Consider the following 113,875-nt stretch of genomic DNA (forward strand, 5'->3'; position numbering starts at 1 on the left):
GCGGCCTTTTCGCAGGAGCTGGTCCTGCCGGCCAATACCGTGACCATCTCGAAAGCCGACCAGCCCGACAGCGACGCCTATTCCGCCTTCAACGGCACCGCGCTGGCCGAGCACCTGCGCCAGCATGGCGTCACGCGGGTCTTCGTCTGCGGCCTGGCCACCGATTATTGCGTGCTCAATACGGTGATCGATGCGCGCGCGGAGGGATTCGAGGCCGTCGTGCTGCCGGAGGCGATGCGCGCCGTCGATGTCGCCGCCGGCGACGGCGACCGGGCGATCGCGCGCATGGCCGGGCTCGGGGCCCAGGTGGCCGAACTGGCGGCATTCGAGGACTTGATGCCGGCCCCGTCGGCGCAGGGCGCGCCCATGCAGGCGTAAAAAAAACCGGCCGCGGCAACGCCGGCAGCCGGTTTCGCGCTCCATGCCGGCCAGCGCCGGCACGGAGCGGTGTCATTCCATCCGGATCAGTTCGGCTTCAGTTCGGCTTGTTCAGCAGCGAGCGCGAACGTGCATAGCCGAAGTACACCACCAGGCCCAGCACCAGCCAGATGGCGAAGGCGACCCAGGTATGCCAGCTCAGGAAGGACATCAGCACCAGGCAGAAGATGATGGCCAGCGCCGGCACGATCGGGACGCCCGGGCAACGGAAGGCGCGCGGCAGGTCCGGACGGGTCTTGCGCAGCACGATGACGGCGACCGAGACCAGCGAGAACGCGGCCAGCGTGCCGATGTTGACCAGCTCGGCGAGCACGCCCAGCGGGACCACGGCGGCGATCAGGCCGAAGATGATGCCGACCATCCAGGTGGCGAAGTACGGGGTGCCGTATTTCGGGTGCACGGTCGAGAACTTCTTCGGCAGCAGGCCGTCGCGCGACATGGCGAACAGGATGCGGGTCTGGCCATAGGCCATGACCAGGATCACGGTGCTCATGCCCAGGATGGCAGCCAGGTCGACGAAGCCGGCGACCCAGTCCTGGCCGGCGTATTGCAGCGCCAGCGACACCGGGTGGTCGACGCCCTCGAATTTCGGGAACGGGACGATGCCGGTCATGATGCCGGACACCAGGACGTACAGGATGGTGCAGACGATCAGCGAGCCGATGATGCCGATCGGCAGGTCGCGGGTCGGATTCTTCACTTCCTCCGCCGCGGAGGTCACGGCGTCGAAACCGATGAAGGCGAAGAACACCAGGGCGGCGGCGCTCATCACGCTACCCATGCCGAACGGCATGAACGGGGTCCAGTTGTCCGGCTTGACGTAGAACACGCCGACACAGATGAACAGGATCACCACGCCGGTCTTGATCGCCACCATGATGTTGTTGACCCGCGCCGACTCGCGCACGCCGAGCGAGAGCATGAAGGTCAGGACCATCATGATCAGGAAGGCCGGCAGGTTGAACAGGGTGTTGACGCCCGGGATCGCGCCAGGGGCGGCGCGCAAGGCTTCGGGCAGCACGATGCCGATCCCCTTCAGGAGCGACTGGAAGTAACCGGACCAGCCCACCGCGACCGTCGAGGTGGCCAGGCCGTATTCCAGCAACAGGTCCCAGCCGATCATCCAGGCCACGATTTCGCCCAGGGTCACATAGGAATAGGTGTAGATCGAGCCGGCCACCGGCACGCTGGAGGCGAATTCGGCATAGCACAGGGCTGCGAAGCCGCAGGCGACGGCGGCGATGATGAAGGAAACCGTCAGCGCCGGGCCGGCCGTGACCGCGCCGGTGCCGGTCAGCACGAAGATGCCCGTGCCGACAATCGCCCCGATACCCATCATGATCAGGTCCATCGGTCCGAGGACCTTCTTCAATCCGCCCGCGGTGCGGCTGCCCGCCACCATGGCATCGAGGTTTTTCGTCCTAAAAATACTCACTACACATTCTCCTGTTTTGCATTGTCGTCTCCCGTCGGAAGGCTGCCGGCTCGTGACCGGCCCACCTTTCCCGCTTTCCTGCAGCCTTGCCTTTTGTATTGCCGGCCCCATATCGGTGCGGGTGTCCTCCTCCGCCCGCGGCTTGCGCCAGCGGCACCGCCTGCGTTATCGCCGGATAAAAAGAAAGCGCCTGCGATGCCGCCAGGCGCCTATCGATTCACCACGCTCGCCGCCGTGTCCTTACAGGCACGCGCCGGCGGTCACATTCGGCGTTAACTTTCAGCGATAACAATAAGCCAGCACATCCGCATTATTGCTCCGTCAACCCCTGTTGAGCAAGCGCCCGCCGAACCGCATCGGCCTCCGGCTCGCCTTTTTCGATGGCTTCATAGTATTGCTTCGCCTGGGAACGGGTGATATGGGGCGGCAGAGGCGGAATATTCGCTTCGCTGACCACATCGAGGACGAAGGGTTTGTTGGCCGAGAATGCGGCATCCAGCGCCGGCCCGATCTCCTCAGGCCGCTCGACGCGGACCCCGTCCAGGCCGAGCAGGCGGGCATAATCGGCATAGGCCACGTCCGGCAACTCCTGGGACGCTTCGAATTTCGGTTCGCCGGCCATGCCGCGCATCTCCCAGGTCACGAAGTTCAGGTCGCGGTTGTTCAGCACCAGCACGACCAGGCGCGGATCGCTCCATTCCTGCCAGTGGCGCGCGATCGTGATCAGGCAGTTCATGCCGTTCATCTGCATCGCGCCATCGCCCACCAGGGCCACCACCAGCCGCCCCGGATGCGCCATCTTGGCCGCGAATGCATACGGCATGGCCGAACCCATGGTCGCCAGCCCGCCCGAGAGCGAGCCCATCATGCGCGAGCGCGCCCGGATGTCGAGCGCATACCAGGCGGTGGTCGAGCCCGAGTCGCCGGCCAGGATCGCGTCCTCGGGCAGGCGCTGCGACAGTTCCCAGAACGCGCGCTGGGGATTCAGTTCGGGCGTCTCCAGCATCGCCTGGCGTTCGAGCACCTGCCAGCTGTCGCGCACCTTCTGTTCGATCCGCTCGCGCCAGCCGCGGTCCTGCTTGCGCTCGAGCAGCGGAATCAGCGCCCGCAGCGTGGACCTGGCGTCGCCGATCAGGTTGGTCTCCATCGGATAGCGCAGGCTGACCATCTTCGGGTCGATGTCGATCTGGACCCCGCGCGCCTGGTCTTCCTCGGGCAGGAACTCGGAGTACGGAAAGCTCGATCCGACCATCAGCAGGGTGTCGCACTCGTTCATCATGTCGAAGCTGGCGCGGGTGCCGATGATGCCGATCGATCCGGTCACGAAGGGCAGCTCGTCGGGCACCGTCATCTTGCCCAGCAGGGCCTTGGCGATGCCGGCGCCCAGTAATTCGGCGACCTCGACCAGTTCGGCCGCCGCCCCGTGCGCGCCGGCGCCGGCTAGGATCGCGACGCGTTTGCCCCCGTTCAGGATGTCGGCCGCCTCGCGCAGCGCCGATGGTGGCGGCACTTCGGCGAAGGACAAGGTGCCGATGCCCGACAGGACATTGCCGTGCTGGCGGGGCGGCGTCGCCACCGCCTCTTCGTCCTGCAGGTCGGCGGGCACGATGATGCAGCAGACGGTGCGCTCGCTGCGCGCGGTGCGCATGGCGCGGTCGACCAGGTGGCGGATCTGTCCGGCGGTGGTGGCCATCTGCACGAAGGCGCCGGCGACGTCCTTGAACAGGGTGACCAGGTCGACCTCCTGCTGGTAGCTGCCGCCGAGCGAGGCGCGCTTCTGCTGGCCGACGATCGCCACCACCGGCTGGTGGTCGAGCTTGGCGTCGTAGAGGCCGTTGAGCAGGTGGATGGCGCCGGGCCCCGAGGTGGCCATGCAGACCCCGACCTCGCCGGTGTACTTGGCGTGGGCGCAGGCCATGAAGGCGGCCAGTTCCTCGTGGCGGGTCTGGACGAAGCGGATGCGGTCCTGGCGCCGCATGGCGGCCAGGATGCCGTTGATGCCGTCGCCGGGATAGCCATAGATGCGCCCCACCCGCCATTCGTCGAGCCGTTGCAGAAGAAAATCGCCTACCGTCATTGTCATTCGTGTCTCCCGGAGAATGGGCCGATCCCCATGCGGCGAGCATAACACCGGTCCCATGCGACGACCACACCTTACCCGGGAACTACGGACGTCGCCCGCTCCGGGCACGGGACCGCAGGAAGACCCAGCCATACAGGAGCAGGTTGACGATCACGACCGCGGCCGCCAGCGCCAATTGCAGCTCGCGCGTCAGCCCGGCCGGATACAGCAGGCGCAGCACATGGTGTTCGATGAAGCCGCCCTCGTAGCCGGCCAGTCCGGCACGCACGCGCAGCAGGTTTTCCCAGGCCGTCAACGGGCAACCGCGGCCGCTGAACTCCACGAAGAAGCCCCAGGCCGCGGCCGGCAAGTGCAGCCAGGCCAGCACGGGCCGGCGCGCCACCAGCAGCGCGCCGAACACGACGAACAGCACAAAGGCCAGGTGCAGCAACAGGACCGCGGTGGCAGCCAGCGCGTCGCTCATACCGGCCCGTCATGCCCACGCCGCCCTGCCCCGGCATGGGGCTGCAGCCGCTCAACGCGGCACGGCCTCGTCCAATGCGGGAGCGGCGGCGGCCGCACCGTCCTGCGCGGCGCGCGTCGCGGACCCGACGCAATCGCCGGCGAACCCGGCCAGGCGCGCGATCGCCTCGCGCGCCGAGCGCAAGTAAAAGGCCTGCAGGTGAAAGACATGCCAACGCCCCTCGTATTCCTCGAGCAGGCATGATACGCCACAGTGCGCGGCATGCGCGGCCAGGCGCAGCACGTCGCCATGCAGGATTTCCTGGTCGCCGACCTGGACCAGCATCGGCGGCAGGCCATGCAGCGAGCATGCCAGCGGCGCGTGCACACCCGCGTCCGGCGGGCAGCCGTACCAGGCCAGGCCCTGGGCCACCCAGGCCTTCCTTACCATCGGATCGACGCGGGCGCGGCTGGCAACCGTCGCGCCATCGAGCCGCGGGTCGGCCACCGGGGATACCAGCGCCAGCCCGGCCGGCAGCGGCCGGCCCAGGTCGCGCAGGCGCAGCGCCAGCGCCAACGCCAGCGAGGCGCCGGCCGAGTCGCCCGCGAACACGATGTCGCCGGGGGCGGCCCCGCTGTCGAGCAAAGCCTGGTAGCAGGTTTCCGCATCGTCGAGCGCGGCCGGATACGGGTGCTCGGGAGCGAGGCGGTACTCGGGCGCCCAGACCGTCATGCCCGCGTCGCGCGCCAGCCGCGTGGTGATGCTGCGGTGGGTCGCCGGGCTGCCCAGGCAGAAGGCGCCGCCGTGCAGATACAGGATCACGCCGCGCCGCGCCGGCCGGCGCGCGTCCTCGCGCGGCGCATGGATTTCCACCGGCACGCCATGGTAGCGCCGGCGCTGACAATGCACGCCTCCCACCCCCGGCATCAGCGGCGCGAGCAGGCCCACCAGCGCACGCTGCGTGCCGGCGCCCAGGGGCGGCCCGATCAAGGGCTTGAAGCAGGTGCGCAGGAACGCACGCTGGAATGCCGCCTGCAGGCGCTCGCCGGTGGCGGACGGCGCCTTGATGCGTAGCGCGCCGGGGTGTCCGGGCAGCGCTGCGGCGAAGCGGTAGGCGGCCAGGCTGGCACGGCGCGCGAGCCAGCTGTAGCTGAAGCTGAATCCGGGCCAGTTCGCGCTGTTGCGTCCGTGCCGGTCCAGGTACCAGCTGCTGCAGCCGTTCCAGACGGCGGCGTCGAGCCGCGCGTGCAGCCTGGCGTTGAAATCCCGGTGCGTGGCGGCGCCGACCTCGACGGTCGTGGCGCCGGCCTTCCGCATCGCGCGCAGGCAGCGCATGATGTGTGCGACCTGGCTTTCGAGCATGTAGACGATCGAGTTGTGGCCGAGATTGGTATTTGGCCCATACAACATGAAAAAGTTCGGGAAGCCCGGCACCGTGATGCCGAGGTAGGCCGTGGCGCCGTTGCGCCACGCCGTGTTCAGGTCGAGCCCGCCGCGGCCGGCGACGCGCATCGGCGCCAGGAAGTCGCTCGCCGCAAAGCCGGTGCCGTAGATGATCGCATCGACCCGGTGCAGCGTGCCGTCGGCGGTCTCGACGCCTTCCGGGACGATGCGCCGGACCGCATCGTCGACCAGCCTGACGTTTGGCCGGGCGAAGGTCGCCAGGTAGTCGTCGGACAGCAGGACGCGCTTGCAGCCGATCGGGTAGTCCGGCGCCAGGCGCGCGCGCAGCGCCGGATCCGGGACGTCGCGCGCCAGCATGCGCCGGAAGGGTTGGCCGACGGCGAAATGCATGATGCCCTTCAGGCGGGTGAAAGCCAGCGCCCGCGACTCGTATTTTGCATAGATGAGCGCGCGATGCAGGCGCATGGCCGGCGGCAGGTGGCGGAACAGGCGTTTGCGCCAGGCCGGGTAGGCCCGGTCGCCGCGCGCGATCAGGTAGGCAGGCGAACGCTGGAAGACCAGCAGGTCGGCGACCTGGCCCGCGATCGCCGGCACGAACTGGGTGGCCGAGGCCCCGGTGCCGATCACGGCGACCCGCTTGCCTTGCAGTGGAAAGGCATGATCCCAGTTGGCCGAATGAAAGCTGCGCCCACGGAAGGCGCCGATGCCTTCGATGCGCGGCATGGCCGGCCGGCTGAGCAGGCCGGTGGCGGTCACCACGGTCCGGGCGTGCAGGCAGGCGCCCGCCTCGGTGCGCAGCTCCCAGAGAGCGCGCGCCTCGTCGAAGCAGGCATCCGCGACCGCATGCCCGAAGTGGATGTACGGCATCAGGCCGAAGTGCTGGGCGCAGTCGCGCAGGTAGGCGTGGATCTCGGGTTGCGTTGCAAAGCGATGCGACCAGTCCGGATTCGGCGCAAACGAAAACGAATACAGGTGCGATGGCACATCGCAGGCGGCGCCGGGATAGCTGTTGTCGCGCCACACGCCGCCGACCTCGCTCGCTTTCTCGAGGATCAGGAAACGCCGGTTTCCGGCACGCAGCAAGGCAATGCCCATGCAGATGCCGCCAAAGCCGGCGCCGATGACGAGGGTGTCGAGCGGCGCCTCGAGCGTCGTCGCGGGCAGGCCGCACGGGCCGGACGCGCCGGCGGCCCACGTGGCGCGCGCGGGAGGGTGCGTTGTCATGGTCTGTCTCCAGGTCGAGCGAACTGCGCCGCTTTCTTGTGGTTTCCGTAAAGATACTACGAATGCGGCGGCATCGGCTTGATTCGGCTGCTGGCGCGGCTAGTGTAGGATCTCGATGTTGCGGCCGGCCCAAGGCTTGCCGCGGGTCCCTCATGCAGCTTGTATCCTGTACCCCGTATCATGCACCTTGTACCATGCACCATGGATGGTGGAGAAAGATGATGTTGTTTAAAAACGCTTTGTACGCGCTGGCCCCGGCATTGGTCGCCCTGCCCCTGGCAGCGGGCGCCGCCCAACCGGTCATCGAGGTCTACAAGACCGCCACCTGCGGCTGCTGCAAGCAGTGGGTGAAGCACCTGGAACAGAACGGTTTCACGGTCAAGGCCCAGGACGTCGCGAACCCGGGCGACTACCGCGCCAAATTCGGCATCGCGGACCAGCATGCGTCCTGCCATACCGCCCGGGTCCAGGGGTACGCCGTCGAAGGCCATGTACCGGCTTCGGACATCAAGCGCATGCTGGGGACCAGGCCGCAAGCGGTGGGCCTTGCCGTTCCCGGCATGCCGATGGGCTCGCCCGGCATGGAAGGCGCCCACAGCGATCCGTACGAAGTGCTGCTGGTGAAGAAGGACGGCTCGACCAGCGTCTACAAGCGTTACCGCTGAACGCTTGCGGCGTGCTCCTACACGGTCTTGCTGAAGTCGCCGATGGCGCGCATCGATCCAAGGCGCATAATCGACAGTATTCGCTTAACTGGAGGAATACGATGAATGCACAGGCTACAGGTAACGGCGGCCGGGAAGGCGACGCCGCGTCCACCACGATCGGCGTCGGCGGCGTCACCAGCGGCCAGAGCGGCGCCACGCCCAGCCACGAAACCCAGGCCGAGACCGGCGGCAGCGGCGGCGAGCAGCTGACCGGCAACCAGGAGCAGGGTCAGGAGCAGAAGCAGGCCCGCGGTCCGGCTTCGGCTGCGCCTGCCGGGAAGGCGGCGAAGCCGGGTGAGGATCCGGCGCCGCCGCGGTCCGCCGGATCGGTGCCGGACGCATCGGAGAGCAGCATGCAGAGCGGCGCCCGCGGCGCCTTCGATACCCGCTCGGCCCAGGGCGGCGGCACCGGCACCGGGCTGGGCTCGCCGGAAAGCGGCGCCAACCAGTCCGAGCGGGACCTGCCGCCGCCATCGTCGAGCCAGGGCGACGCCCTCTGAGGACGCCTCCCGGATCCAGCGGCCGCGCTCAGTAGGTTAGACGCGGCCGGACTGGCCTTCCTCGAGCTTGATGGTGCCGTGTTCGCCCGGATCGACGTCCGGGGTGCTGCCGGTCACGGCCGCCTTCGCCATCTGGAACAGGCGCACCATCTTGCTGTCGTTCGAATCCCAGTACTCGGCGCTGTGCGGCGCCACGCGCACCAGCACCACGTGCTCGTCGTCGGGTCCGTGCGGGAACCAGGCCTGGACCATCGGATTCCACAGTGCGCGGATGCGTTCGCGGTCGACCACGCGCTCGGCGGTACCGCTGATCGAGACGTACAGGCTGTCGTCCGGCTGGGCGAAGCTGACGTTCACCTCGGGCTGCAGCACGATGTTCTGCCACAGCGGCGTGTGGATCGAGGTATAGAACCACAGGCCGCCCTGCTCGTCGGTGTCCTGGTTGGTCATCGGGTGGCTGATCAGGTGCCCGTGCGCGTCGACGGTGGTGAACATCGCGAAGCGCATGGTGCGGATCTTGTCGGCCAGCGCGGCGGCCTGGGCGGAAGCGTTCGTTGTGGACATGGCATTCCCTTGTAAGTTGGCGAAAGCACCATCCTAGTCCGCCACGGATGGAATATCGGTGCGGCGGCGAACGCAAGCGCACAGCAGCGAGCTGCGGTGCGTTCTCGCGGCGGCGGTCCCGAACGACCGGTTCCGACCGGTTCCGAACGGTCCTGCGCGCGGACCACCGAAGCCCCTGCCTGTTACGCCCCTGTTAGGCCAGCCTGCGCATGCAAGGTTCGGTCGCGCACGTTGATGCGCCTCATTTACGTCCAGCCCTGCCCACCGATACTGTGGCTTCGCGCGGCCTGGCCAGGCCGCTTCTTCGCGCCGCTTGATGAAATGGAGGAAACGTGACGCTACCAGGCGACGACGCGCGTCCGGCGCATGCCGACGGGCACGACAACTTCCTGCACAGCCTGGACCTCTTCACCCGGGAGCACCGGGCCGGACACTGGGCCGGGCCGTTCTCCGAGTTCATGGCCGACATCCTGCCCGAGCAGCCGCAGCGCATCGCGCGCACCTCCCATCAATACATCTGGGACATGATCCGCGCCACCTGCGTCGACGACGGCGCCGGCAGCGAGTCCGGCAACCTGCGCTGCCGTCTGTTCGCCGACGACCTGTTCGGCATCGACGAGGCGCTCGAGCGCGTCCTCGACTACTTCAAGGCGGCCGCCAGCGGTTCCGAGGTCGGCCGGCGCCTGCTGCTCCTGCTCGGTCCGCCTTCCGGCGGCAAGTCGACCCTGGTGATCCTGCTCAAGCGCGGGCTGGAGGAATACAGCCGCAGCGACGAGGGCGCGCTGTACGCCATCGCCGGCTGCCCGGTGCGCGAGTCGCCGCTGCACCTGATTCCGCATACCATGCGCGCCGCCTTCCGCAACACCTACGGCATCGACATCGCCGGCGAAGCCTGCCCGCACTGCCGCGCACGGCTGGAAGAGCATTTCGACGGCGACTTCATGCGCATGCCGGTCGAGCGCGTCTTCATCTCCGAAGCCGGGCGCAGCGGCATCGGCACCTATGCGCCGCACGACCCGACGACGGCCGACCTGGCCGACCTGGTCGGGTCGGTCGACCTGTCGAAGGTCGCGCAGTACGGCGACGAGGGCGACCCGCGCGCCTGGTCCTGGTCCGGCGCGGTATACGCCGCCAGCCGCGGCGTGCTCGAGATGATCGAGATCCTGAAGGTCAAGCGCGAGTTCCTCTACCTGCTGCTGACCCTGACCCAGGAGAAGAACGTCAAGGTGGCGCGCTTCCCCCTCATCTACCTCGACGAGACCATCCTGGCCCACACCAATCTCGCGGAATTTCGCAAGTTTCTGCAGGAAAGCGAAAACGAGGCCCTGCTCGACCGGATGGTGATCATCCAGGTGCCCTACACCCTGAACTACCGCGAGGAGGCGCGCATCTACCGCAAACTGATCTCCTCGGCGGCGCCGGCCTTCCGCGACGTCCACCTCGATCCGCACGTGCTGCACGCGGCGGCCGTGTTCGCCATCCTCTCGCGCATCCAGGACGGCGAAGAAAAGGAGGTCGAACTGGTCAGGAAGGTCCGCATCCATGCCGACGAGGAGGTCGATGGCGTGAACCGGGCCGATATCCGCCGTGTCAAAGAAAAGGACAAGGCGCCCGACGAGGGCCTGGCCGGGGTATCGCCGCGCTTCGTCATCAACGCGCTGTCGAACGCCATCATCGGCTCGAACCGGAACAGCCTGTCCACGATGGACGTGCTGCTGGCGCTGAAGGACGCGATCGAGAACGACGCGCGCATCGAACCGCGGCGCAAGCGCAAGTGGGTCGATTATCTCGTGCTGACCCGGAAGGACTTCTACAACCGCTGGGTGAAGCAGGACGTGCACAAGGCCTTGTTCGTGTCGTTCGAGCAGGAAGCGCTCGATCTCCTGAACAAATACCTCGACGAGGTGGAAGCCATGCTCGACAACCGCACCATCAAGGACCCGATCACCAACGAAGAGCGCCGGCCCGACGAACGTTTCCTGCGCGCGGTCGAGGAAAAGATCCACATCTCCGACTCCGGCAAGGGATCGTTTCGCCAGGAAGTCGTGCGCAAGGCGATGGGCGCCTACAAACGCGGCGTCAAGTTCGGGCTGGACAGTCATATTCAGCTCAACGACGCGGTGCAGCAATACCTGTTCGAGCAGCGGCGCGACGTGCTGCGCCTGGTCAGCTCGGCAAAGCGGCCGGACGACGAGGTGCGCACCAAGATCTCGGCCGTCGAAAAGCGGCTGGTCGACGAGTACGGCTACGATGCGCACAGCGCGCGCGAGGCGCTGAACTATGTCACCACCCTGCTGGCGCAGGAATGAGGCCGGCCGTGGCGTTCACCATCAGCACCGAGTGGTACGAGCTGTTCTCGCGCGGGGCGCGCGACTGGCTGCGCCACAACGACAAGGTGCGCGAGGCGGTTCGCGACCACCTCCCGGACCTGATCGCCGGACCGGATTTCATCTCCGGGCCGCAGGAGCGCACCGTCCAGGTACCCGTGCGAATGCTCGAGCACGCGCGCTTTCGCCTGGCCGAGGGCCGGGTCGAGACCGGCGCCGGCCAGGGCCCAGGCGAGCCGGGCGACGTGTTGCGCCGGGCCAGCGACGACGAGGACGACGACGAGGCCCAGGGCGGGAACGAAGAAGGCGAAGTGCGGATGCTGCTCGAATTCTCGATCGACGAGGTCATGGACTGGCTGTGGCAAGACCTGCGCCTGCCCGACCTGAAACCCAAGCCCAGTCCCGGCATCGACGACACCGAACTGGTGCGCGAAGGCTGGGACAAGCGCGGCGCCCGTTCGCGCCTCGACCGCCGCCGCACGCTCAAGGAAGCGATCAAGCGCCGCGCCGTGCAGGCCGATCCCCTGCCCTTCACCGACGAGGATTTGCGTTTCCGCCAGCTGGTGAACCGCCCGCGCCCCGCCACCGCGGCGCTGATCTTTTTCGTGGTCGACGTCTCGGCCAGCATGACCCAGCTCGAGCGCAGGCTCGCCAAGTCGTTTTTCTTCTTCGCCCTGCAAGGCCTGCGCCGCCAGTACGCCAAGGTGGCGGCGCGTTTCGTGGCCCATACCACCCAGGCGTGGGAGTTCCGTGAGGCCGACTTCTTCCAGGTGAGCGGCATCGGCGGCACGATCGCCTCGAGCGCCTTCCGGCTGGTGCTCGATGTCGTCCGACGGGAGCACCTGGCCGGCCAAACCAACCTCTACCTGTTTTACGCCTCCGACGGCGAGAATTTCACCGAGGACCGCGCCGCCACCCTGCAAGGCCTGAACGAGCTGGCCGGCATGTTCAACTACCTCGGCTTCGTCGAGACCCTGCCGGGCGTCACGCGGTCGCTCGATACCGAGATGCGGCGCCTCTTCGCCGACCTGGAAGCGCACGGCCGACCGGTGGGAGCCAGCGTCCTGTCGAACGGCGACGACGTGTGGCTCGCCCTGCAACACTTCTTCGGCGAACGCGCCGGCGCGCAGGCCGCACCATGAATCAGCCCATGAATCAGACCATGAATCAGCCCACGGGCCAGCCCATAACCGAGCCCATAACCAGGTCCACGACCGGGTCCACGACCGGGCCGATGAGCGACCGCATGAATGAACGCATGAATGAACGCGATCGCCGCCTGGCCGACTATGCCGCGCGCCTGGAAGCGCTGGCGATCGAGCTCGGTCTCGACTTCGCACCCGTGCACTTCGACATGGTGCCGAACAATTTCATGCTCGAGATCGCCGTCTACGGCTTGCCGGTACGGATGCGCCACTGGTCCTTCGGCGTCCGCTACATCCACCAGCTGGTGCGCCAGCACATGGGCAATTCGCGCATCTTCGAAGTCATGTTCCCGGGCGATCCCTGCCGCGCCTTCATGCTCGAACATAATTCGCTGGCCGAGAACACGCTGGTCACGGCCCATGTGCTCGGCCATGCCGACTTCGCCAGGAACAACGTGCTGTTCAAGCGCTTCATCGACATGGCCGGCAGCCACATCCTCGAGCAGAGCGCGGGACGCGCGCACCGGCTCGAAGCCGCGCTGGCCGCGCACGGCCAGGAGCGGGTCGAGGCCGTGCTCGATGCCGCGCTCGCGCTCGAGGCCCATGTCGACGTCGACCAGCCGCTGCACCGCCCCCGCTATCCCGAATTCCTGGCGCCGCCAGGCGACGCGGCGCCGGACGCGTTCCACGACCGCTATGCCCAGCTGCCCGGCGAAGGCATTCCGCCCGAGCGCGACACCCGCCAGCGCCGGGCGCCGCTGCCGCCCCGGCCCGAGCGCGACCTGCTCTGGTTTATCGCCCACTACGCGCCCGAGCTGGCCGACTGGGAGCGCGACATCTTCCTGGCGGTACGCGAGGAAGCCTTCTACTTCCACCCGATCTTCGCCTGCCAGATCATGAACGAGGGCTGGGCCTCGTACTGGCACGCCCGCCTGCTGCGCGAAGCCGGTTTCCTGCCGCACGAACTCTACCTGGCCGCGGTCAAGTCGCATTCCGACGTGGTCCGGCCCTACGCCGGCGGCCAGCAGCTGGCGCTCGCGCTCAATCCGTATCACCTGGGCTTTTCGATGTGGGAGCACATCATCGAGCGCCGGGGACTGGCGGCGGCGCGCGAGATCATGCGCGAGGAGGACGACTTCGGCTTCATCCGCAACTACCTCGACGAGGAACTGGCCGAGCGCCTCGACCTGTTCGTCCACGAGACCCGCCGCGACGGCGAAACCCGCATCGCCAACCGCGACATCTACGCCATCCGCGAAGCGATCCTGGCGCCCAAATACAATTACGGTGCGCCGTCGATCGCCGTCGCCGAACTGGCGCCGGACGGGAGCCTGGAGCTGCGCCACGATTTCCAGAACGACGGACGCGGGCTCGACCTGCAACAGGCCGAGCGCGTCATGGAATACATCGAACGCGTCTGGCGCCGTCCGGTCAGCCTCAACACCGTGGACTTCCGCGGCGTGGTGCGCACGCTGCCGGCGCGCCGGGCCGGCTTTTGACGGATGCCCAGGTGCGGCGCGGGTCCGTCGCAGCCCTCGCTTGCGATCGCGAGCGCCCGGGCACAGCGCGACGAGCGCCGGGCCCGGGCCCGGGCCTGCACACCCCGATCCGCCCGGACTCACCCGAGGCGCGCGGCCACGCCGGGATCGTAGCGCCCGGGCGCCAGGATACCGTGCGGATCGAGCGCCGCCTTCAGGGCGGCGACGGTGCGCCAGTAGCTGTCGCCGACGGGGTCGAGCGCCGCCATCGAGTGGTTGCCGACGCGGTAAGGGATGTAGCCGGCCTCGAACATCTCGCGGAACACGGCATCGTGGCAAGCGCGGGCGCGCGCGGCTTCCTCCGGGTCGTCCTTGTCGTAGACCACCGTCAGCACGCCGCCCAGGCTGCGCTCGTTGATCATGCTGAAAGTCGCGAACAGGTCGAAGCCGTGACGTTCGAACTGCGCCTCGGCCAACGCATGCACGGCCAGCAGGTCGGCGCCGCGCAGCGGCAGCACCGGCGACACCCAGAGCAGGCCGCAGTTGTCGCGCGCCGGATCGGCCGCTTCGGGGAAGCTGCCCGGCAAGCCGCCGCGGCGGCGCCAGTAGGCGCCGGCCAGGAAGCGTCCGTTCGGCACGCCCCGGTTCATTTCGAATAGCGATTCGCCGAGCGCGACCCGGGCCCGCAGCTGGCGCCCGATCGGCGTCGGGCCCAGCAGGCGGCCGGCCAGGGCGCCCAGGCGCAGGCTGCGCGCGCTGACGAATCGGGCCCGCGCCGGCGTCGGGCGCAAGGCGCGTTTCAGCGCGCTGCGGGCGGCAGCGACCTGGGCATCGCTGCCGTACAGCGCGCCTGAAACGGTCCAGGGCTGGATGCCCCCCGCTTCGCACAGCGTGGCCCGCAACGCGGGCGACAGGCGCGCGCCCTCGGGGACGTCGGCGCGCGGGAATACCCGGCCGCCCGACAGTACGCGCATGTCGTTTCCGATATGCAGGATACTGCGCAGGGTCCCGTCCAGCCGGAGCGGCCGCAAGGCATCGACGACCTGGGCGATGTCGGCGTGCGTCGGCACGTTGCACAGGAAATGGTTCACGCACTCGGCCTGGGGCATGAGCCAGATGCCCAGGCGCGTGACGATGCCCATGTTCGATTGGGTGAACAAGCCGTCCAGGAAGGGACCCACACCATACGGGAACAGGTGGGCGGCGCGGGCCTGGCGATAGTGGCCGAAGCCGGTCTCGAGCACTTCGCCGTTGGCCAGCACCACCTGCATGCCGGCCGCGTGCTGCAGCCGGTTGCCATAGGGCGAGTGCCCGAATCCGCGTTCCATGATGTTGCCGATGTAGCTGGTATCCGGGCCGGCGCCGGTGCAGTCGGCCCACAGCGCATGGCCTTGCTCGCGCAGGAAGTCCGACAGCTGGCGCTGGGTCACGCCGGGCTCGATCACGGCATAGGCCAGTTCCGGGTCCACCTGGACGATGCGGTTCATGCGCGACAGCTCGAGGATCAGTTGCCCGGCGCCGACGGCGCAGGCGTCGCCATAGCCCCAGTTCTTGCCGGTGCTGACCGGGTAGACCGCGAGCCGGTGTGCGCCGGCGATGCGCACCAGTTCGGCCACCTCGGCCGCATTCGCCGGGCGCGCCACCGCCAGCGGGCGCACCGGGCGCGCCGCCGTGCTGCGCGCATAGGTGGCGAGGGTAGCTTCGTCGGCCAGCAGGTGGGCCGCGCCGACCACCGCCGCCATTGCCTCCAGCGCAGCGCCGTGCTCCAGCGCGCCATGCAGTTCGCTCAGGTTGGTCATGCCCGCTCCTCCCCGTCGCACAGCGCGGCCAGGCGCGCCGTGATGTCGGCTTCCTCCCGCACCGGGAGGAAATACGGATAGAAAGAACGCTCGGTGTCCGGTTCGGCGAAGCGTCCGCCCCATTCGCGGATACTGGCGCCCATCCGCGACAACGGCAGGCGCAGCAGCACGGCCGGCGCACCGACGCGGCTGCAGGCGCGTTCGCCGCCGAAGTCGGCGAAGCCCAGCATGCGCTGGTAGAAGGCGACATGGCGCGGATTGACTTCGATCACGTAGTCGGTGTAGCCGTGCAGCTTGTGGGCATACAGGTAGGAGATGTGGATCAGGGCCGCGAAGACGCGCTTCGACATGCCCTTGTCGATCGCCAGGCGCGAGGGTTCGCACAGGCGCCTGCCGGCATGCCGCAGGGGCGCCAGGCGGTCGCCGAAGTTCTCGTCGGCCGGCAGGCTGCCGTCGAGGTCCAGCCACAGGCTCATCGTTCCGACCACCTCGCCGGCGGTTTCCGCATAAAAGGTGACGCGCCGCCGGTCTCGCGTTTCGCCCGGCTCGAGCGCGTAGCCGCGCCACGCATACATGCGGCGCAGCAGTACCCCGGCATCGTCGCGCCGCCCGCTCGAGGTGGCCAGGCGGACGTTGAACAACTGGGGCCGCGGCGGGTTCGTGACGCGCGGCGCGGCGCGGGGGCACGGTTCCCGGCGCGGCGCGGCGGCCGCGGTTTCGAATGTTGCGATGGGCATTTCATCGACCAGCATGCTTGCTCCTCCAAAGTGGCGTCTCGCCGTTATTGGCGAAAACCTTTGCTGCCGAGTCAGACAAGCCCTGCCTCAGGCAGGTTCCCGGCCGCGAGCCATGAAATTTGCTATCTGAACATGGATCAAGGCCAAGAGAAATTTTCTACAAGCATTGATCGATTTCCCGGCCACCTGGCGCCCCGATGCGCGCCCCGACAGCCGTTTCTTGACCGGCATCAACCGGAAAAAGGGTAACGAAATGCATCGTTTTCCCAGCCATATAATGATCGAACGGCGTCATGAAACGGCCGTCATCAGGCGGCGCCATCCTGCGCCGCGCAGCCAGGCTTTCACTGGAGATTACGCGATGAAGCCCGATCAGCGCCGTCATTTGCCCCGGCCCTGCACCGCCATGACGCAGCGGGTGCGGCCATGACCTCGCCCAGCCCGCACCAGCCGCCCACGCGCGACCTCCTGATGCTCGCACCTTGCCTGCCGCGGCCCGACGGGAGCGCGCACAGCCTGCGCTGGTTCCACATGCTGCGCTACCTGGCGCGCCACTTCCGCGTCCATCTGGGCTGCGTGGCCGACCCGGCGCGCGACGGCAGCCACTTCGGGCGCGTGCGTGCCCTGTGCTACGAAACCTGCTTCGTCGCACCGGCCGGGCTCCGCCAGCGGGTGCGCGGCGCCGGCGCGCACCCGGATCCGGCGCTCGCGTCCTGGGCGGCACGACTGTGCGCCCGTCGGCCGGTGGCGGCGGTGCTGGCTGGCGGCGCCGCCAGCGGGCGCTACCTCGAGGAACTGCCGGCAGGGCCGCTGCGGGTCGTGGATTTCGTCGAGCTCGAATCCGACCAGCGCCGCCGCCACGGCGCCTCGCGCCGCTGGCCGAGCACGGTCTTGTGGCGGCGCCAGTCGCGCCAGCTGCTCGCGCGCGAGCGCGCCGCCGGCGTCGCCTGCGACCACGCCCTGTTTGCCACCACCGCCGACGTCGCCCGCTTCCGCCTGTTCGCGCCCGAGTCGGCGCACAAGGCCCGGCACCTGGCCAGCGGCGTCGATGCCGACTATTATTCGCCGTACATCCTGCACCGCTCGCCGTATCGTCCGGGCCTGCGCGCGCTGGTGCTGGCCGGCGCCATGGACGAGCGCCCCAACATCGAGGCCGCGCGCTGGTTCGCGAACGAGGTCTTCGCGCCGCTGCGCGCGTCCGACCCCGCGCTTGCCCTGTACCTGGTCGGTTCCCGTCCGGATGCTCGGGTGCGCGCGCTGGCGCGCCAGGCCGGCGTCGTCGTCACCGGCAGCGTCGCCGATACCCGGCCCTATCTCGCCCATGCGGCGCTGGTGCTGGCGCCGCCTGGCAGCGCGCACGCGGGCGCCCTGCAGGTATTGGCCGCGATGTCGCTGCAGAAAGCCGTGCTGGCCGCGCCGCGCACGCTCGCCGGACTGGCCTGCCCGGAGCTGCCCGAGGCTTATGCCGCTGCAGATGCCGCCGCCTTCCGCGCGCGCATCGGGGCCCTCCTCGCCGGCGCAGCGACCGCACCTGTCCCGGGCGCCGACGGCGGGGACCCGCTGGCGGTCGGGCGCGCCGCGCGCGCACGCGTCATGCGCGAGCACGACTGGCAGCTGCGCCTGGCGGAGCTGCCGGCCCTGCTGGATCCCGCGAACACGCCTGCCGCCCGTGCCGGCTGACGCTGTCATGGGCAAGCATGCGCCAGCCCCGGTTCCGCCCGCCGTCGAGGCGCCGCGGCTGGTCGCGCACGTGGTGCCGCAACTGGACGCCGCCGGCGCCGCGCTGCTCGACCTGATCGCCCACATGCCGGCGGACCGCTACCGCCACGCGGTCCTGTGCCTGGGCGAGCACAGCGCCTTCCACGCCGACCTGCGCGAGCGCGGCGTCGAAGTGGTCGACCTGAAGCGCCGCACCCGGCTCGACCCTGCCTACTACCTGCGCATGTACCGCGTCTTGCGTTCGCTGCGTCCCGACCTGGTGCATACCCGCAGCCCGGGCAGCCTCGATGGGCAGCTGGTGGCCGCCCTGGCCGGCATCCGGCTGCGCGTACACGGCGAATATTCCGGCGATCATGCGGGCGAACATGCACGGCAGGCGGCCGCGCCGCCGCGCCGCAAGCCGCCGGGACTGCTGGGACGCGCGCTGCGTCCGCTGGTCAAGCACTTCATCGCGGCCGGCGCCGAACAGGAACGCTGGCTGATCGAGCAGGCGGGGGCGACGCCGGCGCGCGTCACGCAGATCTCGGCCGGCGTCGACAGCGTCGAATTCCACCCGCGCCTGGGTCCGCACGCGGCCGTCGGACCGGCCGGCTTCATGCAGGACGACGCCTTTGTCGTCGGCAGCGTGGGCCGCATGGACGCGGTCAGCAACGACATCGCCCTGGTCGAGGCCTTCCTGGGCCTGCTGTCGTCGCCGCACCCGGCGCACCGGCGGCTGCGGCTGCTGATCGTCGGCGACGGGCCGATGCGCGCCGAATGCCGGGCGATGCTGGAACGGGCCGGAGCCGGCGAACTGGCCTGGTTGCCGGGCATGCGCCACGACATCGCCCAACTGATGCGCGCGATGGACCTGATGGTCTTGCCGGCCGTGGCCGCGAACCGCCCCGAGACGCTGCTCGCGGCGATGGCCAGCGGCCTGCCGGTGGTCGCCAGCGCAGTGGGCGTGCACCGGGAGCTGGTGCAGCCCGGCCTGACCGGCATCCTGGTGCCGCCCAGGTCGCCCGAGGTGATGGCCGCCGCGATCGCCGATTATTGCCGCATTCCCGAGATGGCGCGGCGCCACGGGGCGCGCGCCCGCGGCCAGGTGATCGCCCACCACAGCCTGCCGGCGATGGCGCGCAGCTACATCGCCGTCTACGACGCGCTCGCGCAGCAGGAGACGCCTGCGCGGCGCTAGTCACGCAGGCGGCAAGCGCGAGGCGACTGCAGGCCGCCGCGCGCGGCGGCGCGGCACTGTCTACGGCACGCCAGCCAGCGGCACGGCGGCATCCTGGCGGTGACCGTGCGCACAGCCATCGTGGCGCTGGCGCGCAAACCACTGTTCGAGCATCATCAGGACCCATACCGTCCGGCCATGCGCCGCCGGGTCCTCCGCCAGCCGGCGCGACAGCAGCAGGTCGATGAAGTCGCGCCGCACGATGCGGCGCCGGGCCAGGTCCGACAGGCTGTCGCAGGCCAGCGCGCGCAGGCTGGCATCGGTCTGCAGCCAGCGGCCGAGCGGCAGTTGCGGCGCGCCGGGGCTGCGCCAGGATTGGCCAGGCACCAGGGTGCCGAGCGCCGCGCCGAACAGCTTGCGGGCGCCGTCGTCGCACTTGTAGCGCGGCGCCAGCCGTGCCGACATCGCGACCACGGCGTCGCCCAGGAAGGGATGGACCGCTTCGATGCCGGCCGCGGCGCAGGCGCCGGCGAATGCCGGCAGCACCCGGCATGGGAGGTCGATGCGCAGCTCCAGTTCGACCAGCCGGTTGACGGCGCTGCGCCCCTGCGCGCCCCACCAGGCCGCCGCTTCCAGGGCCGCGGGCGCCTCCGGATCGACCAGTTCCAGGAAGGTCGGCTCGAACACGTCGGGCCCGTAGCCGAGCAGGACGTTGGCGCGGCGCAGCCGGGCCGGGACCGGCGCCAGCGACAGCTCGATGCGCTCGCGCAGGCGCGCGAACAGGCCGGGCACGCGCGCCGCGAGGCGGAACAGGATGGGCTCGATGGCGAGCTGGCGCAGCGCGCCCGGCAGGCGCTCGTAGCGTCCGGGGCGGGCCAGCTGCGCATGGCGGCGGCCGCGCCCGAACAGCTGTGCGCCACCCTGGGCGCCGACCAGCCGGGTGGCGCCGTCCGCGCGCGCCATGCGCGCCGCCGCCAGCAGCGCCACGGCCGCCGGATCGCCGCACGGCCCGTCGCAGGCCGAAGCCAGGACCGGCACCGCGGCGGTCACGTCGCATGGCCCGACCACGATCTCGGCATGACGGCTGCCCAGCCTGCGCGCACTGGCACGCGCCGGTTCGAGCGCACCATGGCTGCCGCCGGCAAAGCCGACGGCGTAGGTGCGGACCGGATCGCCGCCGGCGCGCTGCAGCAGGCCGGCCAGCGCGGTACTGCCGGCGCCGCCGCCCAGCAGCACGGCGTCGCCGGCCGGGTCGCGGTCGCCGTCGACCGCGCAGCTCAAGGCATCGGCCAGCTCGGTGCAAGGCGCCGCATCGAGGGCGTGTTCGGTATAACGCATGCGCCAGTAATGCACGCGCTCGGCGCGGCCGTCGCGCAGGTGCAGGCACTCGCCCGGCGCGAGCCGGCGCTGTCCTTGCAGCATGGCGCGCGGCCCGGGCACCGCATGCAGGTAGAGATAGTCGTAGATGGCCTGGGGATCGATTTCGCGCCCGGCGCCGGGATGGCGCGCGAGCGCCGCGCCGCTGCTGGCGAACAGCAGGGTCCGGCCCACCATCTGGTAGTACAGCGGTCGCGTCGCGCAGCGGTCGACCGCCAGCAGCGCCTCGGCGCGCCGCTCGTCCAGGATGGCGAAGGCGAAATGCCCGGACAGCGCGGCGCATGCCTTGGCGCCATGGGTGCGCCACAGCCGGGCCAGTGCTTCGGGACGTTCGCCCCAGTGCGCGACCAGGAGGCCGTCCTCGTGCCAGAGCCGGGCCCCTGCCAGGGCCACCGCCCCCATGGCGTGCACCGCGCAGTGCGCCGGCGGGCCGCCCGCGCGCTGCAGCGGCGCTGCCATGTCGGCGATCGGCAGGGCCGCCGGCTCGCGCGAGAACCAACCGCACAGGCCGCTCATGGTGCGGCCTCCGCGAACAGCGGCGCCAGTTCGCCGGCCAGCAGCGCGCGGTCGATCTGCCCGTCGCTCGCGCGCGGCAAGGGCGCGCGCCGCACGTCGACCATGGCCGGCAGCATGTGCAGGGGCAGCCGCGCGCGGCAGGCGCCGAACAGGATCGTGGAATCCAGGCGCGCCCCCGGCCGTGCCGTGGCCAGCACTGCGATCACCTGGCCGAGCACGGGATGGGCCACGCCGACCGCCGCCGCCTCGGCCACCAGCCCGGTGCCGACGACGATCTTTTCGACTTCGCGCGGACTGACGCGATAGCCGCCGGTGGTGATGGTGTCGCTGCGCGCATCGACCAGGTACAGGTAGCCGTCCATGTCCTTACGCGCGACGACGCCCGGCCAGCGCCCGTTCTCGCGCGGCGCCAGGCCGGGCAGCGGCGGCAGCGTGCGGAACTGGGCCGCGTTGCGCTGTGGGTCGCTCCAGTAGCCGAGCGTGACCAGCGGACCGCGCTGCACCAGTTCGCCCGCTTCGCCGGGCGCGCATTCGCGTCCGTCCGCGCGCAACACCAGCCAGTCGGAGTACGGCATCGGGCGCCCGATCGAGCCGGGCCGCTCCTCCAGCTGGGAAGGCATCAGGCAGGTCGAGCGGCAGGCGTCGCCGACGTCGTACATCAGGTACACGCGGGTGCGCGGCAGCGCCCGCCGCAATGCGTCGAGCGCAGGACGCCCGGGACTGCCGCCGGCGCTGGCGATATAGCGCAGGCAGTCGCCCGCCCGCCCCAGCGGGATCTCCGCCAGCGCTTCCCAGGTGGCGGGCGAAGCGCTCAGACCGGTGATCTCGCCGCGTTCCAGGACCCGGGCCAGCGCCGGCGCGGCGGTCGCCTCCGGGAGGACGGCGGTGGCGCCGAGCGAGAGCGTGGCCAGCAGCGCGTTCAGGCCGTCATCGACATGCAACGGCAAGGCCACCAGGATCCGGTCGCCCGCGCCGATGCCCAGGCAGCGCGCGCTGGAGGCCGCGCCCGCGACCAGGTTCAGGTGCGACAAGGCACTGGCGACCTGCTCTCCCGCCTCGCCGTCGCGGTAGAGCAGCGCGCCCAGGGCCGGCAGCGCGGGGTACGCGGGGCCTTTGGCGGCGCCGGCCAGCCAGGCGTCCCAGCCGAGGGCGCGCTGGGCCAGCTCGCGCGGCCCGCTGCCGCCGAGGACCACCACCGTGCGCAAGGCCGGGCAGCCGGCGAGGAGCGGCGCCAGCGCCGCGAGGCGCCGGGCGTCGGCCACCAGCAGCCGCGCCCCGCTGTGGCGCAGGCGGGCGGCGCAGCGCGGTGCGGACAGGTCCGGATCGAGCCCGACGAAGGCGCAGCCGGCGCTGGAGGCGCCGAGCAGCGCCGCCACCGCCTCCGGACAGGGCGGCAGGCAGACCGCTACCCGCTCGTTCGGCTCGGCGCCGCCCTGGAGCAGCGCGCCGCCGACCGCCGCCGCCGCTGCCGCCAGTCCGGCGTAGCTGACGCGCGCCGCGCCGTGCCGCAATGCGGTGGCCGAGGGCGTGCGCTGCGCCGCCTGCTCGACCAGTTCGTGAATCTGCTGGGCCATGTCTCCTCCAAAGATGCTAGCCGTAAAGATTCATCATTCAGAAAATCTGCCACTGGTCCATTGACCGGTATCAACAGATATTGCTGGAAGCTATCTGTCGTCAGTCAACACCACACGCCGACCTAGGTGTCAAATTGACATAAATGCATGATCGTTACATGGACAACCCGTGATAACTCGTGATAACCCGTGACAACGCGGCTTCGGCCCGCCGGCAGCATTGCCACCGGCCGCAGCAGTGCAGGAGAAGCCAGCCTCATGAATGCTCCGCTCTTGACCACGCCGCGCGTGGAACCGTTCTTCTTCGACGCCGAGCCGGGAACCCGTTTCAGCCTGTACCACGCGCCCAATCCCCAGGTCGCGCCGCGCGGCGCCATCCTCTACGTCCACCCTTTCGCCGAGGAGCTGAGCCGCACCCGGCGCATGGCGGCCCAGCAATCGCGCGCCTTCGCCGAGCTCGGCTACGCGGTACTGCAGATCGACCTGTTCGGCTGCGGCGACAGCTGCGGCGAATTCAACGCCGGCCGCTGGGAGATCTGGCGCGCCGACCTGGCCCTGGCCGCTGGCTGGCTGGCCGAACGCGACAGCGGCCCCCTGACCCTGTGGGGCCTGCGCCTCGGCGGCCTGCTGGCACTGGACGCGGCCGCCGTGCTCAAGCCGCGCCGCCTGCTGCTCTGGCAGCCCTATCTGAGCGGGCGCACCTGCATCAACCAGTTCCTGCGCCTGTCGGAGCAGCTCCGGGACCCGGCGCCGGGCGCGCCGCGCAGCACCTCGGCCCTGCGCGCCCAGCTCGCGGTGCACGGCATGATCGAGGTCGCGGGCTACGAGGTGGCGGTGCCGCTGGTCAAGGCGATCGACGCCTGCGACGCCGCCAGCATTGCGCTGCCGCCCTGTAGCGTCCACTGGCTCGGCTACGGTGGACCGGCGCCGGCGCGCGCCGAGGCCGGCGCGATGCGCATGAAGGAACGCTGGGCCGACGCCGGGGTCGCACTGCACTACCGCCAGCTCGAGGGCAGCCCGGCCTGGAGCGGCGCCGGCCACCTCGACTGCCGCGCGCTGCGCGACGCCACCAGCACGCTGTTCGCAGGAGATCCGGCATGAAACTCGAACAGCGCGCCCTGCGCTTCCAGTGCGGCGGCAATGCCCTGATCGGCATCGTCGATGTCCCCGAACGGGCTTTGATGCGCGGCCTGCTGATGCTGGCCGACAGCGGCCAGTACCGCACCGGCAGCTACCGCCAGTTCACCCTGCTCGCGCGCCTGCTGGCCGGCCGCGGTGTCGCCGTGATGCGCTTCGACCGCGCCGGCGCCGGCGACAGCGAGGGCCGGACGGGCGACCAGGCCGGCGGCGGCGACATCGCCGGGGCGATGAACGAATTTTTCACGCACGTGCCCGAGATGAAGGAATCGGTCATCCTCGCCGCCGGCGATGCGGCCGGCGCGGCGGCCACCTATGCCGCCGGCGACGCGCGCGTGGCCGGGCTGGCCCTGTTCAATCCGGCGCTGGCGCAGGCCGCACCGTCGGCCCGAAGCCTGGCGCTGCGCGCACTCGGCAGCTATGCGCCGCCGCTACTGCGCCGCCACCTGCCGGCCCTGCGCCGCGGCCTCGGCATGCGCGCGCCGGCGCTGGCGCCCGAGCTGGCCAGCGCCTTCGACCGCTACGAGGGCCAGGTGCTGCTGGTGCTTGCCGGTGGCGCCGCCGGCAGCGAGCACGGCGCACGCCTGCTCGAAGCCCGGCGCACGCGCTGCCGGCGGGTCGAGATCCCCGGCGCCGACGGCGATTTCAGCCGCAGCGCCTGGCGCGAAGCGGTGGCGGCGGCCAGCGCGAGCTGGCTGACCTCCTGGTGAGGCTTGGTGCAAGCCTCCTGGAGACCGCGCGAAATGCGTCCAAATCGTCTATAGTGATGCCTCTGTACAAATAGTAGAGTTGTCATGAAATTTGACGTCGCAATCGTCGGCAGCGGTCTGGCCGGCTTGTCGGTCGCCCTGCACCTCGCGCAAAGCCGCAAGGTGGCGATCATCTCGAAACGCGAACTGCTGGACGGCGCGAGCAACTGGGCCCAGGGCGGCATCGCCGCGGTGCTCGATTCCGGCGACAGCCACGACCAGCACATCGCCGATACCCTGGTCGCCGGCGCCGGCCTGTGCGACGAGGCGGCCACCCGCTACATCGTCGAGCACGGCCGCGAAGCGATCGAATGGCTGATCGAGCAAGGCGTCCCCTTCACGCGCGACGCCAGCGCCGAGCTGGGCTTTCACCTGACGCGCGAGGGCGGCCACAGCCAGCGCCGCATCATCCACGCCGCCGACGCCACCGGCCACGCGGTCCAGGTCACGCTGGAACAGAAAGTGCGCGCGCACCCGAACATCACCCTGTTCGAACACCACTGCGCGATCGATGTCATCACCTCGGACAAACTGACCGGCAAGGGCGTGCACGGCGGCGCGCCCAGCCTGGTCGGCCAGCCGCGCTGCCACGGGCTCTACGTCCAGGACGAACAGAGCGGCAAGGTGCTCACCTTCGAAGCCGAGCATACCGTGCTGGCCACCGGCGGCGCCGGCAAGGTCTACCTGTACACCACCAATCCCGACACCGCCACCGGCGACGGCATCGCCATGGCCTGGCGCGCCGGCTGCCGCGTGTCGAACATGGAATTCATCCAGTTCCACCCGACCTGCCTCTACCACCCCTACGCGAAGTCCTTCCTGATCACCGAGGCGATCCGCGGCGAAGGCGGCCTGTTGAAGCTGCCGCCGGAAGCGGGCGTGGCGGCGGGCACCCGCTTCATGCCGGCCCACGACGAGCGCGGCGAACTGGCCCCGCGCGACGTGGTCGCGCGCGCGATCGACTTCGAGATGAAGAAGCGCGGCCTGGACTACGTCCACCTCGACATCAGCCACCAGAGCCCGGCGTTCCTGAAGGAGCACTTCCCGACGATTTACGCGCGCTGCCTGGAGCTGGGCATCGACATCACCAAAGAACCGATTCCCGTGGTGCCGGCGGTGCACTTCACCTGCGGCGGCGTGGTCACCGACCTGGCCGGACGCACCGACATCCCCGGCCTGTACGCGGTCGGCGAGACCGCCTGTACCGGCCTGCACGGCGCGAATCGCCTGGCCAGCAATTCGCTGCTCGAATGCGTGGTGGTGGGCCGCGCCTGCGCCAGCCAGATCGCGGCCGCGCCGCAGGTCGAACACCCGGTGCTGCCGCCGTGGGACGAGAGCCGCGTCACCAACGCCGACGAGGAGGTGGTGATCGCCCACAACTGGGACGAGCTGCGCCGCTTCATGTGGAACTACGTCGGCATCGTGCGCACCACCAAGCGCCTGGAGCGCGCCCAGCACCGCATCGCCCTGCTCAAGGAAGAGATCGACGAGTACTACCGCAACTTCCGCATCACCCACGACCTGCTGGAACTGCGCAACCTGGTCGACGTCGCCTCGCTGATCGTCAACAGCGCGCTGTCGCGCCACGAAAGCCGTGGCCTGCACTACTCGCGCGACTATCCGGACACCCTGCCCAAGGCGCTGCCGAGCGTCGTGACGCCGCCGCGCCGCTGAACGCGGCTTTTCCGCAATCGTGCCAGGATCGGCCCGCCCCGCGCGCGGGCCCCCCCCATCCATGAACCGTCAACTCACCGCCTCCACCGCCCTGCTGCTCACCGTGCCGCCCGTGCTCTGGGCCGGGAATGCCATCGTCGGCCGCCTGGTGCGAGACGCCGTGCCGCCGATGACCCTGAACCTGCTGCGCTGGACGATCGCACTGGCGCTGCTGCTGCCGCTCGGACGCGCCGCCCTGCGCGCCGGCAGCGGCGCGCTGGCGAACTGGCGCCGCTACAGCATGCTGGGCCTGTTCGGCATCGGCCTCTACAACTCGCTGCAATACCTGGCGCTGCAGAGCTCGAGCCCGATCAACGTCACCCTGGTCGCTTCGGGCATGCCGGTCTGGATGCTGCTGGTCGGCCGCCTGTTCTTCAAGGCACAGGTACGCCCGCGCCAGGTCGGCGGCGCGCTGCTGTCGATCGTCGGGGTGCTGGTGGTGCTGTGCCGCGGCGACATCCACCAGCTGGCGGCGCTGCGCCTGGTGCCCGGCGACCTGTACATGATCCTGGCGACCATCGCCTGGTCGTTCTACAGCTGGCTGCTGATGCAGCAGCGCGACGTGCCGGCGGTGCGCGCGGACTGGGCGGCCTTCCTGCTGATCCAGGTCGGCTACGGCGTGCTGTGGTCCGGCGCGCTGTCCGGCATCGAAGCGGCGGCCGGCGGCATCGAGATCGCCTGGAGCTGGCCAGTCGCGGCCGCCCTGCTGTACGTGGCGGTCGGCCCGGCGATCATCGCGATGCGCTGCTGGAGCGCCGGCGTGCAGCGCGCCGGCCCGACCCTGGGCGCGTTCTTCATCAACCTGACGCCGCTGTTCACGGCCCTGCTTTCTTCCGCCTTCCTCGGCGAAGCGCCGCACCTCTACCACGCGCTGGCCTTTCTCCTCATCGTCGGCGGAATCGCCGTGTCGGCGCGCTAGCACGGCATTCCCCCTATTCCCTGGCGCGTTTTCGCCTGCAGGAAACGTGTGTTAGCCGACCCGGCAAGAATGCTACGATCCCAGCGAACGGGCGGATGAGGGCAAGATGGCTGAAGGTTTCATGGTACGGGACAGGGATGCGGCAGCCGAGCAGTTGGCTGAATTCCTGGCGCGCAATCCAAAAACGCTGGTCCTGACAGGCGCCGGCTTGTCGACCGCCTCGGGCATTCCCGACTACCGCGACCGCGACGGCGTGCGCCGCGGTCGCCTGCCGATCCAGGGTCCGGAATTCCGGCGCTCGGAACTGCTGCGGCGCCGCTACTGGGCGCGCAGCATGATCGGCTGGCCGGTGCTGGCCAAGGCCGCTCCGAACGCCGGCCACGAGGCCCTGGCCGCGTTGGAAAACGCCGGGCGGCTCGGATCGCTGCTGACCCAGAACGTCGACGGCCTGCACCAGCGCGCCGGCAGCCACGCGGTGCTGGAGCTGCACGGGAACATCCATTCGGTGCTCTGCCTCGACTGTGGCGCACGGATGCCGCGCGCCTTCGTCCAGCAGCAGCTGGTGGATGCCAACCCGCACTTGGCCGGCGCGCTGGCCACGCCGCTGCCCGACGGCGACGCCCAGCTGGAACCGGACGCGCTCGAGGATTTCCGGCTGCCCTGGTGCCCGCACTGCAACGGCACCCTGATGCCCGACGTGGTCTTCTTCGGGGATAACGTACCGCCGCCGCGCACCGCCTGCGCGCTGGCGCAGATGGAGGCGGCCGACGCCCTGCTGGTGGTGGGCTCCTCGCTGATGGTGTATTCGGGCTTCCGCTTCTGCCGCCTGGCGGCCGAAGGCGCCAAGCCGATCGCCGCCGTCAACCTGGGACGCACCCGTGCCGATCACCTGATAGGCTTGAAGCTCGAGGCATCGGCCGAGACGCTGCTGCCGCGTGTGGCCCGGCTGCTGGGCGCCGACAACCCGCCGCTACCGATTAGCGACATCAAGGAAAAGGGGGAACTGTGAGGACAAGCTACAACCCGACGCGCACGACGACACGCAACACCAGCGCCGCCGCACGGGGCGGATGGCAGGCCAAGGCCCTGGTCGGCGGCCTGGCCCTGGCGGCATCGTACTTCTACGTGCGCGCCAAGACGGCCCAGGCCGAACGCGAAAACCCGCCGCGCGGGCGCTTCATCGAGGTCGACGGCGTGCGCCTGCACTACCTCGAACGCGGCGAGGGGCCGGTGGTGGTGCTCCTGCACGGCAACGGCATCGTCGCGAACGACTTCGAAACCAGCGGCGTGCTCGACGCACTGAGCGAACGTTACCGCGTGATCGCCTTCGACCGCCCCGGCTACGGCTACAGCGAGCGCCCGCGCACCACGCTGTGGACACCCGACGCCCAGGCGCGCCTGCTGCACCACGCGCTGCAGGAGCTGAAGGTCGATTCGAGCATCGTGGTCGGCCACTCCTGGGGCACGATGGTCGCCATGGCGATGGGCCTGCAGGTGCCTGACTTCGTCCGCGGGCTGGTGCTGCTGTCGGGCTACTACTACCCGACGCTGCGCATGGACGCGCCGGTCGCGGCCCAGCCGGCGATACCGATCCTCGGCGACATCCTGCGCCATACGCTCACGCCGCTGCTCGCGCGCCTGATCTGGCCGCTGATGGAGAAACGCGTGTTCTCGCCGCGGAAGGTGTCCGAACGCTTCCGCCAGCTGCCGGTCTGGATGATGCTGCGGCCGGGACAGCTGCGCGCGGCAGGCGCCGACGCGGCCCTGATGGCGCCGGCCGCGATGTCGCTGGCGAAACGCTATGACCAGTTGCGCGTGCCGGTCCAGATCTTGTCCGGCACGCGCGACAAGATCGTCACGCCGGCGATCCACTCCGAACGTTTGCACGAGGCGCTGGAACGCGGGGACCCCGGCAGCGAGCTGCAGCTGGAACCGGGCGTCGGCCACATGGTGCATTACGCGCATCCGGAACTGGTGGCGCGCGCGGTCGATGCCATCGCGGCCCAGGTGGGCGAGCCGGTGACGCTGCGCAGCCCGCGCGCGGAGGCGCTGGCGCGGGCGGGCGAAAGCGGGGTGTGAGCGATCAAGGTCGAACGGCGGGTCGAACGGTGGCGACCGCAGCGGGGCGGGCAAGCGTACTAGACCGCGTGGGCACGGGTGCCCACCCTACTCCCCCGTAGCCGGGCTTCAGCCGACGATGCGCAGCGAATAATCGGTTGCGCGCACGTCCTTGGTCAGGCTGCCGACCGAGATGCGGTCGACGCCGGTCTCGGCGATCGCACGCACGGTCTGCATGTTGATGCCGCCCGAGGCTTCCAGCAAGGCGCGTCCCGCGTTCACCTTCACCGCTTCGCGCATGGCGTCGAGGTCGAAGTTGTCGAGCAGGACGGACTGCACGCCGGCCGCCAGTGCTTCCTCGAGCTGGGCAATGGTCTCGACCTCGATCTGGACGGGGACGTTGGCACCCCGGCCGGCATTCAGCGCATTCGCGTTCTCCAGCGCGCGGGTCACGCCGCCGGCGGCCGCGATGTGGTTTTCCTTGATCAGGATGCCGTCGTACAGGGCCATGCGCTGGTTCTTGCCGCCGCCCACGCGAACCGCGTACTTCTGCGCTTGGCGCAGGCCAGGCAGGGTCTTGCGGGTGTCGAGGATGGCGGCGCTGGTGCCGGCAATCACGTCCACGTACTTGCGGGTGGCGGAAGCGACGCCCGACAGCAGCTGCATGAAGTTCAGGGCGGCGCGTTCGGCGGTCAGGAGCGAGCGCGGCGAGCCCTCGATGGTGCAGACCACGCTGTCGGCGGCCATCAGGTCGCCTTCGGCGTATTGCCAGTCGATCTCGATGTCGTGGTCGACCGCCAGCATCACGCCCTCGAACCAGGGCGCGCCGCACAGCACGGCTTCCTCGCGCACGATCACGCGCGCCTTCGCCCGCGGCTCGGTGGGCACCAGCAGGCCAGTCAGGTCGCCGGTGCCGACGTCTTCCAGCAGCGCGACCAGGATGTTCTGCTCGAATGCGGCCTGCAGCTTCTCGTCGAACTGGTCGTGGGGGTTTCGTAGCGTCGTCATGCGGGGCCTACTCCCGAAAACAGTTGAGTATTGTTCTCCAGCGCGCCTTGCGGCAGCGCCTGCGCTTTCTTGGCGGCGGCGAAATCGAGCATGCGGTCGATCGCGCGCACGGCCTGGCGGCCGATTTCGGGATCGACGAAGACCTCGTTGGCGCCGGTCTCAACGCGGTTTTCCAATGCGTCGGCCAGGTTCTTCAGGCCGTTCATCGCCATCCAGGGGCAGTGCGCGCAGCTCTTGCAGGTCGCACTGTTGCCGGCGGTCGGCGCTTCGATGAAGTGCTTGCCTGGCGCGGCCATGCGCATCTTGTGCAGGATGCCATTGTCGGTGGCGACGATGAAGGTCGTCGCATCCATGGTCTGGGCCGCGTTGATCAGCTGGGTGGTGGAGCCGACCACGTCGGCCTGGGCCACCACGTTGGCCGGCGACTCCGGGTGCACCAGCACCTTCGCGTCCGGGTGCTGGGCCTTGAGCAGGTCGAGTTCGATGCCCTTGAATTCGTCGTGCACCAGGCAGGAGCCCTGCCACAGCAGCATGTCGGCGCCGGTCTGCTTCTGGATCCAGGAACCCAGGTGGCGGTCGGGCGCCCACAGGATCTTCTTGCCCTGCGCGTGCAGGTGCTTGACGATGTCCAGGCCGATCGACGAGGTCACCATCCAGTCGGCGCGCGCCTTCACGGCGGCGCTGGTGTTGGCGTAGACGACCACGGTACGGTCCGGATGCTGGTCGCAGAAGGCCGCAAATTCGTCGGCCGGGCAGCCCAGGTCGAGCGAGCAGGTCGCTTCCAGGTCCGGCATCAGGATGGTTTTTTCCGGGCTGAGGATCTTGGCGGTCTCGCCCATGAAGCGTACACCGGCTACCACCAGGGTTTTCGCCGGGTGGTCGCGGCCGAAGCGCGCCATTTCGAGCGAGTCCGAGACGCAGCCGCCGGTTTCCTCGGCCAGGTCCTGCAGGTCGGGATCGACGTAGTAGTGGGCGACCAGGACCGCTTCCTTCTCCTTCAGCAGGCGGCGGATGCGCTCCTTCAGTTCGCGCTTTTCCTCGGCGGTCGGGGTTGCGGGAACCTTGGCCCAGGCGTGGGCGGTGCAGGCGGCGCCGTCCTGCGGGTGGTCGTATTCGAAGGTCTTGATGGGGATGTTCATGCGAAGCTTGCTCTCACATGTTCGCGCCGGCACGCACCGCGGCGCGCCGACGCAGGTTGGACGCGTGGGGTCGTGCGGGCCACATGCCCGCATGACAGCCGCCCCACGTAATTAATCGATACCCTGGCTCTTCAGGTACTCTTCGTAGGTACCGCGGAAGTCGACCACTTCGTTTTCCTTCACTTCCAGCACGCGGTTGGCCAGCGAGGAGACGAACTCGCGGTCGTGCGAGACGAAGATCAGGGTGCCTTCGTACTTGTCGAGGGCGATGTTGAGCGACTCGATCGATTCCATGTCCATGTGGTTGGTCGGTTCGTCGAGCAGCAGCACGTTGTGACGGCCCAGCATCAGCTTGCCGTACATCATGCGGCCCTTTTCGCCGCCGGACAGCACGCGCACCGACTTCTTGACCTCGTCGCCGCCGAACAGCAGACGGCCCAAGATCGAGCGCACGGCCTGGTCGTCGTCGCCCTCTTTCGTCCATTGGCCCATCCAGTCGGTCAGGTTCGCATCGGTGGCGAATTCCTCGGTCGGATCCTGCGGCATGTAGCCGACGTTGGCGTTCTCGGCCCACTTGACGCGGCCCTGGTCGGCGTCGAGACCGGTGATCTCGCCGCTGCCGATGCAGCGCAGCAGCGTGGTTTTACCCGCGCCGTTGGCGCCGATGATGGCGATGCGCTCACCCGCCTCGACCATGACAGAGAAGTTCTTGAACAGCGTGCGGTCGTAGGACTTGGTCAGGCCTTCGGCTTCCACCGCCAGGCGGTGCAGCTTCTTCTCGCCCTCGAAGCGCACGAACGGATAGGCGCGCGAAGACGGCTTGAATTCCTCGATCTTGATCTTGTCGATCATCTTCAGGCGCGACGTCGCCTGGCGGGCTTTCGACTTGTTGGCCGAGAAGCGGCGCACGAAGTCCTGCAGTTCGGCGACCTTTTCCTTGGCCTTGGCGTTGTTGGCCAGCTGCTGGTTGCGGGCCTGGGTCGAGGCCAGCATGTAGTCGTCGTAGCTGCCCGGGTAGACCTTCAGCGTGCCGTAGTCCATGTCGGCGATGTGGGTGCAGACCTGGTTCAGGAAGTGGCGATCGTGCGAGATGATGATCATCGTCGAGTTGCGCTGGTTGAGGATGTCTTCCAGCCAGCGGATCGTGTGGATGTCCAGGTTGTTGGTCGGTTCGTCCAGCAGCAGGATGTCCGGATCCGAGAACAGCGCCTGGGCCAGCAGCACGCGCAGCTTCCAGCCCGGAGCGACCGCGCTCATCGGGCCGTGGTGCAGGTCGGTGCCGATGCCCAGGCCCAGCAGCAGTTCGCCGGCGCGCGCTTCGGCCGAGTAGCCGTCGTATTCGGCGACCTTGCCCTCGAGCTCGGCGGCCTTCATGTAGTCGTCGTCGGTCGCTTCCGGATTGGCGTAGATGGCGTCGCGTTCGGCGATGGCGTTCCACAGCTCGGTGTGGCCCATCATGACGACGTCGAGCACGCGCACGTCTTCATAGGCGAACTGGTCCTGGCGCAGCTTGCCGAGGCGCTCGCCCGGGTCGAGGCTGACGTTGCCGGCCGACGGCTCGAGGTCGCCGCCGAGGATCTTCATGAAGGTCGACTTGCCGCAGCCGTTGGCGCCGATCAGGCCATAACGGTTGCCTTCGCCAAATTTGACGGAGATATTCTCGAACAACGGCTTGGCGCCGAATTGCATCGTGATGTTGGCTGTACTGAGCACTGGTGGGAACCTTTAAAGCGAAGTTTGCAATTAACCGTCTATTTTACCACCCAGGACGGCGACTGGCGCAGTGCAAGGATGGAAACACGGTCCAAACTATGCGCGGCGCAACGTGGGGTAGTCGGACAGCGCGAGCGTGAAGCCCGCCGCGTCCGACTGCAGCCGCGCCTGGGCCCCGAACGGAATCGTCACCCGGCGCGGCACGTGGCCGAAGCTCAGGCCCGTCAGCACGGGGATCGGCAGCGTCGCGCGCAGGTGGGCCAGCATGGCGTCGAAATCGTAGCCGTTGTCCATGGCGCCGAGCTTGTAGCCGGAAAAGTCGCCGAGCACCAGGGCTTGCTGGCGGCCGAGCACGCCGGCCTGCATCAGCTGCAGCAGCATGCGCTCGACGCGGTAGGGATGCTCGGCGATGTCTTCCACGAACAGGATGCCGCCCTCGATGCGCGGGAACCATTCGGTGCCGAGCAGCGAGGCCAGCATCGCCAGGTTGCCGCCCCAGATCGTGCCCGCCACGTCGACGAGAGGGTTGCCGCTGGCCTCCTCCACGATGCGGTGGGTGGGGCCGGCCAGGCAGTCCCAGAACTGCGCCAGGGTGAAGTCGCACGGTTCCTCGGCGCCGAAGTCGCCGGCCAGCAAGGGGCCGGCATAGCTGAGCGCGCCCGTCTTCGTGTACAGGCCCATCTGCAGCGCCGTGATGTCGGAATAGCCGACGAACAGCTTGCCGCTGGCGGCCAGGCGTTCGAAGTCGATGTGCGGCAGCAGGCGGGTCAGGCCGTAGCCGCCGCGCACCGCCATCACGAGCTGCACGTCGGGGTCGTCGGCCCCCGCGTACAGCTGGGCCAGGCGGGCCTCGTCGGTCCCGCCGAAGCGCTGGTGGACGGCGTCCGGGTCGTAGTAGTTGTGGACGAGGCAGCCATGGGCCTCGAGGCGGGCGATGCCGCGCGCAACCGCGGCCTGGTCGGGCGTATAGCCGGCGGGCGCGACGATCGCGACGCCGAGTCGGGAGGTGATCACTGTTTGACGAAGAGGCGCGGTGTTGAGTCGGCAGCCATCTTACCGTGCGCATGGGCATCGATCAAGGCAAGCATCCGCTCGTTGAGCTGGGCCGGCAGGTCGTGGCCCATGCCCTGGATGACCTCGAGCCGGGCGCCGGGAATGCGCGCGGCGGTGTCCTCGCCGCAGGCCAGCGGCACCAGCGGATCGCTGGCGCCGTGGATCACCAGGGTCGGCGCCGCGATCGTGGCCAGCAGCTCGCTGCGGTCGGGCGCGGCCGCCACCGCCAGCATCTGGCGCGTCACGCCGGCCGGGCAATAGCAGCGCCGCAGCGCCCGCGCGGCGCGCCGGCGCAGCTGCTTCTCGGGCGTGGGATAAGCCGGGCTGCCGATCGCCTGTTGCAGCGCGACCGCCTGGTCGATGATGGCGTCGACATCCTTCGGGTTGTCGGGGCGGCGCAGCAGCGCCTGGCGCGCCTGCGGCGTCGGGCCGGGCAAGCCGCGCCGGCTGCTGGTCGACATGATCGAAGTGAGGCTGAGCACGCGCTGCGGATGGCGCGCGGCGAGGATCTGGCCGATCATGCCGCCCATCGAGACCCCGATCACGTGGGCCTTGGCGACGCCGAGCGCGGACAGCACCCCGAGCGCATCCTCGGCCATGTCTTCCAGACCATAGGGCGGCTTGAAGGGAAGCTTGAGGCGCGACCTGACCCAGCTCCAGATCAGGCTGGGCTTGCCGGCGCGGTCGAACTTGGTGGACAGGCCGCAGTCGCGGTGGTCGAAACGGATCACATAGAAACCCAGCTCGACCAGGCCGTCGACGAATTCGTCGGGCCAGCTGGTCAGCTGCATGCCGAGGCCGTGCACCAGCAGCACCGGCGTGGACTTGGCGTCTCCCGCGGTGTCGAAGGCAATGCGGATGCCGTTGGCGGTCAGCGTCGGCATGGTGGCTGGACCGGCAAGCCCGACTGGGGCTGGCGGATGCGTTCGTTGAACAAGGCTGGTCTCCTAGCGCTGCCAGGGAGCAGCGCGAAACCAGCATAGCATTTTCGGCATCGGGGCGGCGCTCGCACGGGCATGTGTGCGCCGGTGTTTACACGCCGTGCCTGGCCGCGCCTTTACTCCGCTACGGGACGGCGCGCCGCCGCGCGGCGTTCGGCGAAGAAGCTGCGTAGCATGGCGCTCGCCTCCTCGGCCAGAACGCCGCCGACCACCTCGGCGTGGTGGTTCAGCTGTTCGTGGGCGAACAGGTCGAGCACCGAGCCGCAGACGCCCGTCTTGGGGTCGCGCGCCGCGTACACGATGCGCGCCAGGCGCGCATGCATCATCGCACCCGAGCACATGGCGCAGGGTTCGAGCGTGACGTAGAGTTCGCAGCCCGGCAGGCGGTAGTTGCCCAGCTTTTCGGCCGCGGCGCGCAGCGCCACCACCTCGGCATGGGCAGTCGGGTCGTGGCGGCCGATCGGCTGGTTGTAGCCGACCGCGACCACCTCGCCGTCCTTGACCACGACGGCGCCGACCGGCACCTCGCCTTCGCGCCGCGCCAGCTCGGCCTGTTCGAGGGCCAGGCGCATGAACTTCAGATCTGACTGCGTCAGGTCGGACTGCGTCAGGTCCGACTGCGCCAGGTCGGCCGGCGCGAACGCCGGCTGCGCTGGCCCGGACTGGAGGCCGTCGGCGTGCACGGTGTCAGGCATCGGTGATCTCGGCCCAGCAGTTCGGGGTCTCGTGCAGCACCAGCTTGTGCAGGCGCAGGCCGGTGCCGTAGCGGTCGGTGTAGGCCGCCTTCAGGATGCCGAAGGCGACCTGGGCCAGGTTCTCGACGGTCGGGATGCGGTCGATGACGACCGTCTTGTGGCCGGGCAGGCTGGCGAGGAACTCGCGCACCTTGTCGTCCTTTTCGTAGACCAGGAAGGCGTGGTCCCAGACGTCGACCAGGTGCTCCTTGGCGAGCGCCTTGATGTCGGAAAAGTCCATGATCATGCCGTTGTCGGAATTGCCATCCAGCTGGATCACCTCGCCGGTCAGCGTGATCTCCAGGGTATAGCGGTGTCCGTGCAGGTTGCGGCACTGGCTCTTGTGGTCGGGAATGCGGTGGCCGGCGTCGAATTCGAGCTTGCGGGTAATGGTCAGCATCAGCGTCTTAGGGAATCTGTAAAAGTTTATGGGTCTGGAGGCTGAGCTTCCACTTCGGATTGCGGCGGCAAGTCTCGATCGCCAGGCGCGTGTTCTGCGCGGCCAGCGGACCGTCCATCGGCTGGACGAAGAAATTCTCGAAGTCCAGGCGTTCGTAGGCGGACAAGTCCTGGTTCGCCTGCGGGATCACGACCTTGATCTCGTTGCCCTTCTCGACCACCAGGGTCGAACCCATCTTCGGGCTGACGCAGATCCAGTCGACGCCGGCCGGCACCGGCAAGGTGCCGTTGGTCTCGATGGCGATCGTGAAGCCGCGCGCATGCATGGCCTCGATCAGGGCCGCGTCCAGCTGCAGCAGCGGTTCGCCGCCGGTAAACACCACGTATTTCGATGGCGCATACGTCGACGGCCACAGGCTGTCGATCTCGGCGGCCAGGCTGGCGGCGTCGCGGAACTTGCCGCCGCGTTCGCCGTCGGTGCCGACGAAGTCGGTGTCGCAGAATTGGCAGATCGAGGTGGCGCGGTCCGCTTCGCGGCCGGTCCACAGGTTGCAGCCCGAGAAGCGGCAGAACACGGCCGGACGGCCGGCATGGGCGCCCTCGCCCTGCAAGGTATAGAAAATCTCTTTGATGCTGTAGGTCACGGTAAGCCTCTTGGTAACCTTCCATTATACCTCGCGCCAGCCAGCCTTGCCGAGCCCCGCGGAGGCTTCGCTGCGCTGACTGTGACTATTGCAATACGGCACGCATATTGACTATCAGCAAGATGAGCCTGTCCGACAAGCAGTAACTTGAGTACCGGAAAGTTCTGATAACCCGTCGGAAGGATCGTCATGAAGACAGCGCTCACCCGCGCTTCCAGCCTGCTGCCTGTCTTGCCGCCTGTTCTGCTCCTGCTGGGCGCCGGCGCGGCTGCCGCCTGCCTGCCCGGCGCCGTGTTCCCATCCTCGCTCGTTGGCGCCCTCGCCTGGCTGCTGGCGGCGGCCGGCGGCGTTTGTTGCCTGCTGCGCCGTGGCATCGAGCTCGATGACCAGGCACGCGAGACCGCGGCGCGCCTGTGCCTGGAGCAAAAAACGCGCCGCACGCTGGAGGCCGCGCTGGCCGACACCCAGTCGGTCCTGACCCGCGTCGTGCGCCAGCAGGAAGGCGTGCGCGACGCCGAGCGCGACCGCATCGCGCGCAGCATCCGCGAAGACCTCGGCCAGACGCTGCTGGCGCTGCGCGCCGAGATGGCGCTGCTGCAGGTGGCCAGCTGCGGCATCCACCCGGCCACCCACCAGAAGACCACGGCGATGATCGGCACCCTCGACCTGGCCCTGCGCTCGCTGCGGCTGCTGGCCGGCGAATCGCGGCAGCTTGCCGCCGGCGCCGACCTGGCCCGGGCGGTGGAGGAGGAGCTGGCCTCGTTCACGCGCATGCATGGCATCGCGCACCGCTTGGAAGTCGTGCCCGCCAGCGGACCGGCGCCGGCCGAACCGGGGCTGGATGCCCTGCTCTACCGCGCGCTGCAGGAGACGCTGGCGGGGATCGCGCACGCGGCGTGCGCCACCGAAGTGCGGGTGCGGCTGGTGCGCAGCGCCGCCAGCCTGGCCCTGTCCGTCGAGGACGACGGCGGCCCTGGCAGCGCGGATGCGCGCCTGCGGGACAGCCTGCGCCAGCGCCTGCGTGCCGCCGGCGGCAACCTGCAGGCGGCGCCGATGCCCGATGGCGGCAGCCGGGTGACGCTGATCTTACCCGGCGCGCATGGGCTGGTTCCCGGCTGAGAAGTCAAGCCTGTGAGTATTGCTACAAATCAATAGCGTCGGAGACCTGCGGTAGCAGAATCGGATCTTGTCAGCAATCAATAGATTGCTTAACGGATACTGATGAGGCCGCTACATGACCAGCACAACGATGCATCGCCCGATGGAGACCACATCGGGCCTTGTCACGCCCGGAAAGGATCTCGGTTTCGCCTACCAGCTGATGGAGACGCTGGCGATACCGGTTTTCGTGCTGGACAGTAATGCGCATGTGCTGATCTGGAACCGCGCCTGCGAGCGCCTGACCGGCGTGCCGGCCGAGGAGATCGTCGGCACCGACAATCACTGGCGCAGCTTCTACGAGCAGCCGCGCCCGACCCTGGCCGACCTGGTCCTGCAGAACCGGACCGACGAGATCCGCCATATCTACCCGCGCCACAACAAGCCGCCGCACCTGCAGTCGCACCTGTCGGTCGAGACCTGGTGCGACATGCCGCGCGCCGGCAAACGCCGCTACCTGGCCGCCGACGCCAGCCCCATCTTCGACGAACACGGCCAGCTCTCGGCCGTGGTCGAGTCGCTGCGCGACCTGACCGAGGAAAAGATGGCCCAGATCGCGCTCGAGAAACTGGCCACCCGCGACGGCCTGACCGGCCTGGCGAACCGGCGCTGCTTCGACGAGACCCTGAACGCGGAGTGGCAGCGCGCCCTGCGTCAGCGCCAGCCGCTGTCGCTCTTGATGGTCGACGTCGACAACTTCAAGGCCTACAACGACGCCAACGGCCACCTCGGCGGCGACGAGTGCCTGAAACGGATCGCCACCGCGGTCGCCAGCGAAATGCGCGCCAACGACCTGGTGGCGCGCTACGGCGGCGAGGAATTCGCCGTGATCCTGCCGAACCAGTCGCTCAAGGGCGCCGCCATCGTGGCCGAGCGCATCCGCCGCCGCGTCGAACAGCTGCGCGTGCCCCTGTACGGCACGGCGAGCCTGCCCGGGCTGCAGCACGTGACCGTGTCGATCGGCGCCGCCACCGCGATCGCCGGTCCCGACAACGACGCCAGCCAGCTGGTCGCGATCGCCGACGCCGCCCTCTACCGCGCCAAGCATCTCGGGCGCAACCGGATCAGCCTGCCAATGCCGGACGGGACGCAGGGCGTGTAAACATGCATATCTGATAGCGCTGTTCATTCCTTGGGGAATATCTTATGCTTCGCGGTTGCATATTTCCCAAGGAGACATTGTGTCGAAACTCATCCCGATGGCGCTGCTGGCGCTGTCCGCACCCGTGCTCGCGCTGCCGGCGGCCGCTGCGCCGGCCAAGACCGCCGCCGCCGCGGCCGGCAACGACGTCCTGCCCTTCCAGGCGACCGAAAAGACCCTGGCCAACGGCCTGAAGATCATCGTGGTGCCGACCGGCTTCCCGAACCTGGTGTCGGTGACCATCCCCGTCCAGACCGGTTCGCGCAACGAAGTCGAGCCCGGCAAGTCGGGCTTCGCCCACTTCTTCGAACACATGATGTTCCGCGGTACGCCCAGCTATCCGCCGGCGAAGTACCAGGAAGTGATCACGAAAGCCGGCGCGCGCCAGAACGCCTACACCAGCGACGACCTCACCAACTACTACACCACCTTTGCCAAGGAAGACCTGGAGATGGTGCTGAAGGTCGAGGCCGACCGCTTCCAGCACCTGTCGTACCCGATCGAGGCCTTCAAGACCGAATCGCGCGCCGTGCTGGGCGAGTACAACAAGAACAGCGCAAACCCGATGCAGAAGCTGTTCGAGGTCCAGCGCGACGCCGCCTTCACCACCCACACCTACAAGCACACGACGATGGGCTTCCTCAAGGACATCGAGGACATGCCCAACCAGTACGAGTACTCGAAGGTCTTCTTCGACCGCTGGTATCGCCCGGAGAAGACCACCATCATCGTGGCCGGCGACGTCGAGCCGCAAAAGGCGATCGCCCTGGTCGAGAAATACTGGTCGAAGTGGAAGAAAGGCAGCTACAACGCGCCAGTGCCGGCCGAACCCGCGCCGCGCGGCGCCCAGTACCGCCACGTGCCCTGGCCGGCCCCGACCCTGCCGTTGGTGACGGTCGCCTTCCGCGCGCCGGCCTTTTCCGACACGATGAAGGACCAGGCCGCGCTGTCGATGCTGCTGTCGCTCTCGTTTGGCCCGACCTCGCCGCTCTACAAGCGCCTGGTGCAGGACGAGCAGAAGGTCGACCAGCTGTTCGACTACACGCCGAACCGCGTCGACCCGACCCTGGCCACCATCGGCGCGCGCGTCAAGAAGCCGGCCGACGGGCTGTACGTGCGCGACGCCATCCTGCGGACCGTCGCCGGCCTGCGCGATACGCCGGTCACCGAGAAAGAACTGGCCGACGCGAAATCGGCGAATAAATATGGCCTGGTGCGCTCGCTCGACAACACCGAGCAGATCGCGGCGACGCTCGCGTCCTACGTGCACTTCAACCGTTCCTACGGCACCCTGAACCGCTACTACCGCCTGGTCGACACCCTGACCCCGGCCGACCTGCAGGCGGCGGCCCGCAAGTACCTGGTCGACGACGCCATGGTGGTCACCACCCTGGCCCACGACGCCCTGCCCCAAGGCATCGAGGCGCTGCCCAAGCTCGCCACCCTGGCGCCAAAGGCGGCCGACGCCAAGTTCGACGTCCTGGTCCAGAAATCCAGCCTGCCGCAGGTGCGCTTCAAGCTGCTGTTCGCGGCCGGTTCGGCGCACGATCCGCAGGGCAAGGAAGGCCTGGCGGCCCTGACCGCCTCGATGGTCGCCGAAGCCGGTTCGCGCGAGCGCAAGATCGACGAGATCACCAAGTCGCTGTTCCCGCTCGCCGGCAGCTTCGCCGACCAGGTCGACAAGGAAATGACGACCTTCACCGGTTCGATCCACAAGGACAAATGGGGCGAATTCCTGGACATCGCGCTGCCGATGCTGCTCGAGCCGGGCTTCCGCGAAGAAGACTTCCGCCGCCTGAAGGACGCGCAGAAGAACGCCCTGGTGCTCGACCTGAAGGACAATAACGAGGAAGAGTTCGGCAAGGAGCGCCTGCAGACCAACGTCTATGCCGGCACGCCTTACGGCCACCCGGTGCTCGGTACGGTGAAAGGCATCGGATCGATCACCCTCGACGACGTCAAAGCCTTCTACCGTCAGGCCTACACCCAGGGCGCGGTGCGCGTCGGCATCTCGGGCGACGTCAGCGACGCCATGCTCGCCGGCCTGAAGACCGCGCTGGCGCGCCTGCCGCAAGGCGCCGGCCTGCCCGCGACCGCCGTGCCGCAGGGCCGCAAGCCGCAGGGCCTGGAAGTCGAGATCATCGAGAAGAACACCCGCGCCACCGCGATCTCCTTCGGTCTGCCGCTGGAAGTGACGCGCCGCCACCCGGACTTCCCGGCGCTGTGGCTGGCCAAGACCTGGCTGGGCGAGCACCGCGCTTCGAGCGGCCAGCTCTACCAGCGCGTGCGCGAACTGCGCGGCCTGAACTACGGCGACTACGCCTACATCGAAGCCTTCCCGGGCGGCATGTACGGCTTCTTCCCGCGTCCGAACCTGGGCCGCAAGGCGCAGCTGTTCGAAGTCTGGATCCGTCCGGTGGCGCCGCAGAACGCCCACTTCGCGCTGCGCCTGGCGTTGTCGGAACTGGGCAAGCTGGTCGACAAGGGCATGAGCCAGCAGGACTTCGAGACCACCCGCGACTACCTGATGAAGAACGTATTCGTGATGACCGCGACCCAGGACCAGCGCCTCGGCTACGCCCTGGATTCGCAGTGGTACGGCACCCCGGAGTTCACCCAGATGATGCGCGATGGCCTGGCCAAGCTGAACGTGGCCGACGTCAACGCGGCGATCCGCAAGCACATCTCGGCGCGGAATCTGTCCGTGGTCTTCATCACCAAGGACGCGGCCGGCCTGAAGCAGGCGCTGGTGTCGGACGCCTTCTCGCCGATCAAGTACGACGCGGCCAAGCCGCAGGCGGTGCAGGATGAAGACCAGGCGATCGGCAACATGAAGCTCGGCATCAAGGCCGAGAACGTGAAGATCACGCCGGCGGCCCAGGCGTTCGCCGAGTAACAGGCGCAAGAAGAACGGCGAAAGTTTAGCCCGGCTTATCCAAATCCAATTGAGGTAAGCCGGACTTAAGCGGCAGGCCGCAGCTGAGGCTCAGTCACCGCCGACAACACAACGGGCGCCCTCGGGCGCCCGTTGTCTTTCATGCCAAACCCACCGCGCCGCCGGCGCAGGCCGGCGGACAGCGGCAAGGGTCAGTCAGCTCAGGAAGTCATGCGGTCCCAGCCGTGACGGATGGCCGCCTTCATGTTTTCCCAGGTCGAGCCGGTCTTGCCGACGTTCTGCTTCTCCCAGTTGCTGCGCAGGTCGGGTTCGACTTCGTCCCACGGGCGATTACGGTACAGGTCGCTGTTGCGCATCTGCGAACCATAGCTGTAGGCCGGCTTGTACTGGTCGTAGTCGCTGCCGGTGCTGCTGTAGGTGGCGTTGTAGTGGTTGCGGTAGTAGGAATCGTCGTCGTCCGTGGTCATGCGATCCCAGCCGTGACGCACCGCCGACTTCATCTTTTCCCAGGTCGAACCGGCCTTGTTGCCGGCGCGGGTGGACCAGTCGCTGGAGAGGTCGGACTCGACGTCGTCCCACTTGCGGCCGCTGTACTTCTGGTTGCGCGCCATTTCCGAACCGTAGCTGTAGGCCGGGGCGTAGTCGTCGTACGAGGCGCCGGTGGTGCCGTAGTTGCTGGTGAAGTGGTTGCGGTAGTAGTCGTCGTCGCTCATCATGCTCGAGCGGGCCGAACCGGCGCCGAGCTGCTCGACCTCGACTTCGGTGTGGCGCACCGTGTCGTTGATCTGCTGTTCGCGCTGGGTCACTTCCTTGTTGATCATGACTTCCTCGACCACGCGCGCCGATTTCTCGACCACGGCTTCCTCGGCCGTCTCGCGCATCTCGATCGACTGCTCCTTGAAGGCGGTGCTGTCCGCGCTGCTGATCGGCTCGTCCACCGTGCGGCGCTGCACGTTCACGTGCTCTTCGCGCAGGCCGATCGACTCGTTGACCGGGGTTTCGACCACGCGCGAGAACACGCGCACGCCGCCGCGCTGCACTTCGCGCTTGCCGACCTTCAGCTGTTCCTGCACCACCGGGATGGCGGCGCTGCTAGTGTCGCGCTGCTGCGAGCCGGTCAGTGCCGATCCCTGCAGGGTGCTGCCCGATGCGGCCGAGCCTTCGAGCGAGGAACCCTGCAGCGACGAGGCGGAGGTCGACGCCGACGCGCCCATGCCCTGCTGGCCGAGCGAGGTGCTCGAGCCCATGCTGGTCTGCAGGTTGCCGCTGCCGGCGCCGTAGCTGCCGCGGCTCAGTTCGTCGTTGGAGGACATCGGCTCCTGGTAGGTCGTGCCCATCGGGTTCGGATCGTTCAGCGACTGCTGGTTCAGCGGCAGGCGGTCGTTTTCCGACTGCATCGACAGCGAGGAGCCCTGCTGCAGGCCGCCGGCGCCGACGCCCATCACGCCCGCGCCCGGCGAGTTCATGTTGCCCATGCCGGCGCCGCTGGCCCATTTTTCCGACTGCTCGTCGATGTCGACCGGGCCGTAGCGCTCGACAATGTCCGCGGCGCGCTCGACTTCCGGCTCGCTGTCGGTGTTCACGGTCAGCACGTGGCTGCCGCGTTCGATCGCGGTGTTGTACTTGGCGTGGTGCTCGGCGTTGTCGGTGCCGAAGATGTCGCTGAAGAAGTTCTTGATGCTGGTGCCGATGCCCGGCTCGTTGTCGGCGTCGGTGGTGGTGGTCGCCGTGGTGGTGGCGCCGGAGGCCGCGATCGACGGATCCTCGTTGCCGTGCGACAGGCGCACATCCTCGCGCGAAAAGCCCGAGGACAGCAATTCGTTTTGCGCGTTGACGGCGTCGTTGTGGTTGTCGAAGACAGCTATCAGGGTATGTTGCATGATCATTCCTCCAGACATTGGTGAATCATTTCGTTGGCGGGGTCCCGGATTCGTCGAAGCGTTCGACGCTGACCTGCTCCGCCTTGAGGACCAGTTCCTGCTGGTGATGGTCCTCGCGGCGGATCCGGGTGATATGGAGCTCTTCCTTGATGCGGATGCGGCGCTCGACCACCAGCACTTCCTCGAGAATCGGCACGACCAGCGTGTCGCCATCGTGGCGGGTGGTGGGCGCCTCGTCGGGCGCGACGATACGGTCGACCGGAACGTGCCTGACCTCCACCTCGTCGCGCCCGAGGCGCTCGTCGATGGTGACCGGCTGCTCGACCACGGTCTTGTGGACGCGCACGCCGCGTCCGGTGTCGACCGTCCGGGTGCCGACCGCGAGCTGTTCCGCGACGACGGGGATCCGCAAGGGATCCTGTCCAGTTGGTTCCGACGGGTTTCCTGCCATGGATGTGGCTCCGTAAGGTCGCTGATGCGAGACCAGATCAGCTTACTCCAAACGGGTGGGGGCTAGCGCACCATTGACCCTCGTAAACGGATGAGGTTTTTGGGAACTGGATTTCGCACGGCGCCAGACTGGATCGGCGCTTTCGGCGAAAGGAGGAGGAAGGCAGGCGTACCGCAGGCGGCGCGAGGAAGCGGCGCCGCCGTACGTCCGGAGGGGATCAGTTGAAGGGGTTGTCGACCTGCTGGACGTCGGGCGGCGGCAGGCGTTCCGGCAGGTCCTGGCCTTCGAGCTTGCCGACGACATCGCCGAGCAGCGCGTGCAGGCGGCGCGCCAGCGCCAGGCCGGCCTGGTCCAGCGTCAGGTCGACGTCGCCCGAGAGCGTGATGCGATCGAGCCGGTTCTCGATCATCAGGTCGCCGACGTGCACGACGTCGGCCTCGTTCGCGTACGGCACGAAGGGCTTGCCGGCTTTCTCTTTCTTCTTAGAGGTCATGGTCTTCCTTTCTGGGCGATGGCGGCGCTCACGACGAGCGCGCCTTTTTCTGGCGGATCTTCGGCAGCTTCAGCATGCGCTCCTTCTGCTTCTGGCTCAGCGAGGGCAGGAATTCGATGCCGACGATGCGCTCGAGCTCGGCCACCGGGATCACGTGGATCTCGGCGTTGGCGCGGTTTTCGGTGAACCAGGCCGCGGCCGCCTTCTGGCGCGGACTGTACACCACCTTGTACAGGTGGCTTGGCACGATCACGTTGCCGACCTTGCGCAGGTTGTTACCGAGGAAGGCCGGACCGGTGATCACGTAAAGTTGCCCCTCCTTCTTCGCCATCGTGCGCACCGCGCCTTCGATCGGCGCCCAGATGTGGCGGTTGTGGTCGCTGTCCTGGGGCACCATGTTGGCCAGCGTGAAGCTCTCGCGCTGGGTGCGGCGGTCCGGCATGTCGCCATTCGGCGCCAGGTGGCCGCGGTCGAAGCCGCTGCGTGCGTAATCCGACAGTTCGGCGCGCTGGGAGCGCGGCAGGCGCGATTCGGCATGGAAGTCGTTGTCGCGCTTCAGGCCCTTGGCCGCGTCGACGTTCTCGGCGCGCAGGTGCTCGGCCGACCACAGGGGCGTGCGCGTCACGCCCGAGTGCATGACGCCGAACACGCCGTAGCACAGTTCGCGCGTGGCGGTGGCCAGCTTCGGATTGCGGATTTCGGGCGCGCGGCCGTCGGCGTAATGGTCGGGACAGCCGGAGGCGCCGGCGAGGCCGGGGACGAGCAGTGCGCCGGCGACGGCAAGGGCGCTGATAAATCTAAGGAACATGTGTGCAGCAGAAAAAGTGTGACGGGGCCGCATTGTAGCCGACACAGAATCGCCCGCCCAAGTTCCCTGGCGGGCACGGCGCTCGCGCGCCCGCGTCCGCACGATTGGATGTGCATTGTGTTGTGGAATCCTCTAGAATACCCGCTCTTTTGATAACATTCCGTAACGGAAACAAACGACCGTCAATGGAAAAGGCCCCGATTCCGGAGGACCTGCGGCGCTTTGTGCTCACAAGCATTCCGTCCGTACCCTTCCTAGAAGCCCTGCTGCTGCTGCGCGCGGATCCGGCGCAAGAATGGGACAGCGACATGCTCGCGAGCCGGCTGTACGTGCGCGAGCGGACTGCCCACGGCCTGCTGGAAGACTTGTGCCGGGCCGGCATGGTCGCGCCCTGCGCCGACGCGCCGCACCCCTGCTACCGCTACCAGCCGGGTTCCGAGCAGTTGCGCGAGCGCATAGACGCGCTGGCCGACCTGTATTCGAAGCAATTGGTCGAAGTCACCCTGCTCATTCATTCCACCCTCGACCGCAAGGCGCAACAATTCGCCGACGCCTTCAAATTGCGAAAGGATTCGTAAGTGGCGGAAACGATCTACATCCTGTGCATCCTGACCTCGCTGGCCTGCGCCTGGCTGCTGTTCGCGAGTTACCGGCGCACCCGCTACCGGCTGCTGTTCTGGAGCGGTTCCTGCTTTGCGGTGATGACGCTGAACAACCTGTTCCTCCTGCTGGACAAGATCGTCTTCCCGGACATCGACTTCCTGCCGGCACGGCTGGTCAGCGCGCTGGTGGCGGTGGCCTTGCTGCTGTACGGACTGATCTACGAGAAAGAATAAAGAGAGGGAATGACATGACCGACCTGTTTACCGGCGCCATCACCATGGGTTCGCTCGTCATCGCCCTCTTCTTCCTGCGCTTCTGGCGCAGTTCGGGCGACCGCTTCTTCATCTATTTCGCGCTGTCGTTCTTCATCGAGGGCCTGCACCGGCTGTACTCGGCCGTGCACGACAACGGCGGCGAGGATTCGCCGATGCACTACCTGATCCGCCTGCTGGCCTACGGCCTGATCATCTGGGCGATCCTGGAGAAGAACCTGCCGCGCGACAGGAGCGGAAAATAGGCGGGGCACGAGCGCGTAGGGGGATTTAGGGGCCGAGGGGAATGCGCCGAGCGTGCGCCAACCGCGGCGGGTCCCGGCCATAATGGCGTCATGATCCCAATCTGATGACGGAGGAAACCATGAGCACGCCGCAACAGGGCGCCCAGCCCCAGGACCAGCAGTCGAAGACCGATGAACTGAACCGCTCCGAGAACCTCCTACCGGGCGAGGAAGGGGCCGAAGACGGCCGTTTCGAAGTGGCCGAGGAAGTCAATCTCGACATGCAGTCGGACGACGCGCGCCGCGTCGGCCAGGCCGGCAGCATCACCGAATCGCTGCCGGACACGGTCAGCACCGAACCGGAGAGCGAGGACAAGGGCAAGCCGTAACCCTAAGCCAAACTACCAGGCCTGCCCTGCCCCAAAAGCCTGCGCCGCCGCGTGCCGCGCAGGCTTTTCTTATTCCGCCGCATCATTCTGCTACATCGTCAGCCCCATGCGCAGGCCCTCGATGGTGTGCGCCTGCACGATCGGCTCGAGCCGGTCGACCACGCGGCAGGTGATGTGGCGCCGCAGTTCCGGCGCCAGGCTGTCGTAGTAGGCCCGGGTCAGCTGCAGGTCGTGCTTGTCGGCGTTGTGCGCGTCGGGCGCGTCGACCCCGAGCACGAACACCGGCCGCGGGCGGTTCGAGACGTTCGCCGTGCCGCGGTGGATGGTCAGCGCCGAGCGCGCCGAGATGTCGCCCATGCGCGGCAGCTTGCGTTGGGCGCGCGCCTCGTACCTGGCCCAGGTCTCGCGCGGCGGGAACATCGGGTCGCCAGTACCCAGGTCGTCCCACTGGGTGCCAGGTGCGATCTCGAACGGTCCCATGTCCTCGTCCACGTCGACCGTGGTGATGTTAAAGGCGAGCGAATTCAGGCGCCGCCCGACCAGGGTCTCCGGCGGCGACGCGAAGTCGCGGTGCCAGGGCTGGTGCAACGCGCCGGGGCCGGGAATGTCGAAGCCCGCTTCGACCACGCGGTAGTCCGGTCCCAGCACCGCGCGGCACACCGCCACCACCCAGGGGTGGCCAATGATGTCGGCGAAGCCCGAGATGCGTTCCGGATGCACCTCGACGTAGTAGCGGCTGGGGCCGCGCTCCAGTGCGCCGCCCGGCTGGCGCCGCGCCTCCTCGAACAGGGCGTCGATGTCCTGGCCCAGGCGCGCCACCCAGGCCCGTTCGAAGGCGCCCTTGCAGGCGATGATGCCGTCGCCGTAGAGGCTGCCCATGATGGTCGCCACGTCGTACGGGTCGGCGCTGTGTGCTGCGTCTTGCATTGCTGTCTCCTCGGTCTCTCTTGTGCGTTGCCGTGTTCTCGCCCGTTGCCGGCACCTGCGCGCTTGCTTGCGCCCTGCCATGCTACTCCGAAAAAATCGCCGTCGCGATGGCTGGCGGGCCCTGATTGCTTCGTCTGTGGAAACAAAGTCACAGCCGGGGCGAACGCACGACACGTCACAAAGTTGACATTGTTGCGCGGCGCTTTTACATTCTTATCCAAGTACAACGAGACCGCCGGCGTCCAGACCGTTCCGGGCGGCGCAGCCATGACCATCCGCGTGTCCCCGTCCGCCTCCCGCGCGGTCCAGCCACTCCCGACCGGGAAAAACCGGACGATTAGCAATTCCCCGGCAAGCCTGATCCTGTTCGTGTCGGGACGCGACGAACCCGAGCCGGCCGTGTCCCAGGTCGGCGCCCAGCTGGGACAGGACGTGGTGCAGGTGCGCACCGGCGCCGAGGGCCTGGTCCGGGCGCGCGCCACCGACTTCGCCCTGATCCTGGTCGAGCATGCGGACGACACCCCCGCGCTGCTCGATACCGTCGCCCTGATGCGCGCCAACCGGCGCTCCAGCCATACGCCGATCGTGGTGCTCGGCGTGCCGTCCGCCCCCTCCTTCCCGCTCGAACCGGTCTACGAGGCCGGCGCCATCGCCGTGCTGAGCGCCCCGGTGTCGCCGGTGATCCTGGCCGCCAAGGCGCGCTTCTATCTCGACGCCTTCAATACCGCCGCCGAGCGCCGCCGCGCCGAGCAGGCGCTGGGCGCCGCGCGCGAGCGCCTCGAGGCTACCCTGGCCGCCGCCGACCTCGCGGTCTGGAAGTGGGACGTCGACGCCGACTGCGTGCGCGGCGACGCCCGCCTGGCCGCGATCTTCGGCGACGCGGTGCCGCCCGACGCCCCGATGGCGGCGTATTTCGCCGCCATTCACCCCGACGACCGGGCCGCGACTCGCGCCCGCCTGGATGCGGCGCTGCGCCATGGCGAGGGCGAAGACGCCACCTTCCGCGTGCGCGCCCCGGATGGACGCTGGCGCTGGATCATCGCGCGCGGCCGGATCGGCGCCGGCGCCGACGGCCGGCCGGCCACGGTCAGCGGCATCATGATCGACGCCACCCGCCAGTTCGAGACCGAACGCCAGCTGCGCGCCAGCGAGGAACGCTACCGCACGCTGTTCGACGCGATGGACGAGGCCATGTGCGTGATCGAAGTCATCTTCGACGCCGGCGGCCGGCCCTACGACTACCGCTTCCTCGAGACCAATCCCGCCTTTGCCGGCCAGACCGGGCTGGTCGACGCGGTCGGGCGCCGCATGCGCGACCTGGCGCCCGGGCACGAGCAGCACTGGTTCGACATCTTCGGGCGCGTCGTCGCCACCGGCGAGCCGGCGCGCTTCGTCAACGAGGCGCGCGCCCTCGGCCGCTGGTTCGACCTGTACGCGATGCGCATCGGCCCGCCGGGCGAGCGCCGCGTCGCGGTCCTGTTTACCGACATCACCGCGCGCCGCCGCGCCGAGGAAGAACTGCGCCGGCTGGCGGCCGACCTGGCCGAGGCCAACCGGGTGAAAACAGAATTCCTGGCGACCCTGGCGCACGAGCTGCGCAATCCGCTGGCGCCGATCAGGAACGGGCTGCAACTGCTGGGCCGGGCCGGCACCGACGCCGGCGCGGCCGCGCGCGTGCACGCCATCATCGACCGCCAGCTCGACCAGCTGGTGCACCTGGTTGACGACCTGCTCGACCTGGCGCGGGTCAACCGCGGCCAGGTCGAGCTGCGCCGCTCCTGGATCGACCTCGGTGAGGTGCTGGCGGCGGCGGTCGACGGCAGCTTGCCGCTGATCGAGGCGGCGGACCATACGCTGTCGCTGCGCCTGCCGGACAAGACCGGCCGGCCGCTGCGCCTGTACGCCGATCCGACCCGCCTGACCCAGGTGATCAGCAACCTGCTCAACAACGCCGCCCGCTATACGCCGCGCGGCGGCGCGATCGCGCTGGCCGCCGGCAGCGACGGCGAGCACGCCGTGATCACGGTGTCGGACGACGGCATCGGCATCGCCGCCGATGCGCTCGAGCGCGTGTTCCAGATGTTCACCCAGGTCGGCGCCAACGGCGCGCAGGGTGGCCTGGGCATCGGCCTGTCGCTGGTGCGCAGCCTGGTCGAGCTGCACGGCGGCAGCGTCACGGCGGCCAGCGCCGGGCCCGGGGCCGGCAGCGTATTCACGGTGCGCCTGCCGCTCGCGGCGCGCGACGCCCCGCCGATGCCTGCGGCGGCCGCGGCGCCCGCAGCGGCCGCAACCTCCTCGACGGCCACGCCCCTGGCCCTGGACGGCGCGGCGCTGCGCGTGCTGGTGGTGGACGACAACCGCGACGCCGCCGACACCCTGGCCGCCCTGCTGGTCTCGATGGGACATACGACGGCAGTCGCGCACGACGGCTACCAGGCCCTGCGCATGCTGCCGGGCTTCGCGCCCCAGGTCGTGTTCCTCGACCTCGGCATGCCCGGCCTGTCCGGCTACGACGTGGCGGCGGAAGTGCGCAAGGACAGGCGCAACGACGGCGTGCGCCTGGTGGCCCTGACCGGCTGGGGCGGCGCCGCCGACCGCGAACGCAGCGCCCGCGCCGGCTTCGACCGCCATCTCACCAAGCCGGCCGCGCTGGAGGCCATCGGCGCCGCGCTTGCCCTCGGGCCCGCTGCCTGCGGCAGCGCCGCTACCACGCCAGCGTAAGCAGCAGGCTGGCCATGCGCGGCCAGCACAGCTGGCTCAGCTCGTCGCGCGCGGCCCAGCGAAAGCCGTCCATCTCCGGCGTCGGCTTGCCGGTCGCCTGGTGCGGAAAATAGCTGGTGCACACCAGCTGGCCCAGGTCGCCCAGTTCGCCCCCGGCCTCGACCCGGAACAGGTGCAGGCGCTTGTCGCGCCGGTAGGGAAGCTGCCCGAGGTCGGCGAAACGCGCCGGGGCGAAGGCCAGGCCGGCCTCCTCGCGCAGCTCGCGCATGGCGGCCTCCAATGGCGTTTCCCCGGGATCCTGCATGCCCTTCGGGATGTCCCAGGCCGCGGTGCCGGTGACGTGGCCCAGCAGCAGGCGCCCGGCGCCGTCCAGCACCAGGGTGCCGCAGGAAACGCTGAACTTGCTCATCGGGTCGGCACCTGGAGAATGTTGGGGTTGCAAAGATCGCAATGTATTCCTGACGGTTCTGGATGTCAATTGTGCGCGCCCGGTCCGGCAGGGGCAGCACACTAGGGCTTTGCCTTCGGGTTCGCACGACCCCAGCGCTTCGGAGCCTCAATGGATTTCACCCTGGATTTCACCTTCCTCGGCAAGGACCTGGAAAGCTGGGCGATCGCCGCCGCCCTCACCCTCGGCACCACCCTGGGACTGCACTGGCTGCGCCGCTTCGTGCTGCACAAATTGCAGACGCTCTCGCGCCGCACCGACACGGTCGCCGACGACCTCGTCGCCAAGATGCTGCGCAAGACCTATATCGCCGGCATGCTGGCGGTATCAAGCTACCTGGGTTCGCTCGTGCTCGATCTCACCGACAGGCAGCGCCTGGTCGTGTCGCGGGTGGCGATCGCGGCCCTCATCCTGCAGCTCGCGATCTGGGGCGACACCCTGCTGCGCGCCTGGCGCGACCGCTACCTCGCCAACGGCGACAACCCGCGCAAGTCCTCGCGCACCATCGTCTGCTTCCTGCTGCGCCTGGCGCTGTGGGTGATCGCCTTCCTGATGGTGCTGGACAACTTCGGCTTCAACATCACGACGCTGGTGGCCAGCCTGGGCATCGGCGGCATCGCGGTGGCCCTGGCGGTGCAGAACATCCTCGGCGACCTGTTCGCCTCGCTCTCGATCATGCTCGACAAGCCCTTCGAGATCGGCGACTTTATCATCGTCGGCGACGTCCTCGGCTCGGTCGAGCACATCGGCCTGAAGACCACGCGCCTGCGCGGCCTGGGCGGCGAACAGGTGATCTTCTCGAACGGCGACCTGCTCAAGAGCCGCATCCACAACCACAAGCGCATGGCGACCCGCCGCGTGGCCTTCGTGCTGCGGGTGGCCTACGGCAGCAGCGAGCAACAGCTGGCGCGCATCCCGGTGCTGATCCGCGACGCGGTCGACGCCGAACCGGACGCCGCCTTCGAACGCGCCCACTTCTTCAACTACGGCGAATGGTCGCTCAATTTCGAAGTGGTCTACCACTTCCAGAGCCCCGACTACATCAAGCACATGGATACCCAGCAGGCCGTCCTGCTCGGGATCTACCGCCGCTTCGAACGCGAAGGCATCCGTTTCGCCCACCCGCTGTCGATCGTGCGCCTGGCCGACCTGGACGGCGCCGCGCTGCCGGACGGTGCCGCGATGGCGCCGCCGCCGGCGTCGTTCCGGCACTGATCCGGTATGTTCGCGTAGGGTGGTCACGTCCAGCCAGGACAGCAAAAAGCCCGCCGGGCCATGGGCCGGGCGGGCTTTTCTGTGTATTTAGTTTCGCAGCAGCAGTCGCTTACGCGGCCTGCACCGGCAGCGGCTCCTTGCGTGCCGCGATGACGGCGTCGGCGGAGGCCGGCACTGGCTTGGCCTTGTTGCCCGGCACCGTGGTGCTGATCAGCTCGTGCATGCGGGCCGCGGTCTTGTCCCAGGACGTGTTGGCGACGATCTCGCGCATGCGCTGGGCCAGCGCGGCCTTCTCGTCGGCGTCCAGGGCGAGCATGCGCTCGCAGGCGGCGATGTACTCTTCCGGGGTCTCGGCGATGGCCACCACGCCGCCGTACGGGACCTTGACGTCGGTGATCGGGGTGCTCACGCTCGGCAGCTCGGCAGCCATGTACTCCAGCACCTTGGTCGGGCTGATGAACTTGGTCGACTCGTTCATGGCGAACGGCAGCAGGCAGACGTCCCAGCCGGCCAGGAACTGCGGCAGTTCCTGGTAGGTGCGCTGGCCCATGTAGTGGACGTTGGCGGCGCGCGGCAGCTCGGCCGGGTCGATCTTCACCACCGGGCCGACCAGCACGATCTGCCACTCGGGGTGGGCTTCGGCCATGCGGCGCACCAGTTCGGTATCGAAGCGTTCGTCGATGACGCCGTAGAAGCCCAGGCGCGGATGCGGGATATTGGCCTGCTCGGGATGCGAGATCTCGGCATTCTGCGCCTGGCGGAAGTGGGCGGCGTCGACGCTGCTCGAGAAGCAATGGGCGTTGGCGTGGCGGTTCTTCTTGGCTTCGTACAGGCTCGGGCCGCCGGTGAAGACCAGGTCGGCGATGTTCAGCAGGGCCGATTCGCGCTGCAGCAGCTGCTTCGGCGGATTCTTGAAGGCGGCCAGTTCGTCCATGCAATCGTAGACCACGAGCGAAGGATTGAAGCCCTGCAGCAGCGGCAGCGCCATCGGGGTGTAGAACCACACCACGGGACGCTCGTCTTCCGGCACCAGGTCGGCCAGCAGGCCTTGCAGGACCGGGATCTGGTCGTCGTGGAAACCGTAGTGCGGGACATTGGTATGCGGCTGGCACACCGTAATGTTCGGCGCGACGGCCGTCTTCTTCAGGTGTGCCTGCCCTTCGGTATGCACCGGCTCCTCGACGATGAGGATGTCGTAGTGTTCCGCCAGACGCGTCATCAGGTGCTGGGGACGCTGAAATACGAAGTCCCAGCGCAGGTGGCAAAACACGATCAGGGTCGGCATGTTGATTTCCTTTCGCCTCACAGGCGTTTCTAGTTGATCTTGGGTCGGCGGACCAGGGCTGGCGCTGTGCGCTGCGGCCCTTCATCGACGCCGGACCATGCAATCCTAACATGCAAATTTGGCATTATTTTCATTTATGCACTGCAACATTCTCGAAGGGAAACAGTTTTATGCCGCCGACAAGTCCGCTCTCATAGGAGAGGCTGGTGTTGCGTTGCCTCATCTGTAGGTAAAGTCCTACCTATATACAAGAAAAACAACTACGAAAACTCATCGATATCGGAGCCGTGCGCAAGCGTGCAAGTGTCTGGACATTGCTGGCCGCGCGCGTTCCGAAGGTCCCGGCCGCGATGACGCATGTCGCGCAGGATGTAGGCCCGGCGCCAAGGAAAGATGGGCGAAAACGGCGCGTCGACAGCGGCGTGCCGAGCCGTCTTTGCTGCGGCGCAGCAGGCGCGGGTGGAGGCGGGAGAAGATGAAGAAGGCGGAGAAGGCGGACAAGGCGCGGGCCGGAGCGGCGGCGATACGCGCGCTACGACCCACGCCATCAGGACTAACGAGCGGATCAGGCGGCCGGGTAAGGCTGGGCCCCTTCGGGATGGCCATCGTCGCTGAAGCCGTCGGCGGTCGAGATGTCGTCGATGCCGAGGGTCGCCAGCGCGTCGCACAGTTCGTCGACCTCCGCCCCGAGGTCGGCCGCGAGGTCGACCGGACGACTGACGCCACCCCAGGGCGGGCCGCCGTCGATGGCGTACAGGTTCACGCGCAGCACGATATGCTCGCCGCCGTCGAGCGGCGCCACCACGGCACGTACGGCATCGGGCTCGAGTTCCTTGCCCGCCAGCAGGCCCTTGATCTCGGACAGCAGACCGAGGATGGCGAGTTCGGCCACGCCCTGCTCCTTGGCTCCGTAGAACAGGTCCTGGTAGAGGAAATTCACCGACAGCCGGTCCGGGTCGGCCGCCAGGCAGCGCCGCACCAGGGGCGCGACGCGTTCGGTCCAGGCACGGTAGCGCCGCATGCGGTCGGCGAAATAGACGTCGGCGCCGACCTCGTCGCGCGGCACCTGGTAGAAGGGATCGTCCGCGCGCTTGCTCGAGAAGCCGAGCAGGAAGCGCAGTTCCATCGCCGTCTCGTCGGGCGCGACGCGTTCGCCGGTCCAGCCGCGGATGCTCGCCTCGAGCTGGGGCGCCGGCACCGGCTTCTTGCTCGCCAGGCTGGCGGCGGCCTCGCGCAGCAGCTCCTGCAGCGTGCTGAAGGAAATGTGGTCGATCTCGGCCAGGTCGTAGGCATGGCGCACCAGCGCGACCTTCGCGCCCGTGCTCTCGAGGTCGGCGGCGACGAAGCTGGCCGCCAGTTCCTCGTAGGCCGCGTCGTCGGCAAAGGTTTCCCCGGCCACCAGGCCGCCGGTGCTGCGCACGAAGAGCGGAATCAGGAAGGCGTCGATCTCGCGTTCCGGCTCGCCTTCGCGGCGGATATGCAGGGTCGCGGCCTGCTCGCCGATGTGGGCCTTGAGCAGGCGGCACGCCTGGGGATCGGTGAAGCGCGCGATCTCGATCGCGCCGTACAGCACCTCGTCGCGCTTGCGGCGCAGCGCCTTGCGCAGCGCGACCACCAGCTCCTCCTCGCGCGCGGCGGCGCGCTCCGGGTCGCCCTCTTCGCCCTCGGCCACCTCGAGCGCGAGGTCGGCCAGGGCCTGGGCCAGCGCGTCGGCATCGGGTTCGGCGGGCGCCGCGGCCTTGCGCGGGGCGGGCTTTTTATTTTTCGGCATGGACGTCTATCCAGAATGATAAAGGCGCCATGTTAGCAAATCGCCGCCCCTGGCCGCGCCCTTTCCTGCAGTTATCCGGCACGCTCGGGATCGGCGACCTGCGCTTCGCTTGCCCGCGCGTCGAGCGCGCGCGTGTCGGGCATCCGCGTGTCGGCTACCCGCATGTCCCCTGCCCGCATGTCGGGCACCCGCACGTCGCCTACCCGGATGTCGGCCACCCGCACCCGCGCCAGTGCCGACAGGATCGCGTCGGGCTCGGCCGGCTTGGCGATGTGCAGGTCGAACCCGGCCTCGCGCGCCCGGACCTTGTCCTGCAGCTGGCCGTAGCCGGTCAGCGCGATCAGCGTGGTGTCCGCGAACTGCGGCAGCGCGCGCAGGCGGCGCGCCAGCTCGTAGCCGTTCATGTCGGGCAGGCCGATGTCGAGGATGAAGACGTCGGGACGCTCGAAGGCGGCCCATTCGAGCGCGCTGGCGGCGTCGTAATACGTGGAGACCAGGTGGTCGCCGGCGGCCTCGAGCAGCAGCGAGAGGCTCACGGCGGCGTCGATGTTGTCGTCTACCAGCATCACCCGCAAGCCGGCCGCGGCCGAATCCGGCGTGCTCACGGGCGTCACGCCGGTGCGGCTCAAGGCCGGCAATTCCTGCTTCAGCGGCAGCCGTACCGTAAAGATGCTGCCGCCGCCGCGGCCAGGGCTTTTCGCCTCGACGCTGCCGCCATGGTGATGGACCAGGCTACGTACCAGGGCCAGGCCCAGGCCCAGCCCGCCCTGGGAACGGTCGGCCTTGCGCTCGCCCTGCGAGAACAGGTCGAACACGCGCGGCAGCAGGTCGGCGCCGATGCCCTCGCCGTCGTCGGCCACCTGCAGCTGGGCCTCGCCGCCGGCCGCGCTCAGCACCAGCTGGATGTGGCCGTGGGGCGGCGTGTACTTGGCGGAATTGGTCAGCAGGTTGGCCACCACCTGGGTCAGGCGGGTCTGGTCGCCGCGTACCAGCACCGGCTGCGCGGGCACGCTCAGTTCGAGGCGGTGCTGGCACTCTTCCATCAGCGGCCGGGTCTGCTCGACGGCGCGCTCGACCACGTTGCGCAGGTCGACGTCCTCCAGGCTGAGCGTGACCAGGCCGCGGGTGACGCGCGAAACGTCCAGCATGTCGCTCAGCAGCCGGTTCATGTGCTCGATCTGGCGTCCGATGACGTCGCCGGCATAGCGCGCCCGGTGCGGGTCGAGGCCCGGCATCTTGAGCAGCTGGGCGGCGGTGCCGATCGGCGCCAGCGGGTTGCGCAGCTCGTGGCCGAGCATGGCCAGGAACTGGTCCTTGGCGCGGTTTTCTTCCTCGGCCATCTGGCGCGCCTTCCGCTCGCGCTCGAGCAGGTTCTGGCGTTCGTTGCCGGTCTGTTCGCGGAAGGCCTGGGCGCGCCGCAGCTGGTCGCCGGTCTGGCGCAGCGCCTGCAGCAGGCGGTCGATCTCGACGATGCGCGAGCGTCCCGGGTCGGGCGCGGTGCCCTTGCCGAGGGCGACGGCGGTGTCCAGCGCACGCGCCATCGAGCGTCCATAGACGCGCCCGAACCAGGCCGAGAGCGCGGCCGCGCTGGCCAGCGCCGCCGCCAGGCCGAGGGCGGCGAGGCGCTTGGCCTGGCCGCTGCCGGCCGCGAGTCCGCGCACCGGCGCGGCGACGACCACGGTCCAGCCCGAACTACCGACGCGCTGGAAGGCGGCGCGCGCCGCGTCGCCGCGCCGCAGCTGGGTGTCGAACAGCCCCGACTCGGCGCCGCGCACCGCGGCCAGCACCGCCGGCGCGGCCGGCTGGCCGACCGCCTCGACGGCGCCGAGGTTGGACGAGATCGTATTGCCCTTGCGGTCGAGCAGGTCCACCTGCCAGTCGGCGGCCACGCCCGAGCCCAGGTGGCGGCGGAAGTGCTCGTTGCTGAAACCCTCGGCCAGCACGTAGCGACGTTCGCCGATGACGACCGGCAGCGCCACATAGGTCATCAGGCGGCCGCTGATCCGGCCGGGCATCAGGTCCGAGGCCAGGGCGCGTTGCTGCGCGAACACGACCTCGAGGCCCTGCTGGCGCTCGGCCGGCAGCGGGGCGTCGGCGGGGAGCAGCGTATTCAGGAGCTGCAGCCCGTCGCCGTCCATCAGGACGGTCCAGCTGGCGGGGCCGCGGGTGGCGGCCAGCGCCTCGCTACGGAACGCGGCCAGGTCGCCCTTTGCCAGCGCCGGCGAGCCGGCCAGCGCGCGCAGTGCGATCTCGGCATCGGCCAGCTCGTCCTCGACCAGCAGCGCCGCGCCGCGCGTCGCCTGGCCGAGCCCGGCCAGCGCCTGTTCGGTTTCAGATTGCTGGAGCAAGCGCAGCGTCAGCCCGGCGAACAACATCACCGGAACCAGGATCGCCGCGGCCATCAGGTACAGGTAGGCCTTGATTTGCATCTCGGGCTCACAGGTTGACGGCCGTCGACATGACAGCCAGCAAATCGATGATACCAACGCTGCAACATAAATCAAGAAAAGAAAATATTTACGGCAGCTAAAAATCATAGCAAAACGCATAACCTATCAGCAACATTGCTGACGACACATACCCTGCCGGTGTATGCTTCGGCCATTCCCACCACGCGCGGCGCCGCCGCGCCCCAACCGCCGGAGCCCAGCCGACAATGCTCGACAACTATTTCAAACTCAAGGAGAGCGGCACCGACGTGCGCACCGAGCTGCTCGCCGGCCTCACCACCTTCCTGACGATGGCCTACATCATCTTCGTCAATCCGTCGATCCTGGGCGACGCCGGGATGCCGAAGGAAGCCGTGTTCGTCGCCACCTGCCTCGTTGCCGCCCTCGGCAGCGCGGTCATGGGCCTGTATGCCAACTACCCGATCGGCATGGCGCCGGGCATGGGCCTGAACGCCTATTTCGCCTACGCCGTGGTGCTCGGCATGGGTGTGGCCTGGCCGGCCGCGCTGGGCGCGGTCTTCATCTCGGGCTGCCTGTTCATTCTGGTCTCGGTGCTGGGCCTGCGCGGCATGATCGTGAACGGCATCCCGCATTCGCTGCGCACCGCGATCACCGTCGGCCTGGGCATGTTCCTGGCCTTGATCGCCCTGAAGAACGCTGGCATCGTGGTCGGCAGCGAGCCGACCCTGGTCAAGGCCGGCGACCTGCACAAGCCCGAGGCAATCATGGCCATCGTCGGCTTCCTGCTGATCGTCACGCTCGACCGCCTGAAGGTGCGCGGCGCGATCCTGATCGGGATCATCGTCGTCACCGTCCTCTCCTTCTTCTTCGGCGGGAATACCTTCAAGGGCGTGTTCTCGGCCCCGCCCTCGATCGACCCGACCTTCCTCGCGCTCGACATCCCGGGCGCGCTGTCGGTCGGCATCCTGAACGTGGTGCTGGTGTTCTTCCTGGTCGAACTGTTCGACGCCACCGGCACCCTGATGGGCGTGGCCAGCCGCGCCGGCCTGCTGGTCGAGGGCAAGATGGCCAGGCTGAACAAGGCCCTGCTGGCCGACAGCGGCGCGATCGTCGCCGGGGCGGCGCTGGGCACCTCGAGCACCACCGCCTACATCGAGAGCGCCGCCGGCGTGCAGGCGGGCGGGCGCACGGGCCTGACCGCGCTGGCCGTGGCCGTGCTGTTCCTGGCCTGCCTGTTCATCGCCCCGCTGGCGGGCGTGGTGCCGGCCTACGCCACCGCGCCGGCCCTGCTGTTCGTGGCCTGCCTGATGCTGCGCGACCTCGGCGACATCGAGTGGGGCGATACCACCGAGAGCATCCCGGCCGCGATCACCGCGCTGGTGATCCCGTTCACCTACTCGATCGCCGAGGGCATCGCATTCGGCTTCATCACCTATGCGGCCCTGAAGCTCACCACCGGCCGCGCGCGCGAAGTCAAGCCGGTAGTCTGGGTCATCGCCGCCCTGTTCGTTTTCAAGATCGTCCACATCGGCACCTGAAGCGGTAACCGAACGACACCGAGGCGCCCGCTGCTGAGTCGCGCGGGCGCCGCAGAAGCCGATTTCTGTTCGCTTGGAAAGGCGTACCGTGCTGCTTCTGGGATACAATGTCGCTCGAGCCCCACTGCCGCACAGCGTGCACCGGCGCTCGTGTCCACGAACGAAATATAGCGTAGAAGCCTGGCTTTCCGGCCGGGCCTTTGCGCCAGCCGTCCTCATGCTTATGAAATCATTCCCGTTGTACGCGCTGGCCTTCCTGGCCTCGGCGCATGGCATGGCCGCCGCCGCGGGCGGGGCCGCCGACGACCTGCCGACCATCGGCAACATCCACGACGGCCTGTCCGTCGCGCGCCCCGAAACGATTCCCGAAGGCAGCTGGTTCACCTCGGCCGAACTGGGCGCGATCGCCACCACCGGCAATACCACCGGCACCTCGGTCACCGGCAAGATCGACGCCCGCCACGAAACGGCCGACTGGAGCAACGAATACATCGTTAGCGGCTTCTTCAAAGAAGACGAGATCACCGACGACGACGGCGAGCGCTACCGCCAGCGTTCGGCCGAGCGCTGGGCGTTGTCGGCGAAAGCCGCCTACAAGCTGGTGAAGGAAGGCAGCCGCGCCTTCGTGCTCGGTTCGCACGTGAACGACAAGTTCGGCGCCTATACCCGCTACAGCTCGTTCGCGGTCGGTCACGGTTCGCAGCTCTACAACAGCGACACCACGGCGCTGGACGTGGAGATCGGTCCTGGCTACTTCACCGGCCAGCGCGACAACGGCGAATCCGAGAACGGCGTGACCGTGCGCGGCGCCGCGCGCTTCCGCTGGCAGGTCAGCCCGTCGGCGGCCTTCGTGCAGACCCTGAGCGTCGAGCGCGGCACCTCGAACGTGCACTCGATCGCCGAGTCCTCGCTGAGCACCAAGATCAACGACACCATGCAGATGAAGGCCGCCTTCAGCGCCCGCAACGACACCAACGTCCCGGCGGACAAGAAGAACACCGATACCCAGACCTCGCTGACGCTGGTCTATTCGTTCTGACTCTGCTCGTCGTTCACGCGTGGGCACGGGGGCGCCCACCCTACGCCTGCATCGGCCTGTGGCTTCGGATACCGTAGGGTGGGCGCCCCGTGCCCACGCGTGAAGCCGGCGTTGTGTTAACGTCTACAACCCGCCGCGTCTCCTCATCCGTCACACCTGGGCACGCCATTGATGCCGCGATTACGCTCAGCCGCGCCCCTGCGCCACGCTTTCCGGCACGGCCTCGCGGTTCCTGCCGCCCGAAGTCAGCAGCAAGGCCACCAGGCTGAGCAGCGCCGCGATCGCCAGGTAGATGCCCACCGACCCGATCCCGTACTCCATCGCCAGCTTGGTCGCGATGTAGGGCGCCAGCGAGGCGCCCAGGATGCCGGCCAGGTTGAAGGTCAGCGAGGCGCCGGTATAGCGCACCGCCGGCGGGAACAGCTCGGCCAGCAGCGTGCCCAACGGGCCGTAGGTCAGGCCCATCAGGCCCAGTCCCAGCACCATGAACAGCACCACCAGCGGCGTGCTGCCGGCCACGAAGAGCTGCCCGAACAGCAGGCCGAAGACGGTGATGGCCACCGTCACTGCGATCATCGCGGCGCGCCGGCCGTAGCGGTCGGCGACCAGGGCCGACGGCGGGATGGTGAGGCCGAAGAAGACCACGGCGCCCAGCTGGATCAGCAGGAACTCGGTGCGCGAGAAGCCCAGCTGGGTCGTGCCCCAGCTCAGCGCGAACACCGTCATCAGGTAGAACAGAACGAAGGTCGACATCGCCATCAGGGTGCCGAGCACCAGGGCGCGCCGGTGCTCGCGCAGCACCGCCACCACCGGCACCTTGACGCGCTCGTTGCGGTCGAGGACGGCCTGGAAGTCCGGCGTCTCGGTGATCTTCAAACGCACGTAGAGGCCGACCGCCACCAGCACCGCGCTGGCCAGGAAGGGAATGCGCCAGCCCCAGGCGAAGAACTGCTCCTCGCTCAAGGTCTGGGTCAGCAGCAGGAACACACCGCCGGACAGGAAAAAGCCGATCGGCGCGCCGAGCTGGGGGAACATGCCGTACCAGGCGCGCTTGCCCGGCGGCGCGTTCTCGGTGGCGAGCAGCACCGCCCCGCCCCACTCGCCGCCCAGGCCCAGGCCCTGGCCGAAGCGGCACAGCGCCAGCAGCAGCGGCGCCATCGTGCCGATCGCGGCGTAGGTCGGCAGCATGCCGATCACGATGGTCGAGATGCCCATGGTGAGCAGGGCCGCGACCAGGGTCGCCTTTCTGCCGATGCGGTCGCCGAAGTGACCGAACAGGGCCGAGCCGATCGGCCGCGCGAAGAACGCGATCGCGAAGGTCGCGAAGGATTGCAGCATCGCCGCGGAGGCGTCCCCGGCCGGGAAGAACAGCTTCGGGAACACCAGCACCGCCGCGGTGGCGTAGATGTAGAAGTCGAAGAATTCGATCGTGGTGCCGATCAGGCTTGCGAACAGGACCGTGCGCGCGCGGTTCTTCGGCGCGCTCATGGATTGGCCGCCTTGGCCAGGGCTTGTCTGACTTCCTCGGCATCGGCCGGGCGGGTCACGCGCGCCACCTCGACGCCGTCCTTGAGCACGATCACCGTCGGCCACAGCTTGACCCGGAACGAGCGCCCGAGCGGGCGGCCGGGGCCGTCCTCGACCTTGATGTGGCGTGCCTGGGGGTAGTCCTTCAGGCCGGCCTCGATCAGCGGCTCGCCGGCGCGGCAATAGCCGCACCAGTTGGTGCCGAAGTCGAGCGCGACGAGGCCCGGGGTGGCGTCGATCGCGCTGCGTTCGGGCTGGGTGGTTTCATAGGTCATTCGCAGTCTCCTCCATGGTGTCGATACGACAAGCGTACCTCAAAAACCCATGGAGGAGCCAGTACTGCCGGTGCTACGCAAGGTGCATGGTCAGTGGGCATGCCCACCGGGCTCGTCGCAGTGGTGCGGATCGTCGCGGCACAGCTTTTCCTGGGCCTCGAGGGCGAGCCGGCGCGCCGCGAGCTGCTCCGGCGTGCGCGCCGGCGCCAGGATCTCGTCGATCGAGAACACGCGGCCGTTCTTGATCACCAGGCGCACGTCGGCGGCGGCGCGCAGGTCGGCCAGCGGATTGCCGTTCACCACCAGCAGGTCGGCCAGCTTGCCGGCCTCGATGGTCCCCAGGTCCTCGCCCACCAGCGCCATCTTCGCGGCGTCGCGGGTGGCCGACTGCAGCGCCGCCAGGTTGCCCTGGACCAGGGCCGCGCCGCGCAGGTTCAGGTGCAGCGAGATGCCGGGCACGACCAGCGGCGAATCGGTGCCGTTCGCCACCAGCGCGCCGGCCGCCCTCACCTTCGCCTGCTGGGTTGCGTCGTTGACGATGGTGGCGATCTGGGCGGCGGTCGGCGGCACCGCGTTCTGCAGGCCGGAGACGAAGTTCGGCGGCACCAGCACGAAGCGCGGGTCGCTGACGATGCCGGGATCCAGGCCGGCCAGCGCGCCGGCCGAGAACAGGGTGTCGATCAGGCGGAAGTCGCCCTTGCCGTAGACGTCGGCCGCGTCCTGGTAGGTGATCGCGCGGACAAACGACTTCGACCAACCGTAGCCCATGCGCTGGGTGGCCGACAGGTGGGTGGTGCCGGCCAGGCCGGTGGCGGCGCCCGGCTGCACCATGTGGGTCCCGCTGGGCACGCCCAGGTCGAGCGCGCCCTGGGCGATGCGTTCCATGATCGGGATCGGCGCGCGCACATAGCTCTTCAGGAAATCGGCGTCCATGCGCTTGGCCTTGTCGATCTCGATCTGCGCGATCTGCGGCGTGCGCAGGGTGCGCGCGAAGCTGTAGAACAGGCGGTTGCCTTCCCACAGCGGCGGCGAGACGAACAGGCGCGGCCCGACCAGGTTGCCCGCCTCCAGGGCTTCGCGCATCTCGATACTCTGGTGCAGCGGGCCGGCGACCGATTGCGCGGTGGTGATCCCGTAGGACAGCATCAGCTGGGCGATCTGGCCGAACTGGCCGCCCTGGTACAGGGTCAGCGGGTGCAGGTGGGTCTCGATCAGGCCCGGCATCACGGTCTGGTTGCCGGCGTCGATCACGCGCACCCCGGCCTCGTGGGCGCCGTGGGGCGCGACCGAGACGATGCGGTTGCCTTCGACCAGGATGTCGACGTCGTGGCGCAGCGTCGAGCCGACCCCGTCCCACAGCGCGCCGGCATGGATCAGGGTGCGCCCCTGCGGCACCTGCTGGCGCCATGCCAGGGTGACAGGCACCTCCCGCATGGCGCCGCCGTCGTCGCGCACCGTGCGCACCCGCTCGGCCGACTTGTAGAGGATGGTGCGGGAATCGCCGCCCCAGGTCGGCAGGTCGGCCATGTCGTCGCTGACCTGGCGCGCCGGCCCGGTCGGCGCGCCGGTGGGGCCGAGCGGCATCACGTGCAGGCGCGAATCCAGGATGAAGGCGACCTTGGTGCCGTCCGGCGACAGCGCGGCCGCGCCTTCGTCGCGTTCGGCGATCTGGCGCGGCGCCGGCGCCACGGCGTAGAAGGTGCCGCTGCGGGTGGCCAGGTCGATCACGCGCAGCTTGTTGTAGCCCTCGCGGAAGCGGTTGTTGATGCGCTCGTTGTCGACCAGGATGATGCGCTGGCCGTCCGGCGTCCATTGCGGGGTGCTGACCTGGGTGCTGATCGACGGCAGGATCACCTGGGGCGTGCTGGTCGCGCGGTCCCAGATCTCGAGCTGGCCCGAGAGCGTGGTGTAGGCGATGCGCCCGCCGTCCGGCGAGAGCTTCGGCGTCACCATCGAGCGCCCGGGGATCGCCGCCAGGCGCGTGCGCAGGCCACTGCCGAGCTCGACCTGGTCGACGGCGAGCTGGCCGGCATTGCCGCGCTCGGACGAAAAGTAGACCGCGCGGCCGTCGGCCGTCCATTGCGGGTTGGCGTCGCGGTCGGGGTCGTTCGTCAGGCGCACCGGGTCCTCGCCGATGCGCATGGCCCAGACGTCGTTCAGCGCGACGAAGGCGATGCTGCGCCCGTCCGGCGAGAGCACCGGTGCGCTGATGCCGCGCACCGGCCGCACGTCGAGGTTGTCGAAGCCGCGGTCCTTCGGTTTCTTGAATACCGGCCGGCGCAGCTTCAGCTCGGCGCGGAAGTCGACGTCGCGCCGCTCGCCCCCGGCGGCGTCGCGGATGCGGATCTTGCCGTCGCTGGTGTAGAGGAAGCGGCCGTCGGGCAGGTAGCGGACCGGGAACGGGAAGATGTCTTCATCAAGCGTGACCTGGGCGCCGCCGACCACCAGCTGGCGCGCGGCGTTCTGGTAGACCAGGCCCGCGCCGTCCGGGGTCCAGGCCGGGGCGGTGCCGGGCGCGACCACGGTCGGCGCGCCGCCGGCGACCGCTGCGGTCACGACGTTGGCGCCGTCGACATAGGCCAGGCGCGTGCCGTCCGGGGAGACAACCGGATTGCTCTCGGCGCCCGGGCCGGTGGTCAGCTGCACCGGCGCGGCGCCACCCAAGGCCACGCTCCAGATCTTGTACTGGCCATCGCCGCTGCGGTCCGACGAGAACACCAGGCCGCTGCCGTCGGGCAGCCAGGCCGGCTCGCGGTCGTCGTAGGGGCCGCTCGTGATTTCGGTGGCGTGGCGGCCTTCCGGCGAGATGGTCCAGATGTGGAAATTGCCTTCCGGCGCGTAGTTCTGGAAGGCGATGCGCTTGCCGTCGGGCGACCAGACCGGGGCGGTGGGTTCGAGCCGGTAGTCGGTGATGCGCACCGCGCGTCCGCCTTTGGCCGGCATCACCCACAGCGCGCCCTGCGCCGAGAACACGATGCGGCGCCCGTCGGGCGACGGCGCTGCCGCCATGTTGGTGCCCTCGCGCAGCTCGACCGTCAGGTCGCGCGTCGGGCCGCGCAGCCCGTTCAGCTGGTCGACGCCGCCGCCGTGCCACTGGCAGCCGGCCAGCAGGGCTGCACCGACGGCGGCAGCGAGGGCGCTGCGCGCGAACCGGCGCGTCTGCCCGTACCCCTTGCGAATCTTCATGTTTTGCCTCCAGGATGAGTTGCCACGATGCACCAAAACGGTGCGCGGGCGACTCGTCGATGCTCGGGCCCGCTTCTTACGCCACACTTACTGTCGAGTCCGGCTAGCAAGGATCCGGCACCGGAATACGTATCGCATGCGTTCGCTCAAATTCGCCCACTGACGCAGTGGAACTTTCCGACAGAGCTGCGCAAAGGAAATACGGACGCTAGGTGAAATGCTTAACCGACCATGCCTGTGCCCGCTGGCATATTCGTTCCGAACTCGTCAATAGGAGCGCATCATGTCCGACAATCTCGAAAAACGCGGTCAACAGGACCGTTCCCGTATCAACGTGCACGAAGAGTGGGAAGTCCGCCACTGGACCGAGGCGCTCGGCGTTAGCAAGGAAGAACTCGAGCGCGCCGTGAAGGCCGTCGGTCCTTCGGTCAGCGCCGTGCGCGAACACCTGGGCCGCAAGTAAGGACCTCACGTCCGGCAGGCGTTGCGGGCGCGATTGCGTCCTGCCCTTGGCGCCTGCCCACCCTCTCCGGACGCCTCGCGCGTCCTTCCGCCCCGCGCCGCGCCACACCGTCCGGCGGCGCGGCTAGCGGCGCCGTATCTTCCCGCGCGCCCTTGCGCCATCCTCGTCATGAAAGGAGCCCAATGTGGAATTCCGCGCCTTCGTCGATTCGCTCGACATTACCCTGCCCAATGCCCTGTTCGCCCTGGCGCTCGGCGTAGCCGCCTTCGCCGCCATCCACGGCGCGCTGATGCTGTTCCGGCGCCGTCTCGACCAGCTTAGCGACGAATGGGCCCATCGCCCGGTCGCCGAGGTGCTGCGCAAGACCCTGGCGCGCACCAGCAACCTGGTAGTGTTTGCCACCGCCGTCCTGATCGGCCTGTCGGCGCTCGACCTGCCGCCGCCCTGGAACACGCGCGTCGGCCACCTGTGGTTCCTGACCCTCGGCCTGCAGCTCGCGATCTACCTGCACAGCGCGATCAAGGTCACCGCGCGCCGCTACTTCCGCACCCATAACCCGGCGGGCGTCGATTCCCAGGTGACGATCGCGCACACGCTGATCATCTGGGTGCTGCAGACCGCGGTCTGGGTGATCTTCGCCCTGGCCCTGCTGTCGAACCTCGGCATCAACGTCACTACCTTCGTCGCCAGCCTCGGGATCGGCGGTATCGCCATCGCGCTGGCGGTGCAGAACGTGCTGGGCGACCTGTTCGCCTCGCTCTCGATCGCGATCGACAAGCCGTTCGAGGTCGGCGACTTCGTTTCGACCAACAACATCTCGGGCACGGTCGAGAAAGTCGGCCTGAAGACGACCCGCATCCGCGCCCTCGGCGGCGAGCAGATCGTGATTTCCAACGCCGACCTGCTCAAGAGCACGGTGTCGAACTTCAAGCGCATGGAAACCCGGCGCATCGTGTTCAACCTGCGCGCCCATCCGGACACGCCGCCGGCCCTCGCGGCCCAGGTGCCGCCTGCGCTCAAGGCGATCATCGGCAAGCGCGACAAGGCGCGCTTCGACCGCGCCCACCTGAGCAAATTCGACCAGAACTTCATCGAGTACGAAATCGTCTACACCATGCTCGATGCGAGCTATGACCTGTTCATGGACACCCAGCAGGCGATCCTGCTCGATGCCATGCGCATGCTGCAAGAGCTCGGCATCTCGAGCGCGCCGCGCGCCCAGCAGCTGCTGCTGCAGGAGCCGGCCGAGAACGCCTCACCCGAGCTGCCGATCGAGGGCCGGGTGCGTTCCCCGGCAGCCCTGCGCAGCCTGCCGAAAGGCGCCTGAATGCGCGCCGGGCTGCCGTTCCAACCACGTTGAACCAAGGAGGATGTGTCGATGAACCAGCCCAAGCAGCAACAGCAGCCGCCCGGCACCGAGGCCGAGCTGACACCCAAGGCCGACCACGGCGAGACCAGCTACCAGGGCTCCGGCAAGCTGGCCGGCAAGGCGACCGTGGTCACCGGCGCCGACAGCGGCATCGGCCGCGCCGTCGCCCTCGCCTTTGCGCGCGAGGGGGCGGACGTGCTGATCGCCTACCTGAACGAACACGAGGACGCCAAGGAAACCGCGCGCCTGGTCGAGGAAGCCGGCCGCAAGGCCGTGCTGGTGCCGGGCGACCTGGCCGAGCCGGCGCACTGCCGCGCCATCGTCGACCGCGCGGTGCAGGAATTCGGCCGCATCGACGTGCTGGTCAACAATGCCGCCTTCCAGATGACCCGCGACGCGCTGGAAGAGATCCCGGACGAGGAATGGGACTACACCTTCCAGGTCAACATCACCGCCATGTTCCACATCTGTAAGGCGGCGGTGAAGCACATGCGGCCGGGGTCGTCGATCATCAACACCACCTCGATCAACTCGGACAAGCCGAAGCCGACCCTGCTCGCCTACGCGGCCACCAAGGGCGCGATCGCCAACTTCAGCGCCGGCCTGGCGCAGCTGCTGGCCGAGCAAGGCATCCGCGTCAACTCGGTGGCGCCGGGGCCGATCTGGACCCCGCTGATCCCCTCCACCATGCCGCCGGAAGAGGTGGAAAGCTTCGGCCAGCAGGTGCCGATGAAGCGGCCCGGCCAGCCGGCCGAGGTGGCGCCGGTGTACGTGATGCTGGCGTCCGATCAGGCAAGCTACATCTCGGGCGCGCGCATCGCGGTGACGGGCGGGACGCCGATTTTGTAAGCGGTGGAGGTACCGTAGGGTGGGCACCCGTGCCCACGCGGAGATCGGCACAACGCTGCACCTCGCGCCAATCGAAAAGCAAGCGCCGCGTTGACGCTACAGAGGCGTCAACGCGGCGCTCGCGTTCGGGCAGGGTAGCCGGCCAACGAAACGCACGCGTTCGCGTGGGCACGGGGTGCCCACCCTACGATCAGAACAAGGGCGACGGCACCGGCGTCGGCGGCGGGGGCGGCGGCGACAATTCTTCCTCCGGCACGGTCTCGACCTCGACCGCCTCGTCCGCCTGCGGCACGATCACTTCGACCGCCTCGTCGGCCGGCACGCCCTCGTACAGCTCCTCCGCTTCGTCATAGTCCTCTTCCGGTTCCTCTTCCCGCACGCGCACCGGTGGCGGCTTGCGCCCGCCCGGGAACAGCGCGTCCTTGTCGATCCTGCCTTCGTCGAGCGCGGTCTTGAAGAAGTCGCCGACCAGCAGGATGGCGTTGTGGCCGCCCTGCCCCCAGTAGTTGCTGCGCATGGTGACGCGGTTGTCGTTGAAGCCGACCCAGGCGCCGGCCACCAGGTTCGGGTGCATCAGGATGAACCAGCCGTCGGCGTTGTTCTGGGTGGTGCCGGTCTTGCCGGCGACGTCGCCGGTGACGCCGAAGCGGTAGCGCACCGCGGTGCCGGTGCCGCGGGTGACGACGCCGCGCAGGATGTCGATCAGGGTCTCGCTGGTCGCCTGCGACAGCGCGCGTTCCGGCGCCACGCTGGCGAAGTCGGCGACGACCTTGCCGTCGCGGTCCAGGATGCGGCGCACGAAGACCGGCTTGCGGTACTGGCCCTGGGCGGCGATGGTCGCATAGGTGTTCACCATCTCGAGCAGGGTCACCGGGCTGGTGCCGAGGGCCAGCGAGGGCACCGAGGCCAGCTTGCTCTGGCGGATGCCCATGTTGCGCGCCAGCTTGATCACCGACGGCAGGCCGACGTCCTGCATCACCTGGGCGGTGATCGTGTTCTTCGAGTGCACCAGGCCTTCGCGCAGCGTCACCTGGCGGCCGCTGGTGCCGGACATGTCGGTCGGGCGCCAGACCTTGCCGTTGCCCATGTCGAAGTCCATCACCGTGTCGGCGTAGGTCTGTTCGGGCGGAATACCGCTTTCCAGCGCCGCGCCGTAGACGATGGGCTTGAAGGTGGAGCCGGGCTGGCGCGCGGCCTGGGCCACGTGGTCGTACTGGTCGCGCGCGAAGTCGCGGCTGCCGACCCAGGCCTTGACCTCGCCGGTGGCCGGGTCCATCGCCACGAAACCGGCCTCCAGGCGCGACTTGGCATCCTTCAGCGTGCGCAGGAAATCGCGGTCGCCCTTCAGGCGCTTGAGCGCGGCGGCGGGCGCCTCGCCGCCATCCACGGCGCGCCGGTATTCGCTTGACTCGCGCACGAACGCGTCGAGCTGGCCGCCATGCGTGCGCCAGTAGTAGTCGAACGGCTTCACGCTCGGGCGCATCGCGGTGTAGGTAGCGGTCGAACTGGCGCCCGGCACCCAGGAGTTGGCCCATTCGACGTCGGCCACCGCCTGCAGCGCATTCGCCTGGCGCTCCACCGCGCGCAGCGCGGCCTGCTGCAATGCGGCGTCGAGCGTGGTCTCGACCACCAGGCCGTCGAGCTCGAGGTCGTAGTCGTTCTCGTTGGCCCACTCCAGCAGCCACTTGCGCACGTAGGCGGTGAAGTGGTTGTCGCGCCCGCTGCGGTCGAGCTGGCGTTCGAAGCGCAGCTTCAGCGGCCGCTTGGACAGGGACTTGAAGCGCGCGTCGGTCAGGTGGCCGTGCTTGCGCATCTGCCCCAGCACCACGTTGCGCCGGCCCAGCGAGCGCTCGGGATTGGTGACCGGGTTGTAGTAATAGGTCCCCTTCAGCATGCCGACCAGGGTCGCCGCCTCCAGCACGTCGAGCTTGGCGGCCGGCTTGTCGAAGTAGGTGCGGGCCGCCATCTCGATGCCGCGCGCGTTGTACAGGAAGGGCACCGTGTTCAGGTAGGCTTCCAGGATCTCGGTCTTGCTGTAGGTGTTCTCGATCTTGATCGCCGTGATCAGTTCCTTGAGCTTGCGGTTGACGCTGCGCGCCCGGCCGATCTCCTCGGGGAACATGTTGCGCGCCAGCTGCTGGGTGATGGTCGAGCCGCCCTGGGCGTCGCCCTTCAGGCTGGCCAGCAAGGCGCCGGCGATGCGCGTGAAATCGACGCCATGGTGGTCGTAGAAGCGGTGGTCCTCGGTCGAGATCAGGGCCGCCACCACGTGCGGCGAGACCTGGGACAGCTTGACGCGCTCCTGCAGGCCCTGCTCGAAGGTGCCGAGTGCGCGCCCGTCGCTCGACATGATGACGCTCGGGCGCGCGGTCGTGACCTGCTTCAGGTCGTCGACGCCGGGCGTCAGGGGAATCAGGACCAGGAGGTAGGCCAGCAGCGCCGTCAGCAGCGCCGCCGCCGCCCAGAGGGCGATCAGGACCGCCTGTTCCCAGCGCGGCCGCCCCTGCAGGATACCGTGGGCGCGTTTTACGCCCGCCTGGGCGCGGCTGCCCGCGCCGCCGAAAAAGTTCTTTGCCCGCTGCCGAATGTCGTTGTCGGTCTTCTCTTCCTGATTCACTGGTGTCCTTGCGCCTTATCGGTTCTCCATGCGCCAAGTATAGCGGACAGCGGCCGCGGGCACGGGGCCGCTTCGTCGTATGGCAGTGTGCGGCAGCCTACGGCGGAGAAGCGGCCCGGTGGACGGCGCTTTCCGCTATGATGGCGCCATGTCTGAACAGAACAATGCGGGCCAGCTCGCTCCCGAAACGCGCGTGCTGCGCCAGTTCCGCATCGTCTTCAATGCGGTGAAAAACCACTTCCGCCAGGTCGAGCGCGATGCCGGCCTGGGCGGCGCCCAGCTCTGGGCCCTGTCCGTGATCGCGCAGTCGCCGGGCATCGGCGTGACCGACCTGGCGCGCGCGCTCGACATCCACCAGTCGACCGCCAGCAACCTGGTGCGCGCCCTGGGCAGCCGCGGCCTGATCGCCAGCGCGCGCGAGGGCCAGGACCGGCGCGGCGTGGCCCTGCGCACCCTGCCCGCCGCCGACGCCGTGCTGCAGCGCGCGCCGGCGCCCTTTGCCGGCGTGCTGCCCGATGCCCTGTCCAGCCTGGACGCCGCGACCCTCGCGCGCCTCGAGAAGGACCTGGGCGCGCTGATCGCCCTGCTCGCGGTGGACGAGGCCGACGCCCACGTGCCGCTCGGCCAGGGGTAAGAACCTCCAGGCCGCGGCCTCTCCTTTTTCTGCCGCTGCCCCTGCCCCTGCCGGCTTACGCCGGCAAGCCCTCGCGGAAACGCCGCAGCGCGGCGTCGACGATCGCTTCCGCGCTGCCGCCGTCCTCGTGCGCGGCGCGCAGGAAGGCGGCGTCGCTGCCGGTATGGGTCTCCTGGTACAGGTGCTCGAGCGCGGCTTCGCTGCCCAGCGCCTTCGCGTGCGGCTCCAGGTGGCGCAGCGTGGTCAGGATGTCCTCGCGCAGCGAGAGCGTCTCGTGGGTCTGCGGGTGGACCAGGGTGCCGTCCAGGCCGAAACGGCAGGCCTGGAAGCGGTTGTAGTTGTAGACCAGGTAGTCGTCTTCCAGCGGCGGCGGCTCGTTCCGTTCCAGCAGGTGGCGGCACAGCGCCTGCAAGTAGCAGGCCAGCGCGGCGGCGCGCTCCACCGTCAGCGGCGTGTCGCAGACGCGCAGCTCGATCGTGCCGTATTCGGGTTTCGGCCGCAGGTCCCAGTAGAAGTCCTTCATGCTCTTCACGATGCCGGTGTTTTCCATCCGCGTGAAGTAGTCGCGCTCGAAGGCTTCCCAGCTGAGCAGGAACGGCGCGCGGCCCGACAGCGGGAAGGCGAACACCGAGTTCAGGCGCGCCGAATTGAAGCGCGTGTCGCTGCCCTGCAGGAAGGGCGAGGAACTCGACAGCGCGATGAAGTGCGGGATGTAGCGGTTCAGCGCATGCAGCAGGAACAGCGCCTCGTCGCCCGAGCCGCAGCCGATGTGCACGTGCTGGCCGAACACGGTGAACTGCTTGGCCAGGTAGCCGTACAGGGCCGAGACTTCGCGAAAGCGCGGCTTCGAGAAGATCTTCCGCTGCGACCACTGCTGGAAAGGATGGGTGCCGCCGCCGCACACGCCGACGTTGAGCGTGTCGCCGGCGCGCAGCAGCGTATCGCGGATGCGGCGCAGTTCCTCCAGCAGTTCGCCGTAGTGGGTGTGCACGCTCGAATTAATCTCGATCATGCTCTCGGTGATCTCGGGCGTGACGTTGCCGGGGAAAGGCGCGCGGCCCAGCAGTTCCAGCATGTCCGGCGAGGCCGCGACCAGGTCGAAGTCCGACAGGCTCACCAGCTGCAGCTCCAGCTCGACGCCCATGGTAAGCGGCTGCGATTGTGCGAATCGTTCGAGTGCCATTCAAGTCTCCTTTCCGATACGGGTTTCGTTGGCCCAGACCACGGCGCGCTGGGTCAGGATCGGGCCGGCGACGTCGAGCAGCAGCATCACGGCGGCCAGCGGCGCCAGGCTGTCGAACAGGTCGACGCCGATCCAGCGGGTCTGCTCCATCAGGATGATGGCGAACACCGCCATCGGCGTCAGCGCCAGGCCCGACAAGGCGCCCTTGCGCGCCGAGATGCCGGAAACGCGCGCGAACAGGGTGCAGATCGAGACCTTCACCGCCGCCCGCACCAGCACCAGCAAGAGGCCGAGGGCGATGCCGCCGCTGACGTGCTCGAGCTGCACCTTGGTGGCCACGAAAAAGAACATCAGCACCGTCAGCAGGTCGCCCAGCACGCCGAAATTGCGCTGCGCCGGGCTGAGGGCGATGCGGCGGTGGCGCGCCACCAGGCCGAAGGTGAGCGCCGCCAGCACCGGCGACAGCGGCAGCACCGAGGTGATGGCGACCAGCAGCACCACCGCCAGCGCGAAGGCCAGGGTGCCCTCGCGCGAGGCGTCGATCATGCGCAGCCAGAGCGGCACCAGGGCCCCGAACAGGGCGCCGAGGCCGGCGGACGCGACCAGTACCAGCAGGCTGCTGGCGGCGGCGTGGGCGACGTCGCCCGAGGTCTGGAACACGCCGATCCCGACCACGATGTTGAAGGTGAACACGGCCATCACGCAGTTCAGGGCGGTCAGGTGCATGGCGCGCTCGGTGACCTGGCCGGCGGCGCCCTGCTCGTTCAGCACGCGCAGCAGGCCGGCGGGCGAACTCGACATGGCCAGCGAGGCGGTCAGCGCGGCCGGCAGGCGCTCCATGCCGCACAGGTGGGCGACCAGGTAGACCGCGGCGAAGGTGCAGGCCGCTTCCAGCAGCGAGGTCGCGACGATCCAGGGATTGTTGCGCAGCCAGCGCAGGTTGATGCGGTATCCGAGTTCGAACAGGATCAGGCCGAAGCCGAGGTTGGCCAGCAACATGAAGTTCTTCGCTTCGGACGGCGGCAGGTAGCCGGCGGCCAGGTTGCCGAACACGAAACCGGCCAGGCCATACACGGCGATGCGCGGCAGCGCGGTCCAGCGATAGAACAGTTCGCCGGCCATCCAGGCCAGCGTCATGGCCAGCGGCCAGGCGAGTTGAAGTCCGAGATCGGAAAAATCGGGCATGCGTGTCCTCCAGGCAGGGCGGGAGAACGGCAGCTCCACCGGGCGGTGGGGCCTCCCGCGAAAAATGGCCCCCGGGGTGACCGGGGGCCCAAAAGAAACGAATGAACGCCTCATCGCTGATCGAGAGCCCGCCGTGGCGGCGGTTCCGATGTCGCTATATTGCCCGATCTATATTTCCTTGGCAACTATATTTGACGAAATGTATTGACAATCATTTCACTTGAGCCACTTCGCACTGCGAACGGCGGCCCTTCACGCTGCAGCTGTTCTTCCGGTTGCCGTCGCGGTCCCAGACCCCGACCTGCCATGCATCGGGCCCGGTACGCTCCATCGTCATGAAGCCGAAACCGTCGATCCAGGAACTCATGGCCTCGACCACGGCGCCCGGCGCCGGCTGCTGGCCGGGCGGCACGCTGGCCGGCAGCGGCACGATGTCCTCGGCCGTGCCCGAGAACCCGGCCACGAACTGGGTCGGGTGCGGGCTCGAGAAGCTGAGCTGTTCCCACAGGTGCACGTGGCCCGAGAGCAGCATGCTGATCGAGCGCGGCAGGTAGCCGGGATCGACGTCGCCGAAGGCGTCGAGCAGGCCGCGGTCGCCCCCGAACAGGGTGACGGCGCCGCTCTTCGGATCGCGGTTGGCGCCGAAGGCGAACAGCGGGTGGTGGTCGACGGCGATGTTGTAGGCCGCGCCGCGCGCCAGCTGCTCGACCTTGCGCCAGGTGTCGGCATAGCGGGCGCGGCGCGGGTCGCTCTTCGGCAGGCCCTTCCAGTTGGTGTTGGCGGTATCGAACACGATCAGCTGGGCGTCGCCGCCGAGCGGCACCGCGTACGGGTCGCTGTAGTCGCCGGCGCCATCGTTGGCCGGGTCGTCGCAATCGCGGCCCGCCTCGAAGGGCCGCGGATCGAGGTAGCGCCACCAGCCCTGCCCGCCGCGCGAACAATTCTCGTGGTTGCCGCGCGCCAGCACCCAGGGCGCGGCGGCAAGGAGCTTTTGTGCCGGCGTGAAGAAATCGGCGGCCCAGGCGTCGTAGCCGTAGCCGTAGGGACTGCCGGCGCAGCCGGGGCGATCCTGCGGGCAGGGATCTTCGCGGTAATGGTAGTCGCCGACGTGGATCACGAGGTCCGGCTTGAAGGCGGCGGCGCTGGCCGCCACCCGCGCGAACGGAAAGGCTGCGGGGTCGTTACAGTCCTGGAATTCCTTGCCCTTCAGGCGGCAGCCGGTGTCGCCGATGACGACGATGCGTTGCGGCTGCGCTTTCGGCACCGGCAACGCCAGCTCCCCTGCCCGCGCCGTGTAGGTCCCGGCCGGGATCGGCGCCTCGCAGGTCAGCACCGCGGTCGAGGGCGGCGTATGCGGCTGGCCGGCGCGCGCCGGAATGCTCGACATCGGCACCCGCACCCGCATCGGCAGCAGCTTGCCGTCGACCTGCAGCGGCGGACAGGCGGACCCGGTAGTGATGACGCGGGCGCTGGCCTGGCCGTTCTCGCCGATCACGACGAAGGCCGATTCGATGCCGGGCGGCTGCGGTGCGTAACTGGCGCAGCCTGCCAGGATGGCGGCTGGCACCAGGACGGCAAGACGGGGCATCAGGGTCGATGTCATGGGGCTCGATGTCATGGATAGTGCTTTCCTGCAAAAGTGCCGAATGTATCACAGCCCTATGGCAGCTTGACGAAACCGGGACAAGCGGACGCCCGCGTTTCGCACTTGCGGGTAGCATTTTGACAAGCACAACAATGTTGGAGACGGGCATGGGCGACATTCCGCCGTGGTTGCAGGCCGGGTTCTGGGGACTGGTGGCGGGCGGCGCCCTGCTGCTCGGGGCGGCGGTAGGCTACTGGGTCAAGGTGCCGCCGCGCCTGATCGCCGCCATCATGGCCTTCGGCAGCGGCGTGCTGATCTCGGCCCTTTCCTTCGAACTGATGGAAGAGGCCTACCACAAGGGCGGCTTCGCCTCGACCGCGCTCGGCTTCCTGGCCGGCGCCGCGGTCTACACCCTGGCGAACTGGCTGCTGTCGCACCAGGGCGCGAAGCACCGCAAGCGCTCCGGCGAGCAGCAGCCGAAGGCGGCCGACAACGGCGGCAGCGGCATGGCGATCGCGGTCGGCGCCCTGCTCGACGGCATTCCGGAATCGATCGTGATCGGCCTGTCGATGCTGGGCGGCGGCAAGGTCAGCCTGGTGGCGGTGTCGGCGATCTTCCTCTCGAACGTGCCGGAAGGCCTGTCGAGCGCGGCCGGCATGAAGAAGGCCGGCCGCTCGGCCAGCTACATCTTCGGCATCTGGGGCGCCATCGCCGCCGCCTCGGGCGTGGCGGCCCTGGTCGGCTACACCGCGTTCGAGAGCGTCCCGGGCGGCGTGGTGGCGGCCACCACGGCGGTGGCGGCCGGGGCGATCCTGGCGATGCTGGTCGATACCATGATTCCCGAGGCCTTCGACGAGGCGCGCGATTTCGCGGGGCTGATCACGGTAGCGGGCTTCCTGTCGGCGTTTGCGCTCAGCAAGATGGGCGGGTGAACGGGTTCGTTCAGGCAAGGAACTCCACCTGCAACGCCAAGCCGGGCCGGGTTTCGTTGTTGCAAGGAAACTTAATTGTCGCTATGCTGACAGGCGACAACACCTAAGGAAAATGATCGAACCTATTGGGTTGCAGAGGGCGGGACGGCGCCGTTCAGCCTGCCGTCATGCTTGCCGCCCGCGCATCGGGCGCGCTGGCATCGAGCAGCGGCAGCACGACGGTGAAGGTGCTGCCCTGGCCGAGGCCGCCGCTGGCGGCGCGCACGCTGCCGCCCTGCAGCTCGGTCAAGCGCTTGACGAGGGCCAGTCCCAGGCCGAGCCCGCCTTCGCCGCGCTCCGGCGTCACCTCGGCCTGGGTGAACAGGTCGAACACGGACGGCAGCAGCCCCGGGGCGATGCCGCTGCCGTTGTCGCGCACCGCGATCTCGGCCTGCTGGCCGGTCTGGCGCAGGCTGACCCCGAGCTCGCCCCCGGGCGGCGTGTACTTGGCGGCATTGTTGAGCAGGTTGACCACCACCTGGACCAGCCGCTTGCGGTCGCCCAGCACCCAGAGCGGCACATCGAACCTCTCGATGCGGCAGGCATGGCCCTTGCGTTCGATGAGGGAGCGGGCCTGCTCGTGCGCGGTATCGAGCACCTCGTTCAGCTCGACCGGACTGCGCTCGAGCACGATCTGGCCGCGCCGCACGCGCGACACGTCCATCAGGTCGTCGACCAGGTGCGCCATGTGATCGACCTGGCGCCCGATCACGTCGCTCAGGCGGCGCAGCTGGCCCGGGTCGCCTTGCATGTCGCGCTCCAGCATCTCGGCCACGACCTTCATCGGCGCCAGCGGATTGCGCAGCTCATGGGCGAGCGTGGCGAGGAAGATGTCCTTGCGGCGGTCGGCTTCGTGCAGCTCCTCCAGGGTCCTCTGCAGTTCGGCCTCGGCCTGGCTCCGCGCCGCCTCGACCGCATGCAGCCGCAGCGACAGGCGCCAGAGGATCGCCGTCAGCGCCACGATCGTTCCCCAGACCTGCAGGATCACCGCCGTGCCGGGGTCGTACAGGCCGCCGTGCAGGCCGGCCGCGACTGCGGCGCCAAGCAGCAGCGGCACCGCGCCCGCCGCCGCCAGTGCCTGGCGCACGATGCGCCCGGCCGGCGTGACGCCGATGACCGCCGCCATGATGCCCAGGCCGGGCCGCAGGAACAGCACGCCGAGCGCGAGCGCCAGCGCGGCCAGCGTGGTCGGGATCGACATGCCCTGGCCAGGCAGGACATGGTAGACAAAGGTGTCGCGCGACAGATAGCTGATGGCGTTCAGCAGCGAGACCAGGGCCACCGCCAGCGCGGCCGACTGCGCCGCCACGAGCCGGCGCTTGCGCGCGCTCAGCCCCAATGCCAGGCCCAGTGCCACGAACGTGGCCGAGGTCGGGAGCGAAGACAGGCTGGCGGCGCCCTGGCTGCCGACCGCGCTCGCCAGGAACGGTCCCAGCGGCAGCCGCAGCAGGTGGGACGACAGCATGATCGCCGCCATCAGCCCCATGACGAGCGCGCAGGCGCCGGCCGGCGGCCGCGGGCGGTGGCCCAGGCGCGATGCCTGCAGCAGCAGGCTAGCAGCGCCGAGCAGGACCAGCAGGGCCGTCGCCGGCACCATCTTCGGCAGCCCGGGCGCGATCGACACCAGGACATCGGCCCCGCCCAGCCAGCCGCACAGGTTCTCGACGGCGATCGCCAGGGCAAACCAGCCGGCGGGCCTGGGCACTACGGAAACGGAGTCAATTCTATCCACAAGCAGAGTGCCCACGCGAAGTGTGATCAAACGCGACCATGGAACGCGGCGAGGGGCGGCGTCCGGCCGTCTTGACGGGAGACCGGTCCGCTGCGGCCGCAGCCCAGCCGTAAGTTATCAGCTTATCATCCCTTACCGGCGCATGGCGCAATGCAGCCGGCATAAGCCGGGGTCCGTGGTGTCGCCGCGCGCCGTTTCCGGCCCATCCCGATGCTCCCACCCCTTGTCGCCGCCGTTACGGTGCCGCCCCCTCTTTTTAGACAGTTTTTACGGTCCCATGGCTAAGCTGGCCGGGCTGTTCGAAAGCCTGCCGCCCCCGGCGGGCATGTCATCGATCCACCGGAAAAACCACCATGAAGACCATCCTCCTGCTGGCAGCCAGCCTGGCCAGCATCACCGGGGCCGTCCGCGCCGAGCAAGCGCTGGACGACACGCCCGACAGCGGCGCCACCACCAGCGCCACCATCAGCGCCAACGCCGCCCTCGTTTCCGACTACCGCTACCGCGGCATTTCCCAGACCCGGCTGCAGCCGGCGCTCCAGGCCGGCGCCGACTACGCCGCCGCCTCCGGCTGGTATGCCGGCGCCTGGGCCTCGTCGATCGCCTGGACCCGCGACGCCGGCGGCTCCGGCAGCGTCGAACTCGACCTCTACGGCGGCCGCCGCGGCGAACTCGGCAACGGCGTCAGCTACGACCTCGGCCTGCTCGGCTACCTCTACCCATCCAACGGCCTGGCGCGCGTGCCCGGCTGGGACAACGCGCATACCGCCGAGGCGTACGCCCAGTTCGGCTACGGCGCGGCCACGCTGAAGTACGCGCATGCCTTCACCAACCTGTTCGGCATGCCCGGCACCCGCGGCAGCGGCTACCTCGACCTGAACCTGAACCTGCCCGCCGGCGCGCGGACCACGCTGAGCCTGCACGCCGGGCGCCAGCGCGTGCGCCACCTCGGCACGGCCAGCTACACCGACTGGAAGGCGGCCGTGGCCCACGACGTCGGCCTGGCCATGCTCACGCTCGCGGCGGTCGGCACCAACGCCAGCGAGCGCGCCTACGCCTCGCCCGCCAACGGCAAGTTCCTCGGCCGGCGCGCGCTGGTCGTGACGCTGGGCCGTACCTTCTGAAGCAGCAAACGCGGCGTTTTTACACCTTGTTTACAGCGGCGGAGCACCTCTTTATCCCATCTTTAGGCGCCCCGCCTTACGCTTCCCACGACAATAACAAGCGAAAGCTCTCCCATGGATCTTGTCTTTATCGGTGCACTGGCCGGCTTCACCGCCCTGTGCTGCCTTCTCGCCGCGCTGTGCGCACGGCTGGAGGGCAAACAATGAACGCTCTTTATCTTGGCGCCGCCGTCCTGGCCGGCGCCCTGCTGGTCTACCTGGTGGTGGCCCTGTTCAAGGCGGAGGACCTGTGATCACCGTCCAATCCGTACTGCTGCTGGCAGCCTTCCTCCTCGTCCTGCTGGTCCTGGCCTGGCCGCTGGGCGCCGTCCTGGCCGGCGTCGCCGGCACGGGTCGTGTGCGCTCGCTCGGCTTCCTGGCGCCGCTCGAACGCCTGGTCCTGCGCGCCGCCGGTCCGGCTGCCGGCGCCGAACAGGGCTGGCGCGGCTACGCCCTGGCCGTGCTGCTGTTCAGCGGTCTCGGGGCCGTCTTCACCTACGCGGTGCAACGCCTGCAGGCCTGGTTGCCCTTCAATCCGCAAGGCCTGCCCGCCGTATCGCCCGATTCGTCGTTCAACACCGCCATCAGCTTCGTCGCCAACACCAACTGGCAGGGCTATGGCGGCGAGCAGACCATGAGCTACGCCACCCAGATGCTGGCGCTGGCCGGGCAGAACTTCTTCTCGGCCGCCACCGGCATCGCCGTCGCGTTCGCGCTGATGCGCGGCTTTGCCGCCCGCTCCGGCGCCTCGATCGGCAATTTCTGGCGCGACCTCACCCGCTCGACCGTGTACGTGCTGCTGCCGCTGTCGCTGCTGTTCTCGCTGTTCCTGGTGAGCCAGGGCGTGATCCAGAACTTCGCGCCCTACAAGGAGGTCGCCGTGCTGGATCAGCTTGCCTATCCGCAAGCGCAGGCGCAGGCCGACGGCAGCGCGCCCGAGACCACGGCCCGCACCCAACTGCTGGCCATGGGTCCCGTGGCTTCCCAGGAAGCGATCAAGCTGCTGGGCACCAACGGCGGCGGCTTCTTCAACGCCAATTCCGCCCACCCCTACGAGAATCCGACCGCGCTGGCCAACTTCGGCCAGATGCTGGCGATCTTCCTGATCCCGGCCGCGCTGTGCTTCGCCTTCGGCCGCGTGGTCGGCGAACCGCGCCAGGGCTGGGCGATCCTGGCCGCGATGACGCTGATGTTCGCCGTCGCCGCGGTGGCCGCCGGCGCCGCCGAGCAGCAGGCATCCCCGGTGCTGCAGGCGCTCGGCGTCGACCAGGCGGCAAGCGGCCTGCAGGCCGGCGGCAACATGGAAGGCAAGGAGGTGCGCTTCGGCGTCGCCGCCAGCAGCCTGTTCGCGGCCGTCACCACGGCCGCCTCCTGCGGCGCGGTCAACGCCATGCACGATTCGTTCATGCCCCTAGGCGGCATGGTGCCCCTGGTCCTGATGCAGCTGGGCGAAGTGGTGTTCGGCGGCGTCGGCTCCGGCCTGTACGGCATGCTGGTGTTCGCCATCCTGGCCGTGTTCGTGGCCGGCCTGATGATCGGCCGTACCCCGGAATACCTGGGCAAGAAGATCCAGGCCTTCGAGATGAAGATGGCGTCGCTCGTGATCCTGGTGGTGCCGATCCTGGTGCTGGCCGGAACCGCGGTCGCCTTGGCGAGCACGGCCGGCCGGGCCGGCATCGCCAACCCGGGCGCCCACGGCTTCTCGGAAGTGCTGTACGCCTTTACCTCGGCCGCCAACAACAACGGCAGCGCCTTTGCCGGCCTGTCGGCGAACACGCCCTTCTACAACACCATGCTCGGGATCGCGATGTGGTTCGGCCGCTTCGCCGTCATCGTGCCGGTGCTGGCGATCGCCGGGTCGCTGGCCGCCAAGCCGCGCCTGCCGGCGCACGCCGGCACCCTGCCGACCCACGGGCCGCTGTTCGTGTTCCTCCTGGTCGCGATCGTGGTCCTGGTCGGGGTGCTGAACTACGTCCCCGCGCTCGCCCTCGGCCCGGTCGCCGAGCACCTGCAGCTGTTCGTCCACTAAACAACGTCCCGCCGGCGGCCCCGCCGCCGGCCCATCCTGGAGTACGAGATGTCATTCAACCCAACGTCGGGCAAGGACTTGCGCCTGTTCGACCCTCGACTGGTGCTGCCCGCCATCGGCGGCGCCTTCGCCAAGCTCGACCCGCGCGTGCAGCTGCGCAGCCCCGTCATGTTCGTGGTCTACGCCGGCAGCATTGCCACCACCCTGCTGTTCTTCCATGCCCTCGCCGGCCAAGGCGAGGCCGCGCCCTCCTTCATCCTGGCGATCGCGGCCTGGCTCTGGTTCACCGTGCTGTTCGCGAACTTCGCCGAGAGCCTGGCCGAAGGCCGCAGCAAGGCCCAGGCAGCGTCGCTGCGCGGCCTGAAGGGCGCGACCATGGCGAAAAAACTGGCCGCGCCGCGCCATGGCAGCGGCTGGCTTCCCGTGCCCGCCATCGACCTGCGCAAGGGCGCCGTGATCCTGGTCGAAGCCGGCGACCTGATCCCGATCGACGGCGAAGCCATCGAGGGCATCGCCTCGGTCGACGAAAGCGCCATCACGGGCGAATCCGCGCCGGTGATCCGCGAGGCCGGCGGCGACTTCTGCGCCGTCACCGGCGGCACCCGCGTGCTGTCCGACTGGCTGGTGGTGCGCGTGACCGCGAATCCCGGCGAGACTTTCCTCGACCGCATGATCGGCATGGTCGAAGGCGCCAGGCGCCGCAAGACCCCGAACGAGATCGCCCTCTCCATCCTGCTGGTGGCGCTCACCATCGTATTCCTGGTCGTGACCGCGACCCTGCTGCCCTTCACGCTGTTCGCCGCCGAGGCCGCGGGCGGCGGCCAGCCGGTGACGCTGACCACCCTGGCCGCCCTGCTGGTCTGCCTGATCCCGACCACCATCGGCGGCCTGCTCTCGAGCATCGGGGTAGCCGGCATGAGCCGCCTGATGGGCGCCAACGTGATCGCCACTTCGGGCCGCGCGGTGGAAGCGGCGGGCGACGTCGACGTTCTGCTGCTGGACAAGACCGGCACCATCACCCTGGGCAACCGCCAGGCCAGCGATTTCCATCCTGCGCCCGGCGTGAGCGAGCGCGAACTGGCCGACGCTGCCCAGCTGGCCTCGCTGGCAGACGAGACGCCGGAAGGGCGCAGCATCGTGGTGCTGGCCAAGACCCGCTTCGGCATCCGCGAGCGCGCACTGGGCGAGCTGCACGCAGCTTTCGTGCCGTTCACCGCCCAGACCCGCATGAGCGGCGTCGATCTTGGCGCGCGCACGATCCGCAAGGGCGCGGCCGGCGCGCTGAGGCAGCATGTGGAATCCCTGGGCGGCGGCTGGCCAGAGGCGGTGGCGCGCAGCGTCGAGGACGCGGCCCGGCGCGGCAGCACGCCGCTGGCGGTCGCCGACGGCGCGCGCGTGCTGGGCGTGGTCGAACTCAAGGACGTGGTCAAGGGAGGCATCCGCGAGCGCTTCGCCGCGCTGCGCGCGATGGGGATCAAGACCGTCATGATCACCGGCGACAACCGCCTGACCGCCGCCGCGATCGCGGCCGAGGCCGGGGTCGACGACTTCCTGGCCGACGCCACGCCCGAGGACAAGCTGGCCCTGATCCGCAGCCACCAGGCCGAGGGCAGGCTGGTGGCGATGACCGGCGACGGCACCAACGACGCGCCGGCGCTGGCCCAGGCCGACGTCGCCGTGGCCATGAACTCGGGCACCCAGGCGGCCAAGGAGGCCGGCAACATGGTCGACCTCGACTCGAACCCGACCAAGCTGCTCGAGATCGTCGAGATCGGCAAGCAACTGCTGATGACGCGCGGCGCGCTGACCACCTTCTCGATCGCCAACGACATCGCCAAGTACTTCGCGATCATCCCGGCCGCTTTTGTCGGCGTCTACCCGCAACTGGCGGCCCTGAACGTGATGGGGCTGTCCAGTCCCGGCTCGGCCATCATGTCGGCCGTGGTCTTCAACGCCCTGATCATCGTGGTCCTGATTCCGCTGGCCTTGCGCGGCGTGGCCTACCGGCCGATCGGCGCCAGCGCCCTGCTGCGCCGCAACCTGCTGGTGTACGGCCTGGGCGGGCTGCTGCTGCCCTTCGCCGGCATCAAGCTGATCGACATGCTGCTTGCCTTCTTCCATTTCGTCTGAATTTCGCCTGAGCCGGAGTTTCCATGCCAACCACCATCCGTCCCGTTCTCGCCGTGTTCGCGGCCCTCACCCTGCTCTGCGGCCTGGCCTATCCGCTGGCCGTAACATTCCTGGCCCAGCTCCTGATGCCGCACCAGGCCGGCGGCAGCCTGGTCGAACGCCAGGGCCAGCCGGTCGGCTCCAGCCTGGTCGGCCAGGCCTTCACCGCGCCGCGCTACTTCTGGGGGCGGCCTTCGGCCACCGCGCCGATGCCGAACAACGCCAGCGGCTCGGGCGGCGCCAACCAGGGACCGCTGAACCCTGCCCTGAAGGAGGCGGTGGCGGCGCGCATCGCCGCCCTGCGCGCGGCCGATCCGGGCAACGCCGCCCCGGTCCCGGTCGATCTCGTCACCGCTTCCGCCAGCGGCCTCGATCCGCACATCAGCCCGGCCGCGGCCCGCTACCAGGCCGGACGCGTCGCGGCCGCCCGCAAGCTGCCGCGCGAACGCGTGCTGCAACTGGTCGAAGCGCATACCGAGCTTCCCTGGCTGGGCGTGTTCGGCGAAGCGCGCGTGCATGTGCTGGCGCTGAACCTGGCGCTCGATACGCCGGCCGCGATGGCGCCTGGACTGGCACATCAGGCGCGGATAGCGGATACTCGCTGAGATGATGAGCCGCCCCGATCCCGACGCCCTGCTGGCCCAGGTGCGCGCGCAGGAAAAGCGCGCCGCGCGCGGCAGCCTGCGCATCTATTTCGGCGCCTCGGCGGGTGTCGGCAAGACCTTCGCCATGCTGCTCGAAGCCGGCAAGCTGGCGGCCCAGGGCCGGCGCGTGCTGGCCGGCGTGGTCGAGACCCATGGCCGCGCCGACACCGCCACGCTGCTGGCCAAGCTGGACGTGCTGGCGCCGCGGCGCCTGGCCTGGCGCGGCAGGGAGCTGCCCGAATTCGACCTCGACGCCGCGCTGGCCGCGCGCCCCGACCTTGTCCTGGTCGACGAGCTTGCCCACTCGAACGTGCCCGGTGCGCGCCACCCGAAGCGCTGGCAGGACGTCGAGGAGCTGCTGGCGGCCGGCATCGACGTCTTCAGCACCGTGAATGTCCAGCACCTGGAAAGCCTGAACGACGTGGTGGCCGGCATCACCGGCATCGCCGTCGGCGAGACTGTCCCCGACAGCGTGTTCGACGGCGCCGACGAGGTCGTGCTGGTGGACCTGCCGCCCGACGAATTGCTGGGCCGCCTGCGCGCCGGCAAGGTCTACCAGGGCGAGCAGGCCGAACGGGCCTCGCACCACTTCTTCCGCAAGGGGAACCTGATCGCCCTGCGCGAGCTGGCCCTGCGCCGCACCGCCGAGCGCGTCAAGGACGACGTGCGCGCCTGGCGCGTCGCGCAGGCGATCGCGCCGGTGTGGCAGACCGACGGCGCGCTGCTGGCCTGCGTCGGCCCCGGCGCGGGCGGCGAACAGGTGGTGCGCAACTGCGCGCGCCTGGCGGCCCGCCTCGATTGCGCCTGGCACGCGGTCTACGTCGAGACGCCGGCGCTGCAGCGCTTGCCGGCGAGCCGGCGCGAAGCGGTGCTCGGCGTGCTGAAACTGGCCCAGGAATTGGGCGCGACGACCCAGGTGCTGCCGGACGCCGACGTCGCCCAGGCCCTGCTGGCCTATGCGCGCACCCACAACCTGGCGCGCATCGTGCTGGGCCGCGCGACGCCGGGCCGCTTTCCGCGCTGGCGCCCCGGCCTGCACGCGCGCCTGGCGCGGCGCGCGCCGGACATCGACCTGGTCGACGTCGGCGGCGCCGCGCCGGGAAAGCGGGTTCGCGGGGCGGCAGGCGGAAGGGCGGCGCCGACCCCGGGCCGACGCGAGCGGCTGCGCTACCTCTGGGGCGGCCTTGCCGGCCTGGCGGCGGCGCTCGCGTTCACACCGCTCACCGCCTGGCTGGCCCTGGCCAACATCGCCATGCTCTTCCTGCTGGTGGTGCTGCTGGTGGCGGTGCGCTTCGGACGCGGGCCCTCGGTGCTGGCGACCTGTGTCTGCGTGGCCGCCTTCGACTTCTTCTTCGTCCCGCCGCGCTACGACTTCGCGGTCTCCGACGTCCAGTACCTGATCACCTTCGGCGTGATGCTGGCGGTTGGCCTGATCACCGGCCAATTGACCGCCGGCCTGCGCTTCCAGGCGCGGGTGGCGCGGCGGCGCGAGGCGCGCGCCCAGGCGCTGTATGAATTCGCGCGCGAACTGTCGGGCGCGCTGCAGAACGAACAGGTGCTCGAGACCACCCGCGCCACCATCGCGCGCGCCTTCGGCGCCCGCGCGGTCCTGTTGCTGCCGGACGCTGACGGCAAGCTGGTCCCGCATGCCGATGTGCCTCCCGACGGCCTGGATGCAGGCGTGGCCCAGTGGGCCTACGACCACGCCAGTCCCGCCGGCCACGGTACCGACACGCTGCCGGGCAGCCCGCTGTTCTACCTGCCGCTGGTGGCGCCGATGCGCACCCGCGGCGTGCTGGCGATCGCGCCCGAAGGCGGCCGCTGGCTGCCGCTGCCCGAGCAGCGCCGCCAGCTCGACACCTATGCCGCACTGGCCGCGATCGCACTGGAGCGGGTGCACTACATCGAGGTGGCGCAAGGCGCCCTGGTGAGCATGGAATCCGAACGCCTGCGCAATTCCCTGCTGGCGGCGCTGTCGCACGACCTGCGCACGCCGCTCACCGCCCTGGTCGGCCTGTCCGAATCGCTGCTGCGCGCCGCGCCGCCGCTGGCGGCCAGGGAACGCGAGACCGCCCAGGCCCTGCACGAGGAGTCGCGCCGCCTCGGGGTAATGGTGACCAATCTGCTCGACATGGCGCGCATCGAGAGCGGCGGCGTGCGCCTGGACGAACAATGGCAGGCACTCGAGGAGGTGGTCGGCAGCGCCCTGCGTCCGCTGCGCGCCGCGCTCGGCCCGCGCACGGTGGCGACCCGCATCCCGCCGGACCTGCCGCTGCTGCGCTTCGACGCCGTGCTGATCGAGCGGGTGCTGGCCAACCTGCTCGAGAATGCGGCAAAATACACGCCCCCGGACAGCACGGTGACGATCGCGGCGCGCGTGCGCGAGGACCGGGTCGAGGTCACGGTGAGCGATGACGGCCCGGGCCTGCCGGCCGGGCGTGGCGATCTGTTCGAGAAGTTCACGCGCGGCCAGTCGGAATCGCACCTGCCCGGCGTCGGCCTGGGCCTGGCGATCTGCCGCGCGATCGTCGAGGCCCACGGGGGGCGCATCGAGGCCGGCCGCGCCGCCGAAGGCGGTGCCGCGATTACCTTTTCGCTGCCGCGCGGCACGCCGCCCAGCCTGCCCGACCTCCACCAGCCCGAACTGTAAACCGACACTGGAAACCGATCATGAATGAAGCACGCCCCACCGCCCTGCTGGTGGAAGACGAACCGCAGATCCGCCGCTTTGTCCGGGCCGCGCTGGAGCAGGAAGGCTGGCAGGTCCACGAGGCCGGCGAGCTGAAACGCGCCCTGATCGACGCCGGCACGCGCCGCCCCGATCTGGTCGTGCTCGACCTCGGCCTGCCCGACGGCGACGGCGTCGACTTCATCTCCGCGGTGCGCACCTGGTCGGGCATGCCCATCATCGTGCTGTCGGCGCGCGACGCCGAGCAGGCCAAGATCCGGGCGCTCGACGCCGGCGCCGACGACTACCTGACGAAACCGTTCGGCACCGGCGAACTGCTGGCCCGCATCCGCGCCACCCTGCGCCGCCAGCGCGCGCCCGAGGCGGCCGACAGCACGGTGCGCTTCGGCGACGTCGAGGTCGACCTCGTCGCCCGTCTCGTCACCAAGAACGGCGTGCGCGTGCACCTGACGCCGCTCGAATACAAGCTGCTCTCCGTGCTGGTGGCGAACGCCGGCAAGGTGATGACCAATCCGCAGCTGCTGCGCGCGGTGTGGGGGCCGTCGAACGGGGAGAACGGGCATTACCTGCGCATCTACATGGGCCACCTGCGCCACAAGCTGGAAGACGAGCCGGCCCAGCCGCGCCACTTCGTCACCGAGACGGCGGTGGGCTACCGGCTGGTGCTCGTGCCCTGAGCCGCCAGCGCTTACAATACCGGCTTCAAACGACGAGGCGGTAATGAAAGTATTGAAGGTTCCGTACGCGGAAAAAGACGAAGCCAAGGCGCTAGGCGCCCGATGGAATCCGGCGAGGAAGAGCTGGTACGTGCCGGACGGCGTGGCGCTCGAGCCGTTCGCGCGCTGGCTGGCCGGCGGCGCGAATGCGGTTACCAATCCCGCGGCCGCACCCTCCTCGCGCGACGCGCGCGCGGCCAAGCCGGTCACCGGGTCGAAGTACATCGAACTGGCGCACGCCTGCAATCCCTTCGAGGAGTGTCCGGAGTGCCGACCGACGCTGGCCGAGAGCGGCTGGCTGGAGGCGCACCAGGCGGTGCGCAAGATGCTGGCGGGGCTGTGAGCGGCCTGCCCGCGGGAGGGCTTGGCGCTGCCCCAGCGCGGCAATCCTCGGCGCCAGAACTATCGCGCGCGACGTCTTCTGGCCGCTAACAATCCGGTGGGCACGGGGCGCCCACCCTACGAATTCGGAGTCCGGGTCCACGATCGACCGTAGGGTGGGCGCCCCGTGCCCACCGCCCGCCGCAAAGCGGCGCGTCACTTCACCCGCTGCTTCTCCAGCTTCCTTGCCAGCGTGCGCCGGTGCATGCCGAGCCGGCGCGCCGCCTCCGAGATATTGAAGTCGGTCTCGGCCAGCACCGCGTGGATATGTTCCCACTCCAGGGTCTTGATCGAGGTCGAGCGGTTGGTCACCTCGACGTCGGTGCTGCCGGCGACGTGGCCGAAGGCGGCCTCGATGTCGTCGGTGTTCGAGGGCTTGGCCAGGTACTGGCAGGCGCCCAGCTTGATCGCTTCGACCGCCGTGCCGATGCTGGCAAAGCCGGTCAGCACCACGATCAGCATGGCCGGATCGTGCGCGTGCAGCATCTGCACGCAGGACAGGCCGGAGGCGTTCCCCTTGAGTTTCAGGTCGACCACCGCGTAACCCGGATCGTGCTCCTTCAGCACTTCGGCCGCTTCGTCGACGCCGGGGGCGTGCAGCACCTGGTAGCCGCGGCGCTCGAAGGAGCGGCCCAGGGTACGGGCGAAGGCTTCGTCGTCCTCGACGATGAGCAGGACTGGCGTGTCAGGCATGGTCGCCCTTTCCACCCAGCGAAATCGCGGCCAGCGGAATCGTCAGCGTCACTTCCGCCCCGCCCTCCTCGCGGTTGCGCGCCACCACGGCGCCGCCCAGGGTGCGCGCCACGTTCACCACCAGGAACAGCCCGAGTCCACCGCCGGGGCGGCCCTTGGTGCTCTGGTAGGGCTTGCCGAACTGGGCCAGCAGGCCCGGGGCGAAGCCGGCGCCGCGATCACGCACGGCCAGCGTCAGGATATCGTTCTCGACGCTCGCCGCCAGGCCGACCCAGCCGCTGGGCGAGGCTTCCAGCGCATTGTCCAGCAAATTGTCGATGCTCTGCTTCAGGGCCGAATCGAACACTACCGGGATGTCGTCGACGATGCGGTTCTCGTACTCGAAGTCCTTGACCGGGCGGCTGTCCTCCCAGTCCTCGGCCAGGCCGTCGAGGAAGGTGTGGAGCGTGGTGCGCAGGGCCGACTCGCCGCGCGCCTTGCCGGCCGAGAGCAGGATGCCGCTGACGATCGACTTGCAGCGCTGCAGCTGGGTCTGCATCTCGCCGATTTCCTCGAGCAGCACCGGGCTGTTGCGAAATTCGGGCATGCGCTTCCAGTCGCCCAGGATCACCGACAGCGTTGCCAGCGGCGTGCCGAGCTCGTGGGCGGCGCCGGACGCCAGCAGGCCCATGCGCACGATGTGCTCTTCCTCGGCCGCGCGCTGGCGCAGTTCGGCCAATTGCGCCGCCTTGGCGCGCACGGTGCCGCTGATGCGCGAGACGAAGATCACCAGCAGGCCCGCGTTCAGGGCGAAGCAGATCAGCATGCCCTGCACGTAGAGGCTGGCGATGCCGCGCGCGTGGTCGAAGGGCAGCGCGAGCGGCTGGGCGAACACCGCCAGCAGCCCGAGGCAGACCAGGGTGACGAGCACGATGGTCCAGGTCGACCAGGCTTCCAGCAGCACCGCCGAGATGATGATCTGCAGCAGGTAGAGGAAGGCGAAGGGATTGGTGGTGCCGCCGGACAGGTAGAGCTGGACGGTGAGCGTGGCCACGTCGACCAGCAGGGCCATGAAGATCTCGGCGTTCGACACCGGTTTCTTCTCGTGCCAGCGCAGGTGGCTGGCGATGTTGAAGGCGATCAGGCAGGCCAGCACCTGCAGCATGTGCACCAACGGCAGGTTGATGTCGAAGATCAGGATCGCGCCGGCGATGGTCGTGACCTGGCCGACGACGGCGATCCAGCGCAGCTCGATGAGCTGCAACATGTTCTGGTGGCCGGCGACGTATTCGACGTTGGCTTCGAGCGCGGGCGCGATCGAAGGCGTTATTCTTGTTAGTAGATCAAACTTTACTGCCATTGTCCTCGAGCCTAGCGGCCTCCCCTTTTGCACCGGAGCGCGCAACATACCACCAGGCACCGGCAACCATCAAGGCCAGAGCATACCAAGTGATGGCATACACGAGGTGATTGTTTTGGAAGGAGATGACCGTCAGGCCGCCGACCGGCTGGTCCGGGGCCCCGGCGGGGTCCTGGCCGCGGGCGGCGTCGACGAAGAACGGCGCGATGACTGGAGCGCCGTTCGGCGCCACTGCCGGGCCGCCGTTGGAGGCGGTTGGGGACAGGCCGCGCGCGGCGGCGATGGCCGCGACGTCGCGCGAGAACCAGCGGTTGCGTACCGGATCGTTGTCGCGCAGGAAGCCGCCGCCCGGCTCGGCGATGCGCAGCAGGCCGGTGAGCGTGTGCGCGGGGCCGGCGGCCGCGGCGCAGGGATTGCCCTCGGCGCGGCGCGCGGGATAGCGCTGCGCGGTATTGCCGGAGGCGGGAATGAAGCCGCGGTTCACCAGGACGACGCTGCCGTCGGTGGTGCACAGCGGGGTGAGGAGCCAGAAACCGGCGCCCAGTTCGGAAACGGCCTGGACCGGCGTGGTGTAGTCGTAGAGGAAGCGGCCGGCGAGACGCACGTGCCGGTATTCGTCGGAGTCTTTGGTGACTTGCGCCCAACGTTCGGGGGCGGGCGGGGAAACGGGAGCCGCGCCCACGCGCGACTCCACCCTTTCAATCAGGGCCAGTTTCCACTGCAGGCGGACCACCTGCCAGGTCCCCAGCCCCGCGAACAGCACGATCAGGAGCAACCCGAGGATCGCGAGGATCACCCGGCCAATAGCGCGCGGCCGGACGGCTGCCTGATCGTGCGTCGACATCATTGCATGTCGTGCGCGCCGTGACCGGTCACGGCAGCGGCGTCGCCCATGCCGGGCATCATGTTGGCGTTCATGTGGTACATGACCCAGATCGAGCCCGACAGCACGATCACCAGCAGGATCAGCGTCAGGATCAACGCCATCATGTTCCAGCCGCCTTCCGATTTCGCGTTCAGGTGCAGGAAGTAAATCATGTGCACGACCAGCTGGACCGCGGCGAAGCCGAGGATGACGAACTTGGTCGTCTCCGGCGGCAGCACGTTGCCCATCACCAGCCAGAACGGGATGACGGTCAGGATCACGGCCAGCACGAAGCCGATCGTGTAGTCCTTCAGGCTGTAGTGCACGCCCGGCTCGTCGCCATGGCCGTGGCCATGGAGGGCGTCGTTGTGGTGGTGGGCGCTCATGGCAGGACTCCCATCAGGTAGACAAAGGTGAACACGAAGATCCAGACGACGTCCAGGAAGTGCCAGAACATCGACAGGCAGGACAGGCGGCGCATGTTTTCAACCGACAGGCCGTGCTTGCCAAGTTGGAACATCAGCGTCACCAGCCACACGATACCGAACAGCACGTGCAGGCCGTGGGTGCCGACCAGCGAGAAGAACGCGGTCAGGAAGCCGCTGCGCGACGGACCAGCACCTTCGTGGATCAGGTGGTAGAACTCGTACAGTTCCAGGCCCAGGAAGCACACGCCGAGCAGGCCGGTGATGCCGAGCCAGAGCTGGGCCGCGCCCAGCTTCTTGGCCTGGGCCGAGATCATCGCGAAGCCGAAGGTGATCGACGACACCAGCAGGAAGGCCGTGTTGATGGCCACCAGCTGCAGGTCGAACAGTTCGGCCCCGGTCGGGCCGCCCGCATAGTTGCGGCCCAGTACGGCGTAGGTCGCGAACAGCGAGGCGAAGATGAGGCAGTCGCTCATCAGGTAGATCCAGAAGCCCAGCAGGGTGCCGTTCTCCGGATGATGCTCGCGCACGTGGTATTCGCGCGCAGCGGCGCCGCGGACGGCGCCGTTCATGGTCGTTGCGTGATTGTTAGACATGAGCTTCCAGCAATTTAGTACGTGCGTTCTCGGTACGGGTCACTTCGTCGGCCGAGATGTAGAAATCGCGCTTGTAATTGAACGTGTGGACAATGATCGCGACCATCATGGCGAAGAAGCCCAGGCCGGTCAGCAGCCACATGTGCCAGATGATGCCGAAACCGACGACCATCGACAGCGCGGCGATCACGAAACCTGCCCAGGTGTTCTTCGGCATGTGAATCTCGACGTAGTCGTTCAGCGGACGCTTCCAGCCATTCTTCTTCATGTCGGCGAAGGTGTCGTTGTCGTACACCACCGGCGTGAAGGCGAAGTTGTAGTCAGGCGGCGGCGACGAGGTCGACCATTCCAGGGTACGGCCGTCCCACGGGTCGCCGGTGACGTCGCGCAGCTTGTCGCGGTTTTTCCAGGTCATGAAGAACTGCATCAGCAGTGCGCCGATACCGGCGGCGATCATCAGGGTGCCGAACAGCGAGATCATGAACAGCGGCTGCAGTTCCGGATCTTCGAAGTGGCTCATGCGGCGGGTGACACCCATGAAGCCCAGGACGTACGGCGGCATGAAGGCGAACCAGAAGCCGATCGACCACAGCCAGAACGAGATCTTGCCCCAGAACTGGTCGAGCTTGATGCCGAAGGCCTTCGGGAACCAGTAGTTGATGCCGGCGAACAGGCCGAACAGCACGCCGCCGATGATCACGTTGTGGAAGTGCGCCACCAGGAACAGCGAGTTGTGCAGCACGAAGTCGGCCGCCGGGATGGCCAGCATCACGCCGGTCATGCCGCCGATGGTGAAGGTCAGCATGAACGAGACCGTCCACATCATCGGCAGCTCGAAGCGGATGCGGCCGCGGTACATGGTGAACAGCCAGTTGAAGATCTTCGCGCCGGTCGGGATCGAGATGATCATCGTGGTGATGCCGAAGAACGAGTTGACGCTCGCGCCGCTGCCCATGGTGAAGAAGTGGTGCAGCCAGACCAGGTAGGACAGGACCATGATGACGACGGTCGCGTACACCATCGAGGTGTAGCCGAACAGGCGCTTGCCGCAGAAGGTCGCGACGACTTCCGAGAAGATACCGAAGGCCGGCAGGATCAGGATGTACACCTCCGGGTGGCCCCAGATCCAGATCAGGTTCACGTACATCATGGCGTTGCCGCCGCGGTCGTTCGTGAAGAAGGCGGTGTCGAACAGGCGGTCCATGCCCAGCATGGCCAGCACGGCGGTCAGGATCGGGAACGAAACCACGATCAGGATGTTGGTGCACAGCGAGGTCCAGGTGAAGACAGGCATCTTCATCAGGTCCATGCCCGGCGCGCGCATCTTGATGATGGTCACGACCAGGTTAACGCCTGACAGCAAGGTACCCACACCCGCGATCTGCAATGACCAGATGTAGTAGTCGACCCCGACACCCGGACTTGCCAGGATGCCCGACAGCGGCGGGAAGGCCAGCCAGCCGGTGCGTGCGAATTCGCCGACGAACAGCGAAGCCATCACCAGGACGGCGCCCATGGCGGTCATCCAGAACGAGAAGTTGTTCAGGAACGGGAAGGCGACGTCGCGGGCGCCGATCTGCAGCGGCACGACGTAGTTCATCAGGCCGGTCACGAACGGCATCGCCACGAAGAAGATCATGATCACGCCGTGGGCGGTGAAGACCTGGTCGTAGTGGTGCGGCGGCAGGAAGCCGGCGTTCTCGCCGAACGAGATCGCCTGCTGGGCGCGCATCATGAGGGCGTCGGCGAAGCCGCGCAGGAACATGATCAGGCCGAGCACCATGTACATGATGCCGATTTTCTTGTGGTCGATGCTGGTGAACCAGTCGTGCCACAAGGTGCCCCACAGGCGGAACTTGGTGATCAGGGCCACCAGGGCCAGGCCACCAACGAGCACGCCTGCGAAGGTAGCGATCAGGATGGGCTCGTGGAACGGAATCGCGTCCCAGCTGAGCCGTCCGAAGATAAGCTTCGTCAAGTCAAATGAGTCTTGCATGGTTACTTCTTCACAGAATTAGTAGGGGTTTCGCAGACCTCGGCCGCGGCTTCCGCCTGGGCCACCTGGCGCGTCGCGTCCTGCAGGTTGCGGATCGCCACGTCGTTGCGGTGGCGCTGCATGTCGGCGTGCATCTGCTCGTTCATGCAGACGGCGCCTTCGGCCACGCAACGGTTCACGACTGCGTTGAACAGGGCCGGCTTGACGGTGCCGTAGGTACGGACCGGATCCTTTTCCGACGGCTTTTCCAGGGCCAGGTACTCGTTGCGCGACAGTTCGCCGCCCGAGCTCTTGACCTTCTGGACCCAGGCGTCGAAGTCGCCCGCGGTCACGCCCTTGTAGGCGAAACGCATGTGCGAGAAACCGTCGCCGCTGAAGTGTGCCGACAGGCCCTTGTAGTCGCCGGTCTTGTTCAGCACCGCGTTCAGGGTCGTCTCCATGCCCGGCATCGTGTAGATCATGCCAGCCAGGGTCGGGATGTAGAAGGTGTTCATCACGGTCGACGAGGTCAGCTTGAAGCGGATCGGGGTGTCGATCGGGGTCACCAGCTCATTGACCGTCGCGATGCCCTGCTCCGGGTAGATGAAGAGCCACTTCCAGTCCAGCGACACGACCTGCACTTCGAGCACCTTGTGCTCGGCCGTGACTGGGCGGTGTTCGTCGATGCGGTCCAGCGGACGATAGGGGTCGAGCTTGTGGGTGCTGATCCAGGTGATCAGGCCCAGCGCGATGATGATCAGGAGCGGCGCGCCCCAGATCACCAGTTCGAGCTTGGTCGAATGGTCCCAGTCCGGTTCGTATCTCGCGTTCGCCCCTTTACGGTATTTCCAGGCGAAGACGACGGTCAGGATCATCACCGGGACGATGATGATCAACATGAGCAGGACCGATATGGTGATCAGTTCTGCCTGCTGCTTTGCAATGTCGCCGGAGGGATTCATCACTACCGTGTTGCAGCCGGACAGCGCTGCAAGCAGGAGCAAGGAAAGTCCGGGACGGACAATTTTAGGAATCATGCTAGGTATCTAACGTTACATGGGAATGAGAACATGCTACTGTACTGCTAACGGCCTTCGTTGCACATTGGACGTTTTGTCCCACCCTTGCCCAGGCCAGGGGGAAGCGCAGGCCCTGTACTTGACCTACCTGGAGACGAAGATATGCAAAGCTCGACGACGTACGGCGGCGCAGGTGCCGCTCCAATCACGGCCCCGCACAGCGGGGCCCGCAACATCAATGCCCGCGATGCCCACATATCGCCGGGCGAGATCGCAGTCGGTGTGGTCATTGGCCGCGCCTCCGAATATTTCGACTTCTTCGTCTACGCCATCGCCTCGGTGCTGGTCTTTCCAGCAGTATTTTTCCCGTGGGCCGATCGGCTTGAGGGCACACTCTACTCGTTTACGATTTTTGCGTTCGCATTCATCGCGCGCCCGATCGGCACCATTGTCTTCATGGCAATCCAGCAGCGCTTCAGTCGTGAAATAAAGCTCACCATGGCGTTGTTCCTGATCGGTACCGCCACGGTCACGATTTCCTTCCTGCCAACGTATGCCCAGATCGGCAGCACCTCGATCGTCCTGCTCGCGCTGATGCGCATCGCCCAGGGCGTGGCCCAGGGCGGCTCCTGGGACGGCCTGCCCTCGCTGCTGGCCCTGAACGCGCCCGAGCACAAGCGCGGCTGGTACGCGATGCTGGGCCAGCTCTCGGCCCCACTCGGCTTCCTGATCGCCGCCGGCCTGTTCGCCTACCTGATCGACAACCTGCAGACCGACGACTTCCTGGTCTGGGGCTGGCGCTTCCCGTTCTTCGTGGCATTCGCGATCAACGTCGTCGCCCTGTTCGCGCGCCTGCGCCTGGTCTCGACCACCGAGTACTCGCGCCTGCTCGACGCCCATGAACTGGATCCGGCCCCGGTCGGCGAACTGGTCAGCACCCAGGGCACCAACATCGTGATCGGCGCCCTCGCCGCCCTGGCCAGCTACGCCCTGTTCCACCTGGTGACCGTGTTCCCGCTGTCCTGGATCCAGCTCTACGACACGCGCCCGATCAGCGACTTCCTCTACCTGCAGATGTGGGGCGCGGCGATCGCTGCCGTCTGCATCCTGGTGTCCGGCCTGGTCGCCGACAAGGTCGGCCGCCGCACCACGCTGGGCACCCTGGCGGCCCTGATCGCGATCTTCTCGGCCTTCGTGCCGATGCTGATGGACGGCGGCGAAGCCGGCCAGAACGCCTTCATCCTGATCGGCTTCGCCTTGTTGGGCCTGTCCTATGGACAGGCCGCGGGGGCGGTGACCTCGAACTTCCAGCAGCGCTTCCGCTACACCGGCGCCGCGCTGACCTCGGACCTGGCCTGGCTGGTCGGCGCCGCCTTTGCCCCGCTGGTCGCGCTCGGCCTGTCGGCCCACTTCGGCCTGGGCTACGTCAGCCTCTACCTGCTGTCGGGCGCGGTCGGTTCGCTGGCGGCGCTGTCGCTGAACCGCAAGCTCGAGATCCGCGACTAAGCGCGCACCTTCGGCACCGGATTCCGGCGGGCCCTTGCGGGTCCGCCAGAATTTTTTTATCCGCGGCGGGTCGAAGCCATATTCGTCCCAGGACCTTTCTCGTTTTCCCTGCCACATCGTGACGCGCAAACTGCCCGTGACCGTCCCGGCCGGGACGGTCGACCTCGACGGCATGCTCGAACTGCCGGCCACGCCCATCGGCGTGGTGCTGTTCGCGCATGGCAGCGGCAGCGGACGCTTCAGCCCGCGCAACAACTACGTCGCCGCCCAGCTGCGCGCGGCCGGCGTCGCCACCCTCCTCCTCGACCTGTTGACGCCGCAGGAAGACGCGCTCCAGCAGAACCGCTTCGATATCGCCTTGCTATCCCGGCGCCTGCACGCGGCCGCCACCTGGCTGGGAACCGAGCCCCTGAGCGCTCCCCTGCCCTTGGGCCTGTTCGGCGCCAGCACCGGCGCCGCGGCGGCGCTGCGGCTGGCGGCCGACAGCGGCAGCGGCGTGGCGGCCGTGGTCTCGCGCGGCGGCCGCCCCGACCTGGCCGGCGCGGCACTTGCCCAGGTGGACGCGCCGACGCTGCTGATCGTCGGCGGCGAAGACGGGGTGGTGATCGACCTGAACCGGCAGGCGCTGGCCGCCCTGCGCTGCGAGAAGGAACTCGTCGTCGTGCCCGGCGCCGGGCACCTGTTCGAGGAAGAAGGCAAGCTGGAGCAGGTGGCGGCGCTGGCCTGCGCCTGGTTCGTGCGGCATTTCGATCCGGTGTGAGCGGACCGCATGCTGCAAATCGAATGCCGCGGCCCCGAAAGCCATACCGGGCCGAGAACGGGCCTGGCCAACGAATGTGTGGTTCGAATTGATTCGTAGGGTGGGCGCCCCGTGCCCACGCGTGAACGCCGAACAGACGCGGCGCTACATGAGCGCCAACACGACGCAGGTTTTACGCGTGGACACGGGGGGGGCTTCACGAACGCCAACACGACGCAGGTTTTACTACGTTGACGGCCTCGGGTCAGGCCACGATCACGCCAGCGCCGTATCGAGCACCGTCATCAATATGAACCCGAAGATCAGCGCGATCGTCGCCACGGTGCCGTTGCCGCTTTCGCGCATCTCGGGAATGACGTCGTTGACGATCACGAACAGCATCGCGCCGCCCGCCGCGGCCAGGGCGATCGGCAGCATGCCGGCCGAGATCCCGATCAGGGCGACGCCGACGGCGGCCGCGACCGGCTCGACCAGGCCCGACAGCACACCCAGGGCGACCGCGCTCAGGCGGCTGTAGCCGACCGTGCGCAGGGCCAGCGCCACCACCAGCCCTTCCGGCACGTCCTGGATCGAAACGCCGGTGGTCAGCGAATTGGCTTTTTCGATGTCGATCCCTGCGTAGGCGACGCCGATCGCCAGCCCTTCGGGCAGGTTGTGCAGGGCGACGGCGGCGACGAACATCCAGGCGCGGCGCAGCGAATTGCCGCTGACGTCATCGCGCTCGAGGATATGGGACGGCTCGATGGCGCGCCCCATCAGGAGGATGGCGCCGGCCCCGGCCATGATGCCGGCACCGGCCAGCAGGCTGGCTTCCCAGGCGCCGGCGCCGGCGGCCTTGGCCGCGGCCAGCGCCGGGATCACCAGCGAGAATGCGGTCGCCCCCAGCATCACCCCGGCGCCGAAGCCGAGGAAGCTGTCGTAGGTCCGCTTCGAGAAATTCTGCGATAACAATACAGGCAAGGTGCCGAGCGCGGTGGCCGCGGCTGCGGTGCCGCCGCCCAGCAGGGCCGCGTGCATCTTGGGATTGGCGTTCATCACCTGCTCGGCGAGACTGCCGAGCAGCAGCAGGCAGCCCACCGTGCAGATGAGCAGGCCAATGACGCGCCGCACCGTGAACGCGCGTGCCAGCGCGTCGGTCCAGCGCAACTTGTGCGAATCTGGGTCCATCAAGGAATCCTTTGTCGAGGCGCCCGGAACACGACACCCCGCGCAAGGCGGGGCGTCGCTGTATCACAGTGCTGCCATCACAGTGCTGCCATCACAGTGCTGCCGATTCTACGCCAGCGCGACGCAGGGGCGCGTCACCGCTGGCAATCCGGAGCGTCAGGGCTTGCTGACCGCCGAGGCGCCTTTCGGCGTAGCGGGATCGAGGCCGAGCTCGGCGCCGGTGGTCGGGTCCTTGGAAGGATCCGACAGGGTACGCGCCTGCATCTGCTTGAGCACTTCGACGTCGGCCGCCGGGAGCTTGACTTCCGCTTCGCCGGAACCGCCGTCGACGCCCATCTGCTTCTCGCGGTCGGTGACGAAGTCCCACTTCTCGCCCTGGTTCCACGGACCGCGCATTTCGCCAGGACCCTGCGACATGTTGAAGTAGACGCTGGCGAAGCGTGGATCGGCCGGCATCTTGCCCGGTGGGAAGTTCGATTCCATCGAGTACAGGGCCTTCTCGAAGGACTTCTGGTGCGCCACTTCGCGGGTCATCAGGAAGCCCAGTGCCTCCTTCACGCCCGGGTCGTCGGTACAGGCGATCAGGCGCTCATAGACGATCTTGGCGCGCGCTTCGGCGGCGATGTTCGAACGCAGGTCGGCGGTCGGCTCGGTGATCGAGTCGATGTAGGCCGCGGTCCAGGGCACGCCGGCCGAGTTGGTCAGCGGGGTCCCGGCGCCGTACAGCACCTGGGTGATGTGGCTGTCGTTGCCGGCACCAGTGATGGCGCGGTACATCTCGGCTTCGGTGTCGACCGCTTCCGCCAGGCGGCCCTTCGCGCCCTTGTTCAGCATCGCCACGATATGGCCGATGATCTCGAGGTGGCTCAACTCCTCGGTCGCGATGTCGAACAGCATGTCCTTGCGGCCTGGATCGTCTTCCGATACGGCCTGGGTGAAGTAGCGCATCGCGGCGGCGAGCTCGCCCTGCGGTCCGCCGAACTGCTCGAGCATGAGGTTTGCCAAACCGGGATTCGGACCGGCAACCCGGACCGTATATTGAAGGCGCTTGTTGTGTGCAAACATTCCGACTCCTCCGATAGATAGAAACTAAGCGTCCACGCGACAGCGTGCGACACCATCCATAAACGGCTGCACGGCGTTGCGCCGTCAGTCGAACGTGGGCTCATCTTCGCAGGCTGGAGCGATCGAGTAATCAGAAGCACCGCCGTCTTTGTGTAGGACAATGGTGATAACTTGTAAATCATGTTTAAGAACTGACGAGTTACCGCGCAGAGCCAGGTTAACCGGATTTAACGACAAATGAATGCAAGAAAGATGATCTTAGGAAACTTGCGGCAGTGAACAACACTCTGCGTTTGGCGCGGCTTCGGCCGACGCCACCACCCGGCGCAGTCCTACGTGACCGCCGAGCCGGGCGCGCTAGCATGTTAGCCAATCGTCAACTAGGAGAAGAAAAATGTTTTCTCTGAACCAACTAAGCCCGACCATCACCGACATGATCCGTTTCGATCACTCGCACGTGATGGTGACCTTCCATCAGTACACCAAGGACAAGGCCCCGAGCGTCAAGAAAGCGCTGGCCGAGACCATCTGCACCGCACTGGAAATCCATGCCACGCTGGAAGAGGAAGTCTTTTATCCAGTGATGCGCCAGCTCGACAAGGGCGAGCCTTTTGTCCACAAGGCCGAGCCGGAACACAACGAGATGCGCAGCATCATTGCCGAGCTGCGCCGCACCAGCGGTTCCGATCCGCGCCACGACCGCCTCATGATGGAACTGATGCGCGACGTCATCCACCACGTGGCCGACGAGGAAACCACCCTGCTGCCCCAGGCCGAGTCGCTGATGAGCAAGGCGCGCCTGTCGGAGCTGGGCTCGCAGATGACCAAGCGCCGCATGGAACTGGTAGCGCCGAAAGCGGGCAAGCTGGCCAAGAGCCATGCCGTCGGTTTCTCGGGCAGCACCGCCGCCATGGTGGTCGGCCTGGCCAGCGCCCTGTTCGCCGCGCGCGCTTTTATCAAGAAGCCGGGCAGCCCGGCCGGCAACACCCGCACCTGGGCCAGCGCCAATTCGATGCCGCACGGCGGCTGAAGCCGGCGCTGCGCACTCGGTTGAGCCGGCACTGCCGGCTCAACGGATCAAGCTATTAACCAATCACCGATCAACCGATCAACTTCACGACGATCGGCAGCAGCCAGGGCGTGAGCACGGCGGTGAGCACGCCGTTCAGCCCCATGCCCAAGCCGGCAAAGGCCCCCATCTCGGCGCTCACCTGGAAGGCGCGCGCCGTCCCCACCCCATGCGCCGCTACGCCCAGCGCGAAGCCGCGCGCGGCATGCCCATCGATCCGCATCGCATTGAACAGGAAGCGCGCCGTAACCGCGCCGAAAATGCCGGTACCGATCACCAGCACGGCCGTCAGCGCCGGCACCCCGCCCAGGCGTTCCGACACCGCCATCGCGATCGGCGTGGTGGCCGACTTCGGCCCCACCGTATGCGCCAGCACCTCGCCGCCGCCGAGCAGCAGCACCACGCCCACCGCCGACACGATGGCCGTCACCGACCCGCACAGCAACGCGCAGGCCAGGGGCAGGAAGGCGCGCCGCATGCGCGGCAGCTGGCGCGCCAGCGGCACCGCCAGGGCGACGGTTGCCGGGCCGAGCAGGAAATGGACGAACTGGGCGCCGGCAAAATAGCTCTGGTAGGACATGTCGCTCACGACCAGCACCAGGCTCACCAGGGCAATGGCGATCGCCACCGGATTGGCCAGCGGCGAGAATTTGCAGCGCGCATGGATGGCCTGCGCGACCACGTAGGCGCACAGCGTGATGGTCAGGCCCAGCAGCGGCGAGGCCGAAAGGTAGACCCAGAAGTGGCTCAGTCCGGCGAAGTCAGGCATCGCCGCCCTTCTCCGGCCCTGGACCGAGTTTATGCAGGAGGTAGCCGGTGACGGCGAGGGTCAGCAGGGTGCTGACGACCAGCGAAGCGCCGATCGCCAGCCAGTGTCCGCTGCCGCTGGCGGCCGCGGCGACGATTCCGACCCCGGCCGGGACGAACAGCAGCGACAGGTGGCGCAGCAACTCGTTCGCCGCCGCCTCGATGCGTTCCTGCAGGGACGGCCAGGCGAGCAGCGCGCAGAACAGCAGCACCATGCCCGCCACCGGACCCGGCACGGGCAGGCCGAGCAGGAAGACGGCGCCTTCGCCGAGGCATTGAAACAGGAGGAGGATGGCGAAGGCGGGAAGCAAGGGCGGTCCGTGGTCGTGGGATGGATGTGGCGCCATGATAGCGCGACGACCGCGCCAGGCGTCACGCGTGGGTATGCGTCCTCACCGAATGCGGCTTGCGGAACCGTTTCGATACGCGTCCGTACTATACCGCGTGGGCACAAGTGCCCACCCTACGAAAAGCCGAAGACGGAGGGCCGTTCCGTAGGGTGGGTTCTCGAACCCACGCGGTACAGCGGTGGCATGCCGCAGCGCTAGCGGGGCGCCATGAAGCCCCAGGTCGCGCTACGACACAGCAGGCTGTCAGGCCACTTCCGCCGTCTGCTTGATCGCGCCGCGCTTGATCTGGTCGCGCTCGATCGACTCGAACAGGGCCTTGAAGTTGCCTTCGCCGAAGCCGTCGTCGCCCTTGCGCTGGATGAACTCGAAGAACACCGGGCCGAGCTGGGGTTCGCCGAAGATCTGCAGCAGCAGGCGCGGCTTGCCGTCGTGGACGGCGCCGTCGAGCAGCAGGCCACGCGCCTGCAGTTCGGCGGCATTTTCGCCGTGGCCAGGGATGCGGCCGTCGAGCATCTCGTAATAGGTCGCCGGCGGGGCGCTCATCAGGGGCACGCCGGCGGCGCGCAGGGCGTCGACGGTCGTGATCAGGTCGTCGGTCAGCAGGGCGATGTGCTGGATGCCTTCGCCGTTGAACTGCATCAGGAATTCCTCGATCTGGCCGCCGCCGGCCTTGCCCTCTTCGTTCAGCGGAATCCGGATCTTGCCGTCCGGCGCGGTCATCGCCTTCGAGGTCAGGCCGGTGTACTCGCCCTTGATGTCGAAGTAGCGGATCTCGCGGAAGTTGAACAGGCGCTCGTAGAAGGAAGCCCAGAAGGCCATGCGGCCGCGGTAGACGTTGTGGGTCAGGTGGTCGATGATCTTCAGGCCATGGCCGACGGGGCGGCGTTCGACGCCGTCGATGAATTCGAAGTCGATGTCATAGATCGACTTGCCGTCCTCGAAACGGTCGATCAGGTAGAGCGGCGCGCCGCCGATGCCCTTGATCGCCGGCAGGCGCAGCTCCATCGGGCCGGTCGGGATGTCGATCGCCTGGGCGCCCAGTTCCAGGGCGCGCTTGTAGGCCGCGTGCGAATCCTTGACGCGGAAGGCCATGCCGCAGGCCGCCGGGCCGTGCTCGGCGGCGAAATAGGCGGCGTAGCTCTTCGGCTCGTTGTTGATGATGAAGTTGATCTCGCCCTGGCGGTACAGGCTCACGTCCTTCGAGCGGTGCACTGCGACCCTGGTAAAGCCCAGCGCCTCGAAGATCGGTTCCAGCAGGCCCGGGGTCGGGGACGCGAACTCGACGAATTCGAAGCCCATCAGGCCCATCGGATTCTCAAACAGGTCAGCCATGTCATTTCCTTCTTGTTGCAAACGTTATCTCCTCCGGACGCCGCGCCTGCTTCGTGGGCAAGGCGCCGCGCGGAACCATGCGGCCGGCATGCGGTTGGCAATCAGTGCCGGCCGGACGAACATGCGGCCCGTCCCGTCAGGTACACCGTCCATGCAGCGTGCATCGCATCTGCATGGCGCGGACGCCGGGCGGGTTCGACGTGACCCGAATGATACGCCAGCCGGCGCTTGGTGCGCCCTGTTTTTGATGTCGAATCGGCATGCTCGCGGCGCAGCATACCCGAGAATGCGCGCCGCGAGGGTGATGATTTTTTCAGCGCCCGGACTTGCGGGCGGATTGGGAAGCCGGTTCGCGCAGCAAAGTGCGGATGTCGTTCAGCAGCAGCGCCGGATGCAGGTAAGAGGTCGAATAGATCTCGCGTACCTCGCCGCCGGCGTCGAGCAGGTAGACCTTCAGCATGTGGCTCAGCACCGGCACGCGCTGGCCAGGGACCGCCGGCGCCGCGACCGAGACGTCCTGGCCGAAGCCGTCGAGGATGGGCGCCAGCTCCCTGCCGTTGCGGGTGGTGAGGAAATGCCATTCCAGCCCGCGCCGGTCGCGCGCCTCGCCGCCGCCGTAGCTGCGCATCATCGGCGGCGTGTCGTGTTCCGGGTCGAAACTCATGCTGACGAAGCGCACCCTGCCGCGCAGCGCGGGGGAATGCACGATGGTTTCCTTCAGGCTGTGCAGGGTGGCATAGGCCAGCGGACAGCCTTTCGCATCGGTGCAGTAGGTGTAGATGAAGGAGAACAGCGTGATCTTGCCGGTCGTGAATTCGGACAGGCGGCGCAGGCTGCCATCGCTCTCGAGCACCTGGCCGTCGGGCGCCTGCATGATGCGCTCCAGGCGATAGCTGCCCGGCGCCGGCGGCACGTAGCCGAGCGCCGGGACCTCGGTCGGCCCCGGCGCCTGCCGGGCATGGGCGGCGCCAGCGGCGCCGGCGGCGAACATGCGTTCCGGCACGAGCGGACACAGGAGCGCGAGCAGAAGAGCGAGCCCGGCGCGATCCCTTACCCTGCGCGCCGCGCTGCCCGCCCCGCTGCCCGCCGCGGCACTGCGGCGAGCCCACCGTGGCCAGGCGCCGCCCGTCACCGCGCCGCCACCTGCGTTGCGGCACCCGCATGGGCCGTCGCCTGCGCCCCTTTTGCGCCGAACTTCATGTGGTGCGGCCGCCCGAGCTTGAGCTTATAGAAATCGACATTCATCTTCTCGTCCAGGGCCTTGCCGTCCCAGGCGTACAGCTTGACGAACTGCTCGTTCTCCGCCCCGGTCTTGTCCCAGTTGGCCAGCAGCGAGGAGCTGACGTAGACGCGCTTGCCGTCCCAGCTCTGGGAAATCATGTTGACCTGGGAACCGGTTTTCTTGGCATAGGTCTGGCGCGGCGCTTGCGGATTGCTGATGTCGAAGTAGCGGGTGGTGCCGTCCATGAAGGTGTTCACCCACAGGCTCTTGCCGTCGGCGCGCATCGAGATGTCGACCGGCAGCGGGGTCTTGGCAGGGTCGCCGATCGCGCCGACGTCCTTCGCCTGCCACTGGCCCTTGGCGTCCTTTTTCACCAGCCACAGGCGCGAGGTGAGCGCGGTGGCGGTGATCGCCCAATCCTCGTTCGGGGCCAGCGACCAGCGGATCTCGAGCGGCGCGCCCGGCACGTTCAGCACCTGCTCTGGCCGCATCGCCTTCAGGTTCCAGACCACCATCGTATTGCCGAACTGCTTCATCGCGGCCTGGTCCTTCATCAGCGCGCCCAGCGGCATCATGTAGTTGTTCTTGCCGGTGAAGCTGGAGCTGAGGATCACGTTCTTCGCCGGGTTGATCGCCAGGTCGTAGCCGTAGCCGTCGGCGCCTCTCAGGGCGGGCGCGGTGGACGCGTTCGCCGCGACCGGCATATCGTATTTGCGGATGAAATCGCCCTTGTTGTTGTAGAGGGCCATGCCGGTGACGCCGCCGCCGTCCTTCGCGTTGGACACCGCGCCGATCAGCATCCTGCCGGGCAGCGCGTAGAAGGTGTGCGGGCCGACCAGGCCGGAACGCTTGTCGAAGTCGGCGATGGTGTTCACCAGCTTGGGCTTGCCCGGATCGCTGTGGATGTCGAACACGTAGATCTTGCTGTCGTCGAGCCCGCCGGCCCAGAGGAAGCGCCGGTCGTCGGTGAAACCGGCATGGTGGGCCTCGCCGCGGCCGCCCACCGACACCTGGTTGACCACCTGCCCGAACTTCGGCGACTTCGGATTGACGTCGAGCGTGACCAGCTTGTCGCTGCCGTCGCCCATGCCCTTCACGCCCAGGGTCCAGACGTAGAGGTAATCCTCCCGGCCCTTGATCAGGTTCGACATGTAGGGGGAGTTGCAGGTTTCGTCGGCGCTGGCGTAGGGGACGCCAAGGCCGAGCATCAGGACGGCGAGCGTTGCCGCGCGCATGGTTCGATTCAGTTGCATCGTGGTCTCCTCTCAGGGGCAATCCGGCAAACCATCAGCATCGCCGCCCTGTGCCCGAGAGGTTTGCGCCAGATCAAGGCCGCCAGAGAAATCGAACTCAGCCACAAGGGGCTGCCGGCAATGCGCCGCTACTGCGCGAAGGATTCCGCCACCAGCCCGCGCAGCCACTGGTTGCCCGGGTCCTGGTTGAAGCGCCGGTGCCAGAACATGTTGGTCTGCAGCGGCGGCAGCGCCAGCGGCGGCGTGATCCAGGCCAGGCCGAGCGGCGGCCCGGCGCGCTCGGCCAGCTTCTGCGGCACCGTCACCACCAGGTCGCTGCCGCCGACGATGTAGGGCACCGCCGTGAAGTGCGGCACCCGAAAACGGGTCGCGGCGCCGATCCCGGCCTTCTCCAGCAACTGGTTGATGCGGTCGTAGGGACTCTCGCGCGAGTCGACGAACAGGTGCTCGGCGGCGGCGAAGCGCTCCAGGTCGACCTTGCCCTTTGTGAGCGGATGGCCACGCCGCATCATCGTCACATAGGGCTGGCGAAACAGCAGGCGCTGGTACAGGGCTTCGGAGATATCGTCGAAGGGACCGATGGCCAGGTCGACGCGCCCGCTTTCCATCTCCTCCTTCAGGGCGATGCTGCCGGCGCGCACGGTGCTGACCTGCAGCCGCGGCGCCGCCACCCGGCAGCGCTCGATCAGGGTCGGCATGAAGTGCAGCTCGCCGACGTCGGTCATCGCCAGCGTGAAGCGGCGCTCGCTGGTGAGCGGGTCGAAGCCGCCGCGCCGGTTCAGGGCCAGGGTCACCTGGGCCAGCGCACTGCCGACCGGCTCGGCCAAGCCCTCGGCGAAGGGCGTCGGCTGCATGCCCTGCCCGGTGCGCACGAACAGCTCGTCGCCGAACAGCCGGCGCAGGCGTGCCAGGGCATTGCTGACCGCCGACTGCGTCAATCCCAGGCGCCGCGCCGCGCCCGAAATCTGGCGCTCGCGATAGACTTCCTGGAACACGGACAGCAGGTTCAGGTCGATGTTGTGGGGTTCGAGCATCAAGCCTCCGATATTGATTTCATAAATAGTCTACATTCATCTATTCATGTCGTAAAATACCAACAGCTGGCTTAGAGTGCGTAGTGACACCATCATCGACGCTTTTTTGCGAGGAGACGCGCATGACCCAGACCATCGGCACCGAGACCGGCTACCAGTCGGGCTTCGGCAACGAATTCGCCACCGAGGCCCTGCCCGGCGCCCTGCCGCGCCACCGGAATTCGCCCCAGCGCGTCGCCTACGGCTTGTATGCCGAGCAGCTGTCCGGCACCGCCTTCACCGCGCCGCGCGGCCACAACCGCCGCTCCTGGCTGTACCGGATCCGCCCGGCGGCCATGCACGGCCCTTTCGAGCGCATCGACAACGGCCGCATTGTGGCAAACCTGCAACAGGTGGCGCCGCCGCCGGACCAGCTGCGCTGGAGCCCGCCGCCGATGCCCGAGGCGCCCACCGACTTCGTCGACGGCCTGGTGACAATGGCCGGCAACGGCTCGGCCGAGAGCATGAGCGGCTGTGCGATTTACCTGTACGCGGCGAACCGCTCGATGCGCGATCGCTTCTTCTATAGCGCCGACGGCGAGTTGCTGATCGTGCCCCAGCTCGGCCGCCTGGAGATTGCAACCGAGTTGGGCAACATCGAACTCGCACCGCAGGAAATCGCGGTCATCCCGCGCGGCATCCGCTTCCGGGTAGCCCTGCCGGACGGCGAGGCGCGCGGCTACGTCTGCGAGAACTTCGGCGCCCTGCTGCGCCTGCCGGACCTGGGCCCGATCGGCTCGAACGGCCTGGCCAACCCGCGCGACTTCCTGACGCCGGTCGCGCGCTACGAGGACCGCGAGGGCGACTTCGAACTGGTGGCGAAATTCTGCGGCAACCTGTGGCGCGCGAAAATCGGGCACTCGCCGCTGGACGTGGTCGCCTGGCACGGCAACTACGCGCCCTACAAATACGACCTGCGCCACTTCAACACCATCGGCTCGATCAGCTACGACCACCCGGACCCGTCGATCTTCCTGGTGCTGCAGGCCCCTTCCGACACCCCGGGCGTGGACACCCTCGACTTCGTGATCTTCCCGCCGCGCTGGCTGGCCGGCGAGGACACCTTCCGCCCGCCCTGGTTCCACCGCAACGTCGCCAGCGAATTCATGGGCCTGGTGCACGGCGCCTACGACGCCAAGGCCGAGGGCTTCGTGCCGGGCGGCGCCAGCCTGCACAACTGCATGAGCGGCCACGGACCGGACGCCGCGACCTTCGACAAGGCCAGCAATGCCGACACCAGCCAGCCGGTGAAAGTGGCCGACACCATGGCCTTCATGTTCGAAACCCGCAACGTGCTGGTCCCGACCGCCCAGGCGCTGGCCTCGCCCCAGCTCCAGGCGAATTACCAGGCGTGCTGGGCCGGCATCGGCAAGCATTTCAGGACCACGCCGTAAGCGGAGCGGAGCATGGCGCACCAGACCATCCTCGAATTCGCCACCAGCGGGCGCGGCACGTGCGACATCACGGACGCCGTGGCCGAGGTGGTACGCGCATCAAATATGCAGTGCGGCCTGGTCCAGGTTTTCGTGCAGCACACCAGCTGCTCGCTGACCATCACCGAGAACGCCGACCCCGACGTGCGGCGCGACCTGGAAACCATCCTCGCGCGCCTGGCGCCCGACGGCGACCCGGCCTACCGCCACGACGCCGAGGGCCCGGACGACATGGCCGCGCACGCGCGCAGCATGCTGACGAATACCGGCCTGACGCTGCCGTTCGGCGGCGGCCGGCTGTTGCTGGGCACCTGGCAAGGCATCTACCTGTGGGAGCACCGCAGCGCGCCGCACCGGCGCAAGGTGGTCGTGACCGTCATCGGCTGAGCGCAGGGTGGGTCGGTCCGCGTTCGGCCCGGCGCCGTCGGACATCCAGCATCGTAGGGTGGGTTCTCGAACCCACCTTCCCTCCCGCGCGCCAGGTCGGCACATCGGCCCCGCGCCGAGGCATCCTCGCGCGCTCAGCGCCAGTAAGGCGGCACATTCTCCGCAATCCGCGCCAACTCGTCCTCGGTCAAAGGCAAGCGGCGAAACGCCGCCCACGCATCAGCCGGGCGCAGGTTGTCGCCCTGTGCCGAGTCGGTCCCATACAGTACGCGCCCGACGCCGATCTGGCGGATGCGCCACGCCATCAGGGCCGCGGCATCCGGACTCAGGTCGCGATCGGCGATCGAGGCGACGTCGAACCAGAGATTGCGGGTCTGCGGCGCGCCCCGCGCCATGGCCTCGGCCAGCACGCCCAGCACCGCGCGCGCCGGCGGATCCTCGAAGCCGGGGCCGCTGCCGGCCAGGTGCGCGACCTGGACCACCACGTCGGGCGCCGCCGGCAGCACCTGTTCGAGGAAGATTCGCGCCTGCCGTTCGCCGTAGGGACGCCGCTTGCCGATGTTGGCGCGCAGGTGGACCACGATCGCCATGCCTTTGGCATTGGCGGCGGCGAACACCTCGCGCAGGCGCGCCACGTGGGCGGGAATGTCGAGCTGGACGTCCGAATTGCCGAGGTGGAGCTTGATGCCGCGGCGCAGGCCGGGAATGCTGGCGCAGCGGTGCAGCTCGACCAGCGCGTAGTCCTTCAGCGGATTGAAACCGCAGAAAGCGAGCAGCCGTTCCGGGAACTGCGCGGCCTGGGCGGCGGTCCAGTCGTTTTCCAGACGCACCCGCGCATACTCGTCCTCGACCTGGCGCGCCGGGCTGCCATACATATAGGCAGTCGATAGCAGGACCGCCTTGCGGATGCCTGCGCTGTCGAGGAGTGTGATGACGTCCTTCGCATCCAGGCGCGTCACCCCCGCGTCCGGGCCGATCATGCTGATGGTTGCTTTGCTGAAGACGTGCTGGTGGAAGTCGCCGGCCGGCTGGGCGTCCGCCATTGCAGGGAGCGCAAGCAGGCTGAAGGCCAGTGCGCGAAAGAGCTTGCGAGCGGACATGTGTGCCTTTCTCCGGAGCCGAGGGGAGTGCCGATGGGCTAGCGGCAGGGCTGAGTGTAAAGGCCGGGCCGCACCGTACGTGGTCGTTTCCCATTGACAAGATCAGTCTGCCTGACGAACCATGAGCTAACCATCATCTCATGTGACCACCATGCGCCGCCAGCTCCGCAAAAACCTGCTTCCCTCATCCACTCCCCGGCAGAACCACACCAAAACCGCCGCCAAACCGGAGACACGCCGCACACGCGACTACATCCTGGTCATTGCGGCAATCCTGTCGCTTCTGGCCACCTTCCTCACTTTGGTCGGGTATGGCCTGACACTGTCCATCTTACAGTTCAACCTGCCCCACGAAACCTTGTTCGGTACCACGCTCGACCTTCTCGACCTTTCTCTCTGGATGGTCCTTTACTTCTTCGAGAGCTTTTTCCGCATGTCCCTCCTGGGGGAAGCAGTGGGCTACCTCATCAGCCTGTGGTGGACGATACCCGTGGTGTTCATCGTTTTGTTTTCCTGCGGGCTGTATTTCAAGTACCGGTCCCACGTCCCCTACCGTCCGGCACGCAAAACCAACTGGATAAACTGGTTCAGGTTCAGGCGCGAAGCCAGCGTACGTACATTGGCGTTCCAGACCGGCGCCTACAGCCTGGTCGTCCCGGCCACGTTCATCCTCCTTTCCGTCTTCGGCGCCGCTGCGACTGTCTGCGCCGCATTACTGCTGGCCAACGCGCCCATGATCGGCATGAATGCCGGCGACCGCTATATCAAGGAGTATGTCGTCGGACCGGAACAGTGCGCACCGCCGCGCACACGGCTCGAGCGCATCAAGCCAGGGGCGAAGACGGAAGGGACCGCGAAACTCGCAAACTGCGTCCGGATCAGGAACGAACGGGGGCTGTGCGAACAGGGACGCGTCGTTTTCGCGACAACCGGCGCCATCGTGCTGTTCGAGCCCGCTACCGGCCATGCCTTCAGGGTGCCGACCAAGGACGCCGTGATCGATACCCTCGCCAGGCTCGACGGCCCCGCGACTTGCACGGTACCGGCGCGCAACGCCACAGCCACGGGTACGCCGGCCGAAGCGTCCCAAGCGAAAGAAACCGGGACGCGCGGATAGCCTGGCAATGCCGCACGGCCCGTTTCCTACGGTGCGAAGCCAGTCCCGTACGTCATGCGATGATGGTTCCCAGCGCACCCGCGCCCCGGAACCCGGCCCGGCCCGCCGGTTGGAGACACGCGCCGCACCATGACCGACATCCTGATCATCCTCTTCCTGATCCTCCTGAACGGTGTGTTCGCGATGTCCGAACTGGCGCTGGTCTCCGCCAAGCGCCTGCGCCTGGAAAAGCAGGCCGAGGAAGGCAGCCGCGGTGCCCATGCGGCGCTGAAGCTGGCCGACAACCCCAGTCATTTCCTCTCCACCGTCCAGGTCGGGATCACCCTGATCAGCATCTTCAACGGCGCCTTCGGCGAAGCCTCGCTGGTGGCGCGCCTGGTGCCCCGGCTGGAATCGATGCCGCTGACCCAGCCCTACGCCTACCAGATCGCGCTCGGCGTGGTGGTGGTCTGCATCACCTTCGCTTCGATCATCCTCGGCGAACTGGTCCCGAAACGGATCGCCATGCAGTACCCGGAAGCGATGGCGACCCTGATCGCGCCGCCGCTGCGTATGCTGTCGACCATCATGTCGCCTTTCGTCAAGGTCCTGGCCCTGAGCACCGAGGCGATCGCGCGCCTGATCGGGATCGGCGGCCACAAGGCCGAGACGCCGACCGAGGAAGACATCACCGGCATGATCAAGGAAGGCACCGACGCCGGCGTGTTCGAGAAGACCGAATACGACATCGTCTCGCGCGCGCTGCGCCTGGACGACCGCCACCTGAAGGCCCTGATGACGCCGCGCGTGGACATGGTCTTCATCGACCTCGAAGGCGAGCGCGGCGCCCTGCTGCAGCGCATTGCCGACAGCCAGTACAGCCGCTTTCCCGTGTGCCGCGGCGACCGCTCGCAGGTGGTCGGCTTCATCCATACCGGCGTCCTGTTCGAACAGGCCGTGCGCGCCGGCTCGCTCGACGCGATCGATATCGAAGCGGCGGTGCAGGAGATCCTGTACGTGCCCGAGACGGTGAGCGCGATGGGCGTGCTCGAGCTGTTCAAGAAGAACAACGCCGAGCTGGGCCTGATCGTCGACGAGTACGGCGACATCCAGGGCATGGTGACCATGACCGACCTGATGAGCGCACTGGTGGGCGACGTCACCGTGATCGGCGAGGAGCACGACCCGGATGCGGTGCAGCGCGAGGACGGCAGCTGGCTGCTCGACGGCGGCATCATGCTCGACCGTTTCCGCGACCTGTTCGCGTCCGGGGTGCGCTTCCCGGCCGAGGAAAACGGCGCCTACCACACCCTGGCCGGCTTCCTGCTCTACCAGTTCGGCTACATCCCGCGTCCGTCCGAGAGCCTGGTGTGGGATGCCTGGCACTTCGAAGTGGTCGACATGGACGGCAACCGGATCGACCGCATCCTGGTGACGCACACGCCGCTGCCGCCGGCGCCGGCGCCCGACGAGGAGCACGCGGGCGGGCGCGACGCCTGAGCCGGGTCGGCGGCTGGCGGTAGCGCGGCAGCGCGGCAGCGGCGGTAGCATTTGCTTACACGAACTGCGAGTTAGCGAACGGAGCCATTCTCCGGAACGGCGCACACTAGGATAAAACCTTGCGCCCGGAGCCTGAAATGACCAAGCGATTCACCTTTGCCACCACCGTACCCGCCTCGGTCGACGAGGCCTGGTCGTGGTCGACTTCCATCAGGGGCATCAAGTCGGAGATGTGGCCGATCCTGAAGATGACCTTCCCCAAGGACCTGACCCATATCGGCAAGGAAACCACGCTGCAGAAACCCATCTGCCGCTGCCAGTTCCTGCTGCTCGGCCTGTTCCCGATCGACATGTCGAAGCTGACCTTCGTCGAACTCGAGCCGGGCCGGCGCTTCGTCGAGCAGTCGCCGCTGCTGTCGATGCGGCTGTGGCGCCACGAACGCATCGTCACGCCTTCGCCCGAGGGCACGGTGGTGACCGACAACGTCGAGTTCACGCCGCGCTTCGCCGAGCCGGTGGTCGGCTGGTTCGTGAAGCGCTTCTTCGAGCACCGCCACGCGGTGCTGTCGCGCTCGCTCAGGTAACCAGGTCACTAGCCGCGCAGCACCAGCGCCGCCAGCGCCAGCATCAGGACGCCGGTGCAGGCCTCGATGGCGCGCCACACCGCCGGCCGCCCGAGCACGCTGGCGCAGCGCCGCGCCAGCAGCCCCAGGGCGGCGAACCACAGCAGCGAGGCGACCATCGCGCCGGCCGCGAACGAGGAGCGGTGCTCCAGCGCCAGGCTGTTGCCGACCGCGCCGAGCAGCACCACCGTGTCCAGGTAGACGTGCGGATTCAGGAGCGACATCGCCAGCACCGCCACCAGGGCCTGGCGCGCGCCGCCGGCCGCGGGCGCGTCCGCCAGCCCGGGCGCGGGCGTGGGCGCTCCCGCGCCGCGCCAGCTGCTGGCCAGGCAGCGCAGTCCATACCAGAGCAGGAAGGCCGCGCCGCCCCAGCGGCAGGCCGCCAGCAGCGCCGGCGACTCCTCGACCAGGGCGCCGAAGCCCGACATGCCGAGCGCGATCAGGCCGACGTCGACGACCACGCAGGCGGCCACCGTCAGGGCGACGTGGCGTCCGCGGACGCCGGTGCGGATCACGTGCGCGTTCTGGGCCCCGATGGGCATGATCAGGCTGGCGCCCAGGCCCAGTCCCTGCATGAATATGTGTTGCGAAAACATCTGTCCGGCTCCGATATGCTGTACTGTCAAGCCGGCAGTATCGGGGGCAGCGCCTGCTTCTTCAATTATATTAATGCTTTCTAAATATGGTTAAGCGGGGCTAATCCATGCAGATCGATCCTCGCCGCAGCGCGGCTTTCATCGCCGCGATCGACGGCGGCAGCCTGGAGGCGGCCGCGTTCCAGCTGCGCATCACGCCGTCGGCGGTGTCGCAGCGCATTTCCGCGCTCGAGCAGGAACTCGGCACGCCGCTGCTGGTGCGTACCCGGCCCTGCCGCCCGACCGCGCCCGGCATGCGCCTGCTGCAGTTCCTGCGCCGGCGCGCCCTGCTGGAACAGGAATTCATGGCCGAACGCGACAGCGAGGCCGGGCCGGTGCGGGTCGCGCTGGCCGTCAACAACGACACGCTGGCGACCTGGCTGCTGCCCCTGCTGGCGCCGCTGCTGGTCGCGGAGGACCTGCTGGTCGAATTCGTGCTCGACAACCAGGGCCACACCTTCGCCCTGCTGGAGCAGGGCCAGGCCGTAGCCTGCATCTCCGGCGAAGCCGAACCGATGCGCGGCTGCACGGTCGAGCCGCTCGGGATGATGCGCTACCGCATGGTGGCGGCGCCCGCCTTTGCCCAGCGCTGGTTCCCGCAGGGCCTGGATCGCGACGCCGCGCGCAGGGCGCCGGTGATGGTGTTCGACCGCAAGGACACGCTGCAAACCCAGTTCCTGCTCCAGCACCTGGGCCTGCCCGAAGGCAGCTATCCC

99 protein-coding genes (2 of these 99 running past the window's edge) are annotated in these 113,875 nt (G+C 68.3%); 47 read left to right on the forward strand and 52 right to left on the reverse strand.

Annotation, left to right across the window (positions count from 1 at the left end; all coding sequences use genetic code 11):
* Positions 1-378: the 3' portion of a nicotinamidase gene (locus ACFOPH_RS06080; RefSeq protein ID WP_379734178.1), read on the forward strand. Its footprint begins 252 nt before the window's first position; 378 of the gene's 630 nt are visible here — the last part of the coding sequence; the start codon falls outside the window, past its left edge; its stop codon occupies positions 376-378.
* Positions 379-475: 97 nt separating this feature from the next.
* Here ACFOPH_RS06080 and ACFOPH_RS06085 read toward each other — a convergent pair whose 3' ends face one another.
* From ACFOPH_RS06085 to ACFOPH_RS06100, 4 genes are all read right to left on the reverse strand, one after another.
* Positions 476-1,873: an amino acid permease gene (locus tag ACFOPH_RS06085; protein ID WP_312552075.1), complete on the reverse strand. Its 1,398-nt coding sequence runs from the start codon at positions 1,871-1,873 to the stop codon at positions 476-478.
* A gap of 310 nt (positions 1,874-2,183) precedes the next feature.
* Positions 2,184-3,956: a thiamine pyrophosphate-requiring protein gene (locus tag ACFOPH_RS06090; protein WP_312552074.1), complete on the reverse strand. Its 1,773-nt coding sequence runs from the start codon at positions 3,954-3,956 to the stop codon at positions 2,184-2,186.
* Positions 3,957-4,038: 82 nt separating this feature from the next.
* A complete protein-coding gene (locus ACFOPH_RS06095) occupies positions 4,039-4,419 on the reverse strand; it encodes a DUF2784 domain-containing protein (protein WP_379734181.1) in 381 nt (126 codons plus the stop codon).
* A 51-nt stretch (positions 4,420-4,470) separates the two neighbouring features.
* A complete protein-coding gene (locus tag ACFOPH_RS06100) occupies positions 4,471-7,026 on the reverse strand; it encodes a flavin-containing monooxygenase (protein WP_379734183.1) in 2,556 nt (851 codons plus the stop codon).
* Positions 7,027-7,244: 218 nt separating this feature from the next.
* Between ACFOPH_RS06100 and ACFOPH_RS06105 the strand changes: the two genes are divergently transcribed.
* Together ACFOPH_RS06105 and ACFOPH_RS06110 are read left to right on the forward strand one after the other, a co-directional pair.
* The gene (locus ACFOPH_RS06105; RefSeq protein ID WP_379734185.1) at positions 7,245-7,691 is read left to right on the forward strand and encodes a DUF411 domain-containing protein; all 447 of its coding nucleotides are present in this window, start codon (positions 7,245-7,247) and stop codon (positions 7,689-7,691) included.
* 101 nt (positions 7,692-7,792) lie between these two features.
* Positions 7,793-8,233, forward strand: coding sequence for a hypothetical protein (locus ACFOPH_RS06110; protein WP_379734187.1), 441 nt, complete (start codon positions 7,793-7,795; stop codon positions 8,231-8,233).
* Positions 8,234-8,269: 36 nt separating this feature from the next.
* Here the strand turns inward: ACFOPH_RS06110 and ACFOPH_RS06115 are convergent, their stop codons facing one another.
* Entirely contained in the window at positions 8,270-8,797 is a 528-nt protein-coding gene (locus tag ACFOPH_RS06115) for a pyridoxamine 5'-phosphate oxidase family protein (RefSeq protein WP_312552719.1), read from the reverse strand.
* A gap of 332 nt (positions 8,798-9,129) precedes the next feature.
* Between ACFOPH_RS06115 and ACFOPH_RS06120 the strand changes: the two genes are divergently transcribed.
* From ACFOPH_RS06120 to ACFOPH_RS06130, 3 genes are all read left to right on the forward strand, one after another.
* Positions 9,130-11,106, forward strand: a complete 1,977-nt coding sequence (locus tag ACFOPH_RS06120; RefSeq protein ID WP_312552721.1) for a serine protein kinase — start codon at positions 9,130-9,132, stop codon at positions 11,104-11,106.
* Positions 11,107-11,114: 8 nt separating this feature from the next.
* Positions 11,115-12,266, forward strand: a complete 1,152-nt coding sequence (locus ACFOPH_RS06125) for a DUF444 family protein (protein ID WP_379734189.1) — start codon at positions 11,115-11,117, stop codon at positions 12,264-12,266.
* 116 nt (positions 12,267-12,382) lie between these two features.
* Positions 12,383-13,768, forward strand: a complete 1,386-nt coding sequence (locus ACFOPH_RS06130) for a SpoVR family protein (protein WP_379734191.1) — start codon at positions 12,383-12,385, stop codon at positions 13,766-13,768.
* A 119-nt stretch (positions 13,769-13,887) separates the two neighbouring features.
* On the opposite strand, the gene ACFOPH_RS06135 is transcribed toward ACFOPH_RS06130, so the two are convergent.
* The 3 genes from ACFOPH_RS06135 to ACFOPH_RS06145 form a co-directional block, all read right to left on the reverse strand.
* Complete coding sequence (locus ACFOPH_RS06135) at positions 13,888-15,546, reverse strand: FAD-binding oxidoreductase (protein ID WP_379734193.1); 1,659 nt, start codon at positions 15,544-15,546, stop codon at positions 13,888-13,890.
* Entirely contained in the window at positions 15,543-16,298 is a 756-nt protein-coding gene (locus ACFOPH_RS06140) for an N-acyl amino acid synthase FeeM domain-containing protein (RefSeq protein WP_379734195.1), read from the reverse strand. Before ACFOPH_RS06140 ends, ACFOPH_RS06135 begins: the two co-directional genes overlap by 4 nt.
* Before the next feature lie 142 nt (positions 16,299-16,440).
* Positions 16,441-16,668: a hypothetical protein gene (locus ACFOPH_RS06145; RefSeq protein ID WP_312554296.1), complete on the reverse strand. Its 228-nt coding sequence runs from the start codon at positions 16,666-16,668 to the stop codon at positions 16,441-16,443.
* Between the two features lie 41 nt (positions 16,669-16,709).
* On the opposite strand from ACFOPH_RS06145, the gene ACFOPH_RS06150 reads away from it, so the two are divergent.
* Together ACFOPH_RS06150 and ACFOPH_RS06155 are read left to right on the forward strand one after the other, a co-directional pair.
* Positions 16,710-17,963: a glycosyltransferase gene (locus ACFOPH_RS06150; protein ID WP_379734197.1), complete on the forward strand. Its 1,254-nt coding sequence runs from the start codon at positions 16,710-16,712 to the stop codon at positions 17,961-17,963.
* Positions 17,964-17,970: 7 nt separating this feature from the next.
* Positions 17,971-19,179 (forward strand): glycosyltransferase, encoded by a 1,209-nt coding sequence (locus ACFOPH_RS06155; protein WP_379734199.1) that lies wholly within the window; start codon positions 17,971-17,973, stop codon positions 19,177-19,179.
* 60 nt (positions 19,180-19,239) lie between these two features.
* Here ACFOPH_RS06155 and ACFOPH_RS06160 read toward each other — a convergent pair whose 3' ends face one another.
* Together ACFOPH_RS06160 and ACFOPH_RS06165 are read right to left on the reverse strand one after the other, a co-directional pair.
* Positions 19,240-21,051 (reverse strand): asparagine synthase-related protein, encoded by a 1,812-nt coding sequence (locus ACFOPH_RS06160; RefSeq protein WP_379734201.1) that lies wholly within the window; start codon positions 21,049-21,051, stop codon positions 19,240-19,242.
* On the reverse strand, positions 21,048-22,625 hold the full coding sequence (locus ACFOPH_RS06165; protein WP_379734203.1) for an AMP-binding protein: 1,578 nt from the start codon (positions 22,623-22,625) through the stop codon (positions 21,048-21,050). The genes ACFOPH_RS06160 and ACFOPH_RS06165 overlap by 4 nt, the downstream gene beginning before the upstream one ends.
* A 258-nt stretch (positions 22,626-22,883) precedes the next feature.
* Here ACFOPH_RS06165 and ACFOPH_RS06170 point away from each other — a divergent pair, with 258 nt between their 5' ends.
* From ACFOPH_RS06170 to ACFOPH_RS06195, 6 genes are all read left to right on the forward strand, one after another.
* Complete coding sequence (locus ACFOPH_RS06170) at positions 22,884-23,726, forward strand: hydrolase 2, exosortase A system-associated (protein ID WP_379734205.1); 843 nt, start codon at positions 22,884-22,886, stop codon at positions 23,724-23,726.
* Positions 23,723-24,472: a serine aminopeptidase domain-containing protein gene (locus tag ACFOPH_RS06175; RefSeq protein WP_379734207.1), complete on the forward strand. Its 750-nt coding sequence runs from the start codon at positions 23,723-23,725 to the stop codon at positions 24,470-24,472. The genes ACFOPH_RS06170 and ACFOPH_RS06175 overlap by 4 nt, the downstream gene beginning before the upstream one ends.
* Before the next feature lie 84 nt (positions 24,473-24,556).
* Positions 24,557-26,185 (forward strand): L-aspartate oxidase, encoded by a 1,629-nt coding sequence (gene nadB / locus ACFOPH_RS06180; protein ID WP_312552209.1) that lies wholly within the window; start codon positions 24,557-24,559, stop codon positions 26,183-26,185.
* 61 nt (positions 26,186-26,246) lie between these two features.
* A complete protein-coding gene (locus tag ACFOPH_RS06185) occupies positions 26,247-27,143 on the forward strand; it encodes a DMT family transporter (protein ID WP_379734209.1) in 897 nt (298 codons plus the stop codon).
* Between the two features lie 106 nt (positions 27,144-27,249).
* Positions 27,250-28,152: an NAD-dependent protein deacetylase gene (locus ACFOPH_RS06190; protein WP_379734211.1), complete on the forward strand. Its 903-nt coding sequence runs from the start codon at positions 27,250-27,252 to the stop codon at positions 28,150-28,152.
* Complete coding sequence (locus ACFOPH_RS06195) at positions 28,149-29,222, forward strand: alpha/beta fold hydrolase (protein ID WP_379734213.1); 1,074 nt, start codon at positions 28,149-28,151, stop codon at positions 29,220-29,222. Before ACFOPH_RS06190 ends, ACFOPH_RS06195 begins: the two co-directional genes overlap by 4 nt.
* 108 nt (positions 29,223-29,330) lie before the next feature.
* Here ACFOPH_RS06195 and nadC read toward each other — a convergent pair whose 3' ends face one another.
* From nadC to queE, 8 genes are all read right to left on the reverse strand, one after another.
* Entirely contained in the window at positions 29,331-30,209 is an 879-nt protein-coding gene (nadC, locus tag ACFOPH_RS06200) for a carboxylating nicotinate-nucleotide diphosphorylase (RefSeq protein ID WP_379734215.1), read from the reverse strand.
* Positions 30,206-31,348: a quinolinate synthase NadA gene (gene nadA / locus ACFOPH_RS06205; protein ID WP_312552200.1), complete on the reverse strand. Its 1,143-nt coding sequence runs from the start codon at positions 31,346-31,348 to the stop codon at positions 30,206-30,208. The genes nadC and nadA overlap by 4 nt, the downstream gene beginning before the upstream one ends.
* Before the next feature lie 111 nt (positions 31,349-31,459).
* A complete protein-coding gene (locus tag ACFOPH_RS06210) occupies positions 31,460-33,061 on the reverse strand; it encodes an ABC-F family ATPase (RefSeq protein WP_312552199.1) in 1,602 nt (533 codons plus the stop codon).
* 96 nt (positions 33,062-33,157) lie between these two features.
* Positions 33,158-34,075 (reverse strand): muramoyltetrapeptide carboxypeptidase, encoded by a 918-nt coding sequence (ldcA, locus tag ACFOPH_RS06215; RefSeq protein ID WP_379734217.1) that lies wholly within the window; start codon positions 34,073-34,075, stop codon positions 33,158-33,160.
* A complete protein-coding gene (locus tag ACFOPH_RS06220; RefSeq protein WP_379734219.1) occupies positions 34,072-34,998 on the reverse strand; it encodes an alpha/beta fold hydrolase in 927 nt (308 codons plus the stop codon). Before ACFOPH_RS06220 ends, ldcA begins: the two co-directional genes overlap by 4 nt.
* Positions 34,999-35,171: 173 nt before the next feature.
* Complete coding sequence (gene tadA, locus ACFOPH_RS06225; RefSeq protein WP_379737865.1) at positions 35,172-35,738, reverse strand: tRNA adenosine(34) deaminase TadA; 567 nt, start codon at positions 35,736-35,738, stop codon at positions 35,172-35,174.
* A gap of 4 nt (positions 35,739-35,742) precedes the next feature.
* Positions 35,743-36,189, reverse strand: a complete 447-nt coding sequence (gene queD, locus ACFOPH_RS06230; protein WP_312554125.1) for a 6-carboxytetrahydropterin synthase QueD — start codon at positions 36,187-36,189, stop codon at positions 35,743-35,745.
* Positions 36,190-36,196: 7 nt separating this feature from the next.
* Entirely contained in the window at positions 36,197-36,832 is a 636-nt protein-coding gene (gene queE / locus ACFOPH_RS06235; RefSeq protein WP_379734221.1) for a 7-carboxy-7-deazaguanine synthase, read from the reverse strand.
* Positions 36,833-37,021: 189 nt separating this feature from the next.
* On the opposite strand from queE, the gene ACFOPH_RS06240 reads away from it, so the two are divergent.
* From ACFOPH_RS06240 to ACFOPH_RS06250, 3 genes are all read left to right on the forward strand, one after another.
* Complete coding sequence (locus ACFOPH_RS06240; RefSeq protein WP_379734223.1) at positions 37,022-37,951, forward strand: sensor histidine kinase; 930 nt, start codon at positions 37,022-37,024, stop codon at positions 37,949-37,951.
* Positions 37,952-38,093: 142 nt separating this feature from the next.
* Positions 38,094-39,092, forward strand: coding sequence for a sensor domain-containing diguanylate cyclase (locus tag ACFOPH_RS06245; protein ID WP_312552110.1), 999 nt, complete (start codon positions 38,094-38,096; stop codon positions 39,090-39,092).
* Positions 39,093-39,171: 79 nt separating this feature from the next.
* Positions 39,172-42,027 (forward strand): M16 family metallopeptidase, encoded by a 2,856-nt coding sequence (locus ACFOPH_RS06250; protein ID WP_312552108.1) that lies wholly within the window; start codon positions 39,172-39,174, stop codon positions 42,025-42,027.
* A gap of 200 nt (positions 42,028-42,227) precedes the next feature.
* On the opposite strand, the gene ACFOPH_RS06255 is transcribed toward ACFOPH_RS06250, so the two are convergent.
* From ACFOPH_RS06255 to ACFOPH_RS06270, 4 genes are all read right to left on the reverse strand, one after another.
* On the reverse strand, positions 42,228-43,907 hold the full coding sequence (locus ACFOPH_RS06255; RefSeq protein WP_312552106.1) for a YsnF/AvaK domain-containing protein: 1,680 nt from the start codon (positions 43,905-43,907) through the stop codon (positions 42,228-42,230).
* A gap of 25 nt (positions 43,908-43,932) precedes the next feature.
* Positions 43,933-44,358 (reverse strand): YsnF/AvaK domain-containing protein, encoded by a 426-nt coding sequence (locus tag ACFOPH_RS06260; RefSeq protein WP_379734226.1) that lies wholly within the window; start codon positions 44,356-44,358, stop codon positions 43,933-43,935.
* Between the two features lie 217 nt (positions 44,359-44,575).
* Positions 44,576-44,851 (reverse strand): hypothetical protein, encoded by a 276-nt coding sequence (locus tag ACFOPH_RS06265; protein WP_379734228.1) that lies wholly within the window; start codon positions 44,849-44,851, stop codon positions 44,576-44,578.
* Positions 44,852-44,879: 28 nt separating this feature from the next.
* Positions 44,880-45,659: a DNA/RNA non-specific endonuclease gene (locus tag ACFOPH_RS06270; RefSeq protein WP_312552100.1), complete on the reverse strand. Its 780-nt coding sequence runs from the start codon at positions 45,657-45,659 to the stop codon at positions 44,880-44,882.
* Between the two features lie 185 nt (positions 45,660-45,844).
* Here ACFOPH_RS06270 and ACFOPH_RS06275 point away from each other — a divergent pair, with 185 nt between their 5' ends.
* The 4 genes from ACFOPH_RS06275 to ACFOPH_RS06290 all read left to right on the forward strand — a co-directional run bounded on the left by ACFOPH_RS06275 (position 45,845) and on the right by ACFOPH_RS06290 (position 47,147).
* Positions 45,845-46,237: a hypothetical protein gene (locus ACFOPH_RS06275; RefSeq protein ID WP_312552099.1), complete on the forward strand. Its 393-nt coding sequence runs from the start codon at positions 45,845-45,847 to the stop codon at positions 46,235-46,237.
* The gene (locus ACFOPH_RS06280; RefSeq protein ID WP_312552098.1) at positions 46,238-46,495 is read left to right on the forward strand and encodes a DUF5985 family protein; all 258 of its coding nucleotides are present in this window, start codon (positions 46,238-46,240) and stop codon (positions 46,493-46,495) included.
* A 14-nt stretch (positions 46,496-46,509) separates the two neighbouring features.
* A complete protein-coding gene (locus tag ACFOPH_RS06285) occupies positions 46,510-46,779 on the forward strand; it encodes a DUF5985 family protein (RefSeq protein WP_312552097.1) in 270 nt (89 codons plus the stop codon).
* 119 nt (positions 46,780-46,898) lie between these two features.
* The gene (locus ACFOPH_RS06290; RefSeq protein ID WP_379734230.1) at positions 46,899-47,147 is read left to right on the forward strand and encodes a hypothetical protein; all 249 of its coding nucleotides are present in this window, start codon (positions 46,899-46,901) and stop codon (positions 47,145-47,147) included.
* Between the two features lie 90 nt (positions 47,148-47,237).
* Here the strand turns inward: ACFOPH_RS06290 and ACFOPH_RS06295 are convergent, their stop codons facing one another.
* On the reverse strand, positions 47,238-48,074 hold the full coding sequence (locus ACFOPH_RS06295) for a phytanoyl-CoA dioxygenase family protein (protein WP_379734232.1): 837 nt from the start codon (positions 48,072-48,074) through the stop codon (positions 47,238-47,240).
* Between the two features lie 267 nt (positions 48,075-48,341).
* Here ACFOPH_RS06295 and ACFOPH_RS06300 point away from each other — a divergent pair, with 267 nt between their 5' ends.
* Positions 48,342-50,795, forward strand: coding sequence for a hybrid sensor histidine kinase/response regulator (locus tag ACFOPH_RS06300; RefSeq protein ID WP_379734234.1), 2,454 nt, complete (start codon positions 48,342-48,344; stop codon positions 50,793-50,795).
* Here ACFOPH_RS06300 and ACFOPH_RS06305 read toward each other — a convergent pair.
* Complete coding sequence (locus ACFOPH_RS06305; RefSeq protein WP_312553452.1) at positions 50,779-51,204, reverse strand: NUDIX hydrolase; 426 nt, start codon at positions 51,202-51,204, stop codon at positions 50,779-50,781. The two genes, ACFOPH_RS06300 and ACFOPH_RS06305, sit on opposite strands and share 17 nt — an antisense overlap.
* Before the next feature lie 150 nt (positions 51,205-51,354).
* On the opposite strand from ACFOPH_RS06305, the gene ACFOPH_RS06310 reads away from it, so the two are divergent.
* Positions 51,355-52,458: a mechanosensitive ion channel family protein gene (locus ACFOPH_RS06310; RefSeq protein ID WP_379734236.1), complete on the forward strand. Its 1,104-nt coding sequence runs from the start codon at positions 51,355-51,357 to the stop codon at positions 52,456-52,458.
* Positions 52,459-52,567: 109 nt separating this feature from the next.
* Here the strand turns inward: ACFOPH_RS06310 and ACFOPH_RS06315 are convergent, their stop codons facing one another.
* The 3 genes from ACFOPH_RS06315 to ACFOPH_RS06325 all read right to left on the reverse strand — a co-directional run bounded on the left by ACFOPH_RS06315 (position 52,568) and on the right by ACFOPH_RS06325 (position 57,943).
* Positions 52,568-53,743: a glycosyltransferase gene (locus ACFOPH_RS06315; protein WP_379734238.1), complete on the reverse strand. Its 1,176-nt coding sequence runs from the start codon at positions 53,741-53,743 to the stop codon at positions 52,568-52,570.
* Between the two features lie 565 nt (positions 53,744-54,308).
* Positions 54,309-55,514: a hypothetical protein gene (locus tag ACFOPH_RS06320; protein WP_379734240.1), complete on the reverse strand. Its 1,206-nt coding sequence runs from the start codon at positions 55,512-55,514 to the stop codon at positions 54,309-54,311.
* 71 nt (positions 55,515-55,585) lie between these two features.
* Positions 55,586-57,943, reverse strand: coding sequence for a hybrid sensor histidine kinase/response regulator (locus ACFOPH_RS06325; RefSeq protein WP_379734242.1), 2,358 nt, complete (start codon positions 57,941-57,943; stop codon positions 55,586-55,588).
* Between the two features lie 227 nt (positions 57,944-58,170).
* On the opposite strand from ACFOPH_RS06325, the gene ACFOPH_RS06330 reads away from it, so the two are divergent.
* Positions 58,171-59,463 (forward strand): NCS2 family permease, encoded by a 1,293-nt coding sequence (locus ACFOPH_RS06330; protein ID WP_312551671.1) that lies wholly within the window; start codon positions 58,171-58,173, stop codon positions 59,461-59,463.
* A 217-nt stretch (positions 59,464-59,680) separates the two neighbouring features.
* Entirely contained in the window at positions 59,681-60,502 is an 822-nt protein-coding gene (locus ACFOPH_RS06335; RefSeq protein ID WP_312551672.1) for a DUF481 domain-containing protein, read from the forward strand.
* Between the two features lie 186 nt (positions 60,503-60,688).
* Here ACFOPH_RS06335 and ACFOPH_RS06340 read toward each other — a convergent pair whose 3' ends face one another.
* The 3 genes from ACFOPH_RS06340 to ACFOPH_RS06350 form a co-directional block, all read right to left on the reverse strand.
* On the reverse strand, positions 60,689-61,990 hold the full coding sequence (locus ACFOPH_RS06340) for an MFS transporter (protein ID WP_312551673.1): 1,302 nt from the start codon (positions 61,988-61,990) through the stop codon (positions 60,689-60,691).
* On the reverse strand, positions 61,987-62,304 hold the full coding sequence (locus tag ACFOPH_RS06345; RefSeq protein WP_312551674.1) for a thioredoxin family protein: 318 nt from the start codon (positions 62,302-62,304) through the stop codon (positions 61,987-61,989). The genes ACFOPH_RS06340 and ACFOPH_RS06345 overlap by 4 nt, the downstream gene beginning before the upstream one ends.
* Positions 62,305-62,394: 90 nt before the next feature.
* Positions 62,395-65,490, reverse strand: coding sequence for an amidohydrolase family protein (locus ACFOPH_RS06350; protein ID WP_379734245.1), 3,096 nt, complete (start codon positions 65,488-65,490; stop codon positions 62,395-62,397).
* A 283-nt stretch (positions 65,491-65,773) separates the two neighbouring features.
* Between ACFOPH_RS06350 and ACFOPH_RS06355 the strand changes: the two genes are divergently transcribed.
* From ACFOPH_RS06355 to ACFOPH_RS06365, 3 genes are all read left to right on the forward strand, one after another.
* Positions 65,774-65,953 (forward strand): DUF3606 domain-containing protein, encoded by a 180-nt coding sequence (locus ACFOPH_RS06355; RefSeq protein ID WP_312551677.1) that lies wholly within the window; start codon positions 65,774-65,776, stop codon positions 65,951-65,953.
* Positions 65,954-66,137: 184 nt separating this feature from the next.
* A complete protein-coding gene (locus ACFOPH_RS06360) occupies positions 66,138-67,280 on the forward strand; it encodes a mechanosensitive ion channel family protein (protein ID WP_312551678.1) in 1,143 nt (380 codons plus the stop codon).
* A gap of 51 nt (positions 67,281-67,331) precedes the next feature.
* Positions 67,332-68,171, forward strand: coding sequence for a glucose 1-dehydrogenase (locus ACFOPH_RS06365; protein ID WP_312551680.1), 840 nt, complete (start codon positions 67,332-67,334; stop codon positions 68,169-68,171).
* Between the two features lie 190 nt (positions 68,172-68,361).
* Here the strand turns inward: ACFOPH_RS06365 and ACFOPH_RS06370 are convergent, their stop codons facing one another.
* On the reverse strand, positions 68,362-70,788 hold the full coding sequence (locus ACFOPH_RS06370; RefSeq protein ID WP_379734248.1) for a penicillin-binding protein 1A: 2,427 nt from the start codon (positions 70,786-70,788) through the stop codon (positions 68,362-68,364).
* Positions 70,789-70,936: 148 nt separating this feature from the next.
* On the opposite strand from ACFOPH_RS06370, the gene ACFOPH_RS06375 reads away from it, so the two are divergent.
* The gene (locus ACFOPH_RS06375) at positions 70,937-71,422 is read left to right on the forward strand and encodes a MarR family winged helix-turn-helix transcriptional regulator (RefSeq protein WP_379734250.1); all 486 of its coding nucleotides are present in this window, start codon (positions 70,937-70,939) and stop codon (positions 71,420-71,422) included.
* 55 nt (positions 71,423-71,477) lie between these two features.
* On the opposite strand, the gene ACFOPH_RS06380 is transcribed toward ACFOPH_RS06375, so the two are convergent.
* The 3 genes from ACFOPH_RS06380 to ACFOPH_RS06390 form a co-directional block, all read right to left on the reverse strand.
* The gene (locus tag ACFOPH_RS06380; protein ID WP_312553094.1) at positions 71,478-72,605 is read right to left on the reverse strand and encodes a YbdK family carboxylate-amine ligase; all 1,128 of its coding nucleotides are present in this window, start codon (positions 72,603-72,605) and stop codon (positions 71,478-71,480) included.
* On the reverse strand, positions 72,606-73,790 hold the full coding sequence (locus ACFOPH_RS06385) for a cation:proton antiporter (protein WP_379734252.1): 1,185 nt from the start codon (positions 73,788-73,790) through the stop codon (positions 72,606-72,608).
* Between the two features lie 211 nt (positions 73,791-74,001).
* Positions 74,002-75,393: a metallophosphoesterase family protein gene (locus ACFOPH_RS06390; RefSeq protein ID WP_379734254.1), complete on the reverse strand. Its 1,392-nt coding sequence runs from the start codon at positions 75,391-75,393 to the stop codon at positions 74,002-74,004.
* 149 nt (positions 75,394-75,542) lie between these two features.
* On the opposite strand from ACFOPH_RS06390, the gene ACFOPH_RS06395 reads away from it, so the two are divergent.
* The gene (locus tag ACFOPH_RS06395; protein ID WP_379734256.1) at positions 75,543-76,307 is read left to right on the forward strand and encodes a ZIP family metal transporter; all 765 of its coding nucleotides are present in this window, start codon (positions 75,543-75,545) and stop codon (positions 76,305-76,307) included.
* 154 nt (positions 76,308-76,461) lie between these two features.
* Here the strand turns inward: ACFOPH_RS06395 and ACFOPH_RS06400 are convergent, their stop codons facing one another.
* Positions 76,462-78,051: an ATP-binding protein gene (locus ACFOPH_RS06400; protein ID WP_379734258.1), complete on the reverse strand. Its 1,590-nt coding sequence runs from the start codon at positions 78,049-78,051 to the stop codon at positions 76,462-76,464.
* Between the two features lie 380 nt (positions 78,052-78,431).
* Here ACFOPH_RS06400 and ACFOPH_RS06405 point away from each other — a divergent pair, with 380 nt between their 5' ends.
* The 8 genes from ACFOPH_RS06405 (at position 78,432) to ACFOPH_RS06440 (ending at position 87,831) form a co-directional block, all read left to right on the forward strand.
* On the forward strand, positions 78,432-79,202 hold the full coding sequence (locus tag ACFOPH_RS06405) for a TorF family putative porin (RefSeq protein WP_312552600.1): 771 nt from the start codon (positions 78,432-78,434) through the stop codon (positions 79,200-79,202).
* A 203-nt stretch (positions 79,203-79,405) separates the two neighbouring features.
* Positions 79,406-79,495 carry a potassium-transporting ATPase subunit F gene (locus tag ACFOPH_RS06410; protein WP_312552599.1) on the forward strand — a complete coding sequence of 30 codons (90 nt, stop codon included), beginning with the start codon at positions 79,406-79,408 and terminating at the stop codon, positions 79,493-79,495.
* Positions 79,495-81,270 carry a potassium-transporting ATPase subunit KdpA gene (gene kdpA / locus ACFOPH_RS06415; protein WP_379737867.1) on the forward strand — a complete coding sequence of 592 codons (1,776 nt, stop codon included), beginning with the start codon at positions 79,495-79,497 and terminating at the stop codon, positions 81,268-81,270. The genes ACFOPH_RS06410 and kdpA overlap by 1 nt, the downstream gene beginning before the upstream one ends.
* 48 nt (positions 81,271-81,318) lie before the next feature.
* Positions 81,319-83,400 carry a potassium-transporting ATPase subunit KdpB gene (gene kdpB / locus ACFOPH_RS06420; RefSeq protein ID WP_379734260.1) on the forward strand — a complete coding sequence of 694 codons (2,082 nt, stop codon included), beginning with the start codon at positions 81,319-81,321 and terminating at the stop codon, positions 83,398-83,400.
* Positions 83,401-83,423: 23 nt separating this feature from the next.
* The gene (gene kdpC / locus ACFOPH_RS06425; protein WP_379734262.1) at positions 83,424-84,044 is read left to right on the forward strand and encodes a potassium-transporting ATPase subunit KdpC; all 621 of its coding nucleotides are present in this window, start codon (positions 83,424-83,426) and stop codon (positions 84,042-84,044) included.
* A 1-nt stretch (position 84,045) separates the two neighbouring features.
* Entirely contained in the window at positions 84,046-86,733 is a 2,688-nt protein-coding gene (locus ACFOPH_RS06430) for a DUF4118 domain-containing protein (protein ID WP_379734264.1), read from the forward strand.
* Positions 86,734-86,753: 20 nt separating this feature from the next.
* A complete protein-coding gene (kdpE, locus tag ACFOPH_RS06435) occupies positions 86,754-87,449 on the forward strand; it encodes a two-component system response regulator KdpE (RefSeq protein WP_379734266.1) in 696 nt (231 codons plus the stop codon).
* A gap of 43 nt (positions 87,450-87,492) precedes the next feature.
* Positions 87,493-87,831 carry a DUF5710 domain-containing protein gene (locus ACFOPH_RS06440; protein ID WP_379734268.1) on the forward strand — a complete coding sequence of 113 codons (339 nt, stop codon included), beginning with the start codon at positions 87,493-87,495 and terminating at the stop codon, positions 87,829-87,831.
* Between the two features lie 194 nt (positions 87,832-88,025).
* Here ACFOPH_RS06440 and ACFOPH_RS06445 read toward each other — a convergent pair whose 3' ends face one another.
* Genes ACFOPH_RS06445 through cyoA form a run of 7 tightly spaced genes read right to left on the reverse strand, consistent with a single transcriptional unit; the run spans position 88,026 to position 94,799 of the window.
* Positions 88,026-88,562 (reverse strand): response regulator transcription factor, encoded by a 537-nt coding sequence (locus tag ACFOPH_RS06445; protein WP_379734270.1) that lies wholly within the window; start codon positions 88,560-88,562, stop codon positions 88,026-88,028.
* On the reverse strand, positions 88,555-89,901 hold the full coding sequence (locus ACFOPH_RS06450) for an ATP-binding protein (RefSeq protein ID WP_312553494.1): 1,347 nt from the start codon (positions 89,899-89,901) through the stop codon (positions 88,555-88,557). The genes ACFOPH_RS06445 and ACFOPH_RS06450 overlap by 8 nt, the downstream gene beginning before the upstream one ends.
* On the reverse strand, positions 89,885-90,748 hold the full coding sequence (locus tag ACFOPH_RS06455; RefSeq protein WP_379734272.1) for an SURF1 family protein: 864 nt from the start codon (positions 90,746-90,748) through the stop codon (positions 89,885-89,887). The genes ACFOPH_RS06450 and ACFOPH_RS06455 overlap by 17 nt, the downstream gene beginning before the upstream one ends.
* A complete protein-coding gene (gene cyoD, locus ACFOPH_RS06460) occupies positions 90,745-91,152 on the reverse strand; it encodes a cytochrome o ubiquinol oxidase subunit IV (protein ID WP_312553046.1) in 408 nt (135 codons plus the stop codon). Before cyoD ends, ACFOPH_RS06455 begins: the two co-directional genes overlap by 4 nt.
* On the reverse strand, positions 91,149-91,787 hold the full coding sequence (gene cyoC / locus ACFOPH_RS06465; RefSeq protein WP_312553043.1) for a cytochrome o ubiquinol oxidase subunit III: 639 nt from the start codon (positions 91,785-91,787) through the stop codon (positions 91,149-91,151). Before cyoC ends, cyoD begins: the two co-directional genes overlap by 4 nt.
* Positions 91,780-93,783, reverse strand: a complete 2,004-nt coding sequence (cyoB, locus tag ACFOPH_RS06470; RefSeq protein WP_312553041.1) for a cytochrome o ubiquinol oxidase subunit I — start codon at positions 93,781-93,783, stop codon at positions 91,780-91,782. Before cyoB ends, cyoC begins: the two co-directional genes overlap by 8 nt.
* Positions 93,784-93,785: 2 nt before the next feature.
* The gene (gene cyoA / locus ACFOPH_RS06475) at positions 93,786-94,799 is read right to left on the reverse strand and encodes a ubiquinol oxidase subunit II (protein ID WP_379734275.1); all 1,014 of its coding nucleotides are present in this window, start codon (positions 94,797-94,799) and stop codon (positions 93,786-93,788) included.
* Positions 94,800-94,943: 144 nt separating this feature from the next.
* On the opposite strand from cyoA, the gene ACFOPH_RS06480 reads away from it, so the two are divergent.
* Positions 94,944-96,287 (forward strand): MFS transporter, encoded by a 1,344-nt coding sequence (locus tag ACFOPH_RS06480; RefSeq protein ID WP_312553036.1) that lies wholly within the window; start codon positions 94,944-94,946, stop codon positions 96,285-96,287.
* 172 nt (positions 96,288-96,459) lie between these two features.
* Positions 96,460-97,047: a dienelactone hydrolase family protein gene (locus ACFOPH_RS06485; RefSeq protein WP_379737869.1), complete on the forward strand. Its 588-nt coding sequence runs from the start codon at positions 96,460-96,462 to the stop codon at positions 97,045-97,047.
* Between the two features lie 255 nt (positions 97,048-97,302).
* Here ACFOPH_RS06485 and ACFOPH_RS06490 read toward each other — a convergent pair whose 3' ends face one another.
* Positions 97,303-98,214: a ZIP family metal transporter gene (locus ACFOPH_RS06490; protein ID WP_312553610.1), complete on the reverse strand. Its 912-nt coding sequence runs from the start codon at positions 98,212-98,214 to the stop codon at positions 97,303-97,305.
* Between the two features lie 156 nt (positions 98,215-98,370).
* A complete protein-coding gene (locus ACFOPH_RS06495) occupies positions 98,371-99,279 on the reverse strand; it encodes a manganese catalase family protein (RefSeq protein WP_312553613.1) in 909 nt (302 codons plus the stop codon).
* A gap of 394 nt (positions 99,280-99,673) precedes the next feature.
* On the opposite strand from ACFOPH_RS06495, the gene ACFOPH_RS06500 reads away from it, so the two are divergent.
* Positions 99,674-100,309, forward strand: a complete 636-nt coding sequence (locus tag ACFOPH_RS06500; protein WP_312553615.1) for a hemerythrin domain-containing protein — start codon at positions 99,674-99,676, stop codon at positions 100,307-100,309.
* A 70-nt stretch (positions 100,310-100,379) separates the two neighbouring features.
* On the opposite strand, the gene ACFOPH_RS06505 is transcribed toward ACFOPH_RS06500, so the two are convergent.
* The 6 genes from ACFOPH_RS06505 to ACFOPH_RS06530 all read right to left on the reverse strand — a co-directional run bounded on the left by ACFOPH_RS06505 (position 100,380) and on the right by ACFOPH_RS06530 (position 106,346).
* A complete protein-coding gene (locus ACFOPH_RS06505; RefSeq protein WP_312553617.1) occupies positions 100,380-101,117 on the reverse strand; it encodes an LrgB family protein in 738 nt (245 codons plus the stop codon).
* Positions 101,110-101,466 carry a CidA/LrgA family protein gene (locus ACFOPH_RS06510; protein ID WP_312553620.1) on the reverse strand — a complete coding sequence of 119 codons (357 nt, stop codon included), beginning with the start codon at positions 101,464-101,466 and terminating at the stop codon, positions 101,110-101,112. Before ACFOPH_RS06510 ends, ACFOPH_RS06505 begins: the two co-directional genes overlap by 8 nt.
* Before the next feature lie 282 nt (positions 101,467-101,748).
* Complete coding sequence (gene hppD / locus ACFOPH_RS06515) at positions 101,749-102,837, reverse strand: 4-hydroxyphenylpyruvate dioxygenase (protein WP_312552070.1); 1,089 nt, start codon at positions 102,835-102,837, stop codon at positions 101,749-101,751.
* Positions 102,838-103,150: 313 nt separating this feature from the next.
* The gene (locus tag ACFOPH_RS06520) at positions 103,151-103,828 is read right to left on the reverse strand and encodes an SCO family protein (protein WP_379734279.1); all 678 of its coding nucleotides are present in this window, start codon (positions 103,826-103,828) and stop codon (positions 103,151-103,153) included.
* Positions 103,829-103,965: 137 nt separating this feature from the next.
* Positions 103,966-105,312 (reverse strand): methanethiol oxidase, encoded by a 1,347-nt coding sequence (locus ACFOPH_RS06525; protein WP_379734281.1) that lies wholly within the window; start codon positions 105,310-105,312, stop codon positions 103,966-103,968.
* 128 nt (positions 105,313-105,440) lie between these two features.
* Positions 105,441-106,346, reverse strand: a complete 906-nt coding sequence (locus ACFOPH_RS06530; protein ID WP_312552066.1) for a LysR family transcriptional regulator — start codon at positions 106,344-106,346, stop codon at positions 105,441-105,443.
* A 122-nt stretch (positions 106,347-106,468) separates the two neighbouring features.
* On the opposite strand from ACFOPH_RS06530, the gene hmgA reads away from it, so the two are divergent.
* Both hmgA and ACFOPH_RS06540 read left to right on the forward strand, forming a co-directional pair.
* Positions 106,469-107,779, forward strand: coding sequence for a homogentisate 1,2-dioxygenase (hmgA, locus tag ACFOPH_RS06535; protein WP_312552065.1), 1,311 nt, complete (start codon positions 106,469-106,471; stop codon positions 107,777-107,779).
* Positions 107,780-107,791: 12 nt separating this feature from the next.
* Positions 107,792-108,205 (forward strand): secondary thiamine-phosphate synthase enzyme YjbQ, encoded by a 414-nt coding sequence (locus ACFOPH_RS06540; RefSeq protein WP_379734283.1) that lies wholly within the window; start codon positions 107,792-107,794, stop codon positions 108,203-108,205.
* Positions 108,206-108,339: 134 nt separating this feature from the next.
* Here ACFOPH_RS06540 and ACFOPH_RS06545 read toward each other — a convergent pair whose 3' ends face one another.
* Positions 108,340-109,305, reverse strand: a complete 966-nt coding sequence (locus ACFOPH_RS06545; RefSeq protein ID WP_379734285.1) for an amidohydrolase family protein — start codon at positions 109,303-109,305, stop codon at positions 108,340-108,342.
* A 151-nt stretch (positions 109,306-109,456) separates the two neighbouring features.
* Between ACFOPH_RS06545 and ACFOPH_RS06550 the strand changes: the two genes are divergently transcribed.
* The 3 genes from ACFOPH_RS06550 (at position 109,457) to ACFOPH_RS06560 (ending at position 112,485) form a co-directional block, all read left to right on the forward strand.
* Positions 109,457-110,422, forward strand: a complete 966-nt coding sequence (locus tag ACFOPH_RS06550) for a hypothetical protein (RefSeq protein WP_312552059.1) — start codon at positions 109,457-109,459, stop codon at positions 110,420-110,422.
* A 129-nt stretch (positions 110,423-110,551) separates the two neighbouring features.
* Positions 110,552-111,901 (forward strand): hemolysin family protein, encoded by a 1,350-nt coding sequence (locus tag ACFOPH_RS06555; protein WP_312552057.1) that lies wholly within the window; start codon positions 110,552-110,554, stop codon positions 111,899-111,901.
* A 137-nt stretch (positions 111,902-112,038) separates the two neighbouring features.
* Positions 112,039-112,485, forward strand: coding sequence for a hypothetical protein (locus ACFOPH_RS06560; protein ID WP_312552056.1), 447 nt, complete (start codon positions 112,039-112,041; stop codon positions 112,483-112,485).
* A gap of 8 nt (positions 112,486-112,493) precedes the next feature.
* Here the strand turns inward: ACFOPH_RS06560 and ACFOPH_RS06565 are convergent, their stop codons facing one another.
* Entirely contained in the window at positions 112,494-113,120 is a 627-nt protein-coding gene (locus ACFOPH_RS06565) for a LysE/ArgO family amino acid transporter (protein ID WP_379734287.1), read from the reverse strand.
* A 107-nt stretch (positions 113,121-113,227) separates the two neighbouring features.
* On the opposite strand from ACFOPH_RS06565, the gene ACFOPH_RS06570 reads away from it, so the two are divergent.
* Positions 113,228-113,875, forward strand: the 5' portion of a protein-coding gene (locus tag ACFOPH_RS06570; RefSeq protein WP_379734289.1) for a LysR family transcriptional regulator ArgP. Its footprint extends 246 nt past the window's final position; 648 of the gene's 894 nt are visible here — the first part of the coding sequence; its start codon is at positions 113,228-113,230; the stop codon falls past the right edge of the window.

It is taken from the genome of Massilia haematophila (assembly GCF_042647645.1).
GTDB classification, from domain to species: Bacteria; Pseudomonadota; Gammaproteobacteria; order Burkholderiales; family Burkholderiaceae_D; genus Telluria; species Telluria haematophila.

Coding starts and splice junctions, on each gene's coding strand:
- kdpC (WP_379734262.1), top strand. CDS start 83,424: ATGCCAACCACCATCCGTCCCGTTCTCGCCGTGTTCGCGGCCCTCACC.
- ACFOPH_RS06090 (WP_312552074.1), bottom strand. CDS start 3,956: ATGACAATGACGGTAGGCGATTTTCTTCTGCAACGGCTCGACGAATGG.
- ACFOPH_RS06440 (WP_379734268.1), top strand. CDS start 87,493: ATGAAAGTATTGAAGGTTCCGTACGCGGAAAAAGACGAAGCCAAGGCG.
- ACFOPH_RS06305 (WP_312553452.1), bottom strand. CDS start 51,204: ATGAGCAAGTTCAGCGTTTCCTGCGGCACCCTGGTGCTGGACGGCGCC.
- ACFOPH_RS06345 (WP_312551674.1), bottom strand. CDS start 62,304: ATGACCTATGAAACCACCCAGCCCGAACGCAGCGCGATCGACGCCACC.
- ACFOPH_RS06500 (WP_312553615.1), top strand. CDS start 99,674: ATGTTTTCTCTGAACCAACTAAGCCCGACCATCACCGACATGATCCGT.
- ACFOPH_RS06525 (WP_379734281.1), bottom strand. CDS start 105,312: ATGCAACTGAATCGAACCATGCGCGCGGCAACGCTCGCCGTCCTGATG.
- cyoD (WP_312553046.1), bottom strand. CDS start 91,152: ATGAGCGCCCACCACCACAACGACGCCCTCCATGGCCACGGCCATGGC.
- cyoB (WP_312553041.1), bottom strand. CDS start 93,783: ATGCAAGACTCATTTGACTTGACGAAGCTTATCTTCGGACGGCTCAGC.
- ACFOPH_RS06335 (WP_312551672.1), top strand. CDS start 59,681: ATGCTTATGAAATCATTCCCGTTGTACGCGCTGGCCTTCCTGGCCTCG.
- ACFOPH_RS06150 (WP_379734197.1), top strand. CDS start 16,710: ATGACCTCGCCCAGCCCGCACCAGCCGCCCACGCGCGACCTCCTGATG.
- ACFOPH_RS06380 (WP_312553094.1), bottom strand. CDS start 72,605: ATGGCACTCGAACGATTCGCACAATCGCAGCCGCTTACCATGGGCGTC.
- ACFOPH_RS06365 (WP_312551680.1), top strand. CDS start 67,332: ATGAACCAGCCCAAGCAGCAACAGCAGCCGCCCGGCACCGAGGCCGAG.
- ACFOPH_RS06160 (WP_379734201.1), bottom strand. CDS start 21,051: ATGAGCGGCCTGTGCGGTTGGTTCTCGCGCGAGCCGGCGGCCCTGCCG.
- nadA (WP_312552200.1), bottom strand. CDS start 31,348: ATGAACATCCCCATCAAGACCTTCGAATACGACCACCCGCAGGACGGC.
- ACFOPH_RS06220 (WP_379734219.1), bottom strand. CDS start 34,998: ATGCCGACGCTGACCGCCAACGGCATCCGCATTGCCTTCGACACCGCG.
- ACFOPH_RS06170 (WP_379734205.1), top strand. CDS start 22,884: ATGAATGCTCCGCTCTTGACCACGCCGCGCGTGGAACCGTTCTTCTTC.
- ACFOPH_RS06540 (WP_379734283.1), top strand. CDS start 107,792: ATGGCGCACCAGACCATCCTCGAATTCGCCACCAGCGGGCGCGGCACG.
- ACFOPH_RS06270 (WP_312552100.1), bottom strand. CDS start 45,659: ATGTTCCTTAGATTTATCAGCGCCCTTGCCGTCGCCGGCGCACTGCTC.
- ACFOPH_RS06340 (WP_312551673.1), bottom strand. CDS start 61,990: ATGAGCGCGCCGAAGAACCGCGCGCGCACGGTCCTGTTCGCAAGCCTG.
- ACFOPH_RS06110 (WP_379734187.1), top strand. CDS start 7,793: ATGAATGCACAGGCTACAGGTAACGGCGGCCGGGAAGGCGACGCCGCG.
- cyoA (WP_379734275.1), bottom strand. CDS start 94,799: ATGATTCCTAAAATTGTCCGTCCCGGACTTTCCTTGCTCCTGCTTGCA.
- ACFOPH_RS06375 (WP_379734250.1), top strand. CDS start 70,937: ATGTCTGAACAGAACAATGCGGGCCAGCTCGCTCCCGAAACGCGCGTG.
- ACFOPH_RS06265 (WP_379734228.1), bottom strand. CDS start 44,851: ATGACCTCTAAGAAGAAAGAGAAAGCCGGCAAGCCCTTCGTGCCGTAC.
- ACFOPH_RS06175 (WP_379734207.1), top strand. CDS start 23,723: ATGAAACTCGAACAGCGCGCCCTGCGCTTCCAGTGCGGCGGCAATGCC.
- ACFOPH_RS06555 (WP_312552057.1), top strand. CDS start 110,552: ATGACCGACATCCTGATCATCCTCTTCCTGATCCTCCTGAACGGTGTG.
- cyoC (WP_312553043.1), bottom strand. CDS start 91,787: ATGTCTAACAATCACGCAACGACCATGAACGGCGCCGTCCGCGGCGCC.
- ACFOPH_RS06405 (WP_312552600.1), top strand. CDS start 78,432: ATGAAGACCATCCTCCTGCTGGCAGCCAGCCTGGCCAGCATCACCGGG.
- ACFOPH_RS06395 (WP_379734256.1), top strand. CDS start 75,543: ATGGGCGACATTCCGCCGTGGTTGCAGGCCGGGTTCTGGGGACTGGTG.
- ACFOPH_RS06105 (WP_379734185.1), top strand. CDS start 7,245: ATGATGTTGTTTAAAAACGCTTTGTACGCGCTGGCCCCGGCATTGGTC.
- ACFOPH_RS06275 (WP_312552099.1), top strand. CDS start 45,845: ATGGAAAAGGCCCCGATTCCGGAGGACCTGCGGCGCTTTGTGCTCACA.
- kdpE (WP_379734266.1), top strand. CDS start 86,754: ATGAATGAAGCACGCCCCACCGCCCTGCTGGTGGAAGACGAACCGCAG.
- hppD (WP_312552070.1), bottom strand. CDS start 102,837: ATGGCTGACCTGTTTGAGAATCCGATGGGCCTGATGGGCTTCGAATTC.
- nadB (WP_312552209.1), top strand. CDS start 24,557: ATGAAATTTGACGTCGCAATCGTCGGCAGCGGTCTGGCCGGCTTGTCG.
- ACFOPH_RS06260 (WP_379734226.1), bottom strand. CDS start 44,358: ATGGCAGGAAACCCGTCGGAACCAACTGGACAGGATCCCTTGCGGATC.
- ACFOPH_RS06300 (WP_379734234.1), top strand. CDS start 48,342: ATGACCATCCGCGTGTCCCCGTCCGCCTCCCGCGCGGTCCAGCCACTC.
- ACFOPH_RS06320 (WP_379734240.1), bottom strand. CDS start 55,514: ATGCCGAAAAATAAAAAGCCCGCCCCGCGCAAGGCCGCGGCGCCCGCC.
- queD (WP_312554125.1), bottom strand. CDS start 36,189: ATGCTGACCATTACCCGCAAGCTCGAATTCGACGCCGGCCACCGCATT.
- ACFOPH_RS06485 (WP_379737869.1), top strand. CDS start 96,460: ATGCTCGAACTGCCGGCCACGCCCATCGGCGTGGTGCTGTTCGCGCAT.
- ACFOPH_RS06145 (WP_312554296.1), bottom strand. CDS start 16,668: ATGACGGCGCTGATCGGGCTTCATCGCGTAATCTCCAGTGAAAGCCTG.
- ACFOPH_RS06100 (WP_379734183.1), bottom strand. CDS start 7,026: ATGACAACGCACCCTCCCGCGCGCGCCACGTGGGCCGCCGGCGCGTCC.
- ACFOPH_RS06410 (WP_312552599.1), top strand. CDS start 79,406: ATGAACGCTCTTTATCTTGGCGCCGCCGTCCTGGCCGGCGCCCTGCTG.
- ACFOPH_RS06255 (WP_312552106.1), bottom strand. CDS start 43,907: ATGCAACATACCCTGATAGCTGTCTTCGACAACCACAACGACGCCGTC.
- ACFOPH_RS06355 (WP_312551677.1), top strand. CDS start 65,774: ATGTCCGACAATCTCGAAAAACGCGGTCAACAGGACCGTTCCCGTATC.
- ACFOPH_RS06240 (WP_379734223.1), top strand. CDS start 37,022: ATGAAGACAGCGCTCACCCGCGCTTCCAGCCTGCTGCCTGTCTTGCCG.
- ACFOPH_RS06330 (WP_312551671.1), top strand. CDS start 58,171: ATGCTCGACAACTATTTCAAACTCAAGGAGAGCGGCACCGACGTGCGC.
- ACFOPH_RS06430 (WP_379734264.1), top strand. CDS start 84,046: ATGATGAGCCGCCCCGATCCCGACGCCCTGCTGGCCCAGGTGCGCGCG.
- ACFOPH_RS06505 (WP_312553617.1), bottom strand. CDS start 101,117: ATGCCTGACTTCGCCGGACTGAGCCACTTCTGGGTCTACCTTTCGGCC.
- ACFOPH_RS06245 (WP_312552110.1), top strand. CDS start 38,094: ATGGAGACCACATCGGGCCTTGTCACGCCCGGAAAGGATCTCGGTTTC.
- ACFOPH_RS06545 (WP_379734285.1), bottom strand. CDS start 109,305: ATGTCCGCTCGCAAGCTCTTTCGCGCACTGGCCTTCAGCCTGCTTGCG.
- ACFOPH_RS06190 (WP_379734211.1), top strand. CDS start 27,250: ATGGCTGAAGGTTTCATGGTACGGGACAGGGATGCGGCAGCCGAGCAG.
- ACFOPH_RS06130 (WP_379734191.1), top strand. CDS start 12,383: ATGAATGAACGCGATCGCCGCCTGGCCGACTATGCCGCGCGCCTGGAA.
- ACFOPH_RS06185 (WP_379734209.1), top strand. CDS start 26,247: ATGAACCGTCAACTCACCGCCTCCACCGCCCTGCTGCTCACCGTGCCG.
- ACFOPH_RS06325 (WP_379734242.1), bottom strand. CDS start 57,943: ATGCAAATCAAGGCCTACCTGTACCTGATGGCCGCGGCGATCCTGGTT.
- ACFOPH_RS06450 (WP_312553494.1), bottom strand. CDS start 89,901: ATGGCAGTAAAGTTTGATCTACTAACAAGAATAACGCCTTCGATCGCG.
- ACFOPH_RS06115 (WP_312552719.1), bottom strand. CDS start 8,797: ATGTCCACAACGAACGCTTCCGCCCAGGCCGCCGCGCTGGCCGACAAG.
- ACFOPH_RS06565 (WP_379734287.1), bottom strand. CDS start 113,120: ATGTTTTCGCAACACATATTCATGCAGGGACTGGGCCTGGGCGCCAGC.
- ACFOPH_RS06520 (WP_379734279.1), bottom strand. CDS start 103,828: ATGTTCGCCGCCGGCGCCGCTGGCGCCGCCCATGCCCGGCAGGCGCCG.
- ACFOPH_RS06290 (WP_379734230.1), top strand. CDS start 46,899: ATGAGCACGCCGCAACAGGGCGCCCAGCCCCAGGACCAGCAGTCGAAG.
- ACFOPH_RS06095 (WP_379734181.1), bottom strand. CDS start 4,419: ATGAGCGACGCGCTGGCTGCCACCGCGGTCCTGTTGCTGCACCTGGCC.
- ACFOPH_RS06480 (WP_312553036.1), top strand. CDS start 94,944: ATGCAAAGCTCGACGACGTACGGCGGCGCAGGTGCCGCTCCAATCACG.
- ACFOPH_RS06140 (WP_379734195.1), bottom strand. CDS start 16,298: ATGCTGGTCGATGAAATGCCCATCGCAACATTCGAAACCGCGGCCGCC.
- ACFOPH_RS06350 (WP_379734245.1), bottom strand. CDS start 65,490: ATGAAGATTCGCAAGGGGTACGGGCAGACGCGCCGGTTCGCGCGCAGC.
- ACFOPH_RS06385 (WP_379734252.1), bottom strand. CDS start 73,790: ATGCCCGATTTTTCCGATCTCGGACTTCAACTCGCCTGGCCGCTGGCC.
- ACFOPH_RS06445 (WP_379734270.1), bottom strand. CDS start 88,562: ATGCCTGACACGCCAGTCCTGCTCATCGTCGAGGACGACGAAGCCTTC.
- kdpB (WP_379734260.1), top strand. CDS start 81,319: ATGTCATTCAACCCAACGTCGGGCAAGGACTTGCGCCTGTTCGACCCT.
- ACFOPH_RS06550 (WP_312552059.1), top strand. CDS start 109,457: ATGCGCCGCCAGCTCCGCAAAAACCTGCTTCCCTCATCCACTCCCCGG.
- hmgA (WP_312552065.1), top strand. CDS start 106,469: ATGACCCAGACCATCGGCACCGAGACCGGCTACCAGTCGGGCTTCGGC.
- ACFOPH_RS06155 (WP_379734199.1), top strand. CDS start 17,971: ATGGGCAAGCATGCGCCAGCCCCGGTTCCGCCCGCCGTCGAGGCGCCG.
- ACFOPH_RS06390 (WP_379734254.1), bottom strand. CDS start 75,393: ATGACATCGACCCTGATGCCCCGTCTTGCCGTCCTGGTGCCAGCCGCC.
- ACFOPH_RS06490 (WP_312553610.1), bottom strand. CDS start 98,214: ATGGACCCAGATTCGCACAAGTTGCGCTGGACCGACGCGCTGGCACGC.
- ACFOPH_RS06165 (WP_379734203.1), bottom strand. CDS start 22,625: ATGGCCCAGCAGATTCACGAACTGGTCGAGCAGGCGGCGCAGCGCACG.
- ACFOPH_RS06495 (WP_312553613.1), bottom strand. CDS start 99,279: ATGTTTGCACACAACAAGCGCCTTCAATATACGGTCCGGGTTGCCGGT.
- ACFOPH_RS06285 (WP_312552097.1), top strand. CDS start 46,510: ATGACCGACCTGTTTACCGGCGCCATCACCATGGGTTCGCTCGTCATC.
- ACFOPH_RS06560 (WP_312552056.1), top strand. CDS start 112,039: ATGACCAAGCGATTCACCTTTGCCACCACCGTACCCGCCTCGGTCGAC.
- ACFOPH_RS06315 (WP_379734238.1), bottom strand. CDS start 53,743: ATGCCGACCCTGATCGTGTTTTGCCACCTGCGCTGGGACTTCGTATTT.
- ACFOPH_RS06310 (WP_379734236.1), top strand. CDS start 51,355: ATGGATTTCACCCTGGATTTCACCTTCCTCGGCAAGGACCTGGAAAGC.
- ACFOPH_RS06135 (WP_379734193.1), bottom strand. CDS start 15,546: ATGACCAACCTGAGCGAACTGCATGGCGCGCTGGAGCACGGCGCTGCG.
- ACFOPH_RS06530 (WP_312552066.1), bottom strand. CDS start 106,346: ATGCTCGAACCCCACAACATCGACCTGAACCTGCTGTCCGTGTTCCAG.
- nadC (WP_379734215.1), bottom strand. CDS start 30,209: ATGACGACGCTACGAAACCCCCACGACCAGTTCGACGAGAAGCTGCAG.
- ACFOPH_RS06455 (WP_379734272.1), bottom strand. CDS start 90,748: ATGATGTCGACGCACGATCAGGCAGCCGTCCGGCCGCGCGCTATTGGC.
- ACFOPH_RS06295 (WP_379734232.1), bottom strand. CDS start 48,074: ATGCAAGACGCAGCACACAGCGCCGACCCGTACGACGTGGCGACCATC.